Genomic DNA, 115,343 nt, shown 5'->3' with positions numbered 1-115,343 from the left:
GCCGCGGCGAAGGCGACCACCGCGAGCAGCGCCGTGCGCAGGACCGTGTCGCTGAGCGGCCGGGACGGGACGCCCGCGGCCTCCCGGCGCCGGTTGCCCAGGAAGGAGCTGATGAAGAACCCGGCGACCACGACGAGCGCGAGCCCGTACGCGGCGGCCACGTCCGTGAAGGTGTACGTGGTCAGCTTGCCGATCAGACCGTCGCTGTCGAGGTTGATCGTGCCGTCCTCGCCCAGCACCTTCAGCATGAAGCCCAGCCAGAACAGCAGACCGGCCAGGGTCACGGCGAAGGCGGGCGCGCCGAGCACCGCGAAGAAGAAGCCGTGCAGTGCGCCGATGGCGGCACCGGCGGCGATGGCGACGAGCACGGCCACCCACTCGGGCCAGCCCTGGTTGACCGTGAGGACGGCCGCGAGGGCGCTGGCCGCACCGCTGACCGAGCCGACCGACAGGTCGATCTCGCCGAGCAGCAGCACGAAGACGATGCCGACGGAGATCATCCCCGTGCCGACCATCGTGACCGTGATGTTGCTGATGTTCTCGGCGGAGAGGAACTCGGAGTTCAGGACCTGGAAGACGATGCAGATGATCGCGAGGCCCAGCACGACCGGGAGGGAACCCAGCTCGCCGGCCTTCATCTTGCGCTTGAACTCGTACCAGTAGCCGAGCAGGCCCTCTTCCTGGACCAGCAGGCGCGGGTCGACGGCGGTGACCGCGGCGGCCGCGGCCTCCGGGTTCACGACCGGGGCGTCCTGCGGCTCCTCGGACGTCTTGCCGGGGTTCGCGGAGGTCTTGTCGATGCTCACTTGGAAACCTCCCCGTTCGTGCGCGCCGCACGGCGGGTCACGGCGTTGTCGGTGGCGCCGGTGATGGCGGAGATGATCTCCTCCTGCGAGGTGTTCTTGACCTCGAAGACGCCGTTGTTGCGGCCGAGGCGCAGGACGGCGACCTTGTCGGCCACCGCCTTCACGTCCGCCATGTTGTGGCTGATGAGGATGACGGCGTGGCCGCGCTCGCGCAGGCGCTCGACCAGGTCGAGCACCTGGGCGGTCTGCTCGACGCCGAGGGCCGCGGTGGGCTCGTCCAGGATGACCAGCTTGGGGTCGCCGAGCATCGAACGGGCGATGGCCACGGTCTGGCGCTGGCCGCCGGAGAGCGAGGCGATCGGGATGCGGACGCTCGGGATGCGGATGGACAGCGTGGTGAGCAGCTCGCGCGAGCGGCGCTCCATCTCGACCTCGTCCAGGACGCCCCACTTCTTCAGCTCACGGCCGAGGAAGAGGTTGCCGACGACGTCGATGTTGTCGCACAGCGCGAGGTCCTGGTAGACCGTCGCGATGCCCAGCGCCTGGGCGTCGTGCGGCTTGCTGATCGACACGGGCTTGCCATCCCACTCGATGGCACCCTCGTCGATGGGGTGAACGCCGGCGATCGTCTTGACCAGCGTGGACTTTCCGGCGCCGTTGTCGCCGACCAGGGCGACCACCTCACCGGCGTGGACCTCAAGCTCTACGTCGGTGAGCGCCTGAACGGCACCGAACCGCTTGGAGACCCCGCGCAACGCCAGCACGGGCGTAGCGGACACGTGAACCATCTCCTTCGCCGCCTGACCCGGCGGGAGGTTGTGCAGAAATCTGGGTGGGTGGGTTGGGAGCAACCCTGTGGGTGTTCCGTCCGGCGCCCCGGGGCCGAGCTTGCGGGGCTGTCTGTTGCGCCGGGGCGCCGGAGGACCTGGGGGCGGCCGGTCTCCTTCACGGCGGGCGTTCGGGGGATGAACGCCCGCGGCCGGGAAGGGACCGCCTACCGCTTACTTGGTGAGGCCGAGCTTGTCGCAGGCCGACTTGTACTTGCCGGCGCAGATCTCGTCGGCCGTGTAGACGCCGTCCTTGATGACGGTGTCCTTGATGTTGTCCTTGGTCAGCGAGGTGACCGGGACCAGGACGGACGGGACGTCCTTCTGCGAGCCGCTGGAGACCTTGTTCTTGGCGATGGAGTCCAGCGACTTGCCCTGGGCGAGCGCGACGGCCATCTCGGCGGCGGCGTCGGCCTCCGGGGCGTACGGCTTGTAGACGCTCATGTACTGGTCACCGGTGACGATGCGCTGCACACCGGCCAGCTCGGCGTCCTGGCCGGTGACCGGGACGCTCAGGCCCGCGGCCTTGAGGGCGGTGATGATACCGCCGGCCATGCCGTCGTTGGCGGAGTAGACACCCGCGATCTTGCCCTTGCCGACCGCGGAGATCGCCGCCTCCATCTCGGAGTTGGCGTTGTCCGGCGACCACTCCTTGGTGTCGTACTCCTTGGCGATGGTGACCTTGCCGTCGAGGGCGGAGTGCGCGCCCTTCTTGAACTGGGCGGCGTTCGGGTCGGTCACCGAGCCGTTGATCATGACGATCTTGGAGGACTTGGAGGCCTTGCTGCCCAGCGCCTTCAGCAGGGCGTTGCCCTGGGTCTTGCCGACCTCCTCGTTGTCGAACGAGGTGTAGGCGCTGATCGGGCCCTCGGCCAGACGGTCGTAGGCGACGACCTTGATGCCCGCGTCCACGGCCTTCTTGACGGAGTTCTGGATGGCCTTGGCGTCGACCGCGTCCACGATCAGGACGTCCACCTTGTTGGTGATCATGGTGTCGACCTGCTGGGCCTGCAGGTTCGCGTCCTGACGGGCGTTGTTGTACTCGACCTTGGCCTTGCCGTTCGTCAGCTCGCCGATCTTCTTCTCGATCAGCGGCCGGTCGAACTTCTCGTACCGCGCGGTCTTGTTCTCCGGAAGGAGGAGACCGACCTTGATGTCGTCGCCCTTCTTGGCGGACGCGGAGGAAGAGTCGTTGTTGCCCTTCGACTCCTTGGCGCTGCCACAGGCTGCCAGCGAGACGGCCATCGCACCAGCGGCAACAGCAACGGCGGCACGACGCATACGTGCGTTCACTTCACAAACCTCCCTGACGAGGCCGCGTCGTTGCGGCCGAGGTGGCTGGAAGTCAACTCGGCCACACGTGCGACGTCAAGAAGTAAATCCTTAACGAGATGGCAACGGTGCCATCCGTTCTCTAAGTGAAGGCAGGGGCCGCCACCGGCAGCGCCCCCTCCAAAAGGGTCGAATCGCCCATCTCGCTGAGGGCGAGGGCGAGCGCGCCGAGCACCTCCGCACGACCCCCAAGTGCCCCCGGGAGGACGGACAGTTGACGCGCCGCGCTGGGGATGGCGTAGCGGCCGACGGACTCCCTGATCGGCCCGAGCACCAGCTCACCGGCCTCGGCGAGATCACCGCCGAGCACCACCCGGCTCGGGTTCAGCAGATTGCAGAGATTGGCCACTCCACTGCCGATGTGGCGGCCGACGTCGGCGATCACCCGACGGCAGCCCGGGTCACCGTCCCTGGCCAGCCGTACGACGCCTTCCATGGTCAGATCGGGGCCGTGACCGGGCTGGAGCAGCGGGAGCACATAGCGCGCCGCCGCGAACGTCTCCAGGCAGCCGCGGTTCCCGCAGCGACAGACCGGACCGGATTCATCGAGTGTAATATGCCCGATTTCACCCGCTGTGCCGCCGGGTCCTCGGTAGATCTTCCCGTCGATCACCAGGCCGGCGCCGACACCGCTCGCGACCTTGATGTACGCCAGGTCGCGCACGCCCTTGCCGCTGCCCCAGACCAGCTCGCCGAGGGCGCCGAGGTTGGCGTCGTTGTCCACGTGCACGGGCACGCCGAGCCGTTCGCGCAGCTCCTCGGCGGGCTTGGTGCCGCCCCAGCCGGGCAGGATCGCGGTGGACCCCAGCGTGCCCGACTCGACGTCGATCGGGCCCGGCACGCCGAGCCCCACGCCGGCCACCTTGGTCCGGTCCACGCCGGTCGCCGCGATCAGCCGGTTGACCAGCTGTTCGGCCCGGTCGAAGCCCTGGTCGGCGGAGGCGTCGACATCCAGCGGCTCGGCCTCCTCGGCCAGCACCTGATGGGCGAGGTTCCCGATCGCGACGCGCATGTGGGTGTGCCCGAAGTCGACACCGATGACGATGCCGGCGTCCCCGCTCAGGCTGACGCTGCGGGCCCGCCGCCCGCCCGCCGACGTGGGCGTGACCTCGACGGTTCCGCCGTCCTTCAGCTCCCGCACGATGTTGGAGACGGTCGCTGCGGACAGCCCGGTCGTCCGCGCGATCTCCGCCTGCGTGAGGGACCCGGCCAGCCGTACGGCCCGGACCACCCGCTCCAGGTTGGCTCGGTGCAGCGATGACTGCGACCCTGGAGTCTCCACGACGACCTCCTGAGCGCGGGGCCGCTTCGATGAGACCCCGCGTATGTCCAACTAGTGAACTCTAAGCTGAGCCGTTCGGGGCGACTTACGTCAAGAGGTTGAACCGTTTCCGGGTATCAGGACACACCCGCGCACGCCGCCCCGGAGGTCGGGAACGGCGTGCGCAGGGACGGTCGCGGAACGCGATCAGGCCCGGTTCACTTCAGTGTGGCCGAGGTCAGACCCGCCTGCACCTGGCGCTGGAAGGACAGGTACACGACCAGCATCGGGATCATGGCGATGGTCACGCCCGCGAACAGAACGGGCAGGTCGGAGGCGTACCCCTGCTGCTGTTGCAGCTGGATCAGGCCCTGGGTGAGGACGTAGCGCTCGGGGTCGGAGCCGCTCTGCGGCTGCATGAGGACCGTGGGCAGGATGAACTGGTTCCACTGGCCCAGAGTGTTGAAGATCCCCACGCTGATCAGTCCGGGCTTCGCCATCGGCAGCATCACCTGGAAGAAGGTCCGGGTGTGCGAGGCGCCGTCCAGGATCGCCGCCTCGAAGACCGCCGTGGGCAGGGTCCGGAAGAAGGAGTGCATGAAGAAGACCGTGAACGGCATCGAGTAGGCGATGTAGACCAGGATCAGCCCCTGGTAGGTGTTCAGCATGTCCAGCCGTTTGACCATGAAGAACAGCGGGACCAGGGCCAGGAACACCGGGAACATCGCGCCGGCCACGAAGAAGTAGTAGAGCAGCCGGTTGCCCCAGAACCGGTAGCGGGCCAGCACGTACGCGGCCATCGACCCGAACAGCATGGTCAGCGGCACGGAGAACACCAGGACGATCACGGTGTTCAGGAAGTAGTCGCCGATGCCCTTGTCCCAGGCGCGTGTGAAGACGTCGAGGGACCAGTGCTGCGGCCAGCCGAAGGCCGAGCCGCCGATCTGGGTGTCGGTCTTGAAGGAGCTGAGCACCAGCCACAGCAGCGGCAGCACGATCAGCAGGGCCCACAGGGCGAGGAAGCCGTGGGAGAAGACGTTCAGGACGACGCCCTCGCTGCGGCTGTCGCCCGGACGGGCGGGGATCTTGGCCACGGACCGCCCGGCCTCGGCGGGGGCGTTCTCCTTGATGGGTGCGCTCATCGTCGTCTCTCCCGCTCAGAACTCGATGCGCTCGCGGCGGGTGGCGCGCAGCGTGACCACGGACAGGACCAGCGTGAGCAGCAGCATGACCACACCCATGGCGCAGGCGTAGCCGCTCTTGCCGTAGTAGAGGAAGTTCCGCATCATCACCGTCGACATCACGTCGCTGTGGTGGTCGGGGCCGCCGCCGTACGCGCCCATGTTCTGGGTCATCGAGGACACCAGTACGAACATGTCCATGACGACGATGCCGAGGTAGACCCAGGCGGTCTGCACGGTGTCCCACAGCAGCGGCAGGGTGATGCGGAAGAAGGACTGGTTGCGGCTCGCCCCGTCGATCAGGGCGGCCTCGTAGATGTCCCGCGGGATGGACTGCATGGCGGCCGAGAACAGCACCAGGTAGAAGCCGACGCCGTGCCAGACCACGACCAGGATCAGCGCCCACAGCACCATGTTCGGCTCGTTGAGCCACTCCACGGGTTTGTCGGCGTCGACCAGCCCGAGCTTGATCAGGAAGCCGTTGAGCAGACCGCCGCCGTCACTGCGGTACACCGCGTTGAACAGCACGGCGAGAATGGCCAGCGACAGCACCTGGGGGAAGAAGTAGACGATTTTGTAGAACTTCGACCCGGCGACCCCCTGCACCCCGCCGGCCCGGCCGCGTCCGCCCGCGTTCAGCATGAAGGCGAAGAACAGGGCGAGCAGGATCGTGATCACGGGGATGAAGATCAGGAAGAGGATGTTGTGCCCAATGGCGTCCAGGAAGACATCGTCCTGGAACAGCGCCCTGTAATTGTCCAGACCAATGAAGCGGAAGGTCTGTGACTGCCCCTTCCAGTCGGTCAGCGAATAGCCGAACGTCTGGATGTACGGCCAGATCACAAAGATCACATAAAGCGCCACGGGGACGAGGAGAAACCCCGCGACGAACCGGTACTGCCCTTTACGCATGGCCTTTTTCCCTGCCCTGTTGTGGAGCGCCCCGTCAGGGGCGCGGGGAACTGCGCGAGGACCACCACACACCGGCACCCGCGATCGCACCCGCACCCCTACGGCGACTGGGCGAACCTAATCCCGGTGGTTCTTCTTCGACGCGGGGTCCTTGGCCTGCTTGTCCACCGCCGCCTGACACCTCTTCAGCCACTCCTTCGGCTGAATCCGCTTGGCCATCAGCTCGTTGGACGCGGCCTCGATGGCCGTACCCATCTCGCCGTACCACTCGGTGTACAGGTAGCGGAAGGTGTTGTCACCCGCGGCCTTGGACGCCTCGACCGTGGACTGGGTGCCCGGGCGCAGCTGGACGCCCGCGTCGACGCCGTCCTTGAGGATGGTGAGCGAGTTGGCCTGCTTGGCGAAGAGCGTCGACCACTCCTTGGAGAGCATGCGCCGCATGAACTCCTTGGCCGCGGGCAGGTTCGCCGCCTTCGCCGGGATGACGAACGGCTCACCCGAGCCGGCCCGGATCGCCTCGAACGGCAGGGTGCTGCCGGGCAGCAGCGGCATGGGCAGGAACTTCATGTCGAAGTCCGTCGGCGTCTGCTTGAGCTGCTCGTTCTCCAGCCAGGAGCCGGAGGTGATGAACACGGCCTTGTACTGGTTCCAGCGGGTCTGCGACTCGGTGTGGGTCAGGCCGTTCGTGCCGGGCATCAGATAGCCCTTCTCGACGACCTCGTAGATGGCCTCGATGGCCTCCTGTGCGGCGTCGGAGCCGACGAACGCCTTGGGGTCGAGGTTGTCGATCGCCTTCATGGCGTCCAGACCGCCCTTCTTGGCGATCAGGTCCATGATGGCGACGTTGATGTAGTACGGGTACTTGCCCTGGTGGGCGAGGCCGCCGATGCCCTGCGACTTGGCGTCCTTGCAGATGGCGAGGAAGTCGGCCCAGGTCTTGGGCTCCTGCCAGCCCTTCTCCTTGAAGAGCTTGCCCGAGTACCACAGGCCCCAGACCGTGTAGATGTAGTTCAGGGCGACGATCTTGCCCTCCTGCATGCCCGGGTCGAGCGTGCCGGGGATCAGGGTGTCGCGGACCTTCTTGGCGGGGTCGTCGACCGAGGGCGCGTCCAGCACCTCGGCGAGGTCCAGCAGCTGACCGTTCTTGTACAGGACGTCGATATTGATCTTCTGGGCGCCGGAGTCGTCCACGATGTCCGGCGGGTTGCCCGCGTTGAAACGCGGCTGCAGCTTGCCGGTGATCTCCTGGGTGCCGGTGTGGCTGGAGGTGATGCCGAGCTTCTTGGCGAAGTCGGCCTCCCACGCCTTGGCGTAGTCGTCACCGTATCCGCCCTTGAAGACGACGACGTCGAGCTTGCCGCCCTTCTTGGCGCCGAAGGGGTTGTCCTTGGACGTCTTCCCCTTGGTGTTGCCGTCGTCCGACTCGTCGCTGCCGCCGCCGCTGGCGCAGGCGGACAGCAGGCCCATCCCGGGGGCCGCGACCAGTCCGAGCGCCGCGGACCGCTTGATCAGATCACGACGGCCGACACCTTCAGCGCCGTGGTGCGCAGTGGATCCCATGCTCAAGTCCTCGCCTTCTCCAGGACTCAGGCGGTGAACCGGATCCTCCCCGGCACCGCTGTCGGGTAGTGCTGGGTCGTGCTGGAAACGCCGACAGGTATAGTCCACTTCCCGCCGGCGGAGCAAGATCGAATGCAGGGTTCGCGTTGGGTCTTTTCCGAGTTGAGACCTCGCGGAAATCTGAAGGCCCGTAGGGTGGCCCGCCGGAAAAAGTCGCGACATAAACTCCCTGAATGCCGCAGTCAACACCCTTGACACCATGGGCCACTTGACGACCTACTGGTTCCTGCGCCTCGTAGCTGACAACGTTGTCCAGAGGGGGCGCAGGAGGGGAAATCCGTAGATGCAGCGGAGAACGCGGCACAGATGGGGTCCGGCGGTCGTCCTCACGACCGCCTTTGTCATGGCCGTCGGCGCGCAGGGCGCCGCGGTCGCCCTGCCCGCCGAGGCTCCGGCGGCGGACCGGGAGTTCGCATCCTCGTTCGAGGCGGGCGAGCCGGCGCCGGACTGGCTGAACACCGTCGACACGGGCCCGGACGGCACCAAGCGCGCCTCGGGCGTCGACGGCGGGTACAGCACCGGCATCCCGGGCAACGTCACCGACCATGTCACCGAGGTCCGGGCGAGCGCCGAGAACGCGGGCGCCGGCGAGGTCAAGGAGAACCTCGCCGACGGCGAGCCCGGCACCAAGTGGCTGACCTTCCGGCCCACCGGCTGGGCGGAGTTCGACCTGGACCGGCCCATCAGGATAGCGACGTACGCGCTCACCTCGGCCAACGACTACGACGAGCGCGACCCCAGGGACTGGACCCTGCTGGGATCCACCGACGGCAAGGACTGGAAGACCGTCGACACCCGCTCGGGCGAGAACTTCTCCGAGCGCTTCCAGACGAAATCGTACGATCTGCCGGAACCGGCCGAATACCAGCACTTCCGGCTGGAGGTGACGAAGAACAACGGCGCCCCGGACATCCTGCAGCTCGCCGATGTGCAGTTCTCCACCGGAGGCGGCGGCGGTCCGGTGCCGCAGGACATGCTGACCCTGGTCGACAAGGGCCCGAGCGGCTCCCCGACCGCCAAGGCACGGGCCGGCTTCACCGGGAAGCGTGCGCTGCGCTACGCCGGCCGGCACACCGCGGACGGCCGGGCGTACTCGTCCAACAAGGTCTTCGACGTGAACGTGAAGGTCGGCCGCGACACCCGGCTGTCGTACCGCATCTTCCCGTCGATGGCCGACGGCGACCGCGACTACGACGCCACGCACGTCTCCGTCGACCTCGCCTTCACCGACGGCACCTACCTGAGCGCTCTGGGCGCGCTGGACCAGCACGGCTTCCCGCTCTCCCCGAGAGGGCAGGGCGCGTCGAAGGCGCTGTACGTCAACCAGTGGAACGAGGTGGCCGCGCGGATCGGCTCGGTGGCGGCCGGGAAGACCGTCGACCGGATCCTGGTGGCGTACGACTCCCCCGACGGCCCGGCGAAGTTCCGCGGCTGGGTGGACGACGTGTCGCTGAAGCCGGTGCCGCCCGAGAAGCCGAAGGCGCATCTGTCGGACTACGCGCTGACCACCCGCGGCACCAACTCCAGCGGCAGCTTCTCGCGCGGCAACGACTTCCCCGCGACGGCCCTGCCGCACGGCTTCAACTTCTGGACGCCGGTGACCAACGCGTCCTCGCTGAGCTGGCTGTACGAGTACGCGCGGGCGAACAACGCCGACAACCTGCCGACGATCCAGGCGTTCAGCGCGAGCCATGAGCCGAGCCCCTGGATGGGCGACCGGCAGACCTTCCAGCTGATGCCGTCGGCCGCGTCCGGCACCCCGGACACCGGCCGCGAGGCGCGGGAGCTGGCCTTCCGGCACGAGAACGAGACCGCGCGGCCGTACTACTACGGGGTGCGGTTCGAGAACGGCCTCAAGGCCGAGATGGCCCCGACCGACCACGCGGCCGCGCTGCGCTTCACCTACCCCGGCGACGACACGAGCGTCCTGTTCGACAACGTCACCGAGCAGGCGGGCCTGACCCTGGACAAGGAGCACGGGATCGTCACCGGCTACTCGGACGTGAAGTCGGGCCTGTCCACGGGCGCGACCCGGCTGTTCGTGTACGGCGAGTTCGACAAGCCGGTCACCGACGGCGCGTCGAGCGGCGTCAAGGGCTACCTGCGCTTCGACGCGGGCGCCGACCGCACCGTCACCCTGCGCCTGGCCACCTCGCTCATCGGCATCGACCAGGCCAAGGACAACCTGCGCCAGGAGATCCCGGACGGCACCTCCTTCGACACGGTCAGGGCACGGGCCCAGCGCACCTGGGACAAGCTGCTCGGCAAGGTCGAGGTGGAGGGCGCGACCCCGGACCAGCTGACCACGCTCTACTCCGGGCTGTACCGGCTGTACCTGTACCCCAACTCCGGCTTCGAGCGGGTCGACGGCAAGGACCGCTACGCCTCGCCGTTCTCCGCCATGCCGGGCCCGGACACCCCGACGCACACCGGCGCGAAGATCGTCGACGGCAAGGTGTACGTGAACAACGGCTTCTGGGACACGTACCGGACCACCTGGCCGGCGTACTCCTTCCTGACGCCCTCCCAGGCGGGCGAGATGGCCGACGGGTTCGTGCAGCAGTACAAGGACGGCGGCTGGACCTCCCGCTGGTCCTCCCCCGGCTACGCCGACCTGATGACCGGCACCTCCTCGGACGTGGCGTTCGCCGACGCCTACGTCAAGGGCGTGAAGTTCGACGCGAGGGCGGCGTACGACGCGGCCGTGAAGAACGCGACCGTCGTCCCGCCGATGTCGGGCGTGGGCCGCAAGGGCATGACCACCTCGCCCTTCCTCGGCTACACCGCCACCGACACCCACGAGGGCCTGTCGTGGGCGATGGAGGGCTACGTCAACGACTACGGCATCGCGAAGATGGGCGAGGCGCTCTACCGGAGGACCGGCGAGAAGCGCTACCGGGAGGAGTCGCAGTACTTCCTCAACCGGGCGCGGGACTACGTGAAGCTGTTCGACACCAGGGCCGGCTTCTTCCAGGGCCGGGACGCCAAGGGTGCCTGGCGGGTGGAGTCCTCGAAGTACGACCCGCGCGTGTGGGGCTACGACTACACGGAGACCAACGGCTGGGGCTACGCCTTCACCGCCCCGCAGGACAGCCGGGGCCTGGCCAATCTGTACGGCGGCCGGCAGGGCCTGGCCGACAAGCTCGACGCCTACTTCGCCACCCCGGAGACCGCCTCCCCGGACTACGTCGGCTCCTACGGCGGTGTCATCCACGAGATGACCGAGGCGCGGGACGTCCGGATGGGCATGTACGGCCACTCCAACCAGGTCGCGCACCACGTCATCTACATGTACGACGCGGCCGGCCAGCCGTGGAAGGCGCAGGCGTACGCGCGCGAGGCGCTGTCCCGGCTCTACACCGGCAGCGAGATCGGGCAGGGCTACCACGGCGACGAGGACAACGGCGAGCAGTCGGCCTGGTACCTCTTCTCCGCGCTCGGCTTCTACCCGCTGGTCATGGGCAGCGGCGAGTACTCCATCGGCTCCCCGCTGTTCAAGAAGGTGACCGTGCACCTGGAGAACGGCCGGGACCTGGTGGTGCGGGCGCCGCGGAACAGCGCGAAGAACGTCTACGTCCAGGGCGTGATGTTCAACGGCCGTCCCTGGACGTCGACCTCGCTCCCGCACTCGCTGCTGTCCAAGGGCGGGGTGCTGGACTTCTTCATGGGCTCCAAGCCGTCGGCGTGGGGCACGGGCAAGGACGCGGCGCCGGTCTCCGTCACCCAGGACGACGAGGTGCCGACCCCCCGCTCGGACGTCCTGAAGGGGGACGGCGCGCTCTTCGACGACACCTCGGCGACGAGCGCGACGCTCACCTCGGCGGACCTGCCGACCGAGGGCTCCGCGAAGCCGGTGCAGTACACGCTGACCTCGGCGGACCGCACGAAGGCGCCGGCCGGCTGGACCCTCCAGGGCTCCACCGACGGCAAGGACTGGAAGACCCTGGACCACCGCTCCGGCGAGGCGTTCACCTGGGACCACCAGACCCGCGCCTTCACCGTCGCCACCCCGGGCACGTACCCGAAGTACCGCCTGGTCCTGGACGGCGAGTCGACCCTGGCGGAGGTGGAGCTGCTGGCCTGACGGGCGGCGCGCGTGCGACAGTCGGCCCATGGAAGAGGTGCTCGCCGTACACCGGCTCCTCGCCCGGTGGGCCGGCTTCGTCGCGGAGGTCGAGGAAGGCTACGGCTGGTGCGCGCCGGAGTTCACCAACGACATGTCGTGCCGTTGCGAGCTTGCGGACCTGTGGCCCGCGCTGCCCGCGGAGACGGCCGCCACGCTGCGCCCGGTGCTCGACCGCTGGGACGCCCGGTTCCGCGCCGCCACCGTCCCGTGGCCGGGGCACGAGGAGGACCCCAGGTGGTGGCGGTGGCGCATCCCGCGGATGCTGGAGGCGGAACCCGGTGAGCCGCTGTACCGGGGCTGGCCCGGCGGATGGGACATGATGCCGCTCCCGAGACCGGACGGCGTACGGATCGAGCGATGAGGAAGCGGCCCGCCCCGGGAGACCGGGTGCGGGCCGCTTCGGCGTGCCGGGGTGTGGGCTCAGCCCGTGGCGAGGGTGAACACGTGCAGGTCCGCGTTCCGCGGGAGCGTGACGCTCGCGATCCGCTTGCCGGCCGGGGCCCGGTACGGCTCGGTGGCGAAGACGTACGTCGTCACCGGGTCCTTGTCCGCGCCGGCGACATTGCGGTACGCGGCCCTGGCGACGACCTGGTTGCCGTACTGGACGGTGCCGCCGCCTCCGCCGACGGTCCAGTCGGTGAAGGACAGGTCGGCGGTGTCGGTGGTGCCGTCGGTGTAGGTGACGGTCGCCTTGGCCTGCTGGTTGCCGTTGACCGCGCTGCCGATGAAGGACAACGCCGGGGCGGGAGCGGGGAGCCGGACGGTCTGGCCGGCCGCGGAGGCGTTGTCGGGGCGGCCGGCGGGTGAGGTGGGCCAGGTGAAGGCGAGGCCGTCGACGGTGCCGTGCCCGCCCGGGGTGAGGCCGGCCGCGGCGAGGGCCTGCCGGGAGTAGCTCCAGCCGCCGCCGTCGTAGTCGGCCTCGTCGTGGTCGCCGTCGTCGTCGGAGACACCCGTGTTGTCGTACGCGGCGAGCAGGGTGCCCGGCGCGGCCACGGTGAGCGCCACCGGCTGCCGGTACGAGGAGTCGCCCGAGGTCACCGTGACCTTGACGTCGGCGAAGCCCTGCTCGGCGTCCCGTGCCGCCGCGAGGGTGATCTCCTGGGCGCCGTCGGTCACCGTGCCCTCGGCGGGCGTGGCCGTCACCCCGGCCGGGGTCTCCACCCGGAAAAGCACCTCGGGGCCGGTACCGCCGGTCAGCGCCAGCGCCCGGATGCCGATCTTCGTGCTGTCGCCGGGGGCGAGGGTGGCGGTGGTGGGCCCGACACCGATCTGGTACGGCTGCTCGCCCTCCCGGAAGGACGGCGGCGGGCTGTCCGCGCCCCAGCCGCGGTCCGGGGCGGCGGAGAGGGTGTAGTCGAGCCGGCCGCCGTCCCGGACGAAGGACGCGGGCAGCCAAGGCCGGTCGCTGCTGCGGCCGTTCACCTTCAGGGACTGGACGTACGGGGCGTCGGCCGCCGCCCCGGTGGCGCGGACGGAGATGTCGTTGCCGTGCGGACGGTCGATCTCGACGCGCTCGAACAGCGGGGAGGCGAGGACCAGTTCGGCACGGGACGGCACCTGCGGGTACATGCCGAGGGCGGAGAAGACGTACCAGGCGGACATCGCGCCGAGGTCGTCGTTGCCCGGGATGCCGCCGGGCTCGGTGGACCACAGCTGCCGCATCGCCGCGCGGACGGTCTCCTGCGTCTTGTAGGGGGCGCCCGCGTAGTCGTACAGGTAGGGGACGTTGATGGACGGCTCGTTGTCCAGCTCGGACTTGGTGCCGCCCTTGCCGGTGAAGGCCCAGCCGCCGTCGGCGTCGTGGAAGAAGTCGTCCAGCCGGGCGAGCGCCTTGTCCCGGCCGCCCAGCGCGGCGAAGAGACCCGCCGGGTTGTGCGGGACCATCCAGGTGTACTGGGCGGCCGTGCCCTCGACGAACCCGTTGCCGGTGCCCGGGGTGAAGCCGGTGACCCAGCTGCCGTCGGCCTTGCGATCGGCGACGTAGCCCCCGGTGGGGTCGGCCGCGATGTTGACGTTGTTCTGCCACCACTGGGCGCGCCGGGCGAAGCCGGCCGCCGTGTCCTTCTCCCCCGCCGCGCGGGCGAGTCGGGAGATCGCGTAGTCCGCGGTGGACATCTCCAGGGTCTCGGCGGCACCGCCCCAGGCGTTGGACACGCTCGGCATGTAGTGCTGTGCGAGGTACTTGTCGAGAGAGGGACGCTGGCCGGCCGACAGCACGGGCTTGCCGGCCGGGGACAGATCCTGCGGGGTGGGCACGGTCGCCGCCCGGACCAGGGACTTCAGGGCGCCCTTGAGGTCGAAGTCCGTGCCGCCGAAGGCGTGGATGCCGGCGAGGGCGGTCGGCGAGGGGTCGCCGTTCATGACGTGGGTGCCGCTCGCGCCGTGCAGCCAGCGGTCCCAGACGCCGCCGTTCTGCCGGGCGAGTTCGTACAGGGACTGCGCGATGTCCGAGCCCGTGCGCGGGTCGAGCAGCGTCAGCAGCTGGACCTGGTCCCGGTAGACGTCCCAGCCGGAGAAGGTGCCGTACTGGGCGTGCCGGCGACGGTCGACCGTGTGCACGCGGCCGTCGGCGCCCCGGTACCGGCCGTCGGCGTCGCTGATGACGTTCGGGTGCAGCAGCGCGTGGTAGAGCGCGGTGTAGAAGGTGGTGCGCTCGGCGTCCGTGCCGCCGCCGACCCGGACGGCCCCCAGCCGCTCCCGCCAGGCCCGCCGGGCCGCTTCCCGGACCGCGTCGAAGGAGCGCCGGGGCGGGTTCTCGGCGGCCAGGTTGGCCTCGGCGGCCTCCCGGCTGACGTACGAGATGCCGACCTTGACGCCGACCGGCCCGTCGCCGGGCGCGAACTCGACGTATCCGCCCGCGCCCTTCCCGGCGACCGGCCGCCCGCCGTGCGAGAAGCCCCCGGTGCCGCCGGACGCCTCCCGGGACCCGGGCTCCAGCTTGTCGTCCTGCCAGGTGCCGGTGGCCTTGAAGGCGCGGTCGAAGCGGGCGGTGAAGTGGAGGGTGTAGTAGGCGCGCTGCCCTTCGGGATCGAGGTAGCCGCAGAAGTCGCCGGAGGTGACCGAGCCGAAGATCGTCCGGGTGTCCGGGTCGATGGTGACCGTCGAGTCCTGCGAGCCCACCTCGGAGTTGGCGGTGCGCACCAGCAGGGTGGCGGGCTTGCCGGCCGGGTAGGCGAAGCGGGCCGAGCCGGTGCGCGCGGTGGCGGTGAGGTCGGCGGTGACGCCGGAGGCCAGGCCGACCCGGTAGTGGCCGGGCTCGGCACTCTCGTCGGTGTGGCGGAAGTCGGAGGCGTAGACGGCGTCCTTGGTGTCGCTCGCCGGGGAGGAGGTGACCTCGCCGGCGTACGGGAAGAACGGGATGTCGCCGCTGCCGCCCGCGCAGCCGGTGCCGGACATGTGGGTCAGGCTGAAGCCGCGGATACGGGTGGCGTCGTACTGGTAGCCGCCCGGGGCGGCGGTTCTCGTCGCGTCGCCGCGGGTGTTCTCCGGGCTCCAGGAGAGCATGCCGAACGGCACGACGGCGCCCGGGAAGACGTCACCGCCGTTCTTGGTGCCGATCAGCGGATCGACGTACGGGGTGGGGTCCTTGACGAGGCCGGGAGGAGCTGCGGTCGCCGCGAGGACGGGGGTTGCGGTGCCGCCGGTCGCGAGCAGCGCGGCCAGCAGCAGGGACATGGGTCGGAAACGCATGACGCGGCCCTTCCTCCTATCGGACGGGTCGCGCACCACAGGTCGCACAAGCCGCAGGGACAGTAGCGTGCGTCACCCGTACCACGGAAGACCGCGTGCACCCCGCCCGGCGCGCGCCGGGATCACCCGCTCGGACTAACCAAGTCGCTTGACATCGTTGTCCGTTGAGGCGGTAGAGTCATGTGCAGACGATATGACAACGATGTCGCGCGACTTCAGGTCGCCGCACAAGCCACGCAGTTGCAGGCCATCCCCATCCGGGCAGGGATCCCACCCCCCTCACCTGCCCGGCTCGCGGACCCGGTGCGCACGGCCACCGGGTCCGCCCAGAGCGGCTCAACCCACCTGACAGGGCAGGCTGGTGGCGCTGTCGCCGCCGTCCCCCTGGACGACGTAGCCGAACGTCGTGGACCGGCCGGGACTCAACGAGCCGTTCCAGTCGGCGTTGTGGACCATGACGTCCCGTCCGGTGTAGGTGGCGTTGCCGTTCCAGAGGCTGGCCACCTTCTGGCCGGCCGGCAGCGTCCAGTCGACCATCCAGCCGAGCATCGGCACGTCACCGCTGTTGGTCACCGTCACCTCGGACTGGTAGCCGCCGGACCAGCTGCCCGTCGTCCTGCGGGTGGCGGTGCAGGTGCCGGGCGGCGGCTCGGTGGGGCTGCCGGGGTCGTGGACGCCGGTCACCTCGCCGTTGCCGCCGTCGAACACGACGTCGGAGCAGGAGTAGAAGGTCTCCGCGCTGTCCGACCGCTGCCACACCATGTAGATGACGTGCCGCCCCGACTTGCCCGACGGGAGCGCGCCGGTCCAGGAGTAGTTCGCCTCGACCGTGCCCGGCGAGCCGTGCAGCGGCGGGTGGTCGACGGTGAGGAAGGGCCGGTCCTCCATCTGGTCCCAGGTGAGCGGCTTGGCCGGGTCGTAGCCGTCCTTGGTGACGTAGACGTAGAACCAGCCGGGGTGCGCCGCCCAGGCGTTGTAGGAGAAGTCGACCGTGGCGCCCGCGGTCAGGTGGGTCACCGGCCAGTCGTCCCGGGCCAGGTCGAAGCCGGTGAAGTTGGGATTGCCGCCGCTGCACAACTGCCCGTCCGGCACGAAGCCACGGGTGCGGCCGGCACCGTCGGAGCGGAGCACGGAGAACCAGTTGTAGAACGGCGTGGTCCCGCCGGCCTGCTGGGCCGCCTTGCAGGCCGGGTTGACGGCCTTGATCTCACCGGTGTCGGTGAGCGCGTCCTGCCAGCACAGGAAGGTCCGGCTGCCCGGCTTCATGGGGGTGCCGTGGGCGGAGGCCGGGGTGCCCGCGGCGAGGACCAGGCCGAGGGCGGGCAGGGCGGTGAGCAGGGCCAGGGCGATCAGGAAGAAGGCCGACCGGCGGCTGCGGCGCGGTAATCGCGGACGGAAGCAGGTTGGGGTTGTCAGATGCATGACACTCGATGTCCTCCTCGGTGACGGGGCAGGGCCCAGGTGGAGTACAGGGGTCTATGGATCTATGGGTCTTGGGTCTATGGACCTTGGGGCTATGGGAGCGCTCCCATAACCTCCATTTCGTGAAGCTAGCGCCAAGCGCCGTCGCTGTAAACGCCCCTGCGGCGACCGGACGGGAGGGGTCTCCGAGGAGCACACTGGAGACGCGGAGAGGGGGCGTTCGGAGGGCGGGGGGAGGACGAGGAGGGAGAACGCAGATGACGCGTCCGGTCGGTATCGACCTCGGTACGACGAACTCGGTGGTCTCGGTCCTTGAGGGCGGCGAGCCCACCGTCATCACCAACACGGAGGGAGCACGGACCACACCGTCGGTCGTGGCGTTCGCGAAGAACGGCGAGGTGCTGGTCGGCGAGGTGGCCAAGCGGCAGGCCGTGACGAACGTGGACCGCACCGCACGCTCGGTCAAGCGGCACATGGGTGATCACGCGTGGCGGTTCCCCGGGCAGGAGGACATCGACGGCAGGCGGTACACGGCGCAGGAGATCTCCGCGCGCGTGCTGCAGAAGCTGAAGCGGGACGCGGAGGCGTACCTCAGCGAGGACGTGACGGATGCCGTCATCACCGTGCCCGCGTACTTCGACGACGCCCAGCGGCAGGCCACCAAGGAGGCCGGTGAGATCGCGGGCCTGAACGTCCTGCGGATCATCAACGAGCCGACGGCGGCGGCGCTGGCGTACGGGCTGGACAAGGAGAACGACCAGACGGTCCTCGTGTTCGACCTCGGCGGCGGCACCTTCGACGTGTCCCTCCTTGAGATGGGCGAGGGCGTCATCGAGGTGAAGGCCACCAACGGTGACACGCACCTCGGCGGCGACGACTGGGACCAGCGGGTCGTGGACCACCTGGTCACGCAGTTCAAGAACAACTACGGCGTCGACCTGGCCAAGGACAAGATGGCCGTGCAGCGGCTGCGGGAGGCGGCGGAGCGGGCCAAGATCGAGCTGTCGTCCTCCAGCGAGACCACCATCAACCTGCCGTACATCACGGCGTCCGCCGAGGGCCCGCTGCACCTGGAGGAGAAGCTGACCCGCGCCCAGTTCCAGCAGCTGACCGCGGATCTGCTGGAGCGCTGCAAGGGGCCGTTCCACAACGCGGTCAAGGACGCCGGGATCAAGGTGTCCGACATCGACCACGTGGTCATGGTGGGCGGTTCGACGCGGATGCCGGCCGTGACGGAGCTGGTGAAGGAGCTGACGGGCAAGGAGCCGCACAAGGGCGTGAACCCGGACGAGGTGGTGGCCATCGGTGCCAGCCTGCAGGCCGGGGTGCTCAAGGGCGAGGTCAAGGACGTCCTGCTGCTCGACGTCACCCCGCTGTCCCTCGGCATCGAGACCAAGGGCGGCATCATGACCAAGCTGATCGAGCGGAACACGACGATCCCGACCCGGCGTTCGGAGATCTTCACGACGGCCGAGGACAACCAGCCGTCCGTGCAGATCCAGGTCTACCAGGGCGAACGGGAGATCGCGGCGTACAACAAGAAGCTCGGCATGTTCGAGCTGACCGGTCTGCCGCCGGCCCCGCGCGGGGTGCCGCAGATCGAGGTGGCCTTCGACATCGACGCCAACGGCATCATGCACGTCACGGCCAAGGACCTCGGCACCGGCAGGGAGCAGAAGATGACGGTGACCGGCGGTTCGGCCCTGCCCAGGGACGACATCGACCGGATGGTCCGGGAGGCGGAGCAGCACGCGGAGGAGGACCGCACCCGGCGGGAGGCTGCGGAGACGCGGAACCAGGCCGAGCAGCTCGTCTACTCCACCGAGAAGCTGATCAAGGACAACGGGGACAGGATCCCGGCCGACGCGAAGTCCGAGACGGAGGCGGCGCTGGCCGAGCTGAAGGAGAAGCTGAAGTCGGAGGACTCGGCCGCGATCCGGCAGGCCCTGGACCGGGCGGCGCAGGCCGCCCAGCGGATCGGTACGGCGCTGTACGAGCGGTCGCGGACGGAGCAGGCCGAGCAGACCGCGCAGGCCGGTGCCGACGGCCGGACGGCCTCCGGGCAGGACGACGTGGTGGATGCCGAGATCGTCGACGACGACAAGCCGGAGGCGGGCTGACGATGGACGGCGCGCGGATGCGGAGCGGCGGTGAGGCGGAGCGCCTGCTGGCGGAGCGCACCGCCGATCTGCAGAGAGTGAAGGCGGAGTACGACAACTACCGCATGCGGGTGCGGCGGGACCGGCTGGCGGTGCGGGAGATCGCCGTCTCCAATGTGCTGGCCGCTCTGCTGCCGGTGCTGGACGCCGTGGACCGGGCGTACGCGCACGAGCCGCTGACTCCCGGCCTGAGGGACATCGGGGACACGCTGCGGACCCAGCTGGGCTCGCTGGGGCTGCGGGATTTCGGGGAGGAGGGTGATCCGTTCGATCCGGTGTGCCACGAGGCGGTCGTGCACCGCGCGGCCCCGGGCGCCGAGCGCCTGGTCTGCGCGGAGATTCTGCGCCCCGGCTACCGGGTCGGGGACAGGCTGCTGCGCCCCGCGTGCGTGGCGGTCACCGGGCCGCCGTGACCCGGGGTCGGCGGCCCGCTGGATACGGCCGGGCGGTGGTCGGTGTGTCCACCTCGTGGACTGACCATAGCCACCTGGAAAACACCAGTGCTACAAATACCGCATGTTGGACGTACCTGCCCGATTCAGGCGTCTCGCATGGCGCACTGTGATCGGGAAGAGTCCCCGCAGCGTTGCTGGGCAGGTCTTCCTGCTCCAGGTCGCGCTGGTGGTGTTGCTCGTGCTGTGCGCCGTCCTCGCTCTGGTCCTGCAGTCGAAGCACGACACCAGCACCGAGGCCAGGCGCCGGTCCATCGCGGTCGCTCAGACGTTCGCGCATGCTCCGGGCGTGCTCCAGGCGCTGCGCCTGCCCGACCCGTCCAAGGTCCTCCAGCCGCGGACCGAGGCGATGCGCAAGGCCGCGCACGTGGACTTCATCGTGGTCATGGACACCCACGGCATCCGCTACACCCACCCGATCCCCAGCCGCATCGGCCAGCGGTTCGTGGGCACCATCGGGCCGTCGCTGGCCGGGAAGGTCTACACCGAGAGCGTGCACGGCCCGCTGGGCCACGAGGTGCAGGCCACCGTGCCCATCGACGACACCCACGGCAAGGTGGTCGCTCTCGTCTCCGCCGGGCTGAAGGTCAAGAACGTCACCAGCGCGCTGAACCGGCAGCTGCGGATCATCCTGGCCGCCGGGGGCACCGCGCTGATGCTGTCGACCGGCGGTACGGCCCTGGTGGGCAGGAGGCTGCGGCGGCAGACGCACAGCCTGGCCCCGGACGAGATGACCCGGATGTACGAGCACCACGACACGGTCCTGCACTCGGTGCGCGAGGGCGTGCTCATCATCGACGCCGACGGCCGGCTGCTGCTCGCCAACGACGAGGCCCGGCGCCTGCTGGACCTGCCCCCGGACGCCGAGGGGCGCACGGTGCGGGAGCTGCCGGATCTCGAACCCGCGACGGTGGAGCTGCTCGTCACCGGGCGGGAGGCCAGCGACGAGGTGCACCTCGCCAAGGGACGGCTGCTCGCGGTCAACCAGCGGCCCACGGACCGTGCGGGATGCCCCAGGGGAACGGTCGTGACGCTCCGCGACTCCACCGAGCTGCAGGCGGTGTCCGGCCGGGCCGAGGCGGCCAGGGAGCGGCTGGACCTGCTGTACGACGCGGGCCTGCGCGTCGGCAGCACCCTGGACGTGGTCCGCACGGCCGACGAGCTGGCGCGGATCGCCGTGCCCCGCTTCGCCGACTTCGTCACCGTCGACCTGGCCGACGCCGTGCTGCACGGGGAGGAGCCGGCCCCGACCGCGACGGACATGCGGCGCGTCGCCGTGTGCGGCATCCGGGACGACCACCCCCTCTACGAGCGGGGCCGGCTGATCGACTTCGTGCCCTCCAGCCCGCAGGCCCGCGGCTACGGCGCCGGCCGCTCCGAGCTGGTCGACCTGCCCGCGGAGGCGGACTGGCGGGCGCAGGATCCGGAGCGGGCCCGGCAGATCCTGGACTACGGCATCCACTCGCACATCACCGCGCCGATCCGGGCCGGCGGTGTCGTACTCGGCATGGTCAACTTCTGGCGCGCCGACCGGGAGCCGTTCGACGCGGAGGAGCTGTCCCTGGCGGAGGAGCTGGTGGCCCGGGCCGCGGTCAGCATCGACAACGCCCGCCGGTACACCCGCGAGCACGCCCTCGCGGTCACCCTGCAGCGCAGTCTGCTGCCGCGGGCCCTGCCCGAGCAGACCGCTCTCGACGTCGCCTACCGCTATCTGCCGGCGCAGTCGGGGGTGAGCGGGGACTGGTTCGACGTGATCCCGCTGCCGGGCGGCCGGGTGGCGCTGGTCGTGGGGGACGTGGTGGGGCACGGTCTGCACGCCGCCGCGACGATGGGCCGGCTGCGGACCGCGGTGCACAACTTCTCCACGCTGGACCTGCCGCCCGACGAGCTGCTCCACCATCTGGACGACCTGGTCGGCCGCATCGACCAGGACGAGGTCAGCCCGGAGCGGGCCGGCGAGATCGTGGGCGCCACCTGTCTGTACGCGATCTACGACCCGGTGACGCGCCGCTGTGCCATGGCCCGGGCGGGGCATCTGGCGCCCGCGCTGGTCCACCCGGACGGCAGCGTCACCTTCCCCGACCTGCCGGCCGGGCCTCCGCTGGGCCTGGGCGGCATGCCGTTCCAGACGGCCGAGCTGGAGCTGGCCGAGGGCAGCCAGCTCGTCCTGTACACCGACGGTCTCGTCGAGGACCGCACCCGGGACCTGGACGAGGGCCTGGAGCTGCTGCGCCAGGCACTGGCGGGCCACCCCGGCCGGTCGCCGGAGGAGAGCTGCCAGGCGGTGCTGGAGCAGCTGCTGCCCGAGCGTCCCCGGGACGACGTCGCCCTGCTCGTCGCCCGCACCCGGGCGCTGCGGGCCGACCAGGTCGCCGACTGGGACGTGCCGCGCGACCCGGCCGCGGTGTCGGGGATGCGCGGCGCCGTCTCCGCCCAGCTGGAGGAGTGGGGCCTGTCCGAGCTGGGCTTCGGCATGGAGCTGGTGCTGAGCGAGCTGATCACCAACGCCATCCGCTACGGCTCCGATCCGATCCATGTGCGGCTGATCCATGACCGCACGCTGATCTGCGAGGTGTCCGACGGCAGCTGCACCTCGCCGCATCTGCGGTACGCCGCGACGACCGACGAGGGCGGCCGGGGCCTGTTCCTGGTCTCGCAGCTGACGGAGCGCTGGGGCACCCGGTACACCCCGCAGGGCAAGGTGATCTGGGCCGAACTGACGGTGCCGGACCTCACGGCGTTGCTCGGGGACTGAGGGATTCCGCGGGGGGGCGGGGACCCGGCCCAGCGGGCGCGGCTGCCGTCGTACGACGACCGCGCACACCCCGCCCGCGACCGCGAGCGCGGCGGCGCCGGCCGCGGTCTCGGTCCGGATCCGTGTGCCGGGGGTACGGCGAAGGGCCGCACCCCCGGCACGGGGATGCGGCCCTGAACCGCCCGACTCGCCGCTTACTTGCGGATCAGGTTGCGCAGCACGTACTGCATGATGCCGCCGTTGCGGTAGTAGTCGGCCTCACCGGGGGTGTCGATGCGGACGACCGCGTCGAACTCGACACCGGTGTCGGTGGTGACCTTGACCGTGCGCGGCGTGGTGCCGTCGTTCAGCTCGGTGACGCCGGCGATGGAGAAGGTCTCCTCACCCGTCAGGCCGAGGGACTGGGCGGAGGCGCCCTCCGGGAACTGCAGCGGCAGGACGCCCATGCCGATGAGGTTCGAGCGGTGGATGCGCTCGTACGACTCGGCGATGACGGCCTTCACACCGAGCAGCGCGGTGCCCTTGGCGGCCCAGTCGCGGGACGAGCCGGAGCCGTACTCCTTGCCGGCCAGGACGACCAGCGGGATGCCCTGCTCGATGTAGTTGCGGGAGGCGTCGTAGATGAACGACACCGGACCGCCGTCCTGGGTGAAGTCGCGGGTGTAGCCGCCCTCGGTGCCCGGCGCGATCTGGTTGCGCAGGCGGATGTTGGCGAACGTGCCGCGGATCATGACCTCGTGGTTGCCTCGGCGGGAGCCGTAGGAGTTGAAGTCACGACGCTCCACACCGTGCTCGGTGAGGTACTTGCCGGCCGGGGTGTCGGCCTTGATGGCACCGGCCGGGGAGATGTGGTCGGTGGTGACCGAGTCGCCCAGCTTGGCGAGCACGCGGGCACCGGCGATGTCGGTGACCGGGGCCGGCTCCATGCCCATGCCCTCGAAGTACGGGGGCTTGCGGACGTAGGTGGACTCGGCGTCCCACTCGAAGGTGTTGCCGGTCGGGACCGGGAGGGACTGCCACTGGGCGTCGCCCGCGAAGACGTCCTGGTAGGACTTGTTGAACATGTCCTCGCCGATGGCGTTGGCCACGACGTCGTTGACCTCGGCCTCGGTCGGCCAGATGTCGGTCAGGTAGACCGGGTTGCCGTCCTGGTCGGTGCCGAGGGCGTCCTTGGTGATGTCCACCTTCATGGAGCCCGCGATGGCGTACGCGACGACCAGCGGCGGGGAGGCCAGGTAGTTCATCTTGACGTCGGGGTTGATCCGGCCCTCGAAGTTCCGGTTGCCGGAGAGGACCGAGGTGACCGCGAGGTCGTGGTCGTTGACGGCCTTGGAGACCTCCTCCGGCAGCGGGCCGGAGTTGCCGATGCAGGTGGTGCAGCCGTAACCGACGAGGTTGAAGCCGACCTTGTCCAGGTACGGGGTCAGGCCCGCCTTGTCGAAGTAGTCGGTGACGACCTTGGAGCCCGGGGCGAGGGTGGTCTTGACCCACGGCTTGCGGGTCAGGCCCTTCTCGACCGCCTTCTTGGCCACCAGGGCGGCGGCGACCATGACGTACGGGTTGGAGGTGTTGGTGCAGGAGGTGATGGCCGCGACCGTCACCGCACCGTGGTCGATCTCGTACGTCGAGCCGTCGGGGGCGGTCACGGTGACCGGGTTGGACGGGCCGCCGTTCGGGTGGATGGCCGGGGCGTCGGAGGCCGGGAAGGACTCCTGGCCCGCCTCGTCCACGGTGTCCACGTAGTTGCGGACGTCCTGCTTGAACTGCTCGGCGGCGTTGGCCAGGACGATACGGTCCTGCGGGCGCTTCGGGCCGGCGATGGAGGGGACGACCGTGGAGAGGTCCAGCTCCAGCTTCTCGGAGAAGTCCGGCTCGGCGGCCGGGTCCAGCCAGAGGCCCTGCTCCTTGGCGTAGGCCTCGACCAGGGCGACCTGCTGCTCGGAGCGGCCGGTCAGGCGCAGGTAGTTCAGGGTCTCGCCGTCGATCGGGAAGATCGCGGCGGTGGAGCCGAACTCCGGCGACATGTTGCCGATGGTGGCGCGGTTGGCCAGGGAGGTGGCGGCCACACCCTCGCCGTAGAACTCGACGAACTTGCCGACCACACCGTGCTTGCGCAGCATCTCGGTGATGGTGAGCACGAGGTCGGTGGCGGTGGTGCCGGGCTGCAGCTCACCGGTGAGCTTGAAGCCGACGACGCGCGGGATGAGCATGGAGACCGGCTGGCCGAGCATCGCGGCCTCGGCCTCGATGCCGCCGACGCCCCAGCCCAGCACACCGAGGCCGTTGACCATGGTGGTGTGCGAGTCGGTGCCGACGAGGGTGTCGGGGTAGGCCTGGCCGCCCCGCACCATGACCGTACGAGCGAGGTGCTCGATGTTGACCTGGTGGACGATGCCGGTGCCCGGCGGGACGACCTTGAACTCGTCGAAGGCGGTCTGGCCCCAGCGCAGGAACTGGTAGCGCTCCTTGTTGCGGCCGTACTCCAGCTCGACGTTCTGCTTGAAGGCGTCGTTGGTGCCGAACTTGTCGGCGATGACGGAGTGGTCGATGACCAGCTCGGCCGGGGCCAGCGGGTTGATCTTCGCCGGGTCGCCGCCCAGCTCCTTGACGGCCTCACGCATGGTGGCGAGGTCGACGACACAGGGAACGCCGGTGAAGTCCTGCATGATCACGCGGGCCGGCGTGAACTGGATCTCCTGGCTCGGCTGAGCCTGCGAGTCCCAGCTGCCGAGGGCGCGGATGTGGTCGGCGGTGATGTTCGCGCCGTCCTCCGTGCGGAGCAGGTTCTCCAGCAGGACCTTGAGGCTGTACGGCAGGCGAGCGGAGCCCTCCACCTTGTCCAGCCGGAAGATCTCGTACGACTCGTCGCCCACCTGCAGCGTGCTGCGGGCGTCGAAGCTGTTCGCCGACACGACAGTCTCCTTCATTGATGTGCGCGTACCACCGTCAATCGTGCCGCCACGCCTACTTGGCCGAACCAGTAAGGTCAGGCTAAGTTAGGTATGCCTTACTTGAGTGGCGGCCACGGTGCGCCTCGGCAGATATCTCGATGTCGAGATAACTCTAGTACATGGGCGCGGCCTGGTCATGCCCGACCCGGCCCGGCGCGCACTCCGGGCCGGGTCGGGCGGCGGCTACCAGTCCCGGTCGGCGTCCATCTTGGCGGGCGCCATCACGGACACGTGGCCGTGGTCGCCGTACACGGACTTCCGCCAGCGGGCGAACACCTCGGCCGCGTGCTGCAGCTTGTCGTCCTCCCACACGCCGTAGTCGACCCACACATCGGCCTTCGTGCGCGCGTCACCCTCCGGGATGCGGAGGCAGACCCTCTCGACATGGGCGGCGATGGCGGCGTCGCCCTTCACGGGGCTCGCCTTCAGGTACGCGCGGAACTCGCGGGCCAGCGAGTACCAGCGGTGCGGACCGTTCTCCGGCACGCCCTCGCCGTCGTCCGAGTTCTCCACGGGCCCCTGGTCGTCCGTGGTGGTGTCCCGATGATCCTGGTCGTCGCCCCCCTGGTCATCGCTCGTGGTGTCCGGAATCTCCTGGTCGTCGCTCGTGGTGTCCGGATACTCCTGGTCGTCGGACGTGACGTCGGGAAGCTCCTGGTCGTCGGACGTCGTGTCCGGAAGCTCCTGGTCGTCGGACGTCGTGTCCGGGAGACCTCCGTCGTCGTCCGTGGTGTCCGTGACCTCCTCGATGGCGCACCATCGGTAGGCCTGGGACGGTCGCGGCGCCGCCGGGCCGTCACTCCCCGCGTCCGCGCGCTGCGTACCGCAGGAGACGAGCGAGCAGCAGCCGGCGAGCAACCCCGCCGCGACATACCGGTACATCTTGGTCTTCACGTGTACCCCCCTTCGGGGACTCAGAGGGACACACACGAGCGGGGGTTGCCTGAGCCGTTCGAGCAGCCTAGGACATCAACCGATTTGCCCGGATCTTTCCGGGTACTGTCCTACCGTTGCGGCACATGAGAGTGACGGACCGTCACGACGTCACCCGAATGGCCCCCCTGACGAGCGCCATCTCATATCTGAGATAGCCTCAACCTCATGTCAGACGACTACCTCGTACGCATCGGCAAGCTCATCCGTGACGCACGGCAGCACCGGGGCTGGACCCAGGCGCAGCTCGCGGAGGCGCTCGGAACCAGCCAGAGCGCCGTGAACCGCATCGAGCGCGGCAACCAGAACATCAGCCTTGAGATGATCGCCCGGATCGGTGAAGCCCTGGACAGCGAGATCGTGTCGCTGGGCTACGCGGGTCCGATGCATCTGCGCGTGGTCGGCGGTCGCCGTCTGTCCGGCGCCATCGACGTGAAGACCAGCAAGAACGCGTGTGTGGCGCTGCTGTGCGCCTCGCTGCTGAACAAGGGGCGCACGGTGCTGCGCCGGGTGGCGCGGATCGAGGAGGTGTACCGCCTGCTGGAGGTGCTCAACTCCATCGGCGTGCGCACCCGCTGGATCAACGACGGTGTCGACCTGGAACTGGTCCCGCCCGCCGAGCTGGAGATGGCGGCCATCGACGCGGAGGCGGCCGTCCGAACCCGCTCGATCATCATGTTCCTCGGCCCGCTGCTGCACCGCATGGACTCCTTCAAGCTGCCGTACGCCGGCGGCTGCGACCTGGGCACGCGGACCATCGAGCCGCACATGATCGCGCTGCGCCGGTTCGGTCTGGACATCGCGGCCACCGAGGGCCAGTACCACGCCCGGGTGGACCGTTCGGTCCGCCCCGAGCGCCCGATCGTGCTGACCGAGCGCGGCGACACCGTGACCGAGAACGCGCTGCTGGCCGCCGCCCGGCACGACGGTGTCACGGTCATCCGCAACGCCTCCTCCAACTACATGGTCCAGGACCTGTGTTTCTTCCTGGAGGCGCTGGGCGTCAAGGTGGAGGGCATCGGCACCACCACACTCACCGTGCACGGCGTGCCGACCATCGACGTCGATGTCGACTACTCCCCCTCGGAGGACCCGGTCGAGGCGATGAGCCTGCTGGCCGCCGCGGTCGTCACCGAGTCGGAACTGACCGTCCGCCGCGTCCCCATCGAGTTCCTGGAGATCGAGCTGGCGGTCCTGGAGGAGATGGGCCTGGACCACGACCGGTCGCCGGAGTACTGCGCGGACAACGGCCGCACCCGCCTGGTCGACCTCACGGTCCGCCCCTCCAAGCTGGAGGCGCCGATCGACAAGATCCACCCCATGCCGTTCCCCGGCCTGAACATCGACAACGTCCCGTTCTTCGCGGCCATCGCCGCGGTCGCGCAGGGCAAGACCCTCATCCACGACTGGGTCTACGACAACCGGGCCATCTACCTGACCGACCTCAACCGCCTGGGCGGGCGGCTCCAGCTGCTGGACCCGCACCGGGTGCTGGTCGAGGGCCCGACCCGCTGGCGCGCCGCCGAGATGATGTGCCCGCCGGCCCTGCGGCCCGCGGTGGTCGTCCTGCTGGCGATGATGGCGGCCGAGGGCACGTCGGTGCTGCGCAACGTCTACGTCATCAACCGCGGCTACGAGGACCTCGCCGAGCGCCTGAACTCGATCGGGGCACAGATCGAGATCTTCCGGGACATCTGACCCGTCCGAGCCCGACCCACCCGAGCCGCCGCATCCCCTCCCCTTCCGCCGGGGGGTGCGGCGGCTTTTACGTGGGGTGCCGTGCCTGCGTGCGGGGGGACGCCGTTCGGGTGAACCGCGGGATGCCGTGGTCCGCGCGGATGCCAAGGGACACGGACCCGGCGCGCATTTCCCGCGGGCCCGGGTAGCTCTTCGAAGTGGCAGCCTGCTCGCTGCCTGGCCAAACTGAAAACCGGCGGTCGGTGATCAGGAAAGTCCGGCCGGCGAGTGGCGACCCGTACGTCCTCAGGAGATCGCATGGTGGAGCAGTCCTCCGAGGTCCCCATATCCGGGCCGGACGAACCTGCCGTCTCCCTGAGCGACACCGGCCCGGCCAGGAATCGGACCGAAAGCAGACTCACGGAAGTACTGGCCGAGGTCACCGGCGCCGAACGCATTTCGGCCGACAGTCACTTCTTCACCGATCTCGGCGCCAATTCACTGGTCATGGCCCAGTTCTGCGCGCGGCTCAGGAAATTGCCGGACATGCCGTCGCCCTCCATGCGCGACATCTACCGGCACCCCACGATCCGGGATCTGACGACGGCTCTCGGCGATGCCGCTCCCGCGGTCGTCGAGCCCGCGCCCGGTTCCGTCGATCCGGCCGGGTCCGCGCCGGCGACCGCCCCGGTGGTCCGCACCGGCCGGCTGAACCATCTGGTGTGCGGCACGCTCCAGCTGCTGAGCTTCCTGGTCTACTCGCTCGTCTCCGGGTTCGTCACCGCCGCGGGGTACGAGTGGATCGCCGCCGGTTCGGGGCTGGGCGGCATCTATGTGCGGTCACTGCTGTTCGGCGGCATCGGGTTCATCGCCGTGTGCGCCTTCCCGGTCATCGCGAAATGGCTGCTCGTCGGCCGGTGGAAACCGGGCGAATTCCCCGTCTGGGGACTGGCCTATCTGCGCTTCTGGCTCGTCAAGGTGCTGCTGCACGCGAATCCGATGATTCTCTTCATCGGGAATCCGCTGTACGTGCTGTATCTCCGGGCACTGGGCGCGAAGATCGGCAAGGGAGTGACGATCCTGTCCCACTCCGTTCCGGTCTGCACCGACCTGGTGACGATCGGCGCCGGGACCGTGATCCGCAAGGACGCGTTCTTCCTCGGTTACCGGGCCCACGCGGGGCGTGTCCAGACCGGCCGGATCACGCTCGGCCGTGACGTGTTCATCGGCGAGAAGACCGTCCTGGACATCGACACCTCGATGGGCGACGGCGCGCAGCTCGGTCACGCGTCGGCCCTGCACCGCGGCATGGCGGTCCCGGCCGGCGAGCACTGGCACGGGTCCCCGGCACAGCGCACGGACATCGACTACGTGCGGATCCCGCCCGCCAGGTGCGGCTCCCCGCGCCGGGCCTGGTTCGGCCTCGTCACCCTGCTTCAGCTGTTCTTCCTGTACATACCGCTGGCCGTCGGTGGAATGTACATGCTGTTCACCGAGATACCGGCGATCGGCAAGCGACTCGACCCGAAGACGGCCGTACTGTCGCGGCCGGCACTGATCGAAGACGCGCTGGCCCTCTCCCTCGTGCTGTTCCTCGGCTTCCTGGTCGTGGGCCTCGTCGTCCTGTGCACCGTGCCGCGGCTGCTGAGCCTGGCCGTCAAGCCGGACCGGGTCTATCCGCTCTACGGATTCCATTACGCGGTGCACCGGGCCACGGCCCGGATGACGAACGTCAGGTTCTTCGCCTGGCTCTTCGGTGACAGCTCCTACATCGTGCACTATCTCCAGGGCATCGGATACGACCTGTCCCGCGTCGAGCAGACCGGCTCGAATTTCGGCACCGAAGTGGCCCACGAGAATCCCCTGCTGGTCACGGTCGGCAGCGGCACGATGGTGGCCGACGGGCTCTCCGTCGTCAACGCGGACTACTCCAGCACGTCCTTCCGGGTGTCCCGGGCGGCGATCGGTCCGCGCAACTTCCTGGGCAACAACATCGCCTATCCCTCGGGCGGCAGGACGGGCGACAACTGCCTGCTCGCCACGAAGGTGATGGTCCCCCTCGACGGCCCGGTCCGCACGGGCGTCGGCCTGCTCGGTTCGCCCTGCTTCGAGATCCCCCGGTCGGTGGAGCGCGACGCACGGTTCGACGACCTCAGGACCGGGGACGCGCTGCGCCGCAGTCTCACCGCCAAGAACCGCTACAACCTGCGCTCGATGGCCCTGTGGCTGCTCCTGCGCTGGGTGCACACCTTCGCGCTCACGCTGTTCGGGCTCGCGACGGTCGATCTGTACGGCGTGCTGGGGCGGGCGGTGATCGCCGGATACCTGGCCATCACGCTGGCCTTCACCACCGCCTACTTCGTGCTGGCGGAGCGCTGCCTCGCGTCCTTCCGTGCGCTGCGGCCCCGGCTGTGCTCCATCTACGACCCCTACTTCTGGTGGCACGAGCGCCTGTGGAAGGTGCCGGACCACTACCTGAACGTCTTCAACGGGACGCCCTTCAAGGCCCTGGTCTGGCGGCTGCTCGGGGTGCGCATCGGCCGCCGCGTCTTCGACGACGGCTGCTACCTGACCGAGCGGACGCTCGCCACCATCGGCGACGACTGCACCCTGGGCGCCGGGAGCAAGATCCAGTGCCACTCGCAGGAGGACGGCACGTTCAAGTCCGACGGCACCACGCTCGGCGCCGGCTGCACCCTGGGCATCGGCGCCCATGTGCACTACGGCGTGACCCTGGGGGACGGCTCGGTGCTGGCGCCCGATTCCTTCCTCATGAAGGGCGAGGAAGTCCCCCCGAACGCGCACTGGGGTGGCAATCCGGCCGTGGACATGCCCGAGCCCGGCAGCGGGTCCCGTGGCCCGGGCCGGGCCCCGGAGCCGACCGACGCCACTGCGGCTGCCACGAGTTGAGGAAGGCCATCCGATGGGAACGCGCGTGGAAGCGGACCGGGAGTTCTGGGGCGCGGTGCTGACCGCCGGCGGCATCACCGCCGTACCGCGATGGGTCCGGGAGCCGGTTCCGGGGGCGCTGGAGCAGGAGACGGCGGTCCCGGACGACGTGACGGCCGCGCTGCGCGCACTGCTGCGCCGGTCGGGGCTGCCGCTCAGCGCGCTGCTGCTGGCGGCGCACGCCAAGGTGCTGGCCGCGCTGTCCGGCGAGCGTGAGGTGGTGACGGGGTACACCGCCGGAGTGCGCGGTGAGCCGCTGCCGTGCCGGCTGAGCGTTCCCCCGGGGTCCTGGCGCGCGCTGGTGTCGGCCGCCGAGCGCGCCGAGGCGGAGCTGCTGGCGCACCGGGAGTTCCCGGTGGCCGAGCTGCGGCGGGAGCTGGGGGTGACCGAGCCGTCGTACGAGGTCGTGTTCGGCCCGCTGGGTGCCGAGGCGGCCCACGTCGACGACGGGGTGCTGGGGGTGCGCTGGTGCGAGCGGGGCGGACGGCTGGTGCTGCGGCTGCGGTACCGCACGGACGTGCTGGACGCCGACGGCGCGGCCCGGATCGGCGGCTACCACCTGAGGGCGCTCAGGCTGCTGGCCGCCGACCCGGAGGCCGACCACACCCAGCAGAGCCTGCTGTCGGCCGACGAGGTGCGGGAGCAGCTGGAAGGGCTGGCGGGGCCCAGCCGGCCGCTGCCGGACGCCCGCGTCCACGAGCTGTTCGAGCAGCGGGTACGGGCGCATCCGCGGGCGGTGGCCGCGGTCCACGGCGAGCAGGAGTGGACGTACGCGGAGCTGAACGCGCGCGCCAACCGGCTGGCGCGGGCGCTGCTGGCGCGCGGGCTGGGCCGGGAGGACGTGGTCGCCGTCGTCACCGAACGGAACCTGGACTGGCTGGCGGCCACGCTGGCGGTGTTCAAGGCGGGCGGCGCGTACCTGCCGATCGAGCCGCACTTCCCGGCCGGACGTATCGCGGCGACGCTGTCCCGGGCCCAGTGCCGGCTGGTCCTCACCGAGTCCGGCAGCACCCGGAACCTCGACCAGGCGCTGGCCACCGTACCGGGAGCCGAGAAGCTGCTGGTCGAGGCGGCGTACGCGGAAGCGCACCCCGAGGGCGATCTCGGTGTGCGGGTCGACGCCGGCCAGCTGGCCTACATCTACTTCACGTCCGGCTCCACCGGCGAGCCGAAGGGCGCGATGTGCGAGCACGCGGGCCTGCTCAACCACCTCCACGCCAAGATCGACGACCTGGGACTCGGCGAGAGGTCCGTGGTGGCGCAGACGGCCCCGCAGTGCTTCGACATCTCGCTCTGGCAGCTGGTGTCCGCGCTGCTGGTCGGCGGGCGGACCCTGCTGGTCGCCCAGGACGTGGTGGTGGACGTCGAGAGGTTCGTGGACACGCTGGTGCGCGGCCGGGTCACCGTGGCCCAGGTCGTGCCCTCCTATCTGGAGGTCGTGGTCTCGTACCTGGAGCAGCACCCTCGCGAGCTGCCGGACCTGCGGTGTGTGTCGGTGACCGGCGAGGCGCTGAAGCGGGAGCTGGTCCAGCGCTGGTTCGCGAGCCGGCCGGGGATCGGGCTGCTCAACGCCTACGGCCTGACGGAGACCTCGGACGACACCAACCACGAGCTCCTGACCGGCGTGCCCGACCGCGTGCTGCTGGGACGCGCGGTCAACAACGTGCGCGTCTACGTCGTGGACGAGCATCTGGCGCTGGTGCCGCTGGGTGCCCCGGGCCTGATCGCGTTCTCCGGCGTGTGCGTGGGCCGGGGGTACGTCAACGATGCCGAGCGGACCCGTGAGGCCTACCGGACGGACCCCTACCGCCCCGGTGAGCGGCTCTATCTGGGCGGTGACTGGGGCCGCTGGCACCCCGGCGGCAAGCTGGAGTTCCTCGGCCGCCGGGACAACCAGGTCAAGATCCGTGGCTTCCGGATCGAGATCGGTGAGATCGAGAACACCCTGCTGCGGGTGGACGGGGTCCGGGACGGCGCGGTGGTCGTCGTCGAGCGGGGAGGCGGGAACACGCACCTGATCGCCTTCCACACCGGCGCGCGTCACGAGCCGGACGTGCTGCGCGAGGCGCTCGCGGCGGCGCTGCCCGGCTACATGGTCCCCTCGGCCTTCCACTGGCGGGACAGCCTTCCGCTGACCGCCAACGGCAAGATCGACCGGAAGGCCCTGACCGCGCTGGCCGAGCGGACAGAGCCGGCCGCGGTACCGGAGCCGGCGGGCGGGGAGGCGCTCAGCCCGGCCGAGCGGCGGCTGGCGGCGGCCTGGGCCGAGCTGCTGGGAGTGCCCGAGCACCGGATCGGCCGGACGGACCACTTCTTCGACTCCGGCGGCACCTCCCTGACGGCCGTCAAGCTCAGCATCGCGCTCGACCGCGCGGTCTCCCTGAAGGACATCACCCGGCATCCGGTCCTCGCCGACCTGGCCGCCCTGCTCGACGGCACCGAGCGGCAGCGCCCGGAGCTGCTGCAGTCCCTGTCGTCCCTGTCGGAAGCGGACGGCACTCCGGAGTGCGCCCTCGTGTGCTTCCCCTACGCGGGCGGCAACGCGGTCAACTTCCGGCCCCTGGCGGGCGCCTTGGCGGGCAGCGGCCTGCCGGTGCTGGCCGTGGACCTGCCCGGTCACGACCTGGCGGCGCACCGCGAGCCGTTCGCGCCGATCGCGGAGGTGGCCCGACAGGTCGCCGACGAGATCACGGCGCGCGGCCTGGCCCGGGTCATGCTGTGGGGCCACTCGTCGGGCGCCGCCCCGGCCCTGGAGACGGCCCGGACGCTCCAGGAGCGGGGTGTGCGGGTGACGCGGGTGTTCCTCGGCGCGCAGCTGCTCGGCACCGCCGCCGACCGGAGTGCCGCCGTCGCGGAGCTGACCCGCCTGAGCGACGCCGAGATCGCGGCGCGGCTGACCTCGGACAGCGGCTACACGGAACTCGCCGAGCTGAACAAGGAGCACGCCGAGCACATCGGTGCCGCCTACCGGCACGACTGCGTGTCCGCCCACCGCTACTTCCAGGCGGTCCTGCGGAACCCGCCGCCGGTGAAGCTGTCCGCGCCGGTCTCGGTGGTCGTCGCCGACGACGACCCGCACACGGCCGGCCACGCCGACCGCCACCGCGACTGGCTGCTCCTGGCCGAGCACGTCGATCTGCACGAGCTGGCCGACGGCGGCCACTACTTCCTCCGCACCCGCCCGGCCGAGGCAGCGCGGGCCGTCCTGAGTGCAGCCGTGCCCCTGGCCTCGACCTGAGGCCCGTACCTCCACCAGACGGGGCGAGCGAAAGGAAACCGAGATGCCGTCCTCATCCCTGGCAGCACCCTTCGATGTGGAGCTGCCGCCGGGCAGGCCCGCGATGCTGCGCGTCGATCCACCGGATGACGCCGCGAGGTGGGCAGCCGAGCACCGCGAGGCACTGCGTGCACAGGTCACCGAGCACGGGGCGCTGCTCGTCCGCGGGCTCGGGCTGCGGGACGCGGAGCAGGTCGGTGCCGTCTTCGCGCGGCTGTCCGGCGGGCTCGTGGCGGAGCGGGAGGCGTTCGCGCCGCGCGAGGTCCGCGGCCCCGGGCTGTACTCCTCCACGCCCTGGCCGGCCAACCAGCCGATGTGCATGCACCACGAGCTGAGCTACCCGCTGGAGGTGCCGGGCCTGCTGCTGTTCGCGTGTCTGACCGCGCCCGAGGAGGGCGGGGCGACGGGGGTGGCCGACGCCGAGGAGGTGCTCCGGGCGCTGCCCGCCGAGCTGACCCGGCGGTTCGAGTACGAGGGCTGGCTGCTGACCCGCACCTACAACGACGAGATCGGGGCGTCCCTGAAGGAGTCGTTCGGCACCGACGACCGGGACGGGATCGAGCGCTACTGCCGGGCCGGCGCGATCGGCTTCACCTGGCGGTCCGACGGCTCCCTGCACACCGAGCAGCTCCGCAGCGCCGTCGTGCGGCACCCGGTCACGGGCAGGCGCTGCTGGTTCAACCAGATCGCCTTCCTCAACGAGTGGACGCTGGCCCCGGAGGTGCGCGAGTACCTGGTGGACGAGTACGGCGCGGACAGCCTGCCGTTCAACACCCGCTACGGCGACGGCACCGCGATCGGCGAGGACGTCGTCCAGCTCATCAACACCACGTACGAGGAGCACACCCGGCGCGAGCCCTGGCAGGCCGGTGACCTGATGCTCGTGGACAACATCCGTACCGCGCACAGCCGGGAGCCGTTCACCGGGGACCGGGAGGTGCTGGTCGGCATGGCCGAGCCGCTGCGCCTGGCCGACGGTTGCCCGGCCGAGGAGGCGAGTGGGCGATGACCCATCTGTTGTCGACCCCCACCCAGCAGGCCGTGCCCCGCCCGGGTGCCGTGCCCACCTTCGCGGTGATCTCCGGCAAGCAGGTGCAGCAGGCGCTCGACGGGCGCGAGAAGGAGCTGGTGGAGCTGATCGAGGCCACCTACCGGCTGCACGGCGCCGGGGACTCGGTCAACCCGCCGTCGTACTTCCTGCGGTTCCGCGACCGTCCGACGGCGCGGATCATAGCCCTGCCCGCCTCGCTCGGCGGCACGACGCAGGTGGACGGCGTGAAGTGGATCTCCAGCTTCCCGGAGAACGTGAGCACCGGGCTCCCCCGGGCCTCCGCGGTGCTGATCCTCAACGACCACGACACGGGCTACCCCTTCGCCTGCCTGGAGAGCAGCGTCATCAGCGCGACCAGGACCGCGGCGTCCGCGGCGCTGGCGGCCGACTGGCTCAGCCGCACCCGGACCCGCCCCCGCCGGGTCGGATTCTTCGGCACGGGCCTGATCGCCCGGTACATCCACGCCTTCCTGGCCGGCACCGGCTGGACGTTCGACGCCATCGGCGTGCACGACCTGTCCGCCGACAGCGTCGCCGGCTTCCGCGGCTGTCTGCGCGAGGCGGGCGCCACGGGGCGGGTCACCGTCCACGACAGCGCCGAGGACCTCATCCGCTCCAGCGACCTGGTGGTGTTCGCCACCGTCGCCGGCCGGCCGCACGTCGAGGCTCCGGGCTGGTTCGAGCACAACCCCCTGGTCCTGCACGTGTCCCTGCGCGACCTCGCCCCCGAGGTGCTGCTCGCCTCGGCCAACTTCGTGGACGACGTCGAGCACTGCCTGAAGGCGGACACCTCGCCGCACCTGGTGGAACAGCGCACCGGCAACCGCGACTTCGTCAACGGCACCCTCAACGACGTGATGCTCGGACGGGCCGCCCCGCCCCACGACCAGCCGGTGATCTTCTCGCCCTTCGGCCTCGGCGTCCTCGACCTGGCCGTCGGCAAGTACGTCTACGACCAAGTGGCCCGGGCGGGAGAACTCCGCCTCATCGACGACTTCTTCCACGACCTGCGCCGGTACGGCTGAGGCCCTTGCCCTCGGCCCTGGCACCAGGAGGCTGCCGTGCCCGTCATCTCCGCTCCCCATGCCTTCAACGAAGGAAGTCTCTTCGTCGATCTAGAGTCGATTTTCGGATGCCGCCTCTACCTCAAGTGCGAGGGCTTCAACTTCGCCGGCTCCATCAAGTTGAAGGCCGCGAACGAGATGGTGGAGAGCGCCGAGCGGGACGGAACCCTGACCCCGGACTCCATCCTCGTCGAGTCCTCGTCCGGGAATCTGGGCGTCGCGCTCAGCATGATCGCCGCGAGCAAGGGTTACCGGTTCCTGTGCGTGACGGACTCCCGGTGCAACCTGTCGACCAAACTGCTGATGGAGGCCCTCGGCAGCCACGTGCACGTCGTGACCGGCCTGGACGCCAACGGCGGCTTCCTGGGCACGCGGCTCGAATACGTCCGGGCGCTGTGCGCGTCCGACGACCGGTACGTGTGGCTCAGCCAGTACACCAACACGGGGAACTGGCGGGCGCACTTCCGCACGACCGCGCCGGAGATCGCCAGCCACTTCCCGCGGCTGGACGTGCTGTTCGTCGGCACGGGCACCGCGGGGACCCTGATGGGCTGCGCGCACTACTTCCGCAAGTGGCACCGGCCGGTGCGGATCGTCGCCGTGGACAGCGTGGGCTCGGTGGCGTTCGGCGGCACACCCGGCCGCCGGATGATCCCCGGTCTGGGCATGAGCATGCGCCCCCCGCTGCTCGACGAGTCGTACGTGGACGAGGTGATCCAGGTGGAGGAGGCGGACACCATCCGCACCTGCCACCGCATGGCCAGGCGCGGCTTCCTGTTCGGCGGGTCCACGGGGACGGTGGTCAGCGCCGCGACGGACTGGCTGGCCCGGCACGGCACCCGTGACCTCACCGCGGTGGCCATCGCACCCGACCTCGGCGAGCGCTATCTGGACACCATCTACCAGACCAACTGGTTCCAGGACCTGTACGGCGACGACCTGCTCGACTCCACGCCGGAGGACGACACGCCCTGGGACGAGAAGTCCGCGTCGCGGACGCCGGACCGCCGCCGAAGATCATGAGGGCCGGCCGTCCCCGGCTCAGGACCGGCCGTCCCCGGCTCAGGACTCGACGAGCGCGGCGACCCGGGCCCGCCACGGGATCCGGAAGGCGGTCAGCGTGACGATCAGGGCCGAGGCCGCGACCGTGGCCATGCCCAGGGTCAGGCTCGCCGCGCCCGCCACGAAGCCGATCAGGGCCGGGCCGCCCAGCAGGCCGGTGGTGCCCATCGCGGCGACCAGGGCGAGGGCGTCCGAGCCGCGTTCGGCCGCCGCCACGTACACACAGGGGGTGACGGCGGCCGCGCCGAGCCCGACGCAGGCGAAGCCGAGCAGCGTGGGGACCACCCCGCCGGCGAGCAGGGCGAGGGCCAGGCCGGCGGCGGCCACGGCGCTGCCGGTGCGGACCACGCGTCCGTCGCCCCAGCGGGTGCGCCAGCGGTCCGCGCACACGCGGGCCAGCAGCATCATCACGGAGACGACCGCGATGCCGAGCGGGGCGACGGACGCCGACGCCTTGACGACGTCCTTCAGGTAGAGCGTCGACCAGTCGTTCATCGCGCCCTCGGTGACCGTGCCGAAGGCCATGGCGCAGCCCATGAGCAGGGTCGTGCCGGAGGGCAGGCCCCGGCGGGCGCGCCGCTTCGGCTCGTCGGCGGCCCTGGCGCCCGGCTCCCGGTGCGTCAGCAGGCCCGGGCGGGCGCAGCCGAGCAGGAGCAGCAACAGGGCGCCCGCTACGGCGAAGTGGGCCGGCACGGACCCGGTCAGGGTGGTGACGCCGGAGGCCAGCAGCGCGGCGGCGAGCAGCCCGGCGCTGAAGGTGGCGTGCAGCTGGGACATGGCGGTGCGGTCGTACGCCTTCTCCAGCGCGGCGCCCTGCGCGTTCATGGCGACGTTGAGGCAGCCGACCGCGACCCCGTCGGCGCACACGACGAGCAGCGCCAGCGGGTAGTTCGGTACGGCGGACAGCGCCGCGAGCACCACGATCAGGGCCGCGGCGGAGGCGAGGGACAGCAGCCGGGAACCGAGCCGCCGCATCAGGACGGCGACCAGCGGGAAGGAGGCCGCCGCGCCGGCCCCGCAGGCCATCAGCAGCAGCCCCACCTCGCCCGCGCCCAGGTCGAGCCGGGTCTTCAGCGCGGGCAGGCGGGAGACCCAGGTGCCGTACTGGAAGCCGAGGAAGCAGAACAGCGCCGCGATGGACCACTTGGCGCGGGGGAAGGACGGCTCGGGCATCACACGGCCTCCCGGGCCCGGTGCGGGTGGGGTACGGCGGCCACGTCGGCCGACATGTAGACCGCGTCGTCGCCGTAGTCCGGCGGGACCGGGGCCGCCGGGTGGGCGCGGTAGCCGTTGGCGTGCCAGAACGGCTCCTTGCCCGCGACGGCGACCAGCGAGACGGTCGCGAAGCCGCGGGCGCGGGCCGCCTCGGTCAGATGGCGCACCAACCGGGTGCCGAGCCCCCTGCGCCGCAGCGGCGCGCTGACGACCAGGTCGTGCAGATGGAGGTTGGTGCTGTGGTGGACGGCCCGCTCGGGACGGTCGAGGTCGGGGCAGCGGAACCTGGGGTAGGGCAGGGCGAGGACATAGCCGGCGAGCCGTCCGTCGAGGTCCAGGACGAAGCAGGTGCCGGCCGAGGCGCGGGCCCGTGAGCGCAGCAGTTCCTCGCCCTCGGCGAGCGAGAGGTCCGCGTACGCCTCGCTCTCCAGGGCGGCGAGGCGCGGCCAGTCCCTCTCGGTGATCCCCCGTATGAGGTCGCTCATGTCAGTGGTGTCCTTCCGGGGCGCGGGTGCACACGCACGGCAGCGGGCGGATGCCGTTGAAGCCCTGGGTCGTGTAGCTGGTGGCGTAGGCGCCGGCGGCGAGGATCCAGACCGGGTCGCCGGAGGCGAGGGCACGGGGCACACGCACCGGGTGCCGGCCGCCGCCGTAGGCGTCGTCGCTGTCGCAGGTGGGGCCCGCGACGACGGCGTCGACGTGGTCCGTGGCGTCCAGGTGGCCGGGGAAGACCAGCCGGTGGGTCACCTGGTCCATCTCGTACAGGCCGTTGAACTTGCCGCAGCTCAGGTACAGCCAGTACGCGTCGGTGCCGTCCGGTCGGCGGCGCCGGGTCAGCCGGGAGACGTGGGCGCGGACGGCGCCGTGGTCGGCGACCAGATGGCGGCCCGGCTCCATGACGAAGCCGAGGGGGGCGGGGGTGAGCGCGCTCAGGCGTTCCATGCCTTCGCGGATCACGGTGAACATCTTGTCCAGCGGCGGTTCGAGGGGGTTGCCGTGCCGGTCGAGATAGCCGAGCGCGGGCAGGCCCCCGCCGAGGTTGACGTGGTCCGGTACGATCCCCGGCCCGGCCAGCGCCCCGAGCACCTCGGCGAGCGAGTCCAGGGCCTGCTGCCAGGCCTCGCCGGTCAGCTGCTGGGAGCCGACGTGCACGGAAAGACCGGCCGGGACGAGGCCGGCCGCGCGGGCGGTGGCCAGGACGCGGACGGCGTCGTCGGGGGCGCAGCCGAACTTGCGGTTCAGGCCCCACAGGGCGCCCTCCCCGCTGGTGGCCAGGCGGCAGAACACACGGGCGCCCGGCGCGTGCGCGGCGATGGCGGTGACGTCCTCGACGCTGTCGGTGGCGAAGGTGCGGACACCCAGGCGGTGGGCTTCGGCGATGTCGTGGTCGGACTTGACGGTGTTGCCGTAGTGGATGTGGTCGGGATGCGCACCGGCGCGCAGGGCTTGCTCGATCTCGGCGGGGCCGGCGGCGTCGAATCCCGACCCGCGCTCCGCGAGGCAGCGGAGGACTTCGTCGACGGGGCAGGCCTTGAGGGCGAAGCGGATGTGGGTTCCGGGCAACTCGCTGAGCAGGGTGTCGTATTGGTGCTCTATGCCGGTGAGGTCGTAGATGATGCGGTCGGATTCGGCGGTGGCGAGGGCGGTGGTGAGGGGGGCGCTGCGGGTTCGTCGTGGCTGGTCGCGCAGTTCCCCGCGCCCCTTCCGGGCGCTCATGGCCGGGCCGCCTCGACAAGTGCGGGCCAGGAGTCGACCAGGTGGGCGAAGTCCGCCATGTCACTCTCCGCCTGGTCCAGCAACTCCTGGCGCTCCGAGACGAGTCGGTCGGCGAACGCCTCGTACCGTCCGCCCAGCTTCCGGTACGCCGTGTCCACCCGGTCCAGGCGCCAGACGTTCTCGGCGCGGTCCAGGCCCGTGCTCTCGCGCAGGAACTCCACGATCCGGTCGGTCCGTACCTGCTGCCGGGCGTCCAGCAGACCGGCGCCTTCCGCGGCCATCCGGTCGTAGACGTCGTGGAAGTACAGCATCGACAGCAGGAACTTCACGAACCGGCGCTGGTAGGCCAGGAAGCCGGCGTCGGTTCGGCGTTCGGGGGTGTAGAAGTTCTCGATGTGCCGGTTGTGCAGGATGCCGGGGAGCGTGGCGTCGTGGACCAGGTGGATGAGGAAGTAGTCGCTGCCGATGGTGTCGGTGGCGGGCGGGAGGGGGATCCGTTCGTACACCGCGCGGTCGAAGGCGATGTTGCACATGTCGACGCGCATGGGGTCGACCAGGGTGAGGGTCGAGTGGTCCCCGGTGAAGGGGGCGGTGCCCGCGCCCGTGAAGGACTCCTCGACCAGTTCCCGTGTGCGGTCCTCCGGCCAGTCGCCGGGCGCCCACAGGCCGACCACGTCCTGGTAGACGCCCTCGTCCAGGCGGCGCATCTCGCCGATGTCGACGGACAGTTCACCGATGAAGGAGGCTCCGGCCATGGACACCGGGCGGCGGCTGTGGGCCGGGGCGAGGTCCGTGCGGGTGACGGCGGCCGACGCCTCGCCGGCCGGGCGGCCCAGCCACGGCAGTTCGTGGTGGACGGGGAAGACGGGCTCGCCGTCCAGGACCTGGTAGGTGCTGTCGGAGTCCCTGCGGTGCACCGAGTGGCAGCCGAGGGCGGCGGCCAGCAGGAAGGCGCGGTTGGTGCAGGCGCCGTAGGAGACGCTGGGCGGGAGCATGAGGTGGAGGAGGCGGTCGGGGTCGGGCAGTCCGGACCGTTCGATCGTCCGGCGCAGCCAGGCGCGCTGGCGCTCCTCGTCGTAGTGGTGGACGGTCACGCCCGGGCGTGCGGGCAGGGCGGCGACCGTGCGGGTGTGCTCGGCCCGCGTGCGGTCGTCGGCGGAGTCCAGGATCAGCAGCTGGACGTCGGCGCCGAACCGGCGGGCGGCGTGGTCGGCTTCGGCGTGCAGGGCGGTGATGGTGGCGGAGCAGGCCCGGTTGGTGGGCAGGGCGAGGCAGACGCGGTTCACCGGTCCCCTTCCGCGGCGGCCCAGGAGTCGAGGCCGAGCAGCTTGCGCCCCAGGTCGTTCAGTTCGGCGGGGCCGTAGCGGAGGGCTTCCGGTTCGCGGGCGTCGCCGAGCAGGGTGGCGTTCCAGTCGGGGGTGGCGAGGGTGCGCCAGGAGTGCACGCGGGAGTCGCGCAGGACCGTGTGCTCCTCCAGCGCGGGCATCATCGACAGGTACTGGACGGCTCGGACAGCGTTGTCAGAGAGGTTCGGTGCCACGCCGTGGGCGAGCAGCCCGTTGAAGATCAGCAGGTCGCCGGCCTGGAGGTCGGGCCGGACCACCGGGAACTCGGCGCGGTCGATCGCGGGCCGGATCGGGTCGCGGCCGGCCGGCTGGGCGAGGCGCCACTCCTCGAAGCGGCGGAAGAGTTCCGGGGCGCACTGGAAGCCGCCGAGTTCGGGGCGGGTGTCGGTGAGCGCGATGATGCCCTGGACGCGCTGCGGCAGCACGGCGAGGGTGGTGTCGACGTCCCAGTGCAGCTCGATGTCGAAGCCCTCGTCGGTGGGCTCGATCAGGGAGCGGGACCGGCTCCGTATGTTGGGCGGGTTGAGGTTGAGCCGGTCCAGCGTGACCCACAGTTCGGGGCTGTCCCAGACGTCCACGAAGGCGTCGTGGACGCGCTGTGTCTGCCGGCTGTCCCAGAGGAGCTGGTGGTGGTAGGCCTCGACGAAGCCGTAGATGTAGAGGTGCTGGTCGAGTTCGGAGCGGAACTCCGGTTCCTCGTACCAGCTGTCGGGGCGGTCGGGGTCGAGGCCCTGGAACCGCCACGCGAAGTCGAGCAGGCCCTTGGCCTCGCCGGGCGTGATGGCCTCGCGTACGACGACGTAGCCGTACGTCTGCCAGAACGCGAAGTCCTCCTCGGACAGCACGCGCAGCGGCTGGGTCTTCTCGAGGTCGCGCAGGGGGGTCGGGGCGAGGTAGGTCTCGCCGTCGGCGCTGAAGTAGGGGCGGCCGGTCGCCGCTCGGTGGAGGTAGGGGTGGGGCGTCTGCATGCGATTCCTCTGGAACTGGAACACAAGGTGCGGTTGAGATCCGGGAAAAGAGCAAGATCGAGCAGGCCGCCCGCAACCGCGGGCGGCCGGTGGAACCCGTGAGGTCAGCCGGCGAGGACGGCTTCGGCCGCCGCCACCCCGCACACCCGGGCGGCGCCGTAGGTGGCGATGTGCAGGGCGCCGCGCGGCGGGGCCTGCGGCAGGCCCATCTCGACCACGACGGTGTCGGGCCGGGCGGCGAGCAGGGTGTCGAGCGCGGAGCGCATCCAGTCGTGCCGGTGCTCGTCGCGGACCACGGCGACGATCCGGCGTCCGCCGGCGGCGGCGCGTACGGCTTCACCGGCGCCCTCGCCGGTGAAGGAGCCGGAGGCGGTGCCGGGCAGCAGCCGCTCCAGCTCGGCGGCGACACCCCACGGGGTCTGGTCGCCGACGGCGATGTTGGGCGCCGGGTTGAACTGGGCGACGTACACCGGTCCGGTGACCGGTGCCACGCCGTCCGCGCGGGTCACGGTCAGCGCGCGGCGGGCCGCGATCAGGCCGATCTCCGGGTCGGGCGCGGTCTTCCCGGCGTCGCCGCGGGCCGCGGCGGTCCAGGCGGCCAGGTCGCGCACCCGGGCCGCGGCGTCGGCGAGCCGCTCCTCGGGCAGTTCACCGGAGCGTACGGCGGCCACCAGCGCGTCACGCAGGTTCAGCACGGTGGCCTCGTCGCACAGTCCGCCGCCCACGCAGATGGCGTCGGCGCCGGCCGCGATGGCGAGGACCACGCCGTGCTCCAGGCCGTAGGTGCCGGAGATGGCGCGCATCTCCATGCCGTCGGTGACGATCAGGCCCTGGTAGCCGAGTTCGCCGCGCAGCAGCTCGGTGAGGATGCGCCGGGACAGGGTGCCGGGACGGTCCGGGTCGAGGGCCGGGACGAGGATGTGCGCGCTCATGATCGCCCGGGTGCCGGCGGCGATGGCCGCGCGGAACGGGGGCAGTTCACGCTCGTGGAGGGTGTCGGCGTCGACGTCGATACGGGGTACGGCGTGGTGGGAGTCGACGTTGGTGTCGCCGTGGCCGGGGAAGTGCTTGGTGCAGGCGGCGACGCCGGTGGACTGCAGGCCCTCGACCCAGGCGGCGGTGTGCCGGGCCACCAGGTCGGGGCTCGCGCCGAAGGAGCGGACGCCGATGACGGGGTTGTCCGGGTTGGCGTTGACGTCGGCGGAGGGCGCCCAGTCGAAGTTGACGCCGCAGGCGGCCAGGCGCCGGCCCAGCTCGCGGGAGACGGCCCGGGTGAGGCCGGGGTCGTCGACGGCGCCGAGGGCGTGGTTGCCGGGGAAGGAGGAGCCGGTGCGTACGTCGAGGCGGGTGACGTCGCCGCTCTCCTCGTCGATGGCGACCAGCAGGTCGTCGCGTTCGGCGCGCAGCTGCGCGGTGAGGGCGGTGACCTGGTCCTCGCTGACGACGTTGCGGCCGAACAGGGCGACGGAGGCGAGGCCCTCACCGAGGCGGCGGCGCACCCAGTCGGGCGCGGTGGTGCCGTCGAACCCCGGCTGCAGCACCGCGAGGGCGTCCCGGGCGAGGGTGTCACCCGCGGCGGAGCCGCTGTCGGACGCGGTGGTGGCGATGGTGGTCATCGGGGCGTCATCCCTTCACGGCGCCGTCGGTCAGACCGCTGACAGCCTTGCGTTGCAGGAAGATGAAGAGGATCAGGATGGGCAGCGCGAACAGGGACGAGGCGGCCATGGTGGCGCCCCAGTCGTCGCCGAAGGCGGTCTGGAACTGGGACAGCCACAGCGGCAGGGTCTGCTTCTCGATGTCCTTGTTGAGGATCAGGACGAGCGGGAACTCGTTCCAGGCGGTGATGAAACCGAACAGCGAGGTCGCCATCAGGCCGGGGGCGAGCAGCGGGAAGATCACCTTGACGAAGGCCTGGGGGCGGGTGCAGCCGTCGACCATCGCCGACTCCTCCAGCTCCTTGGGCACCGCGGCGACATAGCCGCGCAGCGTCAGGACGGTCAGCGGGAGCACCATCATGGTGTAGATGACGGTGAGCGGGACCAGGCTGTCCAGCATGTCGTTGTCGCGGACGATCATGTAGATGGCGATGATCATGACTTCCCAGGGAGCCATCTGCGCCAGCATGAACGTCACGATGAAGCCGCGCCGGCCCTTGAACCGCATCCGGGCCAGGGCGAAGGCCGCGAACAGCGCGATGATGAGGGAGAACACGACCGACAGGACCGTGACGGTGACGGAGTTGACGACCAGGGTCCAGAAGTGGTCGGCGTCGATCGCCTTCTTGAAGTGTTCGAGGGTGGCGTTCGTCGGGAACCACACCGGGTCGTCGGAGATGATGTCGCCGGTCGGTTTGAAGGCCGTGGCGAACATCCAGTACACGGGGAACGCGAAGCCGACGAAGAGGACGACGGCGGTCACGTTGGGCCAGATCCGGCCGAAGAGCGAGCGCTTCACAGCTCGTCCTCCTCTTGCTTGAGCACCAGGCGCAGGTAGTACGAGGTGATGACGAGCAGCACCACGATGGTCAGGAAGGAGATCGCCGCGCCGACACCGAAGTGCTGGTTGCCGACGCCCTCGACGTAGGCGTAGATCGGCAGCGTCTCGGTGAGGTGGTCGGGACCGCCCTCGTTCAGCGCGAAGATCTGCGCGAACGCCTTGAAGATCCAGATGACTTCGAGGAAGGTCGTGGCGTACAGGAAGGGCCGCAGGAAGGGCAGGGTCACCGAGGTGAAGCTCTTGAAGGCGCCGGCGCCGTCCAGGGAGGCCGCCTCGTACAGCTCGCGCGGGATCGTGGTGGTGGCCGCGTAGAGGTTGATCGCCACGAAGGGTATGGACTGCCAGACGAGGAGCAGGGTGACCACGGCGAAGGTGGAGAACTGGGTCTGCAGCCAGTTGTGGTCGGCCATGGAGTGCCAGCCGAGCTTGTCCAGCACCCAGTTGACGACGCCGAAGCGCTGGGCGAACAGCCACTGGTAGACGGTGGTGGCCGCGACGATCGGCATGGCCCAGGCGAGGACGAGGCCGAGCATGAGCAGCAGCCGCATCCTCTTGCCGAGCCGGGCGAGCAGCAGCCCGACCAGGGCGCCGAGCACCATGATCAGTACGACGTTGACGGCGGTGAAGACGACGGAGCGCTCGACGACGTGCCAGAAGTCCCCGCCGGTCAGCACCTCCCGGTAGTTGTCGACGCCGTTCCACTCGGTGAGGTGCTGGATGAGCTGCCGCGCGTTGAGGTTCTGGAACGACAGCATGCCGTTCTTGACCAGGGGCCAGCCGAGCAGCACCACGGTGGCCAGCAGCGCGGGCAGCAGGAGCAGGTAGGGGGCGGCGGCCTGACGCCGCGCGGGTGCCCCGGGGGTGCGGCTGTCACCTCGCGGCGGGGCCGGCACCCGGGCCTTGCGGACAGCGGGCTCCCCGGCCGTGTCCGTGCCTTCGGTCTGCACTGACATGAGTTGTCATCTCTTCCGTGGCCGTACGAACGACTTGCTCGGCCGTGCGCACGGCGTCCGGGGCCGTACGACGACACAGGTGTGCCGGGGGCGCCCCGCGGGCGCCCCCGGCGCGGCCATCAGTTCTGCTGGGCCAGGCGCTTGTTGATCTCGCCCTCGACCTGCTTCGCGGCGTCCGCCGGGGACTTACCGTTCAGGACGGCGGTCATGTAGGACTTGATCGGGTTCGGGCTGTTCTCCACCGCGCCCCACTCGGGGATCAGCGGGGTGGTGCCGCCGACCGCGGCACCCGGAGCGGCGGCCTCGGCGACGACGTTGCCCTTGAGGTTGGACTCCAGGGCCTGCTTGTTCGGGATGACGCCGTTGAGCTTGGCCAGCTCGCCCTCGTACTGGTCCGACAGGGCGATCTTGAGGAACTCCTTGGCCAGGGCCTGCTTCTTGCTGCCCTGGGCGACGGCGAGGTTGGAGCCGCCGAGGAAGACGCCCTCGGGCTTGGCGGCGGTCTCGCCCGGGATGGTGAAGTAGCCGAGGTCCTTCTCGATCGCCTTGTTGGCGGTGACGGCCGTGCCCGCCTCCCAGCCCATGCCGATGATGGCGCCGGTCTTGCCCTTGGCGAAGACCTCGGCCTGCTGCGGGGTGGCCTCGTCCTTGTCCTTGGGGGCCTTGGAGTAGGAGGCGTACTTCGCGTAGATCTCCATGGCCTTGGCGACCTTCGGGTCACCGAGGTTGGAGACGTACTTGTCGCCGTCCTTCTTCACCAGGTCGCCGCCCTGGCCGATGATCAGGCCGTCGAAGAAGTACCAGTTCTGGCCGGGCAGGTAGATCGGCTCGGCGTCGGTCTTCTTGTCGATGGCCTGAAGGTCCTTGAAGAACTCGTCCCGGGTCTTCGGGGTGTCCTTGATGCCGGCCTTGGCCCAGATCTTCTTGTTGTAGATGACCACGCGGTTGGCGAAGTACCAGGGGGCGGCGTACTGCTTGCCGTCGTAGACGGAGGACTGCGAGACCGACGGCGTCCAGTCGGTGCCGATCTCCTTCTTCAGGTCGCTCAGGTCGGCGAGGCCGCCGGTGGCCGCGTAGGCCGGGGTCTGGGTGTTGCCGACCTCCAGCACGTCCGGCGGGGTGGACTCGGAGAGGGCGGTGGTGATCTTCTGCTGGATCCCGTCCCACTTCTGGGTCTCGAACTTCAGCTTGGCGCCGGTCTTCTTCTCGAAGGCCGCTGTGACGTCCTTGACCCACTGGTCCGGCGTGGAGCCGTCCATCGCCCAGACCGTCAGCGTCTGGCCCTTGAAGCTGTCCGGTCCCGCGTTCTTGCCGCTGTCGTCGTCGTCCCCGCCGCACGCCGACACGGAGACCATCATGCCCGCGATCACGATCGCGGCCGCAAGCTTGCGCTTCACGCCACCCTCCTCAGGGATGCCACTAACCCCCCACGCCCTCGGCGGTGACCTGCGTACGACGCTGTTGCACGTAGGGCTCGGGACCTGGCCACTAATGGTGTAGACCAGTACGGTGGAGCTTGGCCTAGACCTTTTGGAGTGTCAAGGGTGGTTCGGGAAGCCGGTCCCGGCCGTTACGAGAAAGTCACCGGAGCGCGTCCGTCCGGATCCATCCCTTTCGCCCCGGCCCGTTCAGTTGGACTAGACCATAGGGCAGTTGGCCGCTATAACGGGAGACCGTCGACACAGCCGGGAAGGCAGGCATGACCACCGACGTCAGCAGCGCCCAGCCGCACAGGGGGGCGCCCGGCCGCACCGCGCGCGTGCCGAAGTACTACCGGATCAAACAGCAGTTGCTCAGCATGGCCGAGGCACTGCAGCCCGGCTCGGCCATGCCCGCGGAACGTCTGCTCGCCGTCCGGTTCGACACCTCCCGGACCACCGTCCGGCAGGCCCTCCAGGAACTCGTCGGCGAGGGCCGGCTCGACCGGATCCAGGGCAAGGGCACCTTCGTCGCCCAGCCCAAGCTGTACCGCACGCTCCAGCTCACCTCGCACACCGAGGACATGCGCGCCCAGGGCCTCGCCCCGGCCTCGCAGATGCTGGACATCGGGGAGATCCCCGCGGACGAGAAGCTGGCGGGCCTGCTCGGCATCGGGATCGGCGAGAAGGTGCTGCGCATCGAGCGGCTGCGGCTGGCCAGCGGCGATCCGATGGCGATCGAGACCACCCATCTGTCCGTACGGCGCTTCCCCGGCCTGCGCCGCTCCCTCGCCACCCACCCCTCGCTGTACACGGCGCTCGCCGAGGTGTACGGCGTCCATCTCGCCGAGGCCGACGAGACCATCGAGACCTCGCTGTCGACCCCGCGCGAGGCGCAGTTGCTCGCCACCGACGTGGGGCTGCCGATGCTGCTGCTGTCCCGGCACTCGCGGGACGCGCAGGGCACCCCGGTGGAGTGGGTGCGCTCGGTCTACCGCGGCTCCCGCTACAAGTTCGTCGCCGCCCTGCGCCGCCCGGGCGCCCCGGTGGTCGGCCGGAGAACGGCCCCACCGGACCGGGACGGACTCGGCCGCCCGTGAACCGAGGGGAGTCCGGCCGGCCGCCGCGAAACGCGAACGCCCGGCCCCTTTCGGTGAAAGGGCCGGGCGAAGACGCGGCGGGTCACTTCTGGGTGAGTGTGACGTCCTTGTCCGTCACCGCGTGGAAGGCCGGCAGCAGGAGCACACCCGAGGGGCGCAGCTCCGTGAGGGTGGCCTCGACGTGCGCCTTGCCCCCCTTCAGCTTCTCCAGCGAGACCTGGCCGGAGTTCTCCCAGCGGTGCTCGGCGCCGTCGCACTGGGCGACACCGCCGCCGATGGCGTGCTTGAGGCCGGGGTCGCCCTGGCTGACCGAGGCGCTGATGAGCACCGGTCCGGTGCCGCCGGTGCAGCGGTAGGTGCCGGCGAGCGTCACGGTGCCGTCGGCCGTGATCCGGCCGACGCTGTCGATGGTGACGGTCTCGGCGGGGTCGGCGGCGGCCGGGCCGACGGCGGTGCACACCAGTGCGGCGGCACCGAGAACCGTGGCGAGGACGGGTCGTACGGGCATGGGATACCTCCCGGGTCCAGGGATCGAGGGCTTCCACTGGTACCCGCCGACCGTGCCGGGGGACGTGACCGTCACCCCATCGGTGGCGCGTCATGACACCGTCCGGGCCGGGCGCACCCGCGGCCTACGGCAGTACGGCGAAACCGTCCAGCTCCACCAGCGCCCGCTCGTCCCACAGCCGTACGACCTCCACGACGGCCATCGCGGGGTAGTGGCGGCCCGCGGACTGCTGCCAGATCCGGCCGAGTTGCCGTGCGTGGGCGCGGTACGCGGCGACGTCCGTGGCGTAGACGGTGACCCGGGCGAGGTCGGCGGGGGTGCCGCCGGCCGCGCGCAGGGCGGTGAGGAGATTGCCGAGGGCCGCCCGGAACTGCTCGGGCAGGGTGTCGCCGACGATCTTGCCGTCGGTGTCCAGCGCGGTCTGGCCGGCGAGGAACACCACGCGGGCGCCGGTCGCCACGACGGCGTGCGAGAAGCCCGTGGGCGGGGACAGCTCGGGCGGGTTGACGCGCTCGGTCGTCACCGGGCCTCCTTCAGTGCCGTGGCGTACAACTCCTTGGCGATGATGCCCCGCTGGACCTCGCTGGCGCCCTCGTAGATGCGGGGCGCGCGCACCTCGCGGTAGAGGTGTTCGAGCAGGTGGCCGCGGCGCAGGGCGCGGGCGCCGTGCAGCTGGACGGCGGTGTCGACGACGTACTGCGCGGTCTCGGTGGCGAGCAGCTTGGCCATCGCGGCACGCCGGGGGACGTCGTCGGCTCCCGCGTCGTACGCCGAGGCCGCCGCGTACACCATCAGCCGGGCCGCCTCGGTGCGCAGGGCCATCTCGGCGACCTGGTGGGACACGGCCTGAAGGTCCATCAGCCTGCCGTCGAACGCGGTACGCCGGCTGGTGTGGGCGACCGTGGCGTCCAGCGCGGCCTGGGCCATGCCGACCGCGAAGGCTCCGACGCTGGGCCGGAAGAGATTGAGGGTGCCCATGGCGACGGCGAAGCCGCGGTCCACCTCGCCGAGCAGGTCGGCGGCGGTCACGGGCACGGCGTCGAAGGCGAGGGCGCCGATGGGGTGCGGCGAGATCATCTCCAGCGCGCTGCCGGTGAGCCCGGGCCGGTCGGCCGGGACCAGGAAGGCGGTCACCCCGCGGGCTCCGGCGCCCGGCGTGGTGCGGGCGAAGACGGTGTAGAAGTCGGCCTCGGGGGCGTTGGAGATCCAGCACTTGTCGCCGGTGAGCCGCCAGCCGTCGCCGTCGGGCTCGGCCGCCAGGGCCAGCGCCGCCGCGTCCGACCCGGCTCCGGGCTCGCTCAGCGCGAACGCGGCGACCGCGCTGCCGTCGGCGACCCGCGGCAGCCAGCGCTCCCGCTGGGCCGGGGTGCCGTGGGCGTGCACCGGATGGGCGCCCAGGCCCTGCAGGGCGAGGGCGGTCTCGGCCTCGGTGCAGGCCTGGGCGAGGGACTCCCGCATCAGGCACAGGTCCAGGGCACCGGAGGCGAACAGCCGTGCGAGCAGGCCCAGTCGGCCGAGTTCGGCGAGGAGCGGCCGGTTGACGCGGCCGGGCTCGCCCCGGTCGGCGAGCGGGCGCAGCCGGTCGGCGGCCAGGTCACGCATTTCGGCACACCAGGCGGTCTGCTCCGGTCCGAGTGAGAATGCGGACACGGCCGGTCCTCCCTCCGGGTTCACTTTCGAGGCGGGTCCCCGCGCCCTTGCCTACCCACCCGTCCGTCACGTTATCGCGTACAGTTGACTGCCGTCACCAACACGATACGCTCGATGCGCGAGCCCACCAGGAAGCCTGTTCGGACATCTGTCCGGACATCGGTCACGGCAAGGGGGCGGACCGCCATGCATCTCTCGGCCCATGTCGACACCTTCGCGCGCGACCATCTGCCCCCGCCCGACCAGTGGCCCGAGCTCCGCTTCGACCTGCCGGAGCTGCGCTACCCCGAGCGGCTCAACTGCGCCGCGGAACTCCTGGACCACGCCGACCCGGCCCGCCCGGTGTTCCACACCCCGGCCGGCCCCAGCTGGACGTACGGCGAGCTGCGCGCCCGGGTCGACCGGATCGCGCACGTCCTCACCGGCACCCTGGGCGTGGTCCCGGGCAACCGGGTGCTGCTGCGCGGCCCCACCACGCCCTGGCTCGCCGCCTGCTGGCTGGCCGTGCTGAAGGCGGGCGCGGTCGCGGTCACCGTGCTGGCCCAGCAGCGCCCGCACGAGCTGGCGACCATGTGCGAGATCGCCCGGGTGGGGCACGCCCTGTGCGACATCCGCGCGGTGGACGACCTGGCGAAGGCCGCGATACCCGGGCTGCGGATCACCACGTACGGCGGTGACACGCCCGACGACCTGCTGCGCCGCCCCGCCCCCGACGCCCCCTACCCGGCCGTGGACACCGCGGCCGACGACGTCGCCCTGATCGCGTTCACCTCCGGCACCACGGGTCGCCCGAAAGGGTGCATGCACTTCCACCGCGATGTGCTGGCGATCGCCGACACCTTCTCCCGGCATGTGCTGCGCCCCCGGGAGGACGACGTCTTCGCCGGCAGTCCCCCGCTCGGCTTCACCTTCGGCCTCGGCGGGCTGGTGATCTTCCCGATGCGGGCCGGAGCGGGCGCGCTCCTCCTCGAACAGGCGGGCCCCCGGCAGCTGCTGCCCGCCATCGCCGAGCACCGCGTCTCGGTCCTGTTCACCGCGCCGACCGCCTACCGCGCCATGCTGGAGCGGCTGAACGGGTACGACGTCTCCTCCCTCAGGCGCTGTGTGTCGGCCGGCGAGAACCTGCCCGCGGCCACCTGGCGGGCCTGGCACGACCGCACGGGCATCGGCATCATCAACGGCATCGGCGCGACCGAGCTGCTGCACATCTTCATCTCCGCCGCCGACGAGCACATCCGGCCCGGACGCACGGGCCTGCCGGTACCGGGCTGGCAGGCGCGCGTCCAGGACGCCGACGGCAAGCCGGTGCCGGACGGCGAGCCCGGCCTGCTGGCCGTCCGGGGCCCGGTCGGCTGCCGCTACCTCGCCGACCCGCGGCAGCGGGAGTACGTCCAGGGCGGGTGGAACATCACCGGCGACACCTACGTCCGCGAGGCCGACGGCTACTTCCGCTATGTGGCCCGCGCCGACGACATGATCATCTCCGCCGGGTACAACATCGCGGGCCCGGAGGTGGAGGACGCCCTGCTGCGCCATCCCGACGTGGCCGAGACCGCGGTCGTCGGCCGACCCGACGACGCCCGCGGCGAGGTGGTCGTGGCCTACACGGTGCTGCGCGCCGGAGCCCGGCGCGACCCGGAAGCGCTGCGCGACTTCCTCGTCCGCGAACTGGCGCCCTACAAATGCCCGCGCGAGTTCGTCTTCCTGGAAGCGCTGCCCCGCACGGCCACCGGCAAGCTCCAGCGGTTCCGGCTGCGTTCCCATGGTGACCAGCAGTGATGCCGGGGACCTAAAATGATCAACGTGTCCGAGCAGCACGCCCCCAGGTCCCTCATCGTCACGCTCTACGGCGCGTACGGCCGCTTCATGCCCGGCCCCGTGCCCGTCGCCGAGCTGATCCGACTCCTGGCCGCGGTCGGCGTGGACGCGCCCTCCGTACGCTCCTCGGTGTCCCGGCTCAAGCGGCGCGGCCTGCTGGCGCCGGCCCGCACGGAGTCCGGCGCCGCCGGGTACGAACTCTCCGCCGAGGCACGCCAGTTGCTGGACGACGGCGACCGGCGCATCTACGCCGCCGCGCCCGTGGCGGACGAGGGCTGGGTGCTCGCGGTGTTCTCGGTGCCCGAGTCGGAGCGGCAGAAGCGGCATGTGCTGCGCTCCCGGCTGGCCGGCCTGGGCTTCGGCACGGCGGCCCCGGGGGTGTGGATCGCCCCGGCCCGCCTCCACGAGGAGACGGAGCACACCCTGCGCCGGCTCCGCCTGGATCCGTACGTGGACTTCTTCCGCGGCGAGCACCTGGGCTTCGCGCCCACGGCCGAGGCGGTGGCCCGCTGGTGGGACCTGTCCGCCATCGCCAAGGAGCACGAGCGCTTCCTGGACGTCCACGCGCCCGTGCTGCACGCCTGGGAGCGCCGTACGGACACCCCGCCCGAGGAGGCGTACCGCGACTACCTCCTCGCCCTGGACTCCTGGCGCCACCTGCCCTACACCGACCCGGGCCTGCCCACCCGCCTCCTGCCGGCCGACTGGCCGGGCGTCCGCTCGGCGGAGGTGTTCCGGAGGCTGCACGAGAGGCTGCGGGAGGCGGGGGCGCGGTTCGCGGGCCTGTGAGGGGCGGCGGGCCTCACCCGCTGAGGGTGAGGCGGGGTTTCGGGGCGTCCGTGCGGCCGGTCCGCGGGCGTCGGCTGCCCGCGCGGTAGGGCGCGGGCCAGACCGCCCCGGGGCCGGTGTAGCCCTGCTCGGCCGCGGCGTGCAGGGTCCAGTGCGGGTCGTACAGGTGGGGCCGGGCCAGCGCGCACAGATCCGTACGGCCGGCGAGGATCAGCGAGTTGACGTCGTCCCAGGAGGAGATCGCGCCGACCGCGATCACCGGGACCCGCGCCTCCTGCCGGATCCGGTCGGCGAACGGCGTCTGGTACGACCGCCCGTACTCCGGCTGCTCCTCGGCCACCACCTGCCCGGTGGAGACGTCGATGGCGTCGGCTCCGTGCGCGGCGAAGGCGCGGGCGATCCCGACGGCGTCCTCGGCGGTCGTCCCGCCCTCCGCCCAGTCGGTGGCCGAGATCCGGACGGTCATCGGCCGCTCGGCCGGCCACACCGCGCGTACGGCGTCGAAGACCTCCAGCGGGAACCGCAGCCGCCGCTCCAGCGAGCCGCCGTAGGCGTCGGTGCGCCGGTTGGTGAGCGGGGAGAGGAAGCCGGAGAGCAGATAGCCGTGGGCGCAGTGCAGTTCGAGCAGGTCGAAGCCGGCCCGGGCGGCCCGCCAGGCGGCGGCGGCGAACTGCTCTCGGATGTCGGTGAGCTGCGCCCGGGAGAGCTGGCGCGGGGTCTGGCTGCCGGGCCGGTACGGCAGCGGGGAGGCGGCGACGACGGGCCAGTTGCCGGTGGGCAGCGGTTCGTCCATGCCCTCCCACATCAGCTTCGTGGAGCCCTTGCGCCCGGAGTGCCCGAGCTGGACGCCGATCGCGGTGCCCGGTGCCTGGCGGTGCACGAAGTCGGTGACGCGCCGCCACGCCTCGGCCTGCCGGCCGGTGTAGAGGCCGGCGCAGCCGGGGGTGATCCGGCCCTCCTCGCTGACGCACACCATCTCGGTCATCACCAGGCCGGCCCCGCCGAGGGCGCGGGAGCCCAGGTGGACGAGGTGGAAGTCGCCGGGGACGCCGTCGGTGGCGGAGTACATGTCCATCGGGGACACGACCACCCGGTTGCGCAGGGTCAGGCCGCGCAGCCGGAACGGCGTGAACATCGGGGGTGTGCCGGGCGGGCAGCCGAACTCGCGCTCGACGGACTCGGTGAAGCGGGCGTCGCGCAGCCGCAGGTTCTCGTGGGTGACGCGGCGGCTGCGGGTGAGCAGGTTGAAGGCGAACTGGCGGGGCGGCTGACGCAGGTACAGCCGCAGGTTCTCGAACCACTCCAGGCTGGCCCGGGCGGCCCGCTGGGTCGAGGCGACGACGGGCTTGCGCTCCTCCTCGTACGCCGCCAGCGCCCCGGGCACGTCCGGCTGCTCCGTCAGGCAGGCGGCGAGGGCCAGGGCGTCCTCCACGGCGAGCTTGGTGCCGGAGCCGATGGAGAAGTGGGCGGTGTGGGCGGCGTCGCCGAGGAGGACGACGTTGCCGTGCGACCAGCGGTCGTTGACCACGGTGCGGAAGGTGGTCCAGGCGGAGTTGTTGGAACGCAGGGGCCTGCCGCCGAGCGCGTCGGCGAAGATCTTGGCGCAGCGTTCGAGGGACTCGCGCGGGTCGAGTGCCTCGAATCCGGCCGCCCGCCACACCTCCTCGCGCATCTCGACGATCACGGTGGAGGCGCCGGCCGCATAGGGGTAGCCGTGCAGTTGCATCACGCCGTGCTCGGTCTCGGCGATCTCGAAGCGGAAGGCGTCGAAGGCGAAGTCGGTGGCGAGCCAGATGTAGCGGCAGCGGTGGGTGTCCACCCGGGGGCGGAACACCGGGGCGTAGGTCTCGCGGGTGGTGCTGTGCACACCGTCGGCGGCGATGACGAGGTCATGGTCCTCAGCGAGCCGGCCGACGGGCGGCGCCTCGGTGGAGAACCGCAGCGACACGCCCAGTGAGCGGCAGCGGTCGTGCAGGATCTCCAGGAGCCGGTGCCGGCCCAGCGCCGCGAAACCATGGCCGCCGGAGCGGTGCCGTATGCCCCGGTGCACGATGTCGATGTCGTCCCAGCGGACGAAGTCCCGCTGCAGGGCTTCGTGGACGACGGGGTCGGCGTGCTCGATGCCGCCGAGGGTCTCGTCGGAGAGGACCACGCCGAAGCCGAAGGTCTCGTCGGGGGCGTTGCGCTCCCAGACGGTGACGTCCCGGGCGGGGTCGAGTCGTTTCAGCAGGGCGGCGGCGTAGAGTCCCCCGGGACCGCCGCCGATGATCGCCACGCGCACGGCAGGTCACCTCCCCCGCCACTTCGGCGGGCGCTTCTCGGTGAAGGCCGCGTGGAACTCCGCGTAGTCCTCGCCGTTCATCAGCAGGGCCTGGGTCGAGGCGTCCAGCTCCACCGACGCCGCCAGCGGCATGTCCAGCTCGGCCGTCAGCAGGGCCTTCGTCTGGGCGTACGCCAGGGCCGGGCCGTCGGCCAGCCGGCGGGCCAGCGCCGCGGCGGCCTCGTCCGCGCCGCCCTCCTCGGCGAGTTCGCTGATCAGGCCGATGCGCTCGGCCTCGGGGGCCCGTACCGGGTCGCCGAGCATGAGGAGGCGGGTGGCGTGGCCGAGGCCGACGACCCGGGGCAGCAGATAGGCCGCGCCCATGTCGCCGCCGGACAGGCCGACGCGGGTGAAGAGGAAGGCGAAGCGGGCCGAGGGGTCCGCGACCCGGAAGTCGGCCGCCAGGGCGAGGACCGCTCCGGCGCCCGCGGCCACGCCGTGCAGCGCCGCGATCACGGGGAACGGGCATTCGCGGATCGCCCGGACGACCTGCCCGGTCATCCGGTTGAAGTCGAGCAGCTGGGCGGTGTCCATGGACAGGGTGGCGCCGATGATCTCGTCCACGTCACCGCCGGAGCAGAAGCCGCGCCCCTCGCCGGCCAGCACCAGGGCGCGGACCGCGCGCTCGCGGGACAGCTCGGCGAGCAGATCGCGCAGGTCGGCGTAGGCGCCGAAGGTGAGGGCGTTGAGTTTCTCGGGGCGGGCCAGGGTGACGGTGGCGACCCCGTCGTCGATCCGGAGCCGCAGATGGGCCCAGTCGGCGGTGCGGGCGGCGGAGCCGGTGAAGGGACTCATGACGTGCGGCCTCCTTGGGCGACGGTGCCGTACGTTGCTCTGTCCCATGAAGTTATCACCTGTTTGTGACTGTCGTCACGGGCACGCGACATGCCTGGGCTGATCGGCCGGAAGGTCACATCGGTCACCGGTCGGCGACAGCGCCGTAACAGTGGGCCCGGCCCGGCGAGGCGGGACGTCCGGCGGGGTAAGCCGCCCGTAGCCGGGGCCGAAGGTCCCGGGCGGTGCCCGACGACGGTCCCTGTGACCGGGCCCCGTACCATTCCTGAGGTTGAAAGCAGGACAGCCTGCTCCATGAACGGACTCGCCTTGCACGAACGCCCCGCCGAATCGGCCTCCTGGCGCATCGCGCTGCCGCACACCACGGCCGCGGTGCCCGTGGCGCGCGCCCTGGTGCGCACGGCTCTCACCGAGGTGGAGCACGCGGCCGACTGCGACACCGCGGAGCTGCTCACCGCCGAGCTGGTGGCCAACGCCGTGGAGCACACCGCGGGGCGCGGCCCGATAGAGCTGGTGGTGGAGCTGCTGCCGACCGGCTGCCAGGTCGAGGTGCACGACCCGGACCCGGCGCCGCCCGGCCATCTGACCCGGCCGGTGATCGAGGAACCCGACCCGTGGCAGGAGGGCGGGCGCGGGCTGCTGCTGATCCGCGCCCTCAGCTCCTCCTGCGGTCACCGCCCCACCCCGTCGGGCAAGGCGGTGTGGTTCAGACTGCCTGCGGTTCCCGCTCAGCGGCGGCCGGCGTGACCTCGGCGGCCGGCCGCGCCAGCGTGGAGCGCCGGCGGCCGTAGGCGGCGTAGACCACCAGGCCCACCGCGAGGAACACGGCGAACTGGACCCAGGTCCGCCAGCCGGTCTCGTACATCAGGTACAGGCAGAAGCCGACGCCGAGCAGCGGGGCCACCGGGTAGAGCGGCACCCGGAAGGAGCGGGCGAGGCCGGGCTCGCGGCGGCGCAGGGCGATCACCGTGATGTTGACGACGGCCATGATGGCGAGGGTGCCGATGGTGCACAGGTTCATCACGGAGTCGAGCGAGGCGAAGGCCGCCGGGAGCGCGAAGACGACCGCGACGATCAGCGTGCCGGCGACCGGCGTCGACGTCCTCGGGGAGACCTTCTCGAAGACGCGCGGGATCAGGCCGTCCCGGGACATCGACATGAGGATGCGGGTCTGGCCGAACATCACGGCGAGCACCACCGAGGCGATGGCGACGACCGCGCCGAAGGCGATGACACCGCCGCCGACGGCGGAGCCGGTGACCTGGTTGACCACGTACGACAGCGCGGCGGGGCGGTCGGCGACCTGGTCGCCGCCGATGGCGCCGATCGCGGCGAGCGCGACCGCGCAGTAGAGCAGGGTGACCAGGCCCATGCAGACCATGATCGCGATCGGGATGTCCCGGCGCGGGTTCTTCGCCTCCTCGCCGGCCGTGGTGATCGCGTCGAAGCCGATGTAGGAGAAGAACGCGGCGGTGGTGCCCGCGCCGATGCCGCCGAGGCCGGCCGGGGAGAACGGGGTGAGGTTGCCGTCCTTGAAGGCGCTGTAGCCGATGGCGCAGAAGGCGAGCAGGATGGCGAGCTTGACCGCGGCCATGGCGGCCGTCGCCCGGGCGCTCTCCCGCACCCCGCGCACCAGCAGCACGGAGGCCATGGCGATGACGATCACGGCCGGGAGGTTGACGATGCCGCCGTCGCCGGGGCCCGCGGACAGGTCGGCCGGGAGCTGCCAGCCGGTGAGGCTGTGCAGCAGCTCGTTGACGTACTGGCTCCAGCCGACCGCGACGGCCGAGATGGAGATGCCGTACTCCAGCAGCAGGCACCAGCCGACGAGGAAGGCGGTGGACTCGCCGAGGCCGGCGTAGGCGAAGGAGTACGAGGAGCCGGAGACCGGGATCGCGCCGCCCAGCTCGGCGAAGGAGAGGGCCGTGAAGACGCAGGTGATCGCGGCGAGGACGAAGGAGACGACGACGGCGGGGCCGGCCTGGGCGACGGAGTCGGAGAGGCCGACGAAGATGCCGGTGCCGACGATGGCGCCGACGCCGAAGCAGATGAGCTGGAAGAGGCCCATGGTGCGCTTCAGGCCGTGCCCCTCGCGGTCGGCGCCGGATTCGGCGACGAGCAGCTGCGGGGACTTGATGCGGGGAGCGGGCATGCGGGTGGTGCTCGTTTCTGGTGGTGCGGGCGGCCGTCGTACGGCCGCGGCGGCGGCTCCGGAAGGGGTGGCTCCGGGCCGCCGGTCAGGATAAGGCCTGGTGAGGCGGGTCAGGCAAGGGTTTCCCGGGCGAGTGTGGCCACCAGCACCGCCTTGATGGTGTGCAGGCGGTTCTCGGCCTCGTCGAAGACGACCGAGTGGGCGGACTCGAAGACCTCGTCCGTCACCTCCAGCGAGCTGAGGCCGTGCGTCTCGTGGATCTGCTGCCCCACCGTGGTGCCGAGGTCGTGGAAGGCCGGCAGGCAGTGCAGGAACCTCACGTCCGGGTTGCCGGTGGCGCGGAGCACGTCCATGGTCACGGCGTACGGGGAGAGGGCCGCGATCCGCTCGTCCCACACCTCCTTGGGCTCGCCCATGGAGACCCAGACGTCGGTGGCGACGAAGTCGGCGCCCCGGACGCCGTCGGCGACGTCCTCGGTGAGCGTGACGCGGGCGCCGCTGGTGGCGGCGAGCGCGCGGGCGCGGTCGACGATCTCCTGGCCGGGCCAGTAGGACTTCGGGGCGACGATCCGTACGTCCATGCCGAGCAGGGCGCCGGTGACCAGGTAGGAGTTGCCCATGTTGAAGCGGGCGTCGCCGAGGTAGGCGAAGGCGATCTTCCGCAGCGGCTTGGCGCTGTGCTCGGTCATGGTGAGCACGTCGGCGAGCATCTGGGTGGGGTGCCAGTCGTCGGTGAGGCCGTTGTAGACGGGCACGCCGGCGTGTGCGGCCAGGTCCTCGACCTTGGCCTGGCTGTCGCCCCGGTACTCGATGGCGTCGTACATCCGGCCCAGCACGCGGGCGGTGTCCCTCACCGACTCCTTGTGCCCGATCTGCGAGCCGGACGGGTCGAGGTAGGTGGTGTGGGCGCCCTGGTCGGCGGCGGCGACCTCGAACGCGCAGCGGGTGCGCGTCGAGGTCTTCTCGAAGATCAAGGCGATGTTCCGGCCCCGCAGATACTGCGTCTCGGCCCCGGCCTTCTTGGCGGCCTTCAGCTCGGCCGCCAGCTCGACCAGGCCGCGGAACTCCTCCTCGGTGAAGTCCAGCTCCTTGAGGAAGTGGCGGCCGGCGAGGGCGGTCGAGACTGTCGCCATGGGGGGCGCTCCAGATGTATGACTACGAAGGACTATGGAAGTCTATACGAACATCCGCAATTCTATACGGCGCCTATACGGCGTCTCGCTCTACGGGACAGCTCATGCACCGGGGGCCGCCCCGGCCCCGGCCCAGCTCGCTGCCCGGGATCTCGATCACCTCGATGCCCTGTTTGCGCAGATGGGTGTTGGTGGTGGAGTTCCGCTCGTAGGCGATGACCACACCCGGTTCGACGGCGAGCACGTTGCAGCCGTCGTCCCACTGCTCGCGTTCGGCGGCGTGCACGTCCTGCGTGGCGGTCAGCACCCGGATCTCGCCGAGGCCGAGCGCGGCGGCGATCGCCCGGTGCATGTGCTCCGGCGGATGGTCGGTGACCTTCAGCTCCCGTTCGCCGACGCCCGGCTCGATGGTGTACGAGCGGAGCATGCCGAGGCCGGCGTACTGGGTGAAAGTGTCGCCGTCGACCATGGTCATGACCGTGTCGAGATGCATGAAGGCGCGCCGCTTGGGCATGTCGAGCGCGACGATGGTGCGTGCCGAGCCGGCCGCGAACAGCTTGTGTGCCAGCATCTCCACGGCCTGCGGGGTGGTGCGCTCGCTCATGCCGATCAGGACGGCGCCGCTGCCGATCACCAGGACGTCACCGCCCTCGATGGTGGAGGGGAAGTCCGCCTGCCCCTCGGACCAGACGTGGAACGATGCGTCACGGAACAGGGGGTGGTGGCGGTAGATCGCTTCGAAGTGGACGGTCTCGCGCTGCCGGGCGGGCCAGCGCATGGCGTTGATGGAGACGCCGTCGTAGATCCACGCCGAGGTGTCGCGGGTGAAGAGGTGGTTGGGCAGCGGGGGGAGCAGGAAGTCGTCCAGGTCCATGACGTGGAAGCGGACGGAGGCCGGTTCCGCGTAAGCGTCCAGGAACTCCCGCTTGGTCATGCCGCCGACCAGGGCCTCGGCCAGCTCGTCCGGGGTCATCCGGTCGAAGGCGGCGCGCAGATGGTCGGTGGCGAGGGGGCCGTACTCCTTCTCGTCGAAGACCCGGTCCAGGACGAGCGTCCGGGCCGCCGGGAGCGCCAGGGTCTCGGCGAGCAGGTCCCCGAAGAGATGGACGGCGACGCCACGGTCGCGCAGTACGTCGGCGAACCCGTCGTGCTCGGCGCGCGCCCGGCGCACCCAGAGCACGTCGTCGAAGAGCAGGGCGTCCTTGTTGCTGGGGGTGAGCCTTTTGAGCTCAAGATCCGGCCGGTGCAGGATGACGCGGCGCAGCCGCCCGGCCTCGGAGTCGACGTGGAATCCCATGCCTCCATCCTGACCAACGGCGCCGCGCTTCACCCTCCGCTCGGCGGTTTCCGCACCCCGAGCGGACCGGAAGCGTTCCGGAAGCGGGCGGAGGCTGTCGGCGGAAGCGGCGGCGGGTCTTTGCTGGGGGGCGTGAACAGATGTGCCGGGGGCGTGAACGGATCAGCCGATGCCGGGCGGCGGGAGTGCCGGGCCCCGCTCGTCCACGCGCCGCAGGAAGGCCTCGACCGCCGACAGGTCGGTCCGCTCCAGTTCCTCGGCGCGGATGACGACGCGCAGCTCGGGGCAGACGGCGGGGTCCTGGTCCAGGCTGCGGGTGAACGTCTCGACGATCAGCAGCAGGAGCTGGGTGCGGTCGAGTTCGACGAGGCGGGACAGGCCCGCGCCGATCAGCGGTATGGCCACGGGCTTGAACAGGCCGTGCATGGCGACGGAGGGCCACAGGCGTTCCAGGCTCAGCCGCAGGTCCGCCGGGGCGGACCGGGCACGCAGGTCGTTGCCCAGCCGGGAGTAGGCGAGGGCGAAGACCCGGCGTTTGCCGACGGGGACCGCCACCGCGGTACCGATCGGATAGCGGGTGCGCCGGCCGCGCCGCTTCGCCCGGACGCTCTCCGTGGCCAGCGGGGTGAACTCCTTCAGTCCGCGGCGCAGTGCGGTGTCCAGGAGCTGGTGCCGGCCGTCGAAGAGGCGGCCGACCAGCTGGCCCTGCACGCTCTCCCGGCTGATCACCACGTCGTCGGTGGAGGTGTCGAAGGTGTCGGAGAATCCCACGACCAGGTTGGCGTCCTCCTGGTCGAACAGGTCGCCGCGCACCACGACGACGTCCACCCGCAGCCCGCGCAGGGTGTGGCGCAGCAGTTCGTCGCCGTGCCGCTCGCGCAGCCGGGCGTTCAGGCGGGCCAGGGTTGCGGCGGCCTCGGGGTCGTCCGGCCGTTCCCGGGCCGTCAGTTCGGCCACCGGCAGGGCGAGGTCGTAGCGGCCCAGCGCGGTGTGCCCGGCGATCAGTTCCCGCAGCGCGGTCTCCCTGAGCCGGTTCAGCCGCCGGACCGGTGCGCTCGCGAACTCCTCGTCCTGCGCCTCGGTCAGCGGCCGGCCGCGCCAGAGCCGCAGGGCGTCCGTGAGCAGCCGGACGGCCGAGGCCGGTGCCGCGCGCAGCGCGTCGCCCACCAGGCGGGTGAACTCGGCGCTGTCCAGTTCGTCGTCGGACAGGTCCAGTCGGTAGGTGCTCTCGGCCCCGCGCGCGGTCGGCAGCTGTCCGGTGCGGACGATCCGGGTACCGTGGCCCGGCCCGGCCTGGTCGAACGCGCGGCGCAGCTCCAGGATCCGCTTCTGCACCTCGTTGCGGTTGCGCATGTCCTGGTGGGGCAGTTCCACGGTGTGCTGCCAGACGTCCCGGTACAGCCGGCGGGCGGTCACGGCCTCGCCCTCGGCGGCGACCAGGCGGACCAGCAGGCGTGCCGTGAGCGGGGTGAGCCGTACCGGAGCGCCGTTCACGTCCAGTCGGACCGGACCCAGGACGCTCACGCGGACGCGCGGTGGCCGGGTCTGCACGCGCCTCGCCCCCTCCGCCGCGTGACGTCCCGTCATCAGTGCGGTCAGCGTACCAAGGTGCTCCGGCGGGAATCATGCGGTTGACCCGGCGCAGTCCGGCACGGTTCCGGCTCGTGCGGTCGTGGCGCGGGCGGCGGGTGTTCGCGGGCAGTGTGCTGGCGGCCTTCGGCGGGGTGTCGGCCGTCGTGCAGTTCGCGGGCCAGCTGTTCCCGGGCGTCGTCTCCCGGCCCGGCCTGGTGCTGGCCGGTTCCGTGACCCTGTGCCTGGCCTGGGGGCTGGCCCGGGCGCGTCCGCAGGCCGCCGTGCGGCAGGAGTTCGGGCGCCCCGGCATGACGGTGGTGGTCGAGGAGGGCGACCTGTTCGAGCAGCCGGGCCATCTGGTGGTGGGGTTCACCGACACCTTCGACACCCTCGTGGACGACGGTGTCGTCATCAACGACGGCAGTGTGCAGGGGCAGTTGCTGGCCCGCCGCTACGCGGGGGACGCCGGCCGGCTGGACGCGGAGCTGGCGGCCGCGCTGGCGGGGGTGGCTCCGGTGGCGTGGGAGAGCCCGCGGGACAAGCCCCGGGGCAAGCGGGCGCGGTATCCGATCGGGACGGTCGCCGTCCTCGGTACCCGGCCCGACCTGGTCTTCGGCGTCGCCTACAGCCGGATGGGCAACGACTGCGTCGCCTCGTCCGGGGTCGAGGACCTGTGGCTCGGCCTGAGCCGGCTGTGGGACGCCGTCCGCCGGCACGGCCAGCTGGAACGGGTCACCATGCCGCTCACCGGCGCGGGGCTCGCCCGGCTGCACGACCTCGACGAGGACAGCCTGCTGCGGCTGGTCCTGCTGTCGTTCGTCGTGCACTCCTGGGAGCGGAGGGTCTGCCGCGAGCTGCGTGTGCTGATCCGCCCCGGTGAGCTGGGGCGGATCGACCTGCCGGAGGCCGGCGCGTTCCTGGCCGGCCTGGCGGCGGGCGCCCGGCGCCATGTCTGACGCCGGGCGCCGCCGTCACCGCCGGTACGGCGCCGAGCGGTGCGGGCCCCTCCCCCGGCCGTGGACGACCACCGGGCCCGTACCGCGGTTCAGCGCGCCGGCGGTGTCCCCCCTCCGGTGCGGCCGTAGGCCGACAGATGGCGGTACGGCCAGGTCTGGAGCCAGTCGGAGCGGCTGTCGTCGACCGTGCAGCCCGCCAGCCTCAGCCGTTGGGCGATCTTGCGCAGGGCGGCCTCCGAGCCGTCGAACCGGATGACGTTGCGCCCCGCGATGTCGGCGATGGGGCGCAGCGCACCGACCTCCACCATCAGCGTGCGCTCCGGGTAGGCCATCAGCACCATGCCCAGTTCGATCAGCACGTTCGGCCGGGGCTGACCGGTCGGCTCGGTCTCGTACGGCGGCTCGGTCGTGCCCCGCAGGTCCGGGTGGAGCTGGACGAGGTCGTCCGGGGTGAGCAGCACGAGGGCCGCCTGGGCCTGCTCGGGGGCCTTCGCGACGACCTCGCCGAGGAAGGGTGCCGTCTTGCCGGTGGCCCGGACCAGGTCCTCCCACTCCAGCGGGCGCAGATCGAGCAGGCGCAGCAGGTCGAACATCTTCACCCGCACCTCCTCGTCCCGCCCGTGGATGACGAAGACGTTGCGGCGGCGGTCCGGGGAGGGACCGGAGCGGTCCTGCTCCTGGTGGGCGCGGCCGGCCGCGGCGGGGGCGGAGCCGTAGAAGTTCTGCGTGCCGGAGTTGGTGGTGTTGTTGTCGCCGGTGACGAAGCTGTTGTTGCTTCCGAAGTCGTTCCGGCTGCCGTAGTCGCTGCTGTTTCCGCCCGTGGGTGCCTGTGTCATGCGGATCCCGTCCCCTTGGCGCCCTCGGAGCCGCCGAAGTTGTTCTGCGTGCCCGAGTTGGTGGTGTTGTTGTTGCCGTTCACGAAGCTGTTGTTGTGCCCGTAGTTGTTGAGGATGTTCATCTGGCGGGCCTCGTGCTCCGTCAGGTCCACGTGGTGCTCGTACAGGAAGTCACGGACGATCTGCAGGAGTTGGCGCTCCACGATCTGGGTGTACTTGATCGTGTCCGTCTCCTGGAAGAAGTGGTGGAAGGTGGCGCTGGTCGCCATCTCCCGCACGCTGGTGACGGCTCCTCGGTTCAGCATGGCGTCCGCGTAGCGGCCGAGGCCGAACTCGCTGCTGTCGACGGGCTGCGGCACCCGGATCCGGTTCTTGCGCCAGGGCAGCAGCTCGGACAACTGGGAGCCGGCCTTGCCGCGCAGGGGCCGCACCGCGGACCCGGACGCGCCGCTCAGGGTGTGCCAGGCGAGCTTGAGCAGCAGTCCGCCGTCCAGGGCGGCGGGCAGCCGGTCCACGAGCCGGAAGCTCTTCTTGATCGGCGCCAGCACGTACGAGTAGAACTCGGTGTGCAGGGTGTTGCCCTTGAGATCGAAGCCCACGAACGCCGTGGTGACCAGTTCCTGGTCCCAGGACCCGACCCGGATGCACAGGTACGACCGTCCCGCGTCGTAGACGTCGTCCCTGGGGCCGTTGAGCTGGCCCAGGGTCGGCTCCGTCACCCCGCGGAGCGTCGTGACGGCCGTGGTGAAGGTGCTCTCCTCGACGGCGAGCCCGTCGATCCGCTCCCCCGGCCGGGTCTCGTCGCGCAGCCGGGCGGCCATGCGGCCGGCGACGTAGTCGGTCATCTCCTCGACAGTGAAGGGGATGACCTCCTTCCGCTTCGGCTCCGGGCCGTTCGCGCCGGGTGCCGCGGGCGCGCCCGGTCCCCCCTGCCCGGGGAACACGGGGAGCGGCGCACCGATCAGCAGTTCGGCGTTGGCCCAGCGGCGCACCTGCTCGCCCGCGCCCACGAAGGGCTTGTAGCCGCCGTAGCGGACCACGGTGCCGTCGGAGGCCTGCTCCCGCTTGATCTTGCTCACGAGGTCGTGCGTCAGCTCGGGGTGCTCGGGGTACGCGCCGTCGAACCCGCGCGTCCCGTCCGAGCCGCCGGTGCCCGGCCGCAGCCGCCTGACCAGCAGCTGGAGGGTGACGAGGCGCCGGAAGTACGCGGTGGCCCACAGCAGCCACAGCACCACGAGCAGCGCCGTGAACCCGTTCAGGAAGCCGACGGCCACGAGCACGTAGGTGAGGACCGCGCCCGCCGCGAGGACGGCCAGCCGCACGCGCTGCAGCCGGCGCGCCGCCAGGGCGTGCGCGAGCACGGGGACCGCGTCGTACCCGTACGACGGTGCGACCACCCGGTAGCGATGGGTCAGCAGCTCGCGGATGACGGCGGCGCGGTACACCGGGTCGAAGTAGGTGCCGGCGCACAGCAGCCGGGTGGCGTCGCTCGTGGCGTTCGGCGGAGCGGAGACGGTGAGGGTGTCGGTCGACATGATGGTTGCTCCGCTCTGCTCAGTCGGCCGAGGTCATCGAGGCCTGGGTGATGGTCCCGTCGACCACGGTGTACTGGCCGCTGTACGACTTCTGCGTACCGTCGGTCTGCAGGGCGAGGAGGTTCACCGAGACCGTCCCGCCGTCGACCGAGGTGATGGTGACGTCGTCCCGCTCGGTGGTGGTGAAGCCCGCCACGAAGGAGCTGTAGGACCTGTCGAGGTTCTTGCCGCCCAGTTCCCAGGCCTTGTCGTAGTCGCGCTGGTTGATCGCGTCGAAGAACGCGGTGACCGTGTCGGCGGGACCGGACGTGCCGTACGTCGTCTCCGCGGTGGTCTCCGTCTCGTACGGATCCGGGTCAGCGCTGTCCGTGGTCTCCGTGCCGTACGACGGGTACGCGTCCGTGGTCTCCGTCTCGGTCCCGTACGACGGGTACACGTCCGTGGTCTGCGTGCCGTAGGCGGGTGCCGACGGCATCGTGTCGTACCCCGGAGGGCTGCTGTCGCTGTCGTCGTCCGAGGCCAGGTGGGGTACGACGCCTATGAGGAGGATCAGCAGAAGGGGGATACCGGTGATGAGCAGTGCGTGCGTCCGCTGCGGTCCGCCGGCCGGTAACAGGCTCGGCGGCTCGTAGGTGCCGTTCATGGGTCCTCGCAACTCCCAGCAGACCGCCGGGGTCTCGCTGTGCCGTCGGTATGACGAGAGTCACTCTGCCCGACATCCGTGGGCCGGGAGCTGGTTTCGCGCTTCCGATGCGCTTCCGATCCTGCCGGGGTTCGAACGTCCTGTCGGGCGGCTCAGATCGCCGTGCACGGCACAGGCCACTGCCGGATGCGCGGGGGCAGGGTCACCGCCCAGCCGCCGGCGGACAGGACCAGCCGCTCGGCGGTGAGCAGCCCGAGCGCCTCCTGTCCGGCCGCGTCCAGCGTCTCGACGGGCGTGGGTTCCAGGAGCCGGAGGAACGTGGCGAGCAGGGCGGGGTGGTCCAGGGTCAGCCGGACGGCCGTGCCGCGCTCTCTGCGGTCCAGGACGGTGACGAAGTCCGGGCCGCGCCGGTGGTAGAGGACGCCGTGCTCGTGCTCCGCCCGCCAGGCCATCAACTCACTGTCGTCCGACGGGAGTTCGGCGGGAGGAGGCAGGTGTCGCAGCACGAGGGGGTCGTACGACGGCCGGCCCGTCGCCCGCCAGGTGACGCGCAGGCCGAGGCCCTGACACTCGCGCAGGAACCGCACCGCCTCCGCCGTCTCGCGCCCCGTGCCGCTCAGGTCCAGGGGTGCGGCGGCTTCGACGCGGCGCCCGGTGCGCCGGTGCGGCACGCCGCCGGGCAGCCCGCTCATCCGGCCCCCTCGGGCAGCCGGACCGGTTCGCCCCAGGTGGGCAGGGCGACCCAGGTGGCGCCGTCCCGGAACAACAGGCCCAGGGAGAAGGCGTGGTGGACCCATGCGTCCAGGGCGTCGGCGGACACCTCGTGGCCGTCGGCGGTGAGCAGGCGGTGCAGCGCGGGTACGGTCCGGCCGTCCTCCAGGTGGCGCAGGGCGGCGGCGCCCCAGCCGGTGAAGCGGTGGGTGGCGGGCGGCCGGCCGTGCCGTCGGTCGTGCACCAGCAGCTCCGTCCCGTCCTCCTCGAACAGCAGCCGGGAGTGCGCGTGCCCGGCCCGCCAGGCGGCCACCGCCTCCGTCAGCCGCCGTTCGACCGGGCCGGCGATACCGGCGGGCTCGGTGTCGAACAGGTAGACGAGATCGGCGAGTTCACTCTCGGGCAGGTCGTAGACGTGCCGGTACATCTCGGCCGGGCGGCGCTTGCCGAAGCCGAGGCCCGGGTCGGTGAAGTGCGGGCTGAACCGCTCCAGCTGGATGCGGTGGGCACCGCTCGGCGGCTGGAGGTGGACGAGGGCCGGGAGCTGGTCGATGACGTGCGTGTAGTCGTCGGCACTCTCGCCGGGGAAGCCGTAGAGCAGGTTCCAGGAGCAGGTCAGGGCGTGGTTCTCGCACTCGCGCAGGGTGCGGACGTTACGGGCGCCGGTGACGCCCTTGTCCATGAGGTCCAGGACGCGGCTGCCCAGGCTCTCGATGCCGGGCTGGATGTGCACCGTGCCGGAGTCGCCGAGGAGCCGGAGCTGTGCGGGGGTGAGGTTCGACTTGACCTCGTAGTGCAGCCGCAGGTCCCAGCCGCTCGCCACCACGCGGGGCAGGAAGTCGCGGAAGTAGGCCATGTCGATGATGTTGTCGACGGTGACCACGTCGAGGATGCGGTGGCGGCGCACCAGCCGGTCGATCTCCGTCCACAGCCGCTCCCCGGGCTTGGCACGGAAGGTCATCGCGGAACCGTTCAGCCCGCAGAAGGTGCAGTGGTGCTTCTCGCCCCACCAGCAGCCCCGGGCGCCCTCCACGACCAGCTTCGGATGGATGTATTCCTGGACCGGGGAGGCGTCCAGGGCGGTCTGCCACTGGTCGTAGTCGGGCGAAGGTATGTCGGCCGGGGCCACGGTCCGCCGGGTTTCCGTGTTGGCCCGGGACACCCCGCCGCCGTCCCACCAGCACAGGCCGGGGACGTCCACGGGGTCGGTGCCCGCGTCCAGGTGGCGTAACAGGGCCGGGAAGGCGTACTCGGCCTCGCCGCGCACCACATGGTCGACGAACGGGTGGTTGCGGTGCAGGGCGTGGCCCATCGGGCCGTCGCAGTTGCTGCCGCCGAGGACGACCGTCAGCTCGGGGCGTCTTCGCTTGAGCGCGCGGGCCAGGGCAAGGGACGGCACGTTCTGCATGAAGGTGCTGGTGAACCCGACCACGTCCGGCTCGGCCGCCAGGACCTCGGCGGCGCAGGCGTCGATGAAGGGGGCCGCGTACGGGCGCATCGCCAGGGCCGTGTCGATGAAGACGCCTCGGTCGGCCGCGTAGTCCCGGAGCCGGGCCGTGCCCCAGTCGGGGTCGTCGTACAGGGCGCCGGAGAAGACCCAGTCGCCGAGGCCGTGGAAGATCGCGTCGCTGCCGACCTCCACGCAGTCCCCCGGCCGCAACCGGCCGCCGGAGCGCTCCAGCAGGAACTCCGCCCAGCGCAGGGAGCCGTGGAACTCGGTGACCTCGTCGCCGGGGCGGGCCCGCCGCACGATCCGGTTCAGCAGGCCCAGTTGCAGCGAGGGCAGGTCGAGCGGGTGCCACGGCATCGTGACCAGGTGGACGCGCATGGTCAGCGGGTCGGCCGCTTCTCCAGGATCGCCGGCCGGCGGGTGGTGCTCTGCTGGTCCTCGCGGACCACGACCTTCTTGATCTCCACGTCGGCACTCCCCTCGTCACGCGCGAACACCCTTGTGCCGCACGGCCGTCCACCATATGGACGGTTGTGTGTGCGACACAAGGGTGTTCTGTGACAACGGCCCCTAAAGACGGGGCCGTTGTGTGACGGCCGGGGCTACAGGCGCGGGTCGACCGGCTCCGACTCCAGCGCCAGCACCCCGAACACCGCCTCGTGCACCCGCCACAGCGGCTCCCCGTCGGCGAGCCGGTCCAGGGCCTCCAGGCCGAGGGCGTACTCGCGCAGCGCCAGGGACCGCTTGTGGTTCAGGAACCGCTGCCGCAGCCGGGCGAGGTTGTCCGGCCGGGTGTACTCCGGGCCGTAGATGATCCGCAGGTACTCCCGGCCCCGGCACTTGATGCCGGGCTGCACCAGCCGCCCGTCCTGGTTCCGGACCAGCGCGCCGAGCGGTTTGACGACCATGCCCTCGCCGCCCCGGCCGGTCATCTCCAGCCACCAGTCGACGCCGGCCCGCACCGACTCCGGGTCACCGGTGTCGACGTAGAGCCGTCGGGTGGTCTGCAGGAGGCCGGTGCCGTCGTGCTCCACCAGCCGGTCGATCAGGGCCAGTTGTTCGTCGTGCGGGAGCGCGGCGAGGCTGCGGCCCTGGACGGCGAGCAGCTGGAAGGGGGCCAGCCGGACCCCGTCCAGGCCCTCGGTGGTCCAGCAGTAGCGACGGTAGGCGGCGGTGAACGCGTCGGCGTCGGCGGCCCGTTCGCGCTGCCGGTCCAGCAGGCCGGTGAGGTCGACGCCCCGGGCGGAGGCCGCTTCCAGCGCGGCGAGCGCGCCCGGGAACACCGCGCCGGAGGCGGCGCCCACGGCCGCGTACTGGCCGCGCAGCAGCCCCGAGGCCTTCAGCGACCACGGCATCAGCTCGGCGTCCAGCAGCAGCCAGTCCGTGCCGAGTTCGTCCCAGAGGCCGGCGCCCGTGATCGCCGAGCGCAGCCGGCCGAGGATCTCCTCGGTCACCTGCTGGTCGTCGAAGAACGGCCGCCCGGTACGGGTGTACAGGGACCCGGTGGGCCCTCCCCCAGCCCCGAAGCGCTTCAGCGCCGCCTCCGCGTCCCGGCACACCAGGGCCACGGCCCGCGAGCCCATGTGCTTCTCCTCGCACACGACCCGGGCGACGCCGTCCGCCGCGTACTGGGCGAAGGCCTCCGCCGGGTGCTCCAGGTAGCCGTCCGCCCGCGAGGTCGCCGTCGGTGCCATGGTCGGCGGCAGGTACGGCAGCAGGCGCGGGTCGGTCGCGAAGCGGCTCATGACCTCCAGGGCCGCCGCCGCGTTCTCCTCGCGGACCGCCACCATGCCCGCGTGCCGGGTCTCCACGGCCCGGCGGCCGTGCACGTCGGCCAGGTCGAGCGGCCGGCCGTCGTGCCCGCCGGGCGCCTCGGTGCGCAGCGGCTTCGCCGGCTCGTACCACACCCGCTCGGCCGGTACGTCGACCAGCTCGCGCTCCGGCCAGCGCAGCGCGGTCAGCTTGCCGCCGAAGACGGCACCGGTGTCCAGGCAGATGGTGTTGTTGAGCCATGTCGCTTCCGGCACCGGGGTGTGGCCGTAGACCACAGCCGCGCGGCCCCGGTAGTCCTCCGCCCACGGGTAGCGCACCGGCAGCCCGAACTCGTCGGTCTCGCCGGTGGTGTCGCCGTACAGGGCGTGCGAGCGGACCCGGCCGGAGGTGCGGCCGTGGTACTTCTCCGGCAGGCCCGCGTGGCAGACGACGAGCTTGCCGCCGTCCAGGACGTAGTGGCTGACCAGCCCGTCCAGGAACTGCCGTACCTCGGCCTTGAACTCCTCGCTCTCGCCCTCCATCTGCGCGATGGTCTCGGCGAGCCCGTGGGTGTGCTGGACCTTGCGGCCCTTGAGGTACCGGCCGTACTTGTTCTCGTGGTTGCCCGGCACGCACAGCGCGTTGCCCGACTTCACCATCGACATCACCCGGCGCAGCACGCCCGGGCTGTCCGGGCCGCGGTCGACCAGGTCGCCGACGAAGACGGCGGTGCGGCCCTCGGGGTGCACCCCGTCCGCGTAGCCCAGCCCGGCCAGCAGCGACTCCAGTTCGGCGGAGCAGCCGTGGATGTCGCCGATGATGTCGAAGGGGCCGGTGAGGTGGGTCAGGTCGTTGAAGCGCTTCTCGGTGACGACGGTGGCGTTCTCCGCCTCCTCGACCCCGCGCAGGACGTGCACCTTGCGGAAGCCCTCGCGCTCCAGGTGGCGCAGCGATCGGCGCAGTTCGCGGATGTGCCGCTGGATGACCCGGCGGGGCATGTCGGCCCGGTCGGTGCGGGCCGCGTTCCGCTCGGCGCACACCTCCTCCGGCATGTCCAGCACGATGGCGATGGGCAGCACGTCGTACTTCCTGGCCAGCTCGATCAGCTGACGCCGGGAGTCCTGCTGCACGCTGGTGGCGTCCACGACCGTGCGGCGGCCGGCGGCCAGCCGCTTGCCGGCGATGTAGTGCAGGACGTCGAAGGCGTCCCGGGTCGCGCTCTGGTCGTTCTCGTCGTCGGAGACCAGACCGCGGCAGAAGTCGGAGGAGATCACCTCGGTGGGCTTGAAGTGCCGGCGGGCGAAGGTCGACTTGCCGGAGCCGGAGGCGCCGACGAGGACGACGAGGGAGAGGTCGGTGACGGGGAGCACCCGTCCCGTTCGGGTCTCGGTCATGCGGCCTTCGCCTCCTTCTCGGTCCTGGTCGCGGCTGTGTCCTTCACGAACGTGGCCATCTGGGTGGGCGGGCCCACCTCCGGGTCGTCGGGGCCGACGGGCGTGAACGCGACGTCGTACCCGTGCCGTTCCGCCACCTTCGCCGCCCAGGTGCGGAACTCCTCGCGGGTCCACTCGAAGCGGTGGTCGCCGTGCCGGACGTGGCCGGCGGGCAGGGACTCCCAGCGGACGTTGTACTCGACGTTCGGGGTGGTCACGACGACCGTGCGCGGGCGCGCGTGCCCGAACACGGCGTACTCCAGGGCGGGCAGCCGGGGCAGGTCGAGGTGCTCGATCACCTCGCTGAGCACGGCGGCGTCGTAGCCCTTGAGCCGGTTGTCGGTGTAGGCGAGGGAGCCCTGGACGAGCCTGACGCGGGCCGCCTGCCGCTCCCCCATGCGGTCCAGCTTGAGCCGCCGCGCGGCGATGGTGAGCGCCCGTACGGACACGTCGACGCCGACGACCTCACTGAACCGCACGTCCTTGAGCAGTTCCTGCACCAACTGGCCCTGACCGCAACCGAGGTCGAGAACGCGGGCGGCACCGGAGTCCCGCAGAGCGGCGACGATCGCCTCCCGCCGCTGCACGGCGAGCGGTGTCGGCTTCTCCTCCGCCTCCGTCTCCTCCTCGACCGCGTTGTCGATCGCCTCGACCTCGCTGTCGTCGGCCTCGGCCAGCCGCACCAGCTCCAGCCGCTCGCGCGCCTGCCGGGTCAGCGACCAGCGCCGGGACAGATACCGGCTGGTGATCAGCTGCTGCTCCGGGTGGCCGGCCAGCCAGCCCTCACCGGCCCGCAGCAGCTTGTCGACCTCGTCGGCGGCGACCCAGTAGTGCTTGGCGTCGTCGAGCACCGGCAGCAGCACGTACAGGTGGCGCAGCGCCTCGGCGAGGGTCAGCTTCTCCGACTCCAGGACGAGGCGGACGTACCGCGAGTCGCCCCACTCCGGGAACGCGGTGTCGAGCGGGACGGGGTCGGCGGTCACCGTCCAGCCGAGCGGTTCGAAGAGCCGTCGTACCAGGTCAGGGCCGCCGCGGGCGGGCAGCGCGGGGATCTCGACGCGCAGCGGCAGCGGGGCGGCGGCCCGCTGGGGGCGGGCGTTGCACACCCCGCGCAGGGCACTGGAGAACACGCCACTCAGCGCGACCGCGAGCAGCGAGGAGGCCGCGTACGGACGGTCGTTGACGTACTGCGCGAGGGCCGCGTCCGGGGCGCCGCCGCGGCCCTTGCCCTTGCCCCGCCGGACCAGCGCGACCGTGTCGATCTCCAGGAGCAGGGCGGCCGTGCAGCGCTCGGCGTCCGCCTCGGGGTAGAACACGTGCGCCGTGCCGTACGAGGTGGAGAACGCCTGCGCCCGGTCGGGGTGCTTGTGCAGCAGGTACCCCAGGTCGGTGGCCGGGCTCCCGGCCGTGCCGGTGGTGGAGATCGTCAGGAACATACGGACGATTCTCCCTGGTCAAGCCCCCTCCGACCACCGGTTTTCGCCGCCTCTGCGGCCGGCGGCACGAGCTGCGCCGGCCGCCGGGTTCAGGACTGCGCGTCGACGATCTTCCGGGCCTTCGCCATGGCCCGCTCGTCGGCGGCGCGGCTGTCCTCCAGCGCCTTCTTGTTCTTGGTGATGACGGTCTTCTGCGCGCGGCTCTCGACGGCGTGCACGGCCTTGATGTAGTCGGTGTCGAGCTTGCACCGGGCGTCGGCCTCCGCCGTCTTCTTCTCCTTGCGCGACGGCTGGTCGGTGCGGTACCAGTCGGAGTCGGTGGACGCCTCGTCCGGGTCGGGGTAGCGGAAGCCCTTGCCCTTCATGCACGTCGACCAGGCGCGGTCGGCCTTCTTCCAGGCGGGGTCCTTCGTCGCTTCCTTGTGCGCCTGGTACCAGAGCTGTGCGGGGAGCGAGTAGTAGCCGCTGAGCCGCACACCGCCGATCTTCGTCGGCTTGGGCTCGGGGCCGTAGATCTTCCCGACCGCCTCGCCCATGCACCCCTTCTCGGGGATGGTCCTGCCGTGCGACCGGCGGCTGTCGCCGGTCTCGAAGGTGCCGGTGAGGGCCGTGTACTGGTCGGCGGGCCACTCCATGGGCTGGCTGTCGGACTCCTCCCGCTGCCGGTTGTGGTAGCCGTGCTCGGCCGCCAGGTCGGGGTCGTCCACGCCGTACGGGCTGTTGTCGCCGACCTTGCCGCCGCTCGCGAGGGTGCCCTGCCGGACCGGGTACGTCGACTCGACCGTCCTGATGTCGAGCGTCTTGAAGCCGGTGAACCCGAGCCGGACCATGCACTGCCGGGCGAGGATCCACTGCGCCGTGCCGACGGCCTTTCCGTCGCGGGACGCCGCGTCCGGCAGGTAGGCGTTCAGCGGGAACGCCTTCATGGAGTTGAGGCGGTGGGCCTCGTCGCCGGCGTCGTCGCCGCCGACCAACTGGCATGCCGACACGGCGAGCAGGCCGGTGAGAGCGAGGGGGAGGAGTTTACGCACCGGGTCATACGACCAGTCCGGGATCATGCGCGCTGTGATGGAGCCCACAGTTCCGGCACAAGGTGTTTACAGAAGGTCCATGTGATCTCCGTTATGGCCGCCCGGCCCCCGGACCTGATGGAGTGAGCCCTCGTCAACTGACCACTGACAGAAGGGGAACCATGACCATCACCCAGGGAGCCCGGGCCCGCAGAAGAGCCGCCGTCGCGGTGACGGCCGGTGCCGTCGTGGGCGCGGGGGTCCTCGCGACGGCTCCCGTCCAGGCGGCCACGGCACCGCACACGACCGCCGCGGCGCGCACCGTGGCGGCGGCGCCGCAGGTGCCGGCCCAGGGCGCGTACGCCATGAACTCGGCCACGAACAAGCAGCTCTTCGGCAAGGCCCCGGACGGACGGCTGCGCACCGGCTCCACGACGAAGATCATGACCGCGCTCGTGGTGCTGTCGCAGCCGAACGTGAAGCTCGACAGGAAGGTCAAGATCAAGCGGGAGTACACCGACTACGTCATCGACCCGGTGACGAAGACCCAGCGCTACTCCAGCGCGAGCCTGCTCCTCGGCGACTCGATGTCGGTGGGCGACCTGCTGTACGGCCTGATGCTCCCGTCGGGCTGCGACGCGGCCTACGCGCTGGCGGACACGTACGGCACGGGCTCGACGACGGCCCAGCGGACCAAGTCGTTCATCGGCAAGATGAACAGCAAGGCGCGCGAACTGGGCCTGAAGAACACCCACTTCGACTCCTTCGACGGGGTGTCCAACGGCAAGAACTACTCCTCGCCGCGTGACCTGGCCAAGCTGGCCCAGGCGGCGCTGAAGAACAAGACGTTCAAGAAGGTCGTCGGCACCAAGGTCTACGACGACATGAAGTCGTACCGGCCCGGCGGCGGTACGCACGCCATGAAGCCGTGGAAGAACTCCAACACGCTCCTCACCTCGTACCGGGGCGCGTTCGGCGTGAAGACCGGTTCCGGACCGGAGGCGAAGTTCTGCCTGGTGTTCGCGGCCACCCGCGGCTCGAAGACCATCGTGGGCACCATCCTCGCGGACACCTCGCCGGAGCAGCGCTTCAAGGACGCGACGAAGATCCTCGACTACGGCTTCACCCAGCGGTGAACCGGACCGGGGGGATCACCGGGTCCCCCCGGCTCCTCGGTCCCGCCGAGGTCCGCCGGTATCCGGCGGGGCCGGTGCCCTGGGACAGCTCGCGCTGCTCGCGGTGTCCCGCGACACCGGCTGGCGCACCGGCAAAGGGATCTACGCCTCCGGCGGCAAGGGCATGGCCGTCCGCGAAGTCGTCCGGGGCGGGTCGTCCTGGTCCACCTCGGAGACGACGACTACGGCGTCGAACTCACCGGCCCGTACGACGCCGACGCCGGCCGGGCGGGCGCCGAGCACCTGGCCGACGCGTTCACCGAGTGGCGGGACGGCGACGACGGGGACACCGCCGTCGCCCGCAACCTGCTCGTCCTCGGCCGGGACGGTGAACGCCTCCTGGCCCGGGATCCGTGAGCGGCACGTCCGACTCCCGCCGGCCGGGGATCATTTCCCGGCGCCGCCGGGCAGCCCCGCTCTGAGGAAGGCAAGTACCGCCAGGACCCGGCGATGCCCGTCCGTGTCCACCGGCAGATCGAGTTTGCTGAAGATATTGCCGATGTGCTTGTTGACGGCCGCTTCACTGAGGAACAGCTGTGATGACCTACGGCAACCTCCAGTGGGAGGACGGCCAGACGGCCGCACAGGACGCGACCACGTTGGAGGGCCTCGGTGACGGGCCGGACCTGGACGCGGAGTACAAGCCGGGCCAGGGCGTCACGGGGAAGATGTGCTGTCCCGGGACTCCTCCGCGGCGGGGCTGAAGTAGCACCGTGTTTTCCGGGCACGATCCGGCAGGCGAACGGCGGAACCTGGTGCCCTTACGGGCCCTCGTCGGGACGGCAGGACTCGAACCTGCGACTCCCCGCTCCCAAAGCGGGTGCTCCGGCCTCTGAACTACGTCCCGCACATGACCAGTTGGTGCATACTGTCGATGGCGCTACCTCCAAGCTCCCGGGGTCACCGCAGGGCATGCGCGCGTAGGGCGTAGCAGCGTCCTGCGAATGAGTCCCCGTACCGAGAAAACAGGAGGTAGGACGTGGAACTTGTATGTTTCGCGCTGGTCATGACGCTGCTGCTCATCGTCGCAGTGCGTCAGTAGCCCGCCATCGGGTGGTGCGCCCTCGTGGTGCACCACCCGCACTCGTCTGAACCCCGGCGCGATTCGAACGCGCGACTCCCGACTTACGAGGTCGATGCTCTGACCAACTGAGCTGCGGGAGCGCGTCCGCGCCGTGAGGCCCGGGTGTCGGCCGACGCGCCATGGTGCCATCACCGAAGCCACAGCCCCTCTGCGTGTGCCAGGCATCTACGTCAGAGCGTCGCCATGCATGATGGATACATGGATCTTCGAGTGTTCACTGAGCCCCAGCAGGGGGCGACCTACGAGACGCTTCTTCGCGTCGCACGGGCCGCCGAAGAGCTGAACTATGGGGCGTTCTTTCGGTCTGATCATTACCTGCACATGGGCAGCGTCGACGGCCTCCCCGGGCCGACCGACGCATGGACCACGCTGGCGGGTCTCGCCCGCGAGACGAGCCGTATCCGACTTGGCACCCTCATGACGGCAGGAACCTTCCGCCTCCCTGGCGTCCTGGCCATTCAGGTAGCGCAGGTCGACCAGATGTCGGGCGGTCGGGTTGAGCTTGGTCTGGGCTCCGGCTGGTTCGAGGAGGAGCACAAGGCGTACGGCATCCCGTTCCCGAAGGAGAAGTTCGCGCGGCTGGAGGAGCAGCTGGCGATCGTCACCGGGCTGTGGGCAACGCCCGTTGGGGACCGGTTCAACTTCACCGGGAAGCACTACCGGCTTCAGGACTCTCCGGCCCTGCCGAAGCCGGCGCAGAGCAAGGTGCCTGTCCTCGTCGGCGGACACGGCGCGAAGCGCACGCCGGCGCTGGCGGCTCAGTACGCCGACGAGTTCAACATCCCGTTTGCCTCCGTCGAGGACAGTGAGCGTCAGTTCGCCCGCGTCCGCGCTGCTGCCGAAGAACGCGGGCGAAAGGCTGGCGATCTCGTCTACTCCAACGCCCTCGTCGCGTGCGTCGGTAAGTCGGACGCTGAAGTGAAGCGTCGAGCCGATGCCATCGGCCGTGAGGTGGATGAGCTGAAGGCCAACGGACTAGCCGGTTCCCCGGCCGAGGTCGCGGAGAAGCTTGAACGGTACAGGGCCGCCGGGACGCAGCGTGTGTATCTCCAGATCTTGGACCTTGACGACCTGGACCATCTGGAGTTGATCGCGGCGGAGGTCATGCCGCAAGTTTGATGTTTGAACCCGTGACTCTCGCGGCTGGGCCTCCCCGTCGTCCGTCTCCTGGACGTCGATGGGAAACCTGAGGCGGCCGGATTGCTGCAACCGTTATGGGGGACGTGTTCGGTTGCAGTGATCTTGGTCCGCTACCTCCTGGTCGGACTGGAGGGCTTTGAAGACAGTGATGCCTCCGCAGCAACCTCCAGGAGCACCATCAAGCCGCTACGGACTCGTTATCTTCTTCGTCCTCGGTGGCGCGCGCCCACGTGATTTCGATGCGCGCCCCTATCCTGCACGCCGACCACAGCGTCAACCGCGCCGGTACCGTGCGGCACGGCCGTCCCCGGTCGGGTGAAATCCGCCCGCCCCGCGCGCCGGGCTTGCCCCGGGCCAGTGACCGGCCCCGGGCGATGATCGTTGGGCCGTCGGAGCCGGACCGCCCGGCACCCGCGCCGGACGCTGGCCGCCGTCGCGCGTCACCGCGTCGGCCCTGCCGGGCCGGGGGCCGAGGAGGCCATCATGTCCGAAGAGTCCGTTCCCGAGCGGGGAGGCCCCGCCGACCGGTCCGGCGAGTCCACCGATCGGCCGAAGGGGCTGCTGGAGCAGATGGAGGAGCTGATGGCGGCACTGAACGCGGACCTGTCGGCCCTGGCGGACCTGCAGTCCGGGGGGCCGGTGCGGGAGCCGGCCGACGAGGCGGGCTGATCCGTACGGCCCGCCCCTCGGACACGGGCCGATCCGCGCCCACTCCGCCCCCGCACCCGGGTCGCTCACACGCCCGACGGGCTGTCCTGGGCGTCCTCCGGTAACACCTCCTCCCGCGCTGCCAGTTTGCGCAGCATCTCCAGGACGCGGTCGCGGGACTCGTCGGCCGCGTCGATCGCCTCCATGCACTGCCAGTACGTCGTCTCGTCGGCCGCGGCGCTGGCCATGCCGACCAGGGCTATGCCGACCTCGCCGAGCAGAGCGCCGAGGCAGAGCAGCGTCTCGCGGGCGTCGTCCAGCGCGGTGAGCTGGGCGGCGCGCAGGTCCCCGGGGTCGAGTTCGGGCGGGTCCAGGACTCCGCAGCCCCGGCCCGCCAGCTCCGTCAGCCCAAGCGCCTCGCCGCGCAGTTCCGGCGGGCCGGAGACCGCGAGGCGGCTCCCGATCGCCTGCGCCAGGGACTGCGCCTGCCAGACCTCCGCCATCATCTCCGCCGCGTCGGCGCCCCGCGCCAGAGCGCGCCTGCTCGTGAGGATGAGCCGTACCGCATCCATACGGTGCCCCCGTCCGTCCGTCCGCCGTGCCGTTCCGCACGGCTGCCTGAACTCCCTTGTCCACTACCCAGAGTGAAGGGCCTTGGGGCGAAAAGCTAGAGGAAGACGGAAATCTGCGGACAACAATTCGGATTCGACACGCGGTTTGACTTCGGAGAGTAATAACGGAGTTCAGGACTCCGCCTGTTGCTCCCCCGAGCCACCGGCCTGCCGGCCCTCGGGGCCCGGGACCGGGAAGCGGCGTTCGTTGCGGTCGATCTTGGCGGCCAGGGCGGTCAGCGGGTCGACGCCGAGGACGTCGCAGAGCTGCAGCAGATAGGCCAGCACGTCGGCGACCTCGTCCGTGACGCGGTGCGCGGTGCCGGGGTCGTCCATCACCCGGGCCGATTCCTCCGGCGTCAGCCACTGGAAGATCTCGACCAGTTCGGACGCCTCCACGGAGAGGGCGGCGACGAGGTTCTTGGGTGTGTGGTAGGGCTGCCAGTTGCGCGCGGCGGCGAACTCGGCCAGTCTGCGCTGGAGTCGGGCCAGGTCGGGGTGTTCCGTCACGGGTTCAGGTGTACCACCGTGACACCCGGGGTTCCGCCGGTCCAGGAGGCGTCGCTCACCGCGGCCAGGCAGCGGATGTGCCCGCGCTCGCCCATCCGGGCCGCCGTCCGCAGCAACTCCCGGCGCTGGCCCGGGTCCAGACCGCGGTCGAAGCCGTCGGCGAGGACGGTGAGGGTGCGCAGGGCGTCGGGCACCTCTCCGGGGGTGTCCACGTCCAGTACGCCCGGCCCGGTCAGCAGCACCAGCGTCAGCGCGAGATAGCGCAGCTCGCCGTCGCCGAGCCGGGAGGTGTCGGTGCGGAAGCCGTCGCCGCGGTCGAGCAGCGCCCGTACCGTGCCGTCGGGCAGCGGCTCGGCGACCAGGTCGGCCACCGGTCCCGCGCACCCCGCGTGCAGCGCCTCGACCAGCCGGCCGTGCCGGCGACCGCACTCCGCGCGCGTGCGCCACAGCACGTCGGCGAGGTTGTCGCAGCCGGGCAGCAGCCGGCCGGAGCCGATGGGGACGGGGACGCGCATGTACTCGGGGCGGGGGTCGCAGGAGAAGACGGAGCGCAGGGCGACGACCATCTGCTCGGCCGCGGCGAGCACATGGCGCTGCCCGTCGGTCTTGCCGGCCACGCGCAACGGCAGCAGGGCGGTGCCGAGGCGGTCGTCGGGGAGCGGGGCGCGGGTCACCGGGGCGGAGCCGGCGGTGTGCCAGGCGGCCTGGACGGTCCGGCGGCCGGGGTCGCGCAGGGCGGTCTCCAGCAGGACGACCCCGCGCGAGGTCAGCCGCTCCCCGACGATCCGCAGCTCCGGTTCGGCCTGTACGGCGATGTCGAGCCGGACCGGGCCCTCGGCGCCGTCGGCCGTACACCCGATCCGGAAGCCGCGGCGCCCCTCGGCGTCGGGGCGCGCCCGCTCCGGCACGCAGGCGACCGGGTCCGGGAACGCCTGCGCGAGCGGGGCCCCGCCGCCGAGCCGCGCCAGCGCCTCGTACGCGGCGAGGGCGGTCGTCTTGCCCGCCCCGCTGGGCCCCGCGAACAGGGTGACCGGCCCCAGCGGAAACCCCGCCCGCCGGTGCCCGGCGAAGGCCGACAGCCGCAACTCGGTGATCCGGGCGCGGATGTCGAGGGGCTGGCGGGACTGCGCGGGGACGGTCCCGGCGGACACGTCGGCCGCCGGCGGCTCAGCGGACACGGAGGGCACGGCCATAGCCGGACCGTAGAACTCCACCGACACGCCGAACCGTTTCACCGTCGGGGCGTTCCTACGATCGGGGGACGACCGCCGCCCCGATGTCACCAACAGCACTGACAACACGCCAGCCCGCCGAGGCACCCGACCCCCCCGGGACGACTGTCGGCCTGGGCCGATGGCAAGCGCATCGGAATTCGCCGATCACGTCCGGCCGAGACCCCGGCGCCTCCGGGCCCGCCACACACCCTCCCGGAAGCGCTACGGACACCACCAAGGCGTCCGGCGCCCGGACAGACACAGCACAGCCCGGCCCGGCCCCACAGCGCCGGGCCCCGGCTACTCCGGCCCGGGCGGGCAGCACGAGGACACCAACGGCCCGACCCGCAGGCGACCGACAAGCGCGGGCAAACGCGAGGCAAGCCAGCCCCACAGCCCAGGCACCCGCCCGCCGGACCGGCAGTTCCGGGAATGGGCCGGCCAGGGGGCTTCGTTTGGATCGGCCCGTGTCCGCGACGCCCGGCACGGCACCTCGCCGCGTTGTCGGACCACCCGAGTACGCCCGGTACGCGGTGATCCCCCGCCTTGCGATCCACCGCACCGGACGCCGCGGCCTGATCCGGCCTGATCCAAACGCCCCCTCAGGCGAGGACGCCGACGGCCCGCCCGCCGGTGCCCGGCGAGCCCGACCAGACGCGGCGCACAGCAGACCCACAGCGCCTGGACGAGCCGTTCCAGGCCGCCTGGCCACACGAGGTGGCCGACCGACCGCCCGCCGTTGCCCGGCGAGCCCGCACAAGTGCGGCGCAAGCCACACCCACAGCGCAGGCACCCGCCACCCCGGACCAGCCGCTCCGGGCCGGGCTGCCTTCACGAGGACGCAGACCGCCCGATCGCAGACGACCGACCAGCCCGGACAGGCGCGGCGCAAGCCCGACCCACAGCGCCGGCACCCACCCCCGGACCGGCCGCTCCAGGCCGGAGTGGCTACGCGAGGACGCCGACCGACCGCCCGCCGGTGCCCGACGAGCCCGATCAGACGCGGCGCGAGCCAGCCCCACAGCGTCGGCACCGGCCCCGGGCCGGCAGTTCCAGGCCGGGCTGGCTACGCGAGGGCGCCAACCGCCCGGTTGGCTCACGTCGCCCCCCCCTCGCCCTCAGCCGCCCGAGAGTCCCGCGCCCTCCATCAGGCCGCTGACCTCCGTGCCGGGTGGGGTGAGGAGGAAGACGTTGCGGTCGACCCGGTGCATCCCGCTGCGCAGGCCGAAGACGACGCCGGTGCTGAAGTCCAGGACGCGCTTGGCGACGTCGCCCTCCGCGCCCGACAGGTCGAGCAGGACCGGCACCCCGGCCATCAGGGTCTCGGCGACTTCCCGGGCGTCCGCGAAGACGTTGACACGCAGGACCACGAACCGGCGCCGGGTCTCGGTCTCGGCGTCGGGCAGCGAGCGGTGGTTCACCGCGGACGGCCAGGCGTCCCGGCCCCGCAGCGGCACGACCTGGGCGAGCCCTTCCCACTGTTCATCGGTGACGTCGTAACGGCTCACCGGCTCCCCCCGACCTGACTCGCACTCAATCCCTGCACCAGCCAATTCTTACGCCAAGTCACCCGTTCGGCCCAACAATGACACGGTGCGCGACCGGTTCCGGCGGTTCTTCCTCCGTCAGGAATCGGAGGATATGCACCGATACTTCCGCTTCTTACCGGGCTCATACCTGACTCTTCACCAGCCTCCGCTCCCCGCTCACCCCCCATCGCTAGCGTCCGATGACGTGCACTTGGCAGAAACACAGCAGGTGACACCCGATCGGCGGACATCGTCGGCGGTGTCCGCCGTCCCGGGGAACCGCGCGAAGGCCCCGGACGCGCCCGCGCAGTGGCACCGCGTGCTGACGCTCCTCGCCGACGTGAGCCTGTTCATCGGCACCCGCTCGGTGTGGACCCAGGCGGCCACCCACAACCTGGTCCTCGCGGCGCTCATCTCGGTCTGCTACGCCTCGATCCTGGTGACCGGCGTGCTCGCCCTGACGGTCCGCCGGACGCGCTCGCTGGCCCGCCTGGACCTGGCGGTGCTGGCGACCGCGGTCGTCCTCACCCTGTGCGCCTGGGCGCTGAACCACGGCGGCGGCGACGAGGCCGTCCTCACCACCCAGGCCGCGAGGGAACTCGTCGCCGGGCACCCGGTGTACGGGCAGCCCTGGCCCTGGCTGTTCCACGCCAAGGGCGTCGCGCTGACGCCGACCATAGACGGCGGGTACGACTTCACGTACGGCTATCCCCCACTGGCCCCGCTGCTCACCGCGCCCCTGCTGTGGCTGGGCCACGGCGGCACCCCGGCGACGGCGGCGGCGACCGTGGCACTGGTCGCGGGCACGGTGACGCTGTGGCGGCTGCTCCCCATGCCGTGGCGCTCGGCGGCGACGATGGCCTGCCTGGGCTTCGCCTTCCTGCCGATGTACGCCCGGCAGGGCTACCCGGCGATCATCGGCCTCGTCCTGCTGGTGCCGGCGGTGGTGCGCTGGCCCCGGCTCGGCGCGCGCGGCCGGCTCGGCGCGGCCGGGATCGCGCGGGCCGCGTGCCTCGGCGCCGCGTGCGCGGCCCAGCAACTGCCCTGGTTCGTCGCGCCGTTCCTGCTGGCCGGGATCCACGCCGTGCGGCGCGGCGAGCTGGGCGGGCGGGCGGCCGCGCGGGTGACGCTGCGGATCGCGGGGATCGCGGCGCTGACCTGGCTGCTGATCAACGCGTACTTCATCGTGAGCGAGCCCGGCGCGTGGCTGCGGGGCGTCGCGCTGCCGCTGACCCAGGGCGCGGTGCTGCACGGCCAGGGGCTGGTGGACATCTCGCTGTACTTCACCCACGGCAGTGACCGGCTCGACTGGTACGGCCGTGCGAGCATGCTGCTCGCCGCCGCCCTGCTGGCCCTGTTCGTGCTGTTCGTCCGGCGGCTCGGCCCGGCCGCGACCGTGCTGCCCTGGTGCGCGTTCTACCTGGCGACCCGCTCCCAGGACGGCTACTACCTGATGATGACCCCGCTGTGGCTGGCGGCTGCGGTCACCGCGCCCCTGCCGGAGTTCGCCCACGCCTGGCAGCCACGGCCCCGCCTGCCGGCCGGCTCGCGGCGCCGGACCGCGCAGGCCGCGACCGTGGCGCTGCTGGTGACGCCGGCGCTGGTGAGCGCGACCCTGGCGGCGACGGGAACCGCGCCGCTGCGGATGGACGTCACGGCGGCCCGGCACGTCTCGGCGGGGACCCTGTCGGGGCTGACCCTGCGGGTCACCAACAGCGGTGACGTCGCGCTCACCCCGCACTACATGCTCACCACCGGCCAGGGCATGAGCCGGTACTGGTCGCTGGCGCGCGGCCCGGCCACGCTTCCCGCGCACACCACGGCAATCGTCGAACTCCGGGCGCCCGGGAGCGGTTTCACGGTGCCGGCGAAGCGGAGCACCCGGCTCAGGCTGCGCGCGTTCACGGCGGACCCGCAGACGCTGTCCACCTGGGAGGTGCTGCGGGCCGACCTGGGCGTCAGGCAGCCGCCCGGGTGAATCGGAGCGTGGCCGTCACCGTGGTCAGGCCGCGCATCATGCCCAGCTGGTTCCAGCCCATGCCGTACTGGTCGCGGTCCACGTCGAACTCGGCCTCCAGGGTGAGTGCGTCGGCGCTCACGCCGGTGAGGCGGGCGGTGAGGGACTGGGGGCGGCTGACGCCCCGGACGGTCAGCTCACCGGTGACCCGCACCTGGTCGCCGTCGAGCCGGTCGGCGCCGCGCACGGCGAAGGTGATCTCCGGGTGCTGGTCGGCGTGGAAGAAGTCGGCCGACCTGAGGTGCGCGTCCCGCTTGGCGCTCTTGGTGTCCAGGGTGGCGGCGTCCAGGGTCACGGTGCCGGCGGCCGAGCCGTCGGGGCGGACCTCGCCGCTGCCGCCGAGGCCGGCGAAGGTGCCCTTCACGGTGACCAGGCCCCAGAAGGTCTTGTGCCGCAGCCCCACGGTGGACGCGGTCGGGTCGAGCTGCCAGAGGCCTGTTTCCACGGCGACGGTCATGGGCGTACTCCAGAGTCAGATGGTTCAAATTTGGATGACTGAATGACGTCACGCTAGCCCCTCATCCAAATTTGAACAACCCGCGCGGCAACACTCGTACAAAACTGGACAACAGGTAGACTCGCTCCATGTCCGCCTCCGACGCGCCCCCCTCCGGCCGGCCCGCCTGCCCCCTCGCGAGCGGTGACGGGCTGCTCCCGGACGAGTTGCGCGCCTGGATGCTCCTGCTGGCCGCGACGGGCGCGGTGGAGCAGCGGCTGCGGTCGACCGTGAAGGAGACCCTCGACGTCTCCCACGACGAGTTCCTGATCCTGTGCCTGCTGGCCGAACGGCCCCGCGACGGGCTGCGGATGACCCAGGTCGCCGACCTCCTCGGCCGCCCCAAGACCCGCCTCACCTACCAGATCGCCTGCCTCCAGCGGGCCGGTCTCGTCACCCGCAGGTCCGTGTGCGGCGACAAGCGGGGCGTCCAGGTCGCCCTCACCGACAAGGCGCGCGACCTGCTGCGCGAGACCTCGGCCCTGCTGGCCGGCACCGTCCGGCAGGCCCTGGCCGACTCCATGGGCCCCGAGCAGCGGGCGGCCATGTGCGCCCTCGTACCGGAGCTGGCGGACGAGCCGCACTGAGCTGCCGGGACGCCCCGCGCGGGCGGATGCGACACCGGTCACCACCGCAAGAAGAGAAACCTCACAGCCCGCGCTCCGCCACGGTTCCATCGGCCTGCCCTAGCATCCGAGCCATGACGGTCCTGCCTGACGACGGGCTCTCACTGGCCGCCGAGTTCCCTGACGCGACACACGAGCAGTGGCAACGCCTGGTCGAGGGCGTACTGCGCAAGTCGGGCAAGGAACTCTCCGGCGCGGCAGCTGAGGACGCCCTGTCCACGATGCTGGAGGACGGGCTGCGCACCCGGCCCCTGTACACCGCGCGCGACAGCGCGCCCGACCCCGGTCTGCCGGGCTTCGCCCCCTTCGTGCGGGGCAGCCGTCCGGAAGGCGCCATCACGAGCGGCTGGGACGTACGGCAGCGGCACACGACACTCGCCGACGGCGCGGCGGACGCCGTGCTCGCCGACCTGGAGAACGGCGGCACCTCCCTCTGGCTGGCGTTGGGCGAGGGCGGCATCCCGCTCTCCGGGCTGGGCCGCGCGCTCGACGGCGTCTACCTCGACCTGGCCCCGGTGGTCCTGGACGCGGGCCGTGACACCCAGGCGGCAGCCGAGGCTCTGTTCGAGCTGTACGAGCAGAAGGACGTCGACCCGAAGGCCGCGCGCGGCAACCTGGGCGGCGACCCGCTCGGGTACGAGGCCCGCACCGGCACCGCACTGGACTTCGCGCCGTTCGCCGCGCTGGCCGCACGCTGCGCCGAGCGGTACTTGGGCCTGCGCGCGCTGACCGTGGACGCGCTGCCGTACCACGAGGCGGGCGGCTCGGCCGCGCAGGAGCTGGGCGCCTCGCTGGCCACCGGTGTGGCCTACCTGCGGGAGCTGACCGAGGCGGGGCTGACGGTCGAACAGGCCGCCGGCCAGCTGGAGTTCCGCTACGCCGCCACCGCCGACCAGTTCCTCACCATCGCCAAGCTGCGGGCGGCCCGCCGGCTGTGGGCCCGGGTCACCGAGGTCTGCGGAGCGCCCGGCGCCCAGGTGCAGCACGTGGTGACCTCGCCGGTGATGATGAGCCGCCGCGACCCGTGGGTGAACATGCTCCGCACGACCGTCGCGACCCTCGCCGCGGGCGTGGGCGGCGCCGACTCGGTGACGGTGCTGCCGTTCGACCACGCGCTCGGCCTGCCCGACGCGTTCGCCCGCCGCATCGCCCGCAACACCTCCACGATCCTCATCGAGGAGTCCCACCTGGCCCGGGTCATCGACCCGGCGGGCGGCTCCTGGTACGTCGAGCGGCTGACGGACGAACTCGCCGAGGCCGCCTGGCAGTTCTTCCGGTCCGTCGAGCGCGACGGCGGCCAGGCGGCCGTGCTGCGCTCCGGCCGCCTGCGCACCGATCTGGCGACGACCTGGGCGGAGCGCTCCAAGAAGCTCGCCAAGCGGCGCGAACCCATCACCGGTGTCAGCGAGTTCCCGCTGCTGGCCGAGAAGCCGGTGGACCGCGCGCCCGCGCCCGAGCCGCCGTCCGGCGGTCTGCCGCGCGTGCGCCGCGACGAGGCCTTCGAGGAACTGCGCGCCCGCTCCGACGCCCATCTCGCGGCGACCGGCGCCCGGCCCCGGATCTTCCTCGCCACGATCGGCTCCGCCGCCGAGTACACCGCGCGCTCGACCTTCGCCGCCAACCTCTTCCAGGCGGGCGGCATCGAGCCGGTCACCGGGGGCCGCTTCGAGGACAGCGGCGCGACCGAGGCCGTGCTGTGCTCCAGCGACGCGCTCTACGCCGAGCAGGCCGGGCAGACCGCCGCGGCGCTGCGCGCGGCCGGTGCCCGGCATGTGTTCCTGGCGGGCCGGGGAGACCACCCCGGCATCGACTCGTACGTCTTCGCGGGCTGTGACGCCGTGGATGTGCTGTCCGCGACCCTCGACCGCATGGGAGTGTCCTGATGGGAATCCCCGACTTCTCCGGCATCGAGCTGGGGGCCCCGGTCGCCGACGCCACCGACGGCGAGTGGCGTGAGGCCCTGAAGCGGGCCACCGGGGGCGCCGAGCCGCTGTGGGAGACCCCGGAGGGCATCGGGGTCAAGCCGCTGTACACCGGCCGTGACCTGGAGGGCCTGGACTTCCTGGGCACCTACCCGGGCATCGCGCCGTATCTGCGCGGCCCCTACCCGACGATGTACGTCAACCAGCCCTGGACGATCCGCCAGTACGCGGGCTTCTCCACCGCCGAGGAGTCCAACGCGTTCTACCGGCGCAACCTGGCGGCCGGCCAGAAGGGCCTGTCGGTCGCCTTCGACCTGCCCACGCACCGGGGCTACGACAGCGACCACCCGCGGGTGACCGGTGACGTCGGCATGGCGGGCGTGGCGATCGACTCGATCTACGACATGCGGCAGCTGTTCGACGGGATCCCGCTGGACAGGATGACGGTGTCGATGACGATGAACGGTGCCGTGCTGCCGGTGCTGGCGCTGTACATCGTGGCGGCGGAGGAGCAGGGCGTACCGCCCGAGAAGCTGGCCGGGACCATTCAGAACGACATTCTGAAGGAGTTCATGGTCCGCAACACCTACATCTATCCGCCGAAGCCGTCGATGCGGATCATCTCCGACATCTTCGCGTACACCTCGCAGCGGATGCCCCGCTACAACTCCATCTCCATCTCCGGCTACCACATCCAGGAGGCCGGTGCGACGGCCGACCTGGAGCTGGCGTACACGCTCGCGGACGGTGTCGAGTACATCCGCGCCGGGCGGGAAGCCGGCCTGGACGTGGACGCGTTCGCGCCCCGCCTCTCCTTCTTCTGGGCGATCGGCATGAACTTCTTCATGGAGGTCGCCAAGCTGCGGGCCGCGCGCCTGCTGTGGGCGAAGCTGGTCGGCCAGTTCGACCCGAAGAACACCAAGTCGCTGTCGCTGCGCACGCATTCGCAGACCTCCGGCTGGTCGCTGACCGCGCAGGACGTCTTCAACAACGTCACGCGCACGTGTGTGGAGGCGATGGCGGCGACCCAGGGCCACACCCAGTCGCTGCACACCAACGCGCTCGACGAGGCGCTCGCGCTGCCCACCGACTTCTCGGCGCGCATCGCCCGCAACACCCAGCTGCTGATCCAGCAGGAGTCCGGCACCACCCGGGTCATCGACCCGTGGGGCGGCAGCGCCTACGTCGAGAAGCTGACGTACGACCTCGCCCGCAAGGCCTGGGCGCACATCCAGGAGGTCGAGCAGGCGGGCGGCATGGCGCAGGCCATCGACGCCGGCATCCCGAAGCTGCGCGTGGAGGAGGCGGCGGCCCGCACCCAGGCCCGCATCGACTCCGGGCGGCAGCCGGTGATCGGCGTGAACAAGTACCGCGTCGACAGCGACGAGCAGATCGAGGTCCTGAAGGTCGACAACTCCTCCGTACGCGCGCAGCAGATCGAGAAGCTGCGGCGGCTGCGGGCGGAGCGGGACGAGCAGGCCTGCCAGGACGCCCTGGACGCGCTCACGCGGGCGGCCGACGGCAAGGAGAACCTGCTGGAGCTGGCGGTGCGCGCGGCCCGCGCCAAGGCGACCGTCGGCGAGATCTCGGACGCCCTGGAGAAGGTGTACGGGCGGCACGCGAGCCAGATCCGTACGATTTCCGGCGTGTACCGCAACGAAGCAGGTCAGTCCCCGTCGGTGGACCGCACCCGGGCCCTGGTGGACGCGTTCGAGGAGGCCGAGGGGCGCCGGCCGCGCATCCTGGTCGCCAAGATGGGCCAGGACGGCCACGACCGCGGCCAGAAGGTGATCGCGACCGCCTTCGCCGACCTCGGTTTCGACGTCGACGTCGGCCCGCTGTTCCAGACGCCGGAGGAGGTCGCCCGGCAGGCGGTCGAGGCGGACGTGCACGTGGTCGGGGTGTCCTCGCTGGCCGCTGGTCACCTCACGCTCGTCCCGGCGCTGCGCGAGAAGCTGGCGGAGGAGGGCCGCGAGGACATCATGATCGTGGTCGGCGGGGTGATCCCGCCGCAGGACGTGCCGACCCTGCTGGAGATGGGCGCCACGGCCGTGTTCCCGCCCGGGACGGTGATCCCGGACGCGGCCCACGACCTGGTCAAGCAGCTGTCGGCCGACCTCGGCCACGAGCTGTAGCGCCGATGGCAGCGATCGATCTCGACACGTATGTGAAGGGTGTGCTCGACGGTAAGCGGGCCCTGGTGGCCCGCGCCATCACGCTCGTCGAGTCCACCCGGCCACAGCACCGGTCGCTGGCGCAGCAGTTGCTCACCGAGCTGCTGCCGCACAGCGGCCGGGCGCGGCGGATCGGCGTGAGCGGGGTGCCGGGTGTCGGCAAGTCCACGTTCATCGACGCGTTCGGCACGATGCTGACCTCGCTCGGCCACCGGGTGGCGGTCCTCGCGGTCGACCCGTCCTCGACCCGCACGGGCGGCTCCATCCTGGGCGACAAGACGAGGATGGAGCGGCTGGCGGTGGACCCGGCGGCCTTCGTGCGGCCGTCCCCCAGCGCGGGCACGCTGGGCGGTGTCGCGAAGGCCACCCGGGAGTCGATGGTGGTGATGGAGGCGGCCGGCTACGACGTGGTCCTCGTGGAGACCGTCGGCGTGGGCCAGTCGGAGACCACGGTCGCCGAGATGGTCGACTCCTTCCTGCTGCTGACGCTGGCCCGCACCGGCGACCAGCTGCAGGGCATCAAGAAGGGCGTCCTGGAGCTGGCCGACGTGATAGCCGTCAACAAGGCGGACGGCCCGCACGAGCGCGACGCCCGGGCCGCGGCCCGGGAACTGGCGGGCGCGCTGCGGCTGATGCACGGCAAGGACGCGTTCTGGACTCCGCCGGTGCTGCACTGCAGCGCCCGGGAGTCCGCCGGCCTGGACACGGTCTGGGAACGCCTGGAGCAGCACCGCACCCTGCTCGACTCCACCGGGAAGCTGGCCGCCAAGCGCCGGGACCAGCAGGTCGGCTGGACCTGGGCGATGGTCCGCGACGAGCTGCTCGGCCGGCTGCACGCCGATCCGACGGTCCGCGCGACCGCACCGGACCTCGAACGGCAGGTCAGGGAGGGCCGGTTGACGGCGACCCTGGCCGCGGAGCGGATCCTGGCGGCCTTCGAGGGACGTACGCCGCCCTCCGCCGGAGGCTGAGCCCCGGCCCGCCGCGTTCACCGGCGCGGCGGGTCGCGTACAGCGGTTCGACGGCGGCCGTTCCGCGAGTTCGCCGAGCAGGCGAGGGCGCGCGGCCATTCTTCGCCGGCCGGCCGGTCCCGCTCACCCCTGACCTGACGGTCGCGGTCCCCCGGCGAGGCTGGACCGCCTGTCCTCCCCTCGTGCCGCCCGTTCGCGCATCTCCCGCGCGTCGGGCCTGAGCCCGAACCGGTCCGCGAGGACCGCCGCCGGCTCGTCGTCGTCCAGATGCCCCGTCCTCGTCACGGAACCGTCCGGCGCGATCCGCGCGTACGCGCGGTTGAGCGACCGTCGCGGTTCACCGCCGCGCCGTCGCGTCAGCGGTCCCGCGCCTTCTCGTCGTCACGATCGGGGTCGCTGCTCCGGGGCCTTCGCGGTGGATCATCTACCTCGTGGCCGACCGGAGCGCCCTGGCCTGGACCGCCTGCTCGCCGTGGTCACCCTGGTCCTGGTCCTGGTCCCGGTCACTGCAGACCCGTCTGGAGCCCAAGGGCGTCGGCGTGGTGATCGAAGCGGAACACTGCTGCATGACCCTCCGCGGCGTCCGGGCAACCGGATCCAGCGCCATGACCTCCACCCTCCTCGGCCTGCTGCGCTCCGACGCCCGCTCCTTCAGGAATCCTCGTGGCCTGTCACAGTTCTTTCGGACCGCTCATCGAGAACTGTGACGAAGGCCGAGGCGACGAGGGCGACGGCGCGGTCGTCGTCGCGGGCCAGTTGGCGCAGGACCGCCGCCCCGGTGGTCCCCGACAGCTCGACCAGCGCCTGGGTCAGACGTATCCGTGTCGCGGAGTCCGCGGTGGGCGCGGCGAGTTCGCCGACCAGCGCGGTGGTGATCCGGTCCGCGCACTCGGGGTCCTGGGACAGCTCTCCCAGGACCTCCGCCGCGTCGACGTCGTTGAAGCCCTCGACCACCATGCCGACGAGCGTCGGCACGGCGGCGGTCACGCCACGCCTGCCCAACGCCAGAGCGGCGTGCCGGCGCACCGTCGTGTCCGGGTCTCCGAGCGCGTCCGCAAGCACTGCGGCCGCACCGGGTGCCTCGGCCATCTCGGCGATCGCCAGCACCGCGCGCCGCCGGATGTCGACGTCCTCCGAGTGCACGCCGGCGGCCAGGGCCGCCACGCCGTCGCCGCCCGAGCGGGCGAGCGCCCAGCGCAGGGCGCCCACGACGTGGGGGTCGGATTCGGCCAGGACCGCCCCGGCCAGCAGCTCGGCGGGAAGCACGCCCTCCGGCCGGGCCAGGACGGCCTGCTGCCTGCGCGCGGCGCTGGTCGAGTCGAGCCCCTGCATGAGCTCGACGATGCGCAGGACGTCCTGCCAGCCGGCGGGCGCCGACGCATCGACGGCGCGGAGCCGCTCCAGCAGCTCCCGCTCCCGCTCCAAGCGGTCCTCCGTCCACCGGATGAGGTCGCTGACCAGCGCGGCCGGCGTGAACGCCGGGTCCTCCAGCGCGCGCCCGATCTGCTTGAGCGAGAGCCCGAGGGAGCGCAGGCTCTCCACGTGGAAGATCCTGCGGACGTCCTCGGCGGAGTACTCGCGGTAGCCGCCGACGGTGCGCCCCGTCGGTCGCACCAGCCCGAGGGCGTCGTAGTGCCGGAGCATCCGGGGGCTCACCCCCGAGTGGCGGGCCACATCGCCGATCAGCATTCCACGGTCTCCGCAGCGGCTCGTTCCGGTCCGAGGGTCACGACTCGCTTGGCCTCCTCGATGGCCGCGTGGAAACCGGTCTCCGGGTTCCGCCGGAGCAGCTCGGTGGCACGAGCGTGCGCGGCGACCGCCGGGTCGGGGCTCGCCGCGGCCTTCTCCAGGGCGGGCTCGCTCACGTCGCCGAGATCCACGAGGGCCCGGCTCAGGCTCAGCTGCACATCGCGGTCGCCACGGCCGAGCTGCATGACCAGTTCATCGACCAGGCCCTCCTGCTCGTCCTCGGGCACGAGGAGAACCGCGACGCGCCACGCGGTCCGTGCGACCTCGTCGTCGGCATCGCGCAACAGATCGCGCGTGATCCAGGCCCACGCGCTCCTGTCGCCGATCTTGGCGAGCGTGTGCAACGCCTGGCTCCGGGCCCGAGCGCGCCCGGAGTCGAGTTCCTGGCGCATCCGGGGCAGGGTGATCTCCGGCGAGAGGCGGGTCAGCGCCCAGGACAGCATGTCCCGCACGAAGAAGTCCGGCTCGACCGCACACCGCTCGACGAGCGTCTCCAGGAAGCCGGGGTCGGGATTCGAGCCGACGGCCAGGGCCGCCTGAAGCCGCACCGACGACTCCTCGGCACTCAGGGCCTCGGCCACGCGGGTGTTCTGCGGGGTTCCGTCTGTCGGGTTGATCGAAACCACCTCCTGCGCCCAGGGGACACCTTGTCACGATGTCAAGGTCAACCCGGTGACCTGCGGGTGAGCGCCCGCTCCCTGCCCGCATCCGGGCAATCCGGAAGAACCCGCAGGTCAGAGCTACTTTGAGGCGGGCTCCAGAATCGCCACGCACTCCACAGGATGCGTCATAGGAAACCCCTGAACGCAAGCGTTAAAACAGCAGGTCAGAGGGGCTGTCGGATCCCGAATGAGGGCACGGACAACCTGGCGTGGCATGGCTACCCGCAGTACGGCAGTACCTCCCGTGGTACGGAGCCTCACGCGGTGGAGTCGTGTCGGTGTGCCCACTGTGGACCCGCCGCGCGTCAGTCGGCGGGGGGCTCTGTCCCCTGCATGTCGTGATCGATTCCAGCATGCAGGGTGCGGCCGCCCGACGGGATCACCTCGACGAGGCGTTCCTCCTCCGCTTGGGAAAGGTCCGTGAAGAGTCGAATGGACGTGTTCACGAGCTCCAGTAGGGGGACACTGCCGCGGGGTGGCTTTACCGAGGCGGTCCGGGAGGAGAAGTTGTACCTCACCGGTACGCCACTTGGCGGCAGGGCTGCTTCGAGTGTCCTGACCAGGGTTCCAGGTCCGAGAGATTCACTGAGGTGGCGGAGACGGTCCCCATGCAAGGCGCCCACCTCTCCTTCGCACGCCACCTTTCCGCCACCGTTGACCAGTGTGATGGCCTTGAGGGTCAGCCCTAGGAGCGGCAGACGATTGCCGACCTCGTCGAGGGCCGGCAGTTCGTACGCCGCTCGTGCCGCCGACGATGTCAGGTGGTCGACCTTCTGTGCGAGCGTGAGAACGAAGCCGGGCGCGTCGAAGCTCAGGACTCCCTCGCCCGTAGTCCAGTGCAGGGGGCTGCGCCACGGCGAGCGGCGATGGAGGAGGGGGCTACGCCGCATACCCGGGCGTTCCATGTGCTCAGCGCGGCGCGCATGAGGTGCTGGAGATTGTCGGTGGCGGTGATCCTGCCGTGCCGCAGCAGATCGGTCAGAGTGATCTCACGGGCGATACGGCTCCAGAAGTTGCCATCAGGGATCTCCTGGCCTTCGAGGAGGTAATCGAGCGACGACTCGTCCAGTTGCTGCGGATATTTGGGAGCGCGTTCGAGCGCGGCAACCGGTGCACCACTAGCGCGCCATAAGGTACCCAAGAAGGCCGTCAGGCGGCGCGCGATCGGTGGGGACAGCGTGTCCGAGGCAAAGGCAAGCGCGTCCTCAGTCCCCTCACGCTCACCGCGGCGGGCTGCCTGCGCACCGGTCGTCATGGCACGGGCCAGCCGGGATACGGAGCGCTCGTCAAGGAGGCCCTGGCCGCCTTCAATGACGGTGTTCGCGATCAGACGCCTCAACACGGCGTCGGCCGACTCGCCAGCGGTCGGCTCCGCGAAAGCCGCCAAGTCCAAGACCAGGGTGTGGTGGTCGATCGCGAACGAATCCAGGGTGCGGGCGTCGAAGGACGGGCGGAGAGCGCCGAGCGCCGGAACAATGGGCCGGTCCTGGCGAGCAAGGCGCCTGATGTCGAACCCGAGCTCGTCCGCGTCCGTCGTGCTGCGCAGGTAGACGTATCGGTTACTGAGGTCGTCGTCGTGCGGCCATCGCATGACCAGGTCCGGCATGTGGGTGTGGTTGTAATATCCGGTGCGCCTGGTCCGGATCTGCGGATTGATCTGCCGAAGGTGCTGTTCGAGGAGTCGTTTGATTTCGGCGAACGAGCGGTACGGGTCGTCCGCCTCGAGTGCCTCGGCGATCGACGATACGACGGCGTTCACCACTCCCCCTTTAGGGTCAGCTCGTGCGCCAGGATGGCCCGCCACTCGGTGAGGGGCAGCAAACCCTCCTGCTTCTCTGACAGGACGATGCGCCACACGCGCTCGGACACGTTCTGGACCGCGTTCGCGTCGATCCTCTTCCTGGCCTCGTCCTCGGAGACGTCACCGAAGATGCGTTGCCGGTGTTGGACGACAGCGGACTCGATCCTTTGCGGCTCGTGTAGTTGCGACCAACTGGTAGCGGCGTCGCGATGGCGGCGATCAGCGGCTCGGTAGACACGGCCTCCACATGCTCCGCCCTCGCCGACCTCCAGACGGTGCTCGGTACCTACTCGGCCCATGGCATCGTCGACGATGAGCGCGACGGGGCCATCGAAAGTCTCGTTGGCGTAGCCCCACTGCGCTTCGAGACGTCGTCAGCCGTAGCTGGCACCTTCGCTGACCAGGTTGACCAGCATTTGCCGGCCGACTATCAGGCGCGGTTCTATGCACGGCTCGCGGAGACCAGCACCGTCGAAGCCAGCGCCGCAGCAAATGTCTTCGTCCACCGAGACGTAGGCCGTCAATTCCTCGACGATGCCATGGAACTATGCAGGCTCGCGTCGACGTGCTGGTTAGACAACCGCCAGAGCACATCCAGGGCGCATGAGCCCCAGAAACGACGTTAACCCGTGAGAACTACCAAGGAGAGTATCCGCAGGTCAACGCACGCTTCACGGTGAAAACCCGGGTCAGTGCCCTGTAACTCCCACTCTTTGCACGAGTGGCATGACTTCAGCCACCGTCTGCCCGACGCAGGACATCAGCCGATCTGTGTGCTCATGCAACGGCACCGCTCCGACCAGGGCTCGCCTCCGGAGGCCAGCAGTCCAACAGCCCCGAGAAGCGCTCTCCCACCCCTCCGATTCGCTGGCGTGCCCATAGCGTGCCCATAAGACCGGTAAACCACGTTCCACCACGGACGTCGAGTCGCTGCGCTCCCGGGCGCCACACCAGAGCACGTATGCCCAGGTCAGGAGCTATCCAGCTCTGCAAGCGCCGTCGCTTCCAAGCTGAGAGCGCGAGTTCGATTCTCGTCACCCGCTCCAGAGAGAAACCCCAGGGCAGTGGCCTGGGGTTCACTTGTTATCTAGGCCAGTTTGGGGTGCGGCGCGTCGCGTCGCAGCGCCATCGACGCTCCTCGGAGCCAATGGCGCACGCAGCGCGTCTCAGACAGAGGCTGGCCAAGCCGGAGTACAGCAGGGCGCCGGTCCACCGCATCACCAGGGCAGGGGCTCAGGGCGGCGGTTCCACCACCACCCGTGTGCCGAGGCGGCGCCCTCCGCAGGAAGCAGCTCCTTGCGGAGCAAGCCGCCGGTGTCGTCGACTGTCAGCTCGACGAAGAGGGCGTCCAAGGACTCGAGGGCGTTCTGCATCAGTGCGGAGACCGCTGCGGGGAGTTGTTCGCTCACCCGCTCAAGTTCGTCCCTCACCTCAAGTCGTTCAAGGTACAGATCAGGTGGACACCAGCCGGACGGGGCCCATGCGGACTCCATGTGCCGGACGAGTTTCTCCCAGGCCCCCAGGGAACTCCTCGCTTCCCAGAACGCTGTTCCCGGCGTCTTGGTCTCCTCCGGAAACATGCGGTGCAGATGCGCGGCGAAAAGGTCCTCGACCGGGGTGGCGATCTTCAGTTCGCGGACCACTTCGGGGATGCGGGCGACGGTGGCACGCGGAAGTCGGCTGACGGGGGCCTCGACCCTGTCAATCACGTAGCGGGCTTCTTCGTCGTCCGAGTCATACAGGCGTGCCCTTGTGATCAGCCCGTCTTCCGTGGCCAGCCAGTACGCGCTCGGCGGCACTTCCTCGGCGGGAAAGAGGACGACGGTACCTGCCACCCCGGCGAAGGCTGATGCCAGCCGGCGCTCGCTGGGCTGTGGCTGCACGGACTCCTGGACGTAGATGTCCAGGGACGTGGACACGTCCCCCCGCACTGTTGCCTTTTCGCAGAACACCAAGGCGTCCCAGTTGCGCAGCTCCTGGTCGGTGTCCTCGTCGGCGACGTCCACCTCCTGCTCGCGCACATTCAGACACCGCGCGAGTGCCGCTGTGACGGTGTCGAGGCTCAGAGACTCCACGGTGAGGAGGTTGTACGTCATGACTGATAGGTCCCGTTGTAGATGTCCAAGGCTTTCTGCACGATCCCTGGATTGTTGGTGAAGCGCGGTGCGCGGGTCAGCTGCGGGGCTGCGCTGATGTCACCCTTGGCTTTGACGATCTCTTTGAGCGCGGCGTACTCGTTCCGGTCGAGCTTGACGATGCCCTTGCCGCTGTCGGGATACACCTTGCCCGAGGGTTCCACCTCATACAGGCGCCCGTTGACCTCGTAGCGGCTGAGCTCTTTGTCCCACCTACCCTGGCCCGCAGCGATGTCAGCGAGGTCCTGATTCACATGCTGCTCGTAGCCACGAAGGATCACACTGTTCACTGTCTTGATCGGGACGCTGCACGGGATTGCGGGAGCGGACGGTCGAGCTGCGCGGCAGCTCGCTCGGCGACGGCTTCGGCATCGGCTGGTTCCTGCGCGAGGTGGACGGTGTCCGCACGATCGGCCACGGCGGCTCGGGCAACGGCCAGTTCGCCGACCGGGTCATCGTGCCCGAGCGGGACTTCGCCGTGGTCGCCCTTGCCGCAGGCCCGGACGGCTACGTCCTGATCCAGGCCGTCGCCCGCTGGGCCCTCGAACACTGCCTGGGGCTCATCGAGCGCGACCCGGAGCCGATCGCCCACGACGAGCAGCGGGCACGGGAGGTGGCCGGCCGCTACGAAAGCGACGTCATGAGGTGTGCTGTGACTCCGTGTGTACGGCGATCGTGCACAGTCTCTTGGTTGCCCGCGTGAGGGCGACATACAGGTCGCGCTCGCCGCCGGGGCGGGCTGCGGCGATCTCCTGCGGGGCGACGACGACGATCGCGTCGAACTCCAGGCCGCGGGCTTCGGAAGCCGGCACGAGGCGGGCCCATCGCGCTACATGCGCGGACGCCAACTCCTCGGCCCGGTCGTCCGCGCAGATCACGGCGAGCAGGTCGTCCGGGTGCGATGCCGCCTGCGCCCGAAGCTCCCCGGCCACGGTGGTGGCGACGGAGTGCGGGCAGGCGGTGAGGTGGCGGGGAGGTTCGCCGTGGCGGATCGACCGGCTCGGCGTCCGACCGGGGGCGATCCGCGCCAGCAGGCCGTGGGTGGTCGCAAGGATTTCCTCGGTCGTGCGGTAGCTGACGGTCAACGTGTGCAGGGAGAACCGGTTGCCGAGATGCGGACCCAGCGCCTGGGACCAGTCGCTCGCCGCCGTCGCAGGGCCCGCCTGGGCGAAGTCACCCACCAGCGTCATCGACCTGGCCGGGCACCGGCGCATCACCATCCGCCACTGCATCGCGGTCAGTTCCTGGGCCTCATCGACCACGACGTGCCCGAACGACCGCTCCGGCAGCCCGTCCACCAGGGCCGTCGCCTCATCCAGCAGCGGTACGTCGGCATCCGTCCACGGGGCATCAGGCGAACGCACCAGCCGGGACCGTTCGTCGCCGGCGAGCGAGGGCAGGTGCCTCGCCAGCGTGCCAGCATCTGTCAGCAGGGCCCGTACGACCACTTCGGGCGTCAGCCGCGGCCAGAGGCATTCCACCGCACGGTCGACCTGGGCGTCGCGCGAGAGGTCCGCACGGACGGCGTCCGCGTCGAACACCTCGGCCGGATCCGCGGCCGGCGCGTCGTCGAAGCCGAGAGCCCGCAGATCGGCCTCGGCCGCGGCATCGAGATCCATGCCCGTGCTCTCGGCGATCTCGGCGTCGATATGTTCGAGGGCCTCGACGGTGCCGCGCTCCAGGGCATCCGTGACCGCGCCGATCAGGTGCTCCTTGAACACCTCCCGCGCACGGTTGTGCGCCAGACCGCTCGCCACCGCGGCCTCCTGCGCCGCCGCGACATCCACGCTCTCCAGCCGGACCGACTGCTGCCCCACCCGGACCACGAAGCCGCCGGCAGGCGCCTGCAGGCAGTGCACCAGGTCCGCGAGCGCCTCGGCCAGCGCGGAACTCCCCTTGAGGCGCGCGACATCGAACGACTCCACGGCTGCGGGCTCCACCCCGGCCAGCTCCGCACACGTCGCCAGGAGCACATCGTTCTCCCCCAGCGAGGGGAGCACCTGGGAAACGTAGTCAAGGAACCGGGCGTTCGGCCCGAGCACCAGCACACCGTGCGCGGCCGCTGCCGGGAACGCGTACAGCACGTACGCCGCCCGGTGCAGCGCAACCACGGTCTTGCCTGTGCCGGGGCCGCCCTGCACCACCGTCACCCCCCGGTGCGGGGACCGGACGATCGCGTCCTGCTCCGCCTGCAAGGTCGCCACCGCCGCACGCATCCGCCCCGTGCGCCGCGCCTCCAGCGCTTCCGTCAGCGGACCGTCGCCGATGATGTCGCCGACCGCGGCCGACGATCCGTCCAGCAGCTCGTCGCTCACCGCACGGACCGCACGGCCCTCGACCCGCAGATGACGCCGGCGCCGCAGCCCCATGGGGTGGACGGTGGTCGCCTCGTAGAAGGGCCGCGCCGCGTCCGCTCGCCAGTCGACGAGCAGGGGCAGGTCCCGGTCACCCACGTGCAGGCCGAGCCGTCCGATGTGCAGGACGGTTCCGTCCGTGCCATCGACCCGGCCGAACGCCAACCCCTCCTCGGCCCCCTCCAGCCGACGAACCTGACGTGCCAGACGCTCTGCGGCAACATCGCGCGCGTACACCTCGCCCGCGCTGTCGGCCGACGACCTCAGCACATCCGCCAGCTGGGCCCGTGCATCCGCCACTCGCTCATCGAGCAGCCGGTACATAGCGGCCACGTGGGCCTGCTCCACCTCGACCTGCCCTGCGGCGTCCTCATTGAACTGCGGCAACAGCGGCCCTCCTCTCGACTCGGCCCCCCACTATGCAGCCAAATTTCCATGAAAGTAAGGCTTGACTTACTTGTCCGAGTCAGCCGCCACGGCCGGTCCGCCGTCACGGCTCAGGTCTGGCCGGCCTTCTGGCACCATCGGACATGAGGAGCCGACCGGTCTCGATCCCGGCCTGAAGAGATCCGCCGCTGAAGCGGCACCGCCCCGGGGCGGCCGACTGCCCTAAGCTGACACCTCAGTTGACGGCCGGTAAGGAGACAGACGAATGGCGGGCGCGAGCGTACTGCCGCCGGACGAGGTCCTGGTCCAGCGGCTGCGTGACGGTGACGAGGCGACGTTCGCTCTGGTGCTGGACACTTGGTCAGGTGGCATGCTCCGGCTGGCCATGTCGTTCGTGTCGACCAAGGCATCCGCGGAGGAGGCCGTCCAGGACACCTGGCTGGCGGTCATCAGGGGTATCGACGGCTTCGAGGGCCGTTCATCGCTGAAGACATGGGTGTACCGGATCCTGGTCAACACGGCCAAGGCACGCGGTACGAAGGAGAGCAGGACCGTTCCCTTCGCCAGCCTGCTGCCGGAGGAGGAAGGGCCGACGGTGGACGCCGCACGGTTCCGTCCCGCCGGTGAGGAGTACGCCGGACACTGGGCCGTCGGGCAGAAACCGCGTCACTGGCACATTCCCGAGGACCATGTGCTGCGCGGCGAAGTCCGGGGGGTGATAGCGGAGGCGCTCGACGAACTCCCGCCCCGCCTCCGTACGGTGATCACCCTTCGCGATGTCGAAGGGTACGGCTCGGAGGAGGTGTGCTCCTTGCTGGAGATCTCGCCTGGCCACCAACGCGTCCTCCTCCATCGGGCCAGGGCCTTCTTGCGCCGTAAGCTGGAGAACTACTTGTCGAGTGCCCAGGACGTCGCGGTGGGAGGGGACGAGCGTGGACTGCGTTGACTTCGTAGAGCTGGTGACCGATTTCCTTGAGGGTGCCCTTCCCGAAGACGACGAGCGGCGCTTCATCGAGCACCTGGCGGAATGCTCCGGGTGCGAGCACTACCTCGACCAATTCCGTCGGACGATCGCCACGACGGGCGAACTGACCCCGGACAACATCTCGCCGGACGCCAGGCAACAGCTGCTCTCCGCTTTCCGGGACTGGCGGCTTCAGTGATCACACACACAGCGGGCTGATCGTCGGTGCGCCGGCCGGCGCCACGTACGCAGTGCTCTTCGGTGACCCCCGCGAGGGCAGCGGCCCCGCGCTGATCCGCGGCACGGCCTTCGGTATCGTCTGGTGGACGCTCGTGGCGGTGACGGTCACCCCGCTGCTGGACGGTCGCGGGCTTCGGTGGTCGCGCGTACCGCCGTTGCGGATCTGCCCGGCTACGTGTTGCTCGGGGCCGGTACGGCCCTGCTGATCTGCTGGCTCGGCGGACTGTCGCGGGCGGTCTTCTTCCGCCGTCGCACCTTCGACCCGGCCTTGGGGATCGGCTGGGGTGTGTCGTACGGCTTCCTCTGGTGGGTCCCGGGCAACCTGACGCTGCTGCCCGTGCTGCTCGGCGCCGCACCCGCACGAACAGACGCTGGGCGCGGCCCCCGCTCTGTGGAGCCTGATCACCTGCGTGGCCCTGCTCATCCCCGTCCTGGCGTCCTAGGTGTATTGACCCGCAGCGTTGTTGACGCGGCTGATGGGCGGGTGTCCGCCGAGTGCGGTGTGGCAGCGGTGGTGGTTGTAGGTGTGGAGGAAGTCTGCCAGGGCCTGGGGCCGCTCGGTGTTCGAGGTGTAGGGCCGCTGGTAGGCCCACTCGTCCAGCAGGGTGCGGTTGAAGCGTTCGACCTTGCCGTTGGTCTGCGGCCGGTAGGGCCGGATCTTCTTGTGACTGCTGCCGGCCGCGGCGAGTGTCTGGGTGAACAGTCTGGACTTGTAGCAGGAGCCGTTGTCGGTCAGAACCCATTCGACGGTGATGCCGTGGGCGGCGAAGAAGGCGTTCGCCCGCTGCCAGAAGCCGGCGGCGGTTTCCTTGCGTTCGTCAGTGAGGACCTCGCTGTACGTCAGGCGGGAGTGGTCGTCGACGGCGGAGTGGATGAACGAGTAGCCGATCACCGGCTTGCAGCTGCGACGTCGGTCGGTGGTGGCGAGTTTGTTGTCCATCGCCTGGCGGCGGTGCATGATCTTGTGGCCGCCGCCGTCGGGGATGTTGCCGAGCTTTTTGATGTCGACGTGGACGAGTTCGCCCGGGCGGGCGCGTTCGCAGCGGCGGACGATTGCTCCGGTGGGCCGGTCCAGCCAGGCAAGGCGGTTCAGTCCGTGGCGGGTCAGGATGCGGTGCACGGTCGAAGCGGGCAGGCCCACAACCGGTCCGATGCGGGCTGAGCCGAGCTTGCGGTCGGTGCGCAGGCGGCAGACTTGGGCCTCGACCGTGGGCGGAGTGCGGTGGGGTTTGGTGCGCGGCCTGCTGGAGCGGTCGTGCAGGCCGGCCTCACCCTCGGCCCGCCAGCGGCGGATCCACTTATGTGCGGTGGGCCGCGATATACCCATCTCGGCCGCGACATGCGCGACGGGACGGCCGGACAGGACGCGTTCGACCAGGATCCGTCTGCCGTGAACGGTCAGACGGGCATTACGGTGGGCCACGAAGACCTCCGTGCGGTGCAGCTCAGACACATCCACCACACCGGAGGTCTTCGTCATGGTCAAGACCCAACGCTGTTAACAACGCTCGTGATCAATACACCTAGGTCGCGGGGGCGGACAGAAGCCGCAAAGCCGTGGAGCGGGTGGCGTCGCCACCCGCTCCACGGCTTTGCCGCGCGACGTGGTTCGTCAGGTGCTCTGCTTCAGCTCGGCCGCGCCGAACGACACGCTGAAGCGTTCACACCAGATCGTCACCGTGGAGAACTTCTTCAGGTCGGTGCCCGCCGGGATCGCGTAGTTCTGGTTGCCCTCGTTGCCCTTGAGGCTGCCGAGGTCGACGTGCTTGCCGTCGTCGAGGTTGCCGCCACCGTCCCGCTTGACCGGCTGGTCACTGAGCCAGACGTGCAGGGCCGGGCCGTCGGAGGTACGCAGGTTCGTCAGGCGCAGGTTCGCTTTCCCGCCTGCAAGCGGCTGGATCTGCACCGATCCGCTGGTGTCGTGCTCGTGGGAGATGAAGCTTCCGGACGCCAACGGCGCGGCAGCAGCTCCCTGTTGTACGTCGGCCACGGGAGCCGCCTCATCCACGCGGTGCGTGGTGAACAGCCGCCAGGGCTGGAAGAGGTAGAGCCCGACGGCCGCCACGACAACGACGGCGGCGGCGGTGATCCAGACGACCGGGCGCTTGGTTCGGCTCATAGGGATTTCCGTTTCTGTTGAGTGTTCACGCCGGACCGATGGCGGGGTCACCGCCAGCTCCAGTCGACGGCTCCATAGGTTCCGGCGGTGGTGATGTCGATGCCCCGCCGGTCGTCGTAGCTGAACCCTGCGAACACGTAGCTGCGAGGGCCCTTCCAACTCCCCCGGACCGCGCGCCGGAGGCCGGGACGAGGGCGGCGGTCGCCGCCGTCACGGTGGAGGCCGCGATCCGGACACCGAAAACACGCGGGCCGACGACCGTTCAGCACTGCTCGGCGGGGCGCGGTCGCTCCTGTTCTGCAGTGGAGTGCCCGGCCCTCTCGCGGCGCAACGCGTCGGTCTCGTCGCGGACGGCGTCGAGCCGGACCTCCAGCAAGCCGACCCGCTCGCGGTAGCGCTCCAGCTCGGCCCGGACGAATTCGGCGTCCGCCACCTGGCGGGCCGTCTCCTCGCGGATCGCCGCGGTCTCCTCGGCGAACTTCTCCTGCGCGGCATCGAGCGCGCAGACGGCCATGTCCGCTGCCTCCTCGGCGAGCGCGGCGCGCTCTTCGGCGGCCAGGATGCGCTGCGCGGAGGCGCGGGTGACCGTCTCGATCCGGGCCTCGGCCGCCGCGGAGTCGGTGATGATCGCCAACTCCTCGATGTAGGCAGGTAGCTCGGAAGCGAGTCGCTCGATGAGCGCGACCAGGGCGTCGCGTGACCGGGCGTCGTGGCCGCCGTCGGCCATGGCCATCTCTGTCATGGCCGTCATCTCACTGGTCATGGCTGCCGCCGGCGCCTGCTCGGACGCATCGGCGACGTGGACGTGTCCGGGCTGGGGGGTCACCACCTCGGCGCCCGGGGTCTGCTCGGACGACTGGGGCACCGCTTCCGTGGCGGGCGTGTGTCCAGGCGCACCGTCCGCCGTACCGGCAGCGGGCGCGTGCCCGGACACGGTGTGCCAGGACTGCCCGGCGACCGGAGCCTCGGCCCCCTTCGCCGCCGCCTCGGCCGCCTTCTTGGCCTCGGCCGCCGCGCGCTTGTCCTCCTTGCGCTGCTGCCGCTTGGCGCGGAACTTCCTGAACGCGCCGAGCGCGTTGTGCTCGGGGTGCCCGCAGTAGCGGGGCACCGGCCCCTGCGCGTCGGGTGCCTGCGGCTCGGGCGCATGGGTGCAGCCCGGGTAGGCACAGGTGGGGGCGGTCTCGACGGACTCGACGGTCATGTTCGGCCTCTCGTTGATGTGTTGGCGGTGTCGGTGGTACTCGGGCTCAGCGGTATTCGGGATTCTCGAAGTCGAACCGGCGCCCGGCGTCCCACTGCGACCGCTGGTTCCCGTGCGCCGGTATGCCACCGGCGTCCTTGAGCAGCCGGGCCAGGTGCAACAGGTTCCACGTCATGAACGTGGTGTTCCTGTTGGTGAAGTCGTTGGTGGGACCGCCGGAACCCGGATCGAGACAGGACGGGCCCGGCCCGGCCTCCCCGATCCAGCCCGCGTCCGCCTGCGGCGGGATCGTGTATCCCAGGTGCTGCAGGCTGTACAGGACGTTCATGGCGCAGTGCTTGGCGCCGTCCTCGTTGCCGGTGATCAGGCAGCCGCCCACGCGCCCGTAGTAGGCGTACTGACCGGCGTCGTTGAGCAGGCCCGAGCAGGCGTAGAGGCGCTCGATGACCAGCTTGGCGACCGAGCTGTTGTCACCCAGCCAGATCGGCCCGCCGATGACGAGGATGTCGGCGGCCATCACCCGCTGGTAGATCGACGGCCACGCGTCGCGCTCCCAGCCGTGCTCGGTCATGTCCGGCCACACCCCGGTGGCGATCTCATGATCGATCGGCCGCAGGTGCTCGACCTGAACGCCCTGCTTCTCCATGATGCGCGCGCTGAGGTCGATCAGGCCCTGTGTATGACTGCGCTCCGGGCTCTTCTTCAGCGTGCAGTTGAGGAACAGCGCACGCAGGTCGTCATGGCTCATACCCCTCAGTGCGGCGCGCGCGTCGAACGTTACAAGTGACGCTCGAACCGTTCACGCCCGCCGGGACAAGGACGGCACGGCTGTCACCGCCGAGTTGGCCGGCCGGCCCGAAGTCACCGGACGACCGTCACCACCGGAGCGAGGGCCGGTGTTTCACCGAGCCGGTGGGCTTCTCTTGCACACCCTGGCCACGCGACTCGCACAGACAGCCGGCCGGCACCGCTTCGACCGGACAGCACACGGCGGCAAGCCGTTTCTCGCGGTGGTCATCAACCATCCGAGGGGATAGTCGGCCCGGGGCGGTGGGTGACGCTGACTCGCACGTAGCAGCGTCAGCCGCGCTGGGACGCCGGCGGTTGAGTCGGCACCCGGTCGCCGGGGAGATCGACGGGTACGGATCTGCCGGGGACGGTCGGCCCGCCCTGGGCGGTGGCGGGCCGCTCAGGTGTTCGGTGGCGTGGCGGTACGCATGCCCCCGAGCAGGGTGGCGAGGTAGCGGTGTGCGGTCTCGAGGCGGTCCGCAAGGGTGCCGCCGTGGACGGTGACGGCGTGGGCGATGCCGCACATGAGTGGGACGAGGTCGGTGGCGGCGAGGTCGGGGCGGACGGCCCCGGCGTCGCGGGCCCGCTCGAGGAGCGTGGTCCCGGTCGACTGGAGCGACTCCTTGAGTTCCGTGGTGCGCGGAAGGGCGTCCGTGGTCGTGGCGGCGACCGGGGGCAGGGCGGCATCGGTGATCTGTGCTTCGACGATGCGGGACAGGAAGTCCTCCAGGGCGCGCCCGTGGTCGGTGTCGGCCAGGGCGTGCCGGCCGCGTTCGGCGAGGGCTTCCAGGCCAGGGGTGGCAACGGTCTCCAGTAGCGCCTCGGGAGTGGCGAAGTGCCGGTAGACCGTGCCGACGCCGAGCCCCGCCCGGCGTGCGACGTCGTTGAGCTGCAGTGCGGTGCCCTGATCGACCAGGTCGCGGGCGACGGCGACGATCCGCTCCCAGTTGCGGGCGGCGTCCTTGCGCAGCGGTGTGGTCGTCATGGGGGAACAGTCCAGGTCGCTCATCTCGAGGCAGGCTTGCCGTCCGATCATATGCGGGCGTTTCCGGGTGACGCGCCCGCCGTGGGGGCGGGCCGGGCAGCCCGCCCCCACGGGGCTGTCAGCGCTGGTCGCGCTGCCTGCTGAGGAAGCCGGTGATGATCTCCAGCCAGTGGTTCGGCTGCTCCAGGAAGGGCAGGTGTCCCGTGGGAAGCTCGGCGGTCTGCGCTCCGGGGACGGCCGCGGCCAGGTCGTACTGGAGGGCGGCCGGTATCAGGGTGTCGGCGGTGGTGACGACGACCAGGGTCGGGGCGGTGATCGCGGCGAGGTCGTCGCGGACGTCGGTGCAGCGGACCAGGTCGACCTGGGCGCCGGTGCCGGGCGGGATGGCGGCAGCGGTCTGCTCGGCGGCCGCGCGCACCTGGGTGGGAGTGAGGGAGTTCAGCAGCGGCGCGCTCACGGTCAGCTGGGTCAGGTACTGGGCGAGCAGGAGGTGCTGTCCGGTGACGTAGAGCTGGTGCCAGATCGCGGCGGCCAGGTCGGTGCGGGTGTCCACGCGGGCGAAGGTCGCGCTCAGGACGAGCGCGGTGACCCGCTGCGGGTGGCGGACGGCCGCTCGGATCGCGACCGGGCCGCCGAGCGAGTATCCGCAGAGGGCGAACGTGTCGAGCCCTTCGGCGTCCGCCGCGGCGACGAGCTGGTCCGCCATGAGGTCCAGCTGCAGGGGTGTGGGCGTGGTGGGGGTGTGTCCTGAGCCGGGGTAGTCGACACCGACGACGGTGTGCTGCGCGGCGAGCCCTTTCATGATCGGTCCGAAGTTGGCGTCGATACCGCCGCCGGCGCCATGGGCGAGGAGGAGGCCGGGGCCGGAGCCGTGAACGGTGCGGGCATAGGCGGTCGGGACTGCGTTGGTCATGTCATGTCCTCGGTCGGGTGGGGATCGGGGCGGCGGTGGTGCGGCGTGTCTCGGGGGCGGGCGCGAGGCGTCGACGCGACCGCGTGACCGGTGGCCGGCCTGTCGGCGTTACGGGCGTTGAGGGCGAATGCTCACGCGTCTGCGTCGGTCGGCGTGGGTGCGTGGGCTTCGCTGAGCCGGCGCACAGCCTCGGCGAGGCGGCGGTCGGTCGCCGCGCGAAGCGGGGCGACCGGGCGGCTCTGGGGGCCGATGACCAGGCCGGTCCGGCCGGTCAACGCATCGTCGGTGGCGGCGACGATCGAGGGCCTGGCTGCCGCCGACGCCGGGCCGGACGTGGAGCGCTCGAACTTGCGGCGTACCAGCGGCCACAGCAGCCGCAGCGGCGGGGAGACGATCTTGGGGTCGGTCAGGGTGCCGTTGGTCATCTCGGTGGCGGCTCCTCCGGGGTCGGCGGCGAAGACCGATACGCCCGTGCCGGCCAGCCGGGCGGCCAGGTCCAGGGTGTAGGCGAGGTTGGCGAGCTTGGCGCGGCCGTACCAGTGGAAGCCGTAGTAGCCGCCGGGCGGCTCGACGGCGTCGAACACCCGCTTGCCGACGGCGACCGCGCCCGAGGTCACGTTCACGATCCGGCTGGGCGCCCCGGCTGTGAGGGTGGGCAGCAGCAGTTCGGTCAGCAGGTACGGCGAGAGGTGGTTGACGACGAAGGACGCCTCGACGCCGCCCAGCGTCCGGTGCTGCGGGAACATCGCTCCGACGTTGTTGACCAGCACCGTCAGCGGTTCCCCCGAGGCGGCGTGGTCGGCGGCGATCCGGTCGGCGAGCGCGCGCACCTGGTCGAGTGAGGAGAGGTCGGCGGACAGGAACTGGCCGGCGCCGTCCGGACCCGCCGCGTTGATCCGCTTGACCGCTCCGGCCCCCCGTTCCGCGTCGCGCCCCACCACGGTGACCGCGAACCCGGCAGCGGCCAGACCCAGCGCCGACTCCAGGCCGATGCCCCCTGTCCCCGCCGTGACCACAGCTGTCTTCGTCATGAGCCCCTCCACCCAGACAGGAAATCGGATAGTCCATCCGGTTGATCGAGACGGTAACACACATCCGGATCACCTATCCGGTTAGGCGTCACGGACCCGTCTACACGGCTTGGGCCACCGCACGGGACGTCGTACGCCCCAGCAGCCTGCAGACCACACCCGGTCAGACACCGCCGCTGCCGTGAAGGTCACCGAGGGCGGCACCGCCTGCTGCGGGCCACAGCGGTCGAGGAGGACGAGAACCTGGACCCTGACCGAGGAGATGCTTGCCCTGGCGTTCGACAACGCGGCGAGGGCGGGTGCGACGAACGTCGAGTCCCTCAAGGGCATCATCGAGGCGATCCCGCTACCCGCGAAAACCGTCGACGTGGTCATCTCGAACTGCGTGATCAACCTGTCCGTCGACAAGCCCGCAGTCTCCGCGAAGACCTTCCGCGTCCTGAGGCCCGGCGACCGTATCGGCGTCTGCGACGTCGTCGCCGAGGACACCATCACGCCCGAGCAGCGGACCGAGTGCGGGGGCTGTGTCGGCTGCATCGCCGGCGCCCTCTCCTTCGCCGAGTACCATGCTGGGCTGGAGGCCGCCGGCTTCACGGACATCGAGATCGCCCCGACGCACCCAGTTGCCGACGGCATGCACTCTGCCATCGTCCGCGCGGTCAAGCCCTCGACAGACGCGTGCTGCGGCGTCGCCGCCTGCCGCACTGAAGTCGAGCCGGAATTGCACGCGCCGTGCGGCGCTCGACATACGGACGCGTCCGCATGAGGGCAGTCTCGCCAGTCTCCAGTCGGAGCAGGCCGCGTTGCGGCAGTCTGCGCGACCCACCTCCGCCCCGAACTCTTCGGCCGCCGCTGAACCGTCCTCCATGTGCTCCTGCAACGGCACCCTTCCGGCCAGCTCTCACTTCCGGCGGTCGCCTGCTCTTCAGCCACCCGGACGACCTCTCCGCGTCTCCGAGCCGCCAGCGTGCCCCATAGCGTGCCCCTAAGAGCGGAAAGCAGCGGTCAACAGCGGCGCAAACCGACCCGCACGACCACCCAAGGAGATGACGTATGCCCAGGTCAGAGACCTAACACCCGTCCAAGCGCCGTCGCTTCCCAAGCTGAGAGCGCGAGTTCGATTCTCGTCACCCGTCACAGCGTGGAACTCGACGTCAGCAGCCTGGAGTTCGTTGCTCATCTAAACCTTTTCGGACCTCTATGCCCTTCGCGTGCCCTAATTCGCGCCAGGCCGCCGCGGCGTACGGCGGCCCGCTGGAAAAACTCCGGAAGGCCGCAGCGCCGCCCCGCGCCCTGCCGTAGCGTGGCCTCACGATCACCGCGGGATGGGGGCCATGGAACCGAGAAGCGCTGCCGCCGCTGGGAAGGACTTCCCGTACACGCTGGACACCACGTGCTACATCGAAGTCCACGAGGACGGCCGAGTCACCCAGGGCGCGGGACCCGACGCCCATCAACGCGCAGTCGCTGGAGCGTCCCGCCTCTTCGCGGTCTGGGCCGGACAGTGGCGAAGCGACCTCTTCGCCATCGATGACCTGGACGAGTTCGCGCGGGCACACGGCATCGTCCACGACGAGGAGCGAACCGGCCTTGCCGACCACGTCCACGACGTCCACTGGACCCTGGCGGACGGTGAGCAGAATCCCCGCAGCCAGTACGTGAGCATTGACCTACGCCTCGCCTGCGGATGTTCAGTCAAGGACCGTCGCACCTTCGCCGCGCAGATGAGAGAGCAACACGGTTGGGACCTGGCGGTCACTGGCGGCTGGGGTTACCACACGGACGCGAACGGCACCACGTACACGTTCCGTGCCCGCCGCAAGAGCCTCAGTTCCTGAGCGAGCACTCTCGAAACACCGAGAAGTGAGCTTGGGCCGGGGGCACACCCGAGAGCCGCGGGCTCTGGCAGAAGGAGCCCTCCGCCCTTCGGCATCCTGATGGACCGACGCACTACTCGTCACCTGACACCCCATCAGAACGAGCGTCAAATGAGCGTCACAAGCGTCATTTCAGCGTCAAGATATCGCCCGTAACGCCCACACTGCACATAATGCGCACGCACAAAACCGCAGGTCAGGAGTCCTTCGCGGCCGGTTCGAGGATGGCGACACACTCCACATGATGCGTCATGGGAAACAGATCGAACGCCCGGAGCATCCGCACCCGGTACCCCCCGTCCCGGAAGTACCCCAGGTCGCGGGCCAGCGCGGCGGGGTCGCAGGCGACGTAGGCGATGCGGCGGGCGCCCAGGGAGGTGAGGTGGGAGACGGTCTTGCGGCCGGCGCCCGCGCGGGGCGGGTCGAGGACGATCAGGTCGACCTCCGTGATGCCGGTGCGCGGCAGGACCGACTCGACCTTGCCCTGCTCGATGCGGACCCGGGGGAAGTCGGCCAGGTTGTGCCGCGCGTCCTCCACCGCCCGCTTGCCGGACTCGATGCCGAGGACCGCGCCCTTCTCTCCGAGGCGGTCGGCGAGGGCGCCGGCGAAGAGGCCGACACCGCAGTAGAGGTCCAGGGCCATCTCGCCCTTGCGGGGCAGCAGGCCCTGCATGACGGCCGTCACGAGGGTGTCGGCGGCCTTCGGGTGGACCTGCCAGAAGCCGCCGCTGCCCACCCGATGCGTACGGCCGTCCGCGCGCTCGCGGACGAAGGGACGGCCGTGGACGCGGTGCACGCCGCCGTCCTTCTCGTCGACGCGCATCACCGACACCGGCTTGTCCAGCTCGACCAGGGGGAGGCGGGCGCCGGGGCGCGGGGTGAGGATCACCTGGCGGTCCTGGGAGCCGGTCGCCGCGATGGCCTCGACCGATTCCATGCCGGTCCAGTCCCGCTTCTCGATGCCCAGCTCGCTGACGCCCGCCGCCGCGATCAGGCAGTGGTCGATGCGCTCGACCTCGTGCGAGCGGTGGCGGCGCAGGCCGGCGTGGCCCTCGGCGTCGACGGCGTACTGGACACGGGTGCGCCACTGCGGGACCTGGCCGGCGGGCAGCTTGTCACCCTCGGCCGGGACCACGGTGCCGTCCCAGCCCGCTTCCTCGGGGGTGAGGCCGGCGAGCCGCTGCAGCTGCTCGGCGATGACCTCGGCCTTCAGCCGGCGCTGGGCGCCCGGCTTGGCGTGCTGCCAGTCGCAGCCGCCGCAGCGGCCGGGCCCGGCGAAGGGGCAGGGCGCCTCGATGCGGTCCTTGGACGCCTCCAGGATCTCCACCGCGTCGGCGCGCAGGAAGCGGGCGCCCTCCTCGCCCTCCGTCACCCGGGCCACCACCCGCTCGCCGGGCAGGCCGTGCCGGACGAACAGCACCTGCCCCTCGGACGTACGGGCGATGCAGTGGCCGCCGTGGGCGACGGGGCCGATCTCGACCTCGTACTCCTCGCCCACCAGAGACTTGGTCGGTTCTGCCTGCATGGTGGGGTGACTCCAGATCGAAGAGAAGAGATGGGAGATCGAAGAGAAGAGACGGGCGTGGCCGGGCACCGGTGGGCCTGACAACAGCCCACCAGTCTACGGCCTTCCCGCCTCGGCTCACTCCTTGGCGGACGGCTCCTTGGGCCGCTCCACGGCCGGACCGCGCCGGACCGCGCCGGGCGCGTTCCATTCCTGCCGCTTGCGGGCGCGCAGCTTGGCCGCCTCGGAGGAGGCCAGCTGGTAGGGGACGGAGGTGACCATCACGCCGGGGGTGAACAGCAGACGGCCCTTGAGGCGCAGGGCGCTCTGGTTGTGCAGCAGGTGCTCGTACCAGTGACCGACCACGTACTCCGGGATGATCACGGAGACCGCGTCGCGCGGGGACTCCTTGCGGAGGCCCTTGACGTACTCGATGATCGGCCGCGTGATCTCGCGGTACGGGGAGTCGAGGACCTTCAGCGGTACGTCGATCCCGCGCCGCTCCCACTCGTCGCGCAGCGCCTTCGTCTCGATCGGGTCGACATTGACGGTCAGCGCCTCCAGGGTGTCCGAGCGCATCAGCTTGGCGTAGGCCATGGCGCGCAGCGTGGGGCGGTGGATCTTCGAGATCAGGACGACCGAGTGGACGCGGGAGGGGCGGACCATGTCGTCGCTGGGGCCCTCGGGCGCGGCGATCTCCTCGGCGACCCGGTCGTAGTGCTTCCGGATCGCGGTCATCGTCGCGTAGAAGATGCACATACCGAGCAGGGCCACCCAGGCGCCGTGCGTGAACTTGGTGACCAGGACGACGACGAGCACCAGGCCGGTGAAGAAGGCGCCGAACGCGTTGATCGCGCGGGAGCGGACCATGTGGCGGCGCTTGGCCGGGTCCTTCTCGACCGCCAGGTGGCGGTTCCAGTGCCGGACCATGCCGGTCTGGCTGAGCGTGAAGGACACGAACACGCCGACGATGTACAGCTGGATCAGGCGGGTCGAGTCCGCGCCGTAGATGACCACCAGCAGCGTCGCCGCGCCGGCGAGCAGCACGATGCCGTTGGAGAAGGCGAGCCGGTCGCCACGGGTGTGCAGCTGGCGCGGCAGGTAGCGGTCCTGGGCGAGGATCGAGCCGAGCAGCGGGAAGCCGTTGTACGCCGTGTTGGCGGCCAGGAACAGGACCAGGGCGGTGGCGGCGGCGAGGAGGACGAACAGGAAGCTGCCCTTGCCGAAGACCGCCTCGGCGACCTGCGAGATCACCGGGTTCTGGACGTAGCCGGAGCCGAGCGGGACGCCGTTGTGGAGCAGGTCGGTGGCCGGGTGCTCGGCCATGCGCACCTTGGTCACCATCGCGAGCGCGATGATGCCGCAGAACATGGTGACGGCCAGCAGGCCCATCATCGCGAGCGTGGTCGCCGCGTTCTTCGACTTGGGCTTGCGGAAGGCCGGGACGCCGTTGGAGATCGCCTCGACGCCGGTGAGGGCCGCACAGCCGGAGGAGAAGGCGCGCAGCAGCAGGAAGACGAGCGCGAAGCCCGCGAGGCCCTGGTGCTCGGCCTTGATGTGGTAGCCGGCCGTGGGGGCCCGCATGGTGTCGTCGAGGACCAGCCCGCGGAAGGCGCCCCACACGATCATGATGAAGACGCCGCCGACGAAGACGTAGGTCGGGATGGCGAAGAGCTTGCCCGACTCCTTGACGCCCCGCAGGTTCATCAGGGTCAGCAGCACGATCACGACGACCGCGCAGAGCACCTTGTGCTCGACCACGAAGGGGATCGCGGAGCCGAGGTTCTCGATGCCGGAGGAGATGGAGACGGCGACGGTCAGGACGTAGTCCACGAGCAGGGCGCTGGCCACGGTGAGGCCGGCCCTGGGGCCGAGGTTGGTGGTGGCGACCTCGTAGTCGCCGCCGCCGCTCGGGTACGCGTGCACGTTCTGCCGGTAGGAGGCGACCACGGTGAACATCAGCACGACGACCGCGACGGCGATCCAGGGGCTGAAGTGGTACGCCGACACACCCGCGATGGACAGGACCAGCAGGACCTCCCCCGGCGCGTAGGCGACGGAGGACAGCGGGTCGGAGGCGAAGACGGGGAGTGCGATGCGCTTCGGCAGGAGCGTTTCGCCCAGCCGGTCACTGCGCAGTGCGCGCCCGATCAGGATCCGTTTGGGCACGTCGGTCAGTTTGGACACGAGAGAGGATCGTAAGCCTTCGAACTGGCACCCGCCCACCCGGCGTGCTCTATCTGCCTCACGAGTGAAATCGGGGGCGCACGGAACTGCGGAATCCGTGGTTGGTGTGCCCTCCGTGCCTAGATGGCAAACCCCGCCTGTCATCGCACTTCGGAGGTCCCATGCCCGCGACCGCGGTGCTGATCGGGGCGTTGCTCGCCCTGACCGGCCTCGGAATCCTGACCCTGTGCAGCGTGCGCAGCATCACTCGCCGGCGGGTCCGGCCGTCCCGGGCACGGGGGTGCCCAGCGCGCGGCGCCCGTGTGTAGCTTTGGGCGTCGGTCTGAGACCCTGATGCTGAGCAGTAACTTTTGGACACCGGAAGGACGGTCGTGCACATCGTCATCATGGGCTGCGGAAGAGTGGGTTCCACTCTCGCCCAGACCCTGGAACAACAGGGGCACACGGTCGCCGTGATCGACCAGGACCCCACCGCCTTCCGCCGGCTGGGCCCGGGATTCGGGGGCCGCCGGGTCACCGGGGTCGGCTACGACCAGGACACCCTGCGCGAGGCGGGCATCGAGGAGGCCGGCGCCTTCGCCGCCGTCTCCAGCGGTGACAACTCCAACATCATCTCGGCGCGCGTGGCCCGCGAGATGTTCGGTGTGGAGAACGTCGCCGCCCGCATCTACGACCCCCGCCGCGCCGAGGTCTACCAGCGCCTGGGCATCCCCACCGTGGCCACGGTCCGCTGGACCGCCGACCAGATGCTGCGCCGCCTGCTGCCCTCCGGGGCCGAGCCGCTGTGGCGCGACCCCACCGGCGGGGTGCAGCTCGCCGAGGTGCACGCCTCCCCGAAGTGGGTCGGCCACAAGATCAGCAACCTCCAGGAGGAGACGGGCGTCCGGGTGGCGTTCCTGACCCGTCTGGGCGAGGCGATCCTGCCGACCTCGCAGACGGTGCTGCAGGAGGGCGACCTCGTGCACGTGATGATGCGGACGGACGACGTGGACAAGGTCGAGGCGGCGTTCGCCGGTGGCCCGGAAGAGGAGGGCGGTCACTGATGAGGGTCGCCATTGCCGGGGCCGGTGCAGTCGGCCGCTCGATCGCGGGCGAGCTGCTGGAGAACGGCCACGAGGTCCTGCTGATCGACAAGGCGCCGACCGCCATCTCGGTCGAGCGCGTCCCGCAGGCGGAGTGGCTGCTCGCCGACGCCTGTGAGATCACCTCCCTGGACGAGGCGGCGCTGCAGCGCTGCAACGTCGTGATCGCCGCGACCGGCGACGACAAGGTGAACCTGGTCGTCTCGCTGCTCGCCAAGACGGAGTACGGCGTTCCGCGCGTCGTGGCCCGGGTGAACAACCCCAAGAACGAGTGGCTGTTCAACGAGGCCTGGGGCGTCGACGTCGCTGTCTCCACCCCGCGCCTGATGTCCGCCCTGGTCGAGGAGGCGGTGAGCGTCGGCGACCTGGTCCGGCTGCTGCGCTTCAGCCACGGCGACGCCAACCTGGTCGAGCTGACCCTTCCCGAGGAGTCGGCGCTGGCCGGCACCCAGGTCGGGGACGTGGAGTGGCCGCAGGACACCTCCCTGGTCACGATCATCCGCGGCACCCGGGTGCTGACCCCCTCCAAGGAGGACTCCCTGGAGCCGGGCGACGAACTGCTCTTCGTGGCCGCACAGGCCCGCGAGGAACAGCTGGAGGAACTGCTGTCGGTGCGACGCGAGAGCTGAACCCATGCGGAAGGGGGGGCGGGGTGGGCAAGGCCGCCCCGCCCCCGCGGCGGCGAGGACCCCGCGCGCGGGGGGGGCCGGGGGGGGGCCCCCCGCGCCCGG

90 protein-coding genes, 2 tRNA genes and 2 pseudogenes (1 of these 94 cut by a window edge) are annotated in these 115,343 nt (G+C 70.9%); 34 read left to right on the top strand and 60 right to left on the bottom strand.

Going from position 1 to position 115,343, the window contains the following annotated elements; genetic code table 11:
• From ABZ937_RS04925 to ngcE, 7 genes are all read right to left on the bottom strand, one after another.
• On the bottom strand, nt 1–800 hold the 5' portion of the coding sequence (locus ABZ937_RS04925) for a sugar ABC transporter permease (RefSeq protein WP_361686114.1). The gene continues 508 nt to the left of window position 1, outside the view; only the first 800 of its 1,308 coding nucleotides appear in the window; its start codon is at nt 798–800; its stop codon lies off the left edge, out of view.
• A 2-nt stretch (nt 801–802) separates the two neighbouring features.
• Complete coding sequence (locus ABZ937_RS04920; RefSeq protein WP_361685732.1) at nt 803–1,594, bottom strand: ATP-binding cassette domain-containing protein; 792 nt, start codon at nt 1,592–1,594, stop codon at nt 803–805.
• A gap of 213 nt (nt 1,595–1,807) precedes the next feature.
• The gene (locus ABZ937_RS04915; RefSeq protein WP_361686112.1) at nt 1,808–2,914 is read right to left on the bottom strand and encodes a substrate-binding domain-containing protein; all 1,107 of its coding nucleotides are present in this window, start codon (nt 2,912–2,914) and stop codon (nt 1,808–1,810) included.
• A 133-nt stretch (nt 2,915–3,047) separates the two neighbouring features.
• Complete coding sequence (locus ABZ937_RS04910; RefSeq protein WP_361685730.1) at nt 3,048–4,247, bottom strand: ROK family transcriptional regulator; 1,200 nt, start codon at nt 4,245–4,247, stop codon at nt 3,048–3,050.
• 197 nt (nt 4,248–4,444) lie between these two features.
• Nucleotides 4,445–5,368: a carbohydrate ABC transporter permease gene (locus tag ABZ937_RS04905; protein WP_361685728.1), complete on the bottom strand. Its 924-nt coding sequence runs from the start codon at nt 5,366–5,368 to the stop codon at nt 4,445–4,447.
• A gap of 15 nt (nt 5,369–5,383) precedes the next feature.
• Nucleotides 5,384–6,319 (bottom strand): sugar ABC transporter permease, encoded by a 936-nt coding sequence (locus ABZ937_RS04900; protein WP_361685726.1) that lies wholly within the window; start codon nt 6,317–6,319, stop codon nt 5,384–5,386.
• A gap of 117 nt (nt 6,320–6,436) precedes the next feature.
• On the bottom strand, nt 6,437–7,879 hold the full coding sequence (ngcE, locus tag ABZ937_RS04895; protein ID WP_361685724.1) for an N-acetylglucosamine/diacetylchitobiose ABC transporter substrate-binding protein: 1,443 nt from the start codon (nt 7,877–7,879) through the stop codon (nt 6,437–6,439).
• A 343-nt stretch (nt 7,880–8,222) separates the two neighbouring features.
• Here ngcE and ABZ937_RS04890 point away from each other — a divergent pair, with 343 nt between their 5' ends.
• Both ABZ937_RS04890 and ABZ937_RS04885 read left to right on the top strand, forming a co-directional pair.
• Nucleotides 8,223–12,023, top strand: a complete 3,801-nt coding sequence (locus ABZ937_RS04890; protein WP_361685722.1) for a GH92 family glycosyl hydrolase — start codon at nt 8,223–8,225, stop codon at nt 12,021–12,023.
• A gap of 28 nt (nt 12,024–12,051) precedes the next feature.
• Nucleotides 12,052–12,426 carry a hypothetical protein gene (locus tag ABZ937_RS04885; protein WP_361685720.1) on the top strand — a complete coding sequence of 125 codons (375 nt, stop codon included), beginning with the start codon at nt 12,052–12,054 and terminating at the stop codon, nt 12,424–12,426.
• 59 nt (nt 12,427–12,485) lie between these two features.
• On the opposite strand, the gene ABZ937_RS04880 is transcribed toward ABZ937_RS04885, so the two are convergent.
• Together ABZ937_RS04880 and ABZ937_RS04875 are read right to left on the bottom strand one after the other, a co-directional pair.
• Entirely contained in the window at nt 12,486–15,755 is a 3,270-nt protein-coding gene (locus ABZ937_RS04880) for a GH92 family glycosyl hydrolase (protein ID WP_361685718.1), read from the bottom strand.
• Between the two features lie 336 nt (nt 15,756–16,091).
• A complete protein-coding gene (locus tag ABZ937_RS04875) occupies nt 16,092–17,177 on the bottom strand; it encodes a lytic polysaccharide monooxygenase (RefSeq protein WP_361685716.1) in 1,086 nt (361 codons plus the stop codon).
• Between the two features lie 257 nt (nt 17,178–17,434).
• On the opposite strand from ABZ937_RS04875, the gene dnaK reads away from it, so the two are divergent.
• From dnaK to ABZ937_RS04860, 3 genes are all read left to right on the top strand, one after another.
• A complete protein-coding gene (gene dnaK, locus ABZ937_RS04870) occupies nt 17,435–19,297 on the top strand; it encodes a molecular chaperone DnaK (RefSeq protein ID WP_361685714.1) in 1,863 nt (620 codons plus the stop codon).
• Nucleotides 19,298–19,299: 2 nt separating this feature from the next.
• A complete protein-coding gene (gene grpE / locus ABZ937_RS04865) occupies nt 19,300–19,749 on the top strand; it encodes a nucleotide exchange factor GrpE (protein ID WP_361685712.1) in 450 nt (149 codons plus the stop codon).
• A 103-nt stretch (nt 19,750–19,852) separates the two neighbouring features.
• Nucleotides 19,853–22,543 carry a SpoIIE family protein phosphatase gene (locus ABZ937_RS04860; protein ID WP_361685710.1) on the top strand — a complete coding sequence of 897 codons (2,691 nt, stop codon included), beginning with the start codon at nt 19,853–19,855 and terminating at the stop codon, nt 22,541–22,543.
• 194 nt (nt 22,544–22,737) lie between these two features.
• Here the strand turns inward: ABZ937_RS04860 and acnA are convergent, their stop codons facing one another.
• Both acnA and ABZ937_RS04850 read right to left on the bottom strand, forming a co-directional pair.
• Complete coding sequence (acnA, locus tag ABZ937_RS04855) at nt 22,738–25,455, bottom strand: aconitate hydratase AcnA (RefSeq protein ID WP_361685708.1); 2,718 nt, start codon at nt 25,453–25,455, stop codon at nt 22,738–22,740.
• Nucleotides 25,456–25,677: 222 nt separating this feature from the next.
• The gene (locus ABZ937_RS04850; protein WP_361685706.1) at nt 25,678–26,388 is read right to left on the bottom strand and encodes a hypothetical protein; all 711 of its coding nucleotides are present in this window, start codon (nt 26,386–26,388) and stop codon (nt 25,678–25,680) included.
• A 207-nt stretch (nt 26,389–26,595) separates the two neighbouring features.
• Here ABZ937_RS04850 and ABZ937_RS04845 point away from each other — a divergent pair, with 207 nt between their 5' ends.
• The 6 genes from ABZ937_RS04845 to sbnA all read left to right on the top strand — a co-directional run bounded on the left by ABZ937_RS04845 (nt 26,596) and on the right by sbnA (nt 37,468).
• A complete protein-coding gene (locus ABZ937_RS04845; RefSeq protein WP_361685704.1) occupies nt 26,596–28,125 on the top strand; it encodes a UDP-N-acetylglucosamine 1-carboxyvinyltransferase in 1,530 nt (509 codons plus the stop codon).
• 297 nt (nt 28,126–28,422) lie between these two features.
• On the top strand, nt 28,423–31,014 hold the full coding sequence (locus tag ABZ937_RS04840; RefSeq protein WP_361685702.1) for a Pls/PosA family non-ribosomal peptide synthetase: 2,592 nt from the start codon (nt 28,423–28,425) through the stop codon (nt 31,012–31,014).
• A 13-nt stretch (nt 31,015–31,027) separates the two neighbouring features.
• Entirely contained in the window at nt 31,028–34,291 is a 3,264-nt protein-coding gene (locus tag ABZ937_RS04835; RefSeq protein WP_361685700.1) for an amino acid adenylation domain-containing protein, read from the top strand.
• Nucleotides 34,292–34,334: 43 nt separating this feature from the next.
• Complete coding sequence (locus ABZ937_RS04830) at nt 34,335–35,339, top strand: TauD/TfdA family dioxygenase (RefSeq protein ID WP_361685698.1); 1,005 nt, start codon at nt 34,335–34,337, stop codon at nt 35,337–35,339.
• Nucleotides 35,336–36,406: a 2,3-diaminopropionate biosynthesis protein SbnB gene (gene sbnB / locus ABZ937_RS04825; protein WP_361685696.1), complete on the top strand. Its 1,071-nt coding sequence runs from the start codon at nt 35,336–35,338 to the stop codon at nt 36,404–36,406. Before ABZ937_RS04830 ends, sbnB begins: the two co-directional genes overlap by 4 nt.
• Before the next feature lie 36 nt (nt 36,407–36,442).
• Nucleotides 36,443–37,468, top strand: a complete 1,026-nt coding sequence (gene sbnA, locus ABZ937_RS04820) for a 2,3-diaminopropionate biosynthesis protein SbnA (protein ID WP_361685694.1) — start codon at nt 36,443–36,445, stop codon at nt 37,466–37,468.
• A 39-nt stretch (nt 37,469–37,507) separates the two neighbouring features.
• On the opposite strand, the gene ABZ937_RS04815 is transcribed toward sbnA, so the two are convergent.
• The 9 genes from ABZ937_RS04815 to ABZ937_RS04775 all read right to left on the bottom strand — a co-directional run bounded on the left by ABZ937_RS04815 (nt 37,508) and on the right by ABZ937_RS04775 (nt 47,598).
• Nucleotides 37,508–38,680 (bottom strand): MFS transporter, encoded by a 1,173-nt coding sequence (locus tag ABZ937_RS04815; protein WP_361685692.1) that lies wholly within the window; start codon nt 38,678–38,680, stop codon nt 37,508–37,510.
• Nucleotides 38,680–39,207 carry a GNAT family N-acetyltransferase gene (locus tag ABZ937_RS04810; RefSeq protein WP_361685690.1) on the bottom strand — a complete coding sequence of 176 codons (528 nt, stop codon included), beginning with the start codon at nt 39,205–39,207 and terminating at the stop codon, nt 38,680–38,682. The genes ABZ937_RS04815 and ABZ937_RS04810 overlap by 1 nt, the downstream gene beginning before the upstream one ends.
• A 1-nt stretch (nt 39,208) precedes the next feature.
• Complete coding sequence (locus tag ABZ937_RS04805; RefSeq protein ID WP_361685689.1) at nt 39,209–40,438, bottom strand: type III PLP-dependent enzyme; 1,230 nt, start codon at nt 40,436–40,438, stop codon at nt 39,209–39,211.
• Complete coding sequence (locus ABZ937_RS04800) at nt 40,435–41,724, bottom strand: DUF6271 family protein (RefSeq protein ID WP_361685687.1); 1,290 nt, start codon at nt 41,722–41,724, stop codon at nt 40,435–40,437. The genes ABZ937_RS04805 and ABZ937_RS04800 overlap by 4 nt, the downstream gene beginning before the upstream one ends.
• Complete coding sequence (locus tag ABZ937_RS04795) at nt 41,721–42,752, bottom strand: phytanoyl-CoA dioxygenase family protein (protein WP_361685685.1); 1,032 nt, start codon at nt 42,750–42,752, stop codon at nt 41,721–41,723. Before ABZ937_RS04795 ends, ABZ937_RS04800 begins: the two co-directional genes overlap by 4 nt.
• A 104-nt stretch (nt 42,753–42,856) precedes the next feature.
• Nucleotides 42,857–44,368 (bottom strand): glycoside hydrolase family 3 protein, encoded by a 1,512-nt coding sequence (locus ABZ937_RS04790; protein ID WP_361685683.1) that lies wholly within the window; start codon nt 44,366–44,368, stop codon nt 42,857–42,859.
• 7 nt (nt 44,369–44,375) lie between these two features.
• Nucleotides 44,376–45,206 (bottom strand): carbohydrate ABC transporter permease, encoded by an 831-nt coding sequence (locus tag ABZ937_RS04785; RefSeq protein WP_361685681.1) that lies wholly within the window; start codon nt 45,204–45,206, stop codon nt 44,376–44,378.
• Entirely contained in the window at nt 45,203–46,201 is a 999-nt protein-coding gene (locus ABZ937_RS04780) for a sugar ABC transporter permease (protein WP_361685679.1), read from the bottom strand. Before ABZ937_RS04780 ends, ABZ937_RS04785 begins: the two co-directional genes overlap by 4 nt.
• 119 nt (nt 46,202–46,320) lie before the next feature.
• Complete coding sequence (locus ABZ937_RS04775) at nt 46,321–47,598, bottom strand: extracellular solute-binding protein (RefSeq protein WP_361685677.1); 1,278 nt, start codon at nt 47,596–47,598, stop codon at nt 46,321–46,323.
• 302 nt (nt 47,599–47,900) lie between these two features.
• On the opposite strand from ABZ937_RS04775, the gene ABZ937_RS04770 reads away from it, so the two are divergent.
• Nucleotides 47,901–48,719: a GntR family transcriptional regulator gene (locus tag ABZ937_RS04770; RefSeq protein WP_361685675.1), complete on the top strand. Its 819-nt coding sequence runs from the start codon at nt 47,901–47,903 to the stop codon at nt 48,717–48,719.
• An 82-nt stretch (nt 48,720–48,801) separates the two neighbouring features.
• Here ABZ937_RS04770 and ABZ937_RS04765 read toward each other — a convergent pair whose 3' ends face one another.
• The 3 genes from ABZ937_RS04765 to ABZ937_RS04755 form a co-directional block, all read right to left on the bottom strand.
• Nucleotides 48,802–49,227 carry a DUF6299 family protein gene (locus ABZ937_RS04765; protein ID WP_361685673.1) on the bottom strand — a complete coding sequence of 142 codons (426 nt, stop codon included), beginning with the start codon at nt 49,225–49,227 and terminating at the stop codon, nt 48,802–48,804.
• 124 nt (nt 49,228–49,351) lie between these two features.
• Nucleotides 49,352–49,750: a RidA family protein gene (locus ABZ937_RS04760; protein WP_361685671.1), complete on the bottom strand. Its 399-nt coding sequence runs from the start codon at nt 49,748–49,750 to the stop codon at nt 49,352–49,354.
• On the bottom strand, nt 49,747–50,877 hold the full coding sequence (locus ABZ937_RS04755; RefSeq protein WP_361685669.1) for an acyl-CoA dehydrogenase family protein: 1,131 nt from the start codon (nt 50,875–50,877) through the stop codon (nt 49,747–49,749). Before ABZ937_RS04755 ends, ABZ937_RS04760 begins: the two co-directional genes overlap by 4 nt.
• 186 nt (nt 50,878–51,063) lie before the next feature.
• Here ABZ937_RS04755 and ABZ937_RS04750 point away from each other — a divergent pair, with 186 nt between their 5' ends.
• Complete coding sequence (locus ABZ937_RS04750) at nt 51,064–52,656, top strand: AMP-binding protein (RefSeq protein ID WP_361685667.1); 1,593 nt, start codon at nt 51,064–51,066, stop codon at nt 52,654–52,656.
• A gap of 15 nt (nt 52,657–52,671) precedes the next feature.
• A complete protein-coding gene (locus ABZ937_RS04745) occupies nt 52,672–53,484 on the top strand; it encodes a PaaX family transcriptional regulator C-terminal domain-containing protein (RefSeq protein WP_361685665.1) in 813 nt (270 codons plus the stop codon).
• 13 nt (nt 53,485–53,497) lie between these two features.
• Here the strand turns inward: ABZ937_RS04745 and ABZ937_RS04740 are convergent, their stop codons facing one another.
• Nucleotides 53,498–55,765, bottom strand: a complete 2,268-nt coding sequence (locus ABZ937_RS04740; RefSeq protein WP_361685663.1) for a bifunctional salicylyl-CoA 5-hydroxylase/oxidoreductase — start codon at nt 55,763–55,765, stop codon at nt 53,498–53,500.
• Nucleotides 55,766–55,771: 6 nt separating this feature from the next.
• Nucleotides 55,772–56,599, bottom strand: a complete 828-nt coding sequence (locus ABZ937_RS04735) for an enoyl-CoA hydratase family protein (protein ID WP_361685661.1) — start codon at nt 56,597–56,599, stop codon at nt 55,772–55,774.
• A gap of 294 nt (nt 56,600–56,893) precedes the next feature.
• Here ABZ937_RS04735 and ABZ937_RS04730 point away from each other — a divergent pair, with 294 nt between their 5' ends.
• The gene (locus ABZ937_RS04730) at nt 56,894–57,346 is read left to right on the top strand and encodes an ATP-binding protein (protein WP_361685659.1); all 453 of its coding nucleotides are present in this window, start codon (nt 56,894–56,896) and stop codon (nt 57,344–57,346) included.
• On the opposite strand, the gene ABZ937_RS04725 is transcribed toward ABZ937_RS04730, so the two are convergent.
• The 4 genes from ABZ937_RS04725 to ABZ937_RS04710 form a co-directional block, all read right to left on the bottom strand.
• Nucleotides 57,306–58,751, bottom strand: coding sequence for an amino acid permease (locus ABZ937_RS04725; protein WP_361685657.1), 1,446 nt, complete (start codon nt 58,749–58,751; stop codon nt 57,306–57,308). The genes ABZ937_RS04730 and ABZ937_RS04725 overlap by 41 nt on opposite strands.
• A 110-nt stretch (nt 58,752–58,861) precedes the next feature.
• A complete protein-coding gene (gene argF / locus ABZ937_RS04720) occupies nt 58,862–59,884 on the bottom strand; it encodes an ornithine carbamoyltransferase (RefSeq protein ID WP_361685655.1) in 1,023 nt (340 codons plus the stop codon).
• Nucleotides 59,885–59,957: 73 nt separating this feature from the next.
• Nucleotides 59,958–61,181, bottom strand: coding sequence for an arginine deiminase (locus ABZ937_RS04715; protein ID WP_361685653.1), 1,224 nt, complete (start codon nt 61,179–61,181; stop codon nt 59,958–59,960).
• A gap of 162 nt (nt 61,182–61,343) precedes the next feature.
• Complete coding sequence (locus ABZ937_RS04710; protein ID WP_361685651.1) at nt 61,344–62,768, bottom strand: macro domain-containing protein; 1,425 nt, start codon at nt 62,766–62,768, stop codon at nt 61,344–61,346.
• 38 nt (nt 62,769–62,806) lie between these two features.
• On the opposite strand from ABZ937_RS04710, the gene ABZ937_RS04705 reads away from it, so the two are divergent.
• A complete protein-coding gene (locus ABZ937_RS04705; protein ID WP_361685649.1) occupies nt 62,807–63,709 on the top strand; it encodes a macro domain-containing protein in 903 nt (300 codons plus the stop codon).
• Between the two features lie 89 nt (nt 63,710–63,798).
• On the opposite strand, the gene ABZ937_RS04700 is transcribed toward ABZ937_RS04705, so the two are convergent.
• The 8 genes from ABZ937_RS04700 to ABZ937_RS04665 all read right to left on the bottom strand — a co-directional run bounded on the left by ABZ937_RS04700 (nt 63,799) and on the right by ABZ937_RS04665 (nt 74,536).
• Nucleotides 63,799–64,545, bottom strand: coding sequence for a nucleotide-binding protein (locus ABZ937_RS04700; RefSeq protein ID WP_361685647.1), 747 nt, complete (start codon nt 64,543–64,545; stop codon nt 63,799–63,801).
• The gene (locus ABZ937_RS04695) at nt 64,542–66,080 is read right to left on the bottom strand and encodes a hypothetical protein (RefSeq protein WP_361685645.1); all 1,539 of its coding nucleotides are present in this window, start codon (nt 66,078–66,080) and stop codon (nt 64,542–64,544) included. Before ABZ937_RS04695 ends, ABZ937_RS04700 begins: the two co-directional genes overlap by 4 nt.
• A 19-nt stretch (nt 66,081–66,099) precedes the next feature.
• Nucleotides 66,100–66,723, bottom strand: a complete 624-nt coding sequence (locus ABZ937_RS04690; protein WP_361685643.1) for a hypothetical protein — start codon at nt 66,721–66,723, stop codon at nt 66,100–66,102.
• 152 nt (nt 66,724–66,875) lie between these two features.
• Complete coding sequence (locus tag ABZ937_RS04685) at nt 66,876–67,415, bottom strand: DUF5825 family protein (protein WP_361685641.1); 540 nt, start codon at nt 67,413–67,415, stop codon at nt 66,876–66,878.
• A complete protein-coding gene (locus tag ABZ937_RS04680; RefSeq protein ID WP_361685639.1) occupies nt 67,412–69,262 on the bottom strand; it encodes a RiPP maturation radical SAM C-methyltransferase in 1,851 nt (616 codons plus the stop codon). The genes ABZ937_RS04685 and ABZ937_RS04680 overlap by 4 nt, the downstream gene beginning before the upstream one ends.
• 224 nt (nt 69,263–69,486) lie before the next feature.
• Entirely contained in the window at nt 69,487–72,030 is a 2,544-nt protein-coding gene (locus tag ABZ937_RS04675) for a polynucleotide kinase-phosphatase (protein WP_361685637.1), read from the bottom strand.
• Entirely contained in the window at nt 72,027–73,505 is a 1,479-nt protein-coding gene (locus ABZ937_RS04670; protein ID WP_361685635.1) for a 3' terminal RNA ribose 2'-O-methyltransferase Hen1, read from the bottom strand. Before ABZ937_RS04670 ends, ABZ937_RS04675 begins: the two co-directional genes overlap by 4 nt.
• An 89-nt stretch (nt 73,506–73,594) precedes the next feature.
• Nucleotides 73,595–74,536 (bottom strand): hypothetical protein, encoded by a 942-nt coding sequence (locus tag ABZ937_RS04665; RefSeq protein ID WP_361685633.1) that lies wholly within the window; start codon nt 74,534–74,536, stop codon nt 73,595–73,597.
• Nucleotides 74,537–74,697: 161 nt separating this feature from the next.
• On the opposite strand from ABZ937_RS04665, the gene ABZ937_RS04660 reads away from it, so the two are divergent.
• Nucleotides 74,698–75,651, top strand: a complete 954-nt coding sequence (locus ABZ937_RS04660) for a serine hydrolase (protein WP_361685631.1) — start codon at nt 74,698–74,700, stop codon at nt 75,649–75,651.
• Nucleotides 75,652–75,792: 141 nt separating this feature from the next.
• Here the strand turns inward: ABZ937_RS04660 and ABZ937_RS04655 are convergent, their stop codons facing one another.
• Nucleotides 75,793–75,933, bottom strand: a complete 141-nt coding sequence (locus tag ABZ937_RS04655; RefSeq protein ID WP_361685629.1) for a hypothetical protein — start codon at nt 75,931–75,933, stop codon at nt 75,793–75,795.
• Between the two features lie 296 nt (nt 75,934–76,229).
• On the opposite strand from ABZ937_RS04655, the gene ABZ937_RS04650 reads away from it, so the two are divergent.
• Nucleotides 76,230–76,394, top strand: coding sequence for a hypothetical protein (locus ABZ937_RS04650; RefSeq protein WP_361686136.1), 165 nt, complete (start codon nt 76,230–76,232; stop codon nt 76,392–76,394).
• A 70-nt stretch (nt 76,395–76,464) separates the two neighbouring features.
• Here the strand turns inward: ABZ937_RS04650 and ABZ937_RS04645 are convergent.
• Together ABZ937_RS04645 and ABZ937_RS04640 are read right to left on the bottom strand one after the other, a co-directional pair.
• A tRNA-Pro gene (locus ABZ937_RS04645) sits at nt 76,465–76,537 on the bottom strand.
• Nucleotides 76,538–76,779: 242 nt separating this feature from the next.
• Nucleotides 76,780–76,860, bottom strand: a tRNA-Thr gene (locus ABZ937_RS04640).
• Between the two features lie 112 nt (nt 76,861–76,972).
• Between ABZ937_RS04640 and ABZ937_RS04635 the strand changes: the two genes are divergently transcribed.
• Both ABZ937_RS04635 and ABZ937_RS04630 read left to right on the top strand, forming a co-directional pair.
• Nucleotides 76,973–77,893: an LLM class F420-dependent oxidoreductase gene (locus ABZ937_RS04635; RefSeq protein WP_361685627.1), complete on the top strand. Its 921-nt coding sequence runs from the start codon at nt 76,973–76,975 to the stop codon at nt 77,891–77,893.
• 504 nt (nt 77,894–78,397) lie between these two features.
• Nucleotides 78,398–78,583 carry a hypothetical protein gene (locus tag ABZ937_RS04630; protein WP_361685625.1) on the top strand — a complete coding sequence of 62 codons (186 nt, stop codon included), beginning with the start codon at nt 78,398–78,400 and terminating at the stop codon, nt 78,581–78,583.
• A 65-nt stretch (nt 78,584–78,648) separates the two neighbouring features.
• Here ABZ937_RS04630 and ABZ937_RS04625 read toward each other — a convergent pair whose 3' ends face one another.
• The 4 genes from ABZ937_RS04625 to ABZ937_RS04610 all read right to left on the bottom strand — a co-directional run bounded on the left by ABZ937_RS04625 (nt 78,649) and on the right by ABZ937_RS04610 (nt 82,405).
• Nucleotides 78,649–79,134 (bottom strand): DUF6099 family protein, encoded by a 486-nt coding sequence (locus ABZ937_RS04625; protein WP_361685623.1) that lies wholly within the window; start codon nt 79,132–79,134, stop codon nt 78,649–78,651.
• Between the two features lie 171 nt (nt 79,135–79,305).
• Nucleotides 79,306–79,683: a nucleotide pyrophosphohydrolase gene (locus ABZ937_RS04620; protein WP_361685622.1), complete on the bottom strand. Its 378-nt coding sequence runs from the start codon at nt 79,681–79,683 to the stop codon at nt 79,306–79,308.
• Nucleotides 79,680–80,876 carry an ATP-binding protein gene (locus ABZ937_RS04615; RefSeq protein WP_361685620.1) on the bottom strand — a complete coding sequence of 399 codons (1,197 nt, stop codon included), beginning with the start codon at nt 80,874–80,876 and terminating at the stop codon, nt 79,680–79,682. Before ABZ937_RS04615 ends, ABZ937_RS04620 begins: the two co-directional genes overlap by 4 nt.
• Before the next feature lie 1,139 nt (nt 80,877–82,015).
• Nucleotides 82,016–82,405, bottom strand: a complete 390-nt coding sequence (locus ABZ937_RS04610; RefSeq protein WP_361685618.1) for a cell division protein SepF — start codon at nt 82,403–82,405, stop codon at nt 82,016–82,018.
• A gap of 280 nt (nt 82,406–82,685) precedes the next feature.
• Here ABZ937_RS04610 and ABZ937_RS04605 point away from each other — a divergent pair, with 280 nt between their 5' ends.
• A complete protein-coding gene (locus tag ABZ937_RS04605; RefSeq protein ID WP_361685616.1) occupies nt 82,686–84,404 on the top strand; it encodes a hypothetical protein in 1,719 nt (572 codons plus the stop codon).
• Here the strand turns inward: ABZ937_RS04605 and ABZ937_RS04600 are convergent.
• Nucleotides 84,385–84,900, bottom strand: a complete 516-nt coding sequence (locus ABZ937_RS04600; protein ID WP_361685614.1) for a YceI family protein — start codon at nt 84,898–84,900, stop codon at nt 84,385–84,387. The genes ABZ937_RS04605 and ABZ937_RS04600 overlap by 20 nt on opposite strands.
• A 128-nt stretch (nt 84,901–85,028) precedes the next feature.
• Between ABZ937_RS04600 and ABZ937_RS04595 the strand changes: the two genes are divergently transcribed.
• The 5 genes and pseudogenes from ABZ937_RS04595 to ABZ937_RS04575 all read left to right on the top strand — a co-directional run.
• On the top strand, nt 85,029–85,526 hold the full coding sequence (locus ABZ937_RS04595) for a MarR family transcriptional regulator (RefSeq protein ID WP_361685612.1): 498 nt from the start codon (nt 85,029–85,031) through the stop codon (nt 85,524–85,526).
• Between the two features lie 113 nt (nt 85,527–85,639).
• Nucleotides 85,640–87,448 (top strand): methylmalonyl-CoA mutase family protein, encoded by a 1,809-nt coding sequence (locus tag ABZ937_RS04590; protein WP_361685610.1) that lies wholly within the window; start codon nt 85,640–85,642, stop codon nt 87,446–87,448.
• Nucleotides 87,448–89,622, top strand: a complete 2,175-nt coding sequence (scpA, locus tag ABZ937_RS04585; RefSeq protein ID WP_361685608.1) for a methylmalonyl-CoA mutase — start codon at nt 87,448–87,450, stop codon at nt 89,620–89,622. Before ABZ937_RS04590 ends, scpA begins: the two co-directional genes overlap by 1 nt.
• A 5-nt stretch (nt 89,623–89,627) precedes the next feature.
• A complete protein-coding gene (meaB, locus tag ABZ937_RS04580; protein WP_361685606.1) occupies nt 89,628–90,632 on the top strand; it encodes a methylmalonyl Co-A mutase-associated GTPase MeaB in 1,005 nt (334 codons plus the stop codon).
• 506 nt (nt 90,633–91,138) lie between these two features.
• Nucleotides 91,139–91,339 (top strand): annotated as a pseudogene (locus ABZ937_RS04575) (GTP cyclohydrolase I); the annotation flags it as partial.
• On the opposite strand, the gene ABZ937_RS04570 reads toward ABZ937_RS04575, so the two are convergent.
• From ABZ937_RS04570 to ABZ937_RS04560, 3 genes are all read right to left on the bottom strand, one after another.
• Nucleotides 91,284–92,321 carry a MerR family transcriptional regulator gene (locus ABZ937_RS04570; protein WP_361685604.1) on the bottom strand — a complete coding sequence of 346 codons (1,038 nt, stop codon included), beginning with the start codon at nt 92,319–92,321 and terminating at the stop codon, nt 91,284–91,286. The pseudogene ABZ937_RS04575 and the gene ABZ937_RS04570 overlap by 56 nt on opposite strands.
• Nucleotides 92,315–92,962 (bottom strand): HEAT repeat domain-containing protein, encoded by a 648-nt coding sequence (locus tag ABZ937_RS04565; protein WP_361685602.1) that lies wholly within the window; start codon nt 92,960–92,962, stop codon nt 92,315–92,317. Before ABZ937_RS04565 ends, ABZ937_RS04570 begins: the two co-directional genes overlap by 7 nt.
• Before the next feature lie 892 nt (nt 92,963–93,854).
• A complete protein-coding gene (locus tag ABZ937_RS04560) occupies nt 93,855–94,802 on the bottom strand; it encodes a hypothetical protein (RefSeq protein ID WP_361685600.1) in 948 nt (315 codons plus the stop codon).
• A 218-nt stretch (nt 94,803–95,020) separates the two neighbouring features.
• Between ABZ937_RS04560 and ABZ937_RS04555 the strand changes: the two are divergent.
• Nucleotides 95,021–95,332 (top strand): annotated as a pseudogene (locus tag ABZ937_RS04555) (insulinase family protein); the annotation flags it as partial.
• A 729-nt stretch (nt 95,333–96,061) separates the two neighbouring features.
• On the opposite strand, the gene ABZ937_RS04550 reads toward ABZ937_RS04555, so the two are convergent.
• Both ABZ937_RS04550 and ABZ937_RS04545 read right to left on the bottom strand, forming a co-directional pair.
• The gene (locus ABZ937_RS04550) at nt 96,062–96,940 is read right to left on the bottom strand and encodes a hypothetical protein (RefSeq protein ID WP_361685599.1); all 879 of its coding nucleotides are present in this window, start codon (nt 96,938–96,940) and stop codon (nt 96,062–96,064) included.
• Nucleotides 96,937–97,269, bottom strand: a complete 333-nt coding sequence (locus ABZ937_RS04545; protein WP_361685597.1) for a hypothetical protein — start codon at nt 97,267–97,269, stop codon at nt 96,937–96,939. Before ABZ937_RS04545 ends, ABZ937_RS04550 begins: the two co-directional genes overlap by 4 nt.
• A 26-nt stretch (nt 97,270–97,295) precedes the next feature.
• On the opposite strand from ABZ937_RS04545, the gene ABZ937_RS04540 reads away from it, so the two are divergent.
• Entirely contained in the window at nt 97,296–97,682 is a 387-nt protein-coding gene (locus ABZ937_RS04540) for a hypothetical protein (protein WP_361685595.1), read from the top strand.
• Here the strand turns inward: ABZ937_RS04540 and ABZ937_RS04535 are convergent.
• Complete coding sequence (locus ABZ937_RS04535) at nt 97,618–99,720, bottom strand: ATP-dependent DNA helicase (protein ID WP_361685593.1); 2,103 nt, start codon at nt 99,718–99,720, stop codon at nt 97,618–97,620. The two genes, ABZ937_RS04540 and ABZ937_RS04535, sit on opposite strands and share 65 nt — an antisense overlap.
• Nucleotides 99,721–99,985: 265 nt before the next feature.
• Here ABZ937_RS04535 and ABZ937_RS04530 point away from each other — a divergent pair, with 265 nt between their 5' ends.
• Nucleotides 99,986–100,666, top strand: coding sequence for a sigma-70 family RNA polymerase sigma factor (locus tag ABZ937_RS04530; protein ID WP_361685591.1), 681 nt, complete (start codon nt 99,986–99,988; stop codon nt 100,664–100,666).
• A gap of 13 nt (nt 100,667–100,679) precedes the next feature.
• Nucleotides 100,680–100,883 (top strand): zf-HC2 domain-containing protein, encoded by a 204-nt coding sequence (locus ABZ937_RS04525; RefSeq protein ID WP_361685589.1) that lies wholly within the window; start codon nt 100,680–100,682, stop codon nt 100,881–100,883.
• A gap of 480 nt (nt 100,884–101,363) precedes the next feature.
• Here the strand turns inward: ABZ937_RS04525 and ABZ937_RS04520 are convergent, their stop codons facing one another.
• The 7 genes from ABZ937_RS04520 to ABZ937_RS04490 form a co-directional block, all read right to left on the bottom strand.
• A complete protein-coding gene (locus tag ABZ937_RS04520; RefSeq protein WP_361686110.1) occupies nt 101,364–102,347 on the bottom strand; it encodes an IS481 family transposase in 984 nt (327 codons plus the stop codon).
• A gap of 189 nt (nt 102,348–102,536) precedes the next feature.
• Entirely contained in the window at nt 102,537–103,043 is a 507-nt protein-coding gene (locus ABZ937_RS04515) for a DM13 domain-containing protein (RefSeq protein ID WP_361685587.1), read from the bottom strand.
• 262 nt (nt 103,044–103,305) lie between these two features.
• Entirely contained in the window at nt 103,306–104,244 is a 939-nt protein-coding gene (locus ABZ937_RS04510; protein ID WP_361685585.1) for a hypothetical protein, read from the bottom strand.
• A gap of 46 nt (nt 104,245–104,290) precedes the next feature.
• Nucleotides 104,291–104,992: a flavodoxin family protein gene (locus ABZ937_RS04505; RefSeq protein WP_361685583.1), complete on the bottom strand. Its 702-nt coding sequence runs from the start codon at nt 104,990–104,992 to the stop codon at nt 104,291–104,293.
• Nucleotides 104,993–105,433: 441 nt separating this feature from the next.
• Nucleotides 105,434–106,018 (bottom strand): helix-turn-helix domain-containing protein, encoded by a 585-nt coding sequence (locus ABZ937_RS04500; RefSeq protein ID WP_361685581.1) that lies wholly within the window; start codon nt 106,016–106,018, stop codon nt 105,434–105,436.
• Between the two features lie 118 nt (nt 106,019–106,136).
• Nucleotides 106,137–106,931, bottom strand: a complete 795-nt coding sequence (locus ABZ937_RS04495) for an alpha/beta fold hydrolase (RefSeq protein WP_361685580.1) — start codon at nt 106,929–106,931, stop codon at nt 106,137–106,139.
• A 131-nt stretch (nt 106,932–107,062) separates the two neighbouring features.
• A complete protein-coding gene (locus ABZ937_RS04490) occupies nt 107,063–107,962 on the bottom strand; it encodes an SDR family NAD(P)-dependent oxidoreductase (protein ID WP_361685578.1) in 900 nt (299 codons plus the stop codon).
• Between the two features lie 181 nt (nt 107,963–108,143).
• Between ABZ937_RS04490 and ABZ937_RS04485 the strand changes: the two genes are divergently transcribed.
• Both ABZ937_RS04485 and ABZ937_RS04480 read left to right on the top strand, forming a co-directional pair.
• Nucleotides 108,144–108,728 carry a methyltransferase domain-containing protein gene (locus ABZ937_RS04485; protein WP_361685576.1) on the top strand — a complete coding sequence of 195 codons (585 nt, stop codon included), beginning with the start codon at nt 108,144–108,146 and terminating at the stop codon, nt 108,726–108,728.
• Between the two features lie 568 nt (nt 108,729–109,296).
• Nucleotides 109,297–109,800, top strand: coding sequence for a hypothetical protein (locus ABZ937_RS04480; RefSeq protein WP_361685574.1), 504 nt, complete (start codon nt 109,297–109,299; stop codon nt 109,798–109,800).
• Between the two features lie 235 nt (nt 109,801–110,035).
• Here the strand turns inward: ABZ937_RS04480 and ABZ937_RS04475 are convergent, their stop codons facing one another.
• Both ABZ937_RS04475 and ABZ937_RS04470 read right to left on the bottom strand, forming a co-directional pair.
• Nucleotides 110,036–111,364, bottom strand: a complete 1,329-nt coding sequence (locus ABZ937_RS04475) for a TRAM domain-containing protein (RefSeq protein ID WP_361685572.1) — start codon at nt 111,362–111,364, stop codon at nt 110,036–110,038.
• Between the two features lie 117 nt (nt 111,365–111,481).
• Nucleotides 111,482–113,530 carry an APC family permease gene (locus tag ABZ937_RS04470; protein ID WP_361685570.1) on the bottom strand — a complete coding sequence of 683 codons (2,049 nt, stop codon included), beginning with the start codon at nt 113,528–113,530 and terminating at the stop codon, nt 111,482–111,484.
• Nucleotides 113,531–113,901: 371 nt separating this feature from the next.
• On the opposite strand from ABZ937_RS04470, the gene ABZ937_RS04465 reads away from it, so the two are divergent.
• Both ABZ937_RS04465 and ABZ937_RS04460 read left to right on the top strand, forming a co-directional pair.
• On the top strand, nt 113,902–114,573 hold the full coding sequence (locus ABZ937_RS04465) for a TrkA family potassium uptake protein (RefSeq protein WP_361685568.1): 672 nt from the start codon (nt 113,902–113,904) through the stop codon (nt 114,571–114,573).
• On the top strand, nt 114,573–115,241 hold the full coding sequence (locus ABZ937_RS04460) for a TrkA family potassium uptake protein (protein ID WP_030609167.1): 669 nt from the start codon (nt 114,573–114,575) through the stop codon (nt 115,239–115,241). The genes ABZ937_RS04465 and ABZ937_RS04460 overlap by 1 nt, the downstream gene beginning before the upstream one ends.
• The last annotated feature ends 102 nt before the right edge of the window (nt 115,242–115,343 follow it).

The organism is Streptomyces sp. NPDC046727, assembly GCF_040645635.1.
Lineage (GTDB): Bacteria > Actinomycetota > Actinomycetes > Streptomycetales > Streptomycetaceae > Streptomyces.
The sequence above is the reverse complement of the archived record's forward strand: the minus strand, read 5'-3'. Positions and strand labels throughout refer to the sequence as shown.

Coding starts and splice junctions, on each gene's coding strand:
- ABZ937_RS04685 (WP_361685641.1), bottom strand. CDS start 67,415: ATGAGCGGGCTGCCCGGCGGCGTGCCGCACCGGCGCACCGGGCGCCGC.
- ABZ937_RS04810 (WP_361685690.1), bottom strand. CDS start 39,207: ATGAGCGACCTCATACGGGGGATCACCGAGAGGGACTGGCCGCGCCTC.
- meaB (WP_361685606.1), top strand. CDS start 89,628: ATGGCAGCGATCGATCTCGACACGTATGTGAAGGGTGTGCTCGACGGT.
- ABZ937_RS04875 (WP_361685716.1), bottom strand. CDS start 17,177: ATGCATCTGACAACCCCAACCTGCTTCCGTCCGCGATTACCGCGCCGC.
- ABZ937_RS04500 (WP_361685581.1), bottom strand. CDS start 106,018: ATGACGACCACACCGCTGCGCAAGGACGCCGCCCGCAACTGGGAGCGG.
- argF (WP_361685655.1), bottom strand. CDS start 59,884: ATGGCGACAGTCTCGACCGCCCTCGCCGGCCGCCACTTCCTCAAGGAG.
- ABZ937_RS04835 (WP_361685700.1), top strand. CDS start 31,028: ATGGGAACGCGCGTGGAAGCGGACCGGGAGTTCTGGGGCGCGGTGCTG.
- ABZ937_RS04890 (WP_361685722.1), top strand. CDS start 8,223: ATGCAGCGGAGAACGCGGCACAGATGGGGTCCGGCGGTCGTCCTCACG.
- ABZ937_RS04530 (WP_361685591.1), top strand. CDS start 99,986: ATGGCGGGCGCGAGCGTACTGCCGCCGGACGAGGTCCTGGTCCAGCGG.
- ABZ937_RS04460 (WP_030609167.1), top strand. CDS start 114,573: ATGAGGGTCGCCATTGCCGGGGCCGGTGCAGTCGGCCGCTCGATCGCG.
- ABZ937_RS04710 (WP_361685651.1), bottom strand. CDS start 62,768: ATGACGGGACGTCACGCGGCGGAGGGGGCGAGGCGCGTGCAGACCCGG.
- ABZ937_RS04670 (WP_361685635.1), bottom strand. CDS start 73,505: ATGTTCCTGACGATCTCCACCACCGGCACGGCCGGGAGCCCGGCCACC.
- ABZ937_RS04635 (WP_361685627.1), top strand. CDS start 76,973: ATGGATCTTCGAGTGTTCACTGAGCCCCAGCAGGGGGCGACCTACGAG.
- ABZ937_RS04680 (WP_361685639.1), bottom strand. CDS start 69,262: ATGCGCGTCCACCTGGTCACGATGCCGTGGCACCCGCTCGACCTGCCC.
- ABZ937_RS04845 (WP_361685704.1), top strand. CDS start 26,596: ATGTCAGACGACTACCTCGTACGCATCGGCAAGCTCATCCGTGACGCA.
- ABZ937_RS04770 (WP_361685675.1), top strand. CDS start 47,901: ATGACCACCGACGTCAGCAGCGCCCAGCCGCACAGGGGGGCGCCCGGC.
- ABZ937_RS04880 (WP_361685718.1), bottom strand. CDS start 15,755: ATGCGTTTCCGACCCATGTCCCTGCTGCTGGCCGCGCTGCTCGCGACC.
- ABZ937_RS04905 (WP_361685728.1), bottom strand. CDS start 5,368: ATGAGCGCACCCATCAAGGAGAACGCCCCCGCCGAGGCCGGGCGGTCC.
- ABZ937_RS04830 (WP_361685698.1), top strand. CDS start 34,335: ATGCCGTCCTCATCCCTGGCAGCACCCTTCGATGTGGAGCTGCCGCCG.
- ABZ937_RS04690 (WP_361685643.1), bottom strand. CDS start 66,723: ATGAACGGCACCTACGAGCCGCCGAGCCTGTTACCGGCCGGCGGACCG.
- ABZ937_RS04860 (WP_361685710.1), top strand. CDS start 19,853: ATGTTGGACGTACCTGCCCGATTCAGGCGTCTCGCATGGCGCACTGTG.
- ABZ937_RS04790 (WP_361685683.1), bottom strand. CDS start 44,368: ATGACCACCATCGCCACCACCGCGTCCGACAGCGGCTCCGCCGCGGGT.
- ABZ937_RS04795 (WP_361685685.1), bottom strand. CDS start 42,752: ATGCAGACGCCCCACCCCTACCTCCACCGAGCGGCGACCGGCCGCCCC.
- ABZ937_RS04630 (WP_361685625.1), top strand. CDS start 78,398: ATGTCCGAAGAGTCCGTTCCCGAGCGGGGAGGCCCCGCCGACCGGTCC.
- ABZ937_RS04725 (WP_361685657.1), bottom strand. CDS start 58,751: ATGCCCGCTCCCCGCATCAAGTCCCCGCAGCTGCTCGTCGCCGAATCC.
- ABZ937_RS04840 (WP_361685702.1), top strand. CDS start 28,423: ATGGTGGAGCAGTCCTCCGAGGTCCCCATATCCGGGCCGGACGAACCT.
- ABZ937_RS04625 (WP_361685623.1), bottom strand. CDS start 79,134: ATGGATGCGGTACGGCTCATCCTCACGAGCAGGCGCGCTCTGGCGCGG.
- ABZ937_RS04900 (WP_361685726.1), bottom strand. CDS start 6,319: ATGCGTAAAGGGCAGTACCGGTTCGTCGCGGGGTTTCTCCTCGTCCCC.
- ABZ937_RS04510 (WP_361685585.1), bottom strand. CDS start 104,244: ATGACCGTCGAGTCCGTCGAGACCGCCCCCACCTGTGCCTACCCGGGC.
- ABZ937_RS04570 (WP_361685604.1), bottom strand. CDS start 92,321: ATGCTGATCGGCGATGTGGCCCGCCACTCGGGGGTGAGCCCCCGGATG.
- ABZ937_RS04615 (WP_361685620.1), bottom strand. CDS start 80,876: ATGGCCGTGCCCTCCGTGTCCGCTGAGCCGCCGGCGGCCGACGTGTCC.
- ABZ937_RS04745 (WP_361685665.1), top strand. CDS start 52,672: ATGATCAACGTGTCCGAGCAGCACGCCCCCAGGTCCCTCATCGTCACG.
- ABZ937_RS04705 (WP_361685649.1), top strand. CDS start 62,807: ATGCGGTTGACCCGGCGCAGTCCGGCACGGTTCCGGCTCGTGCGGTCG.
- dnaK (WP_361685714.1), top strand. CDS start 17,435: ATGACGCGTCCGGTCGGTATCGACCTCGGTACGACGAACTCGGTGGTC.
- ABZ937_RS04650 (WP_361686136.1), top strand. CDS start 76,230: ATGACCTACGGCAACCTCCAGTGGGAGGACGGCCAGACGGCCGCACAG.
- ABZ937_RS04750 (WP_361685667.1), top strand. CDS start 51,064: ATGCATCTCTCGGCCCATGTCGACACCTTCGCGCGCGACCATCTGCCC.
- ABZ937_RS04695 (WP_361685645.1), bottom strand. CDS start 66,080: ATGTCGACCGACACCCTCACCGTCTCCGCTCCGCCGAACGCCACGAGC.
- ABZ937_RS04590 (WP_361685610.1), top strand. CDS start 85,640: ATGACGGTCCTGCCTGACGACGGGCTCTCACTGGCCGCCGAGTTCCCT.
- ABZ937_RS04885 (WP_361685720.1), top strand. CDS start 12,052: ATGGAAGAGGTGCTCGCCGTACACCGGCTCCTCGCCCGGTGGGCCGGC.
- ABZ937_RS04550 (WP_361685599.1), bottom strand. CDS start 96,940: ATGACGTACAACCTCCTCACCGTGGAGTCTCTGAGCCTCGACACCGTC.
- ABZ937_RS04600 (WP_361685614.1), bottom strand. CDS start 84,900: ATGACCGTCGCCGTGGAAACAGGCCTCTGGCAGCTCGACCCGACCGCG.
- ABZ937_RS04515 (WP_361685587.1), bottom strand. CDS start 103,043: ATGAGCCGAACCAAGCGCCCGGTCGTCTGGATCACCGCCGCCGCCGTC.
- ABZ937_RS04805 (WP_361685689.1), bottom strand. CDS start 40,438: ATGAGCGCCCGGAAGGGGCGCGGGGAACTGCGCGACCAGCCACGACGA.
- ABZ937_RS04815 (WP_361685692.1), bottom strand. CDS start 38,680: ATGCCCGAGCCGTCCTTCCCCCGCGCCAAGTGGTCCATCGCGGCGCTG.
- ABZ937_RS04735 (WP_361685661.1), bottom strand. CDS start 56,599: ATGAGTCCCTTCACCGGCTCCGCCGCCCGCACCGCCGACTGGGCCCAT.
- ABZ937_RS04660 (WP_361685631.1), top strand. CDS start 74,698: ATGACCATCACCCAGGGAGCCCGGGCCCGCAGAAGAGCCGCCGTCGCG.
- ABZ937_RS04765 (WP_361685673.1), bottom strand. CDS start 49,227: ATGCCCGTACGACCCGTCCTCGCCACGGTTCTCGGTGCCGCCGCACTG.
- ABZ937_RS04915 (WP_361686112.1), bottom strand. CDS start 2,914: ATGCGTCGTGCCGCCGTTGCTGTTGCCGCTGGTGCGATGGCCGTCTCG.
- ABZ937_RS04730 (WP_361685659.1), top strand. CDS start 56,894: ATGAACGGACTCGCCTTGCACGAACGCCCCGCCGAATCGGCCTCCTGG.
- ABZ937_RS04595 (WP_361685612.1), top strand. CDS start 85,029: ATGTCCGCCTCCGACGCGCCCCCCTCCGGCCGGCCCGCCTGCCCCCTC.
- ABZ937_RS04700 (WP_361685647.1), bottom strand. CDS start 64,545: ATGACACAGGCACCCACGGGCGGAAACAGCAGCGACTACGGCAGCCGG.
- ABZ937_RS04490 (WP_361685578.1), bottom strand. CDS start 107,962: ATGACGAAGACAGCTGTGGTCACGGCGGGGACAGGGGGCATCGGCCTG.
- ABZ937_RS04495 (WP_361685580.1), bottom strand. CDS start 106,931: ATGACCAACGCAGTCCCGACCGCCTATGCCCGCACCGTTCACGGCTCC.
- ABZ937_RS04480 (WP_361685574.1), top strand. CDS start 109,297: ATGGAACCGAGAAGCGCTGCCGCCGCTGGGAAGGACTTCCCGTACACG.
- ABZ937_RS04505 (WP_361685583.1), bottom strand. CDS start 104,992: ATGAGCCATGACGACCTGCGTGCGCTGTTCCTCAACTGCACGCTGAAG.
- ABZ937_RS04920 (WP_361685732.1), bottom strand. CDS start 1,594: ATGGTTCACGTGTCCGCTACGCCCGTGCTGGCGTTGCGCGGGGTCTCC.
- ABZ937_RS04780 (WP_361685679.1), bottom strand. CDS start 46,201: ATGTCAGTGCAGACCGAAGGCACGGACACGGCCGGGGAGCCCGCTGTC.
- sbnB (WP_361685696.1), top strand. CDS start 35,336: ATGACCCATCTGTTGTCGACCCCCACCCAGCAGGCCGTGCCCCGCCCG.
- ngcE (WP_361685724.1), bottom strand. CDS start 7,879: ATGGGATCCACTGCGCACCACGGCGCTGAAGGTGTCGGCCGTCGTGAT.
- ABZ937_RS04475 (WP_361685572.1), bottom strand. CDS start 111,364: ATGCAGGCAGAACCGACCAAGTCTCTGGTGGGCGAGGAGTACGAGGTC.
- ABZ937_RS04675 (WP_361685637.1), bottom strand. CDS start 72,030: ATGACCGAGACCCGAACGGGACGGGTGCTCCCCGTCACCGACCTCTCC.
- grpE (WP_361685712.1), top strand. CDS start 19,300: ATGGACGGCGCGCGGATGCGGAGCGGCGGTGAGGCGGAGCGCCTGCTG.
- ABZ937_RS04715 (WP_361685653.1), bottom strand. CDS start 61,181: ATGGGATTCCACGTCGACTCCGAGGCCGGGCGGCTGCGCCGCGTCATC.
- scpA (WP_361685608.1), top strand. CDS start 87,448: ATGGGAATCCCCGACTTCTCCGGCATCGAGCTGGGGGCCCCGGTCGCC.